Raw genomic sequence first — 111,484 nt, forward strand, 5'->3', positions numbered from 1 at the left:
CGACAACGCCAACCTCACATCATCACCGGTTACTTCAAGGCCCCGCATGTCCGCTACACCCTCGACGAGTGAACCCCATGAGTTTCTGATCAATATGCCCGTTGTCACCAGTGGCTTTGCTCTGCTTCTGTGAGTGAGCGGCGCCAATTCGAGCGTCTCTCCCTTCTCTCGGAAGGACTGACTTATGTCCAGGAATCAGGTAGCGGCCGTGACTGGAGTGATCGTCCGTGCCCTCGCGAAACGGTGGGCTGACGCGAACGGCGTCAGCAGGAGCCAGAGCCTGCTGCTCGCCTGGGCGGCTGGCGCCCTTGCGTCGGTGGTCGTCATGCGTGTCTGACCCTGTGGGTGGAGTAAACGGGCGCTTTTCTGCGGATGCCTCGAAGGCCCTGGGAGCCATGGGTGGTTCCCAGGGCCTTTTGGGTGGGGTGGGCGTGAACGGGTAAGGCGGCAGCTGCTGGTGCTGGGGCCTGCCGACGCGCCGAGGGCCTCAGGAACTGCCTTCGTGGTGCTGTTGCCGAGCTTCGGCGCATCGCCGTTCTCACGGTCAATGTGGGGCCGGGTTCGATGTCGACGGACACAGTTCGCCGGGGGCAGACAGGAAAGAGTGCGGAAAGACTGGCCAACGGCCGCGAGGGCATGTCAACGTAGACAACCTTGCAGGAATCCCCAGGTCAGAGAGGTGATTGCCTATGACCACACTCCCTGCGGGCCCCGGGTTCTCCACTACCGTTGAAGCCCTGCGGCTGCGTGAGTGGCAGCTTGGCCCCGGTCGGCCCACGCTGGTCCTGGACCAGTTCTCTGCGGAGGACTTCCACTTGATCGTCGATGATCGTGCGGACGTACACGTCAGCTCGAAGGACGGCAGGTTCTACCTCGGTTGGTTCCCGCTCGGGCGCCCGGGTACGGACGGCGAGGGATGGAAGATCGCCGTCACTGGCACGGCCGAGGCCCGCGGCTATCACTTGTCGTTCGACACCGAGACGCCGGCCGACATCGTAGCCGCCGCCGTAGCGTGCGTGCTGGATACCTCGAGCCGCCTCTGACACGCGGACACAGGCAGGGAGCGCCCGCCCTCCGATCGGGCGACTACTACCGACCGCCGGCCTATTCCACCCCTGCCCTCTCTCTCACCCCAGGAGGCCCTTCGTGACGTCCCCGGAGATGACCGTCGGTGATCTCATCGACCTGTTGTCCGCCTGCGACCGGGGTGCTCCGGTCCGCCAGGCCATGAACCCCTACTTTCCGATGGCACACCGGCTGGCACAGGTCGTGCAATCGGTGGACGAGACCGGCCGGACCGTCGTCTACCTGGCCGAGGGGCCGGACGAGAGTGCCCAGCTCGGCCATCTGCCACCCGAGGTGGCCGTCGACCTGACGTGGCAGGGCCCTGTCCAGGCACCCCCACGCCGACCCCGCCGCCGTGCCGGCGGCAAGTAGAACCAGCACCGAGCCTTTGGAGGCGCCCCTGTACCCCGACTTCCCTTTCGACCCGTCCACTCCGCGTGGCGGCCAGCCCGCGTTCTGGGTCGGGCCCCGATATCTGGCCGGTGATGATGGGCGCCTCTACGACGCCGTCGCCGACACGCTTTCTGGCCTGGGCTGGACGAGCCTGACGATCGTCCGCGGTCGCCACCGGCCGGACGAAGCAGATGAGGACCGCCAGGTCCTGCGCAGTACCGTCCTGCACATCAGCCCCGACGCCCTCCGGTGGGCACAGTGGAGCTTGGCGGACGAGCCGTTCCGCTTGGGGGATCTGCCGATCGCCTGGCAGGTTTCCGCCCGCCCGGACACGAGCAGCCCGCTCGCTCAGTGGTCGGCGTACTTCACCTGCGGCGTCCCTGGCGAGTCCGTGGCCGACTTTCTCGTCGCACTCGATGCCCGCGACCAGCCCGCCGTGCCAATCGCGGGCCCCGAGCTGGTCCTCGACGCCGTCGCCTCACACGGCTGGTTCCGCGACATCGACCAGCCCCGGGCAGCGGCGACGGATCCGACGTTCACCTCGCACATCAGCCTCGGCGAGGTGCCGCCCCTCATCCAGGACGGCGACCCCCGGGCTTTGACCACCGAGGTCGACGAAGTCGGATCGGCTGGGTGGCAGGCGTGGGCGGAGCCCGCGCTCGGCGCGCCGTGCCTGTGGGCGGTGTCCTTCGGCGCGAGCGTCCCGCACGATCTCGTCGCGGCCTTCGCCGCCTCCCTCAGCTCGACCGCGCCGGTCCTGCGCCGGGTACTGCCCGAAGCCACCCAGGCTCGGCTCCTGCGCGCGCCAGCCATCTGACATCCAGCCAGCCCCTTCCGACGCCCGCAGCCCGGCCCCTCCTCATTGGAGGGCGCCGGGCTTCTTGCTTCCCGGACCGCGGCAGTCGCGGTGCACCGTTGATGTCCACAAGGCTTTGCCCCTGTGACGCACTGCTGCCCCCGACGCAGAGCGTTCGGAGGCAGCAGCAGGGCGGATGGGCAGGTCAGCTCGTTGTCGTGGCCTTGTCGAGGGCCTTGCCGAGGTGCCGGTCCACGAGGGCCGGGGAGCCGGAGACAATCAGCAGCAGACTTCCCTCGCGGATGGCGGTCTGCTTGACCACGGTGCTCCGTTCCCTCGTGGAGAACGTCAGGAGCTGGCTCCACTGCTCGTCGCCGAGCTTGTGGGGCGGTATTAGCTTCTGCGAAGCCATGTCGATGGGGGCGCCGCCGGCGACGACCTGATAGGTCGGGCACCCGGTCATCGCGTCGAAGATCCGGCCGATACCGTCGGACAGCTTGGTCGGGCTGTCGCTGTACAGATCCTCGGAGACCTCTGAGGAGCTGCCGCCGTAGGTGAAGTCCGCCTTCGCCTTGCGCGGGAAGCTGAGCGTGCCGCCGGTCGCGGCGTCGCCGCCCAGCTCGCTCAGGGCCGGGCAGCCGATGACGGCGACGTCGTCGTGCTGGGAGGGGCGTTCAGGCTTGCGCAGGTAGCCCCTGCCCAGGTCGCTCTCGTTGAGCAGGCGCGTCTCCAGCGCGGCTGACGAGAGCAGGGCAGCCTGCTGGGCGGCGTCGGCCTGCGCCCCGGTACGGGCGGACGGCGCGGAATCGGACGTGGTGCCGACGGTGTCGGTGGAGCAGGCCGGTACGGCGAGGAGGACGGCGGTGATGCCGAGGATGGTGGTGGCGACGCGAACGCGCATGACGGAACTGACCCCTTGGTGCTAGGGTGTGTATCGAAAGAGCTGGTCACAGTCATCGCTCGGCGGGCAAGCACGGAGGTGCGGAGTCGCCGTACGGCACTATGCCGCCATGACCCACATCGCGCTGTTCCATTCCGTACTCGGCCTGCGCCCGGCCGAACTCCTCGCCGCCGAGCGACTGCGTTGCGCCGGGCATGAAGTCGTTACGCCCGACCTCTTCGGCGGCGAGACCGCGGCCACGCTCGACCTGGGGTTCCAACTGCTCGACCGGATCGGCTGGGCAGCGGTGGTCAAGCGCGCTCGCCAGGCCCTCACGGGGATGCCGGACGAGACCGTGCTCGCCGGCGTCTCCATGGGCGTAGGTGTCGTTACCGATCTCTGGTCCGAGCGTCCCGATGCGGCTGGCGTTCTTCTCCTGCACGCCACTGCCGATCTGCCCGCATCCGTTCGCCCAGGTCTCAGAGTGCAGTTGCACGTCGCTGAACCGGACGACTTCGCGCCGCCCGAGCGCGTTGCCGCCCTCAGTCAGGCGGCGAAGGAGGCCGGCGTCGATCTAGAGGTGTTCCGCTACCCGGGTGCCGGCCACTTCTACACCGACCGTGACCTCCCCGACCACGACCCAGCCGCAGCCGAGCTGACCTGGCACCGGGTGTTGGGCCTCCTCGCTTAGGGTCTTGCACCAAAGGCGCACCTTCATCATGCGATGCTCTTGGTTTGTGGCGCGCAGAGATCTGACTGACGAGCAATGGGTAGTGCTGGAGCCGCTGTTGCCTACGGGCAAGAAGCCCGGCCGACCGTTGATATGGACCCGGCGACAACTGATCGACGGCGTACGGTTCCGGGTTCGCACGGGCATCCCGTGGCGGGACGTGCCCGAGCAGTATGGGCCATGGGGTCGGGTGTACGACCTGTTCCGTCGCTGGCAGAGGGACGGCACCTGGTACCGGATCTTCACCGCCCTCCAAGCTCGGGCGGATGCGAAGGACCTGATCACCTGGGACCTCAACGTCGACTCCACCATCGTCCGTGCCCACCAGCACGCCGCCGGGGCGCGGAAAAGGGGGATCTGCAAAAGGAGCCGCCCGGCGCCCTCTCCATCGAGCCGGACGATCACGGGCTCGGACGCTCGCGTGGCGGCTTGACCACCAAGCTGCACCTGGTAGTCGAACAGGGGCAGAAGCCCATGTCGATCGTGATCACAGCCGGACAGCGCGGCGACTCCCCACAGTTCGAGGCGGTCCTGGGCCGCGTCCGAGTCCCCCGCCTGGGCTCGGGCAGGCCCCGCACCCGCCCCCGCAGGGTCCGGGCCGACAAGGCGTATGCCTCCCGGAAGAACCGCGCCTACCTGCGTCAACGCGGTATCCGCTGCACGATCCCGGACAAAGCCGACCAGGCGGCGAACCGCAAGAACCGCGGATCTCGCGGCGGCCGGCCGCCGAAGTTCGACAAGACCGACTACAAGGCGAGGCACGCCGTGGAGTGCGGTATCAATCGCCTCAAAAGGCACCGCGCCGTGGCCACGAGGTACGACAAGCTCGCGGTCCGCTACGAGGCGACGGTGCTCGTCGCGGCCATCAACGAGTGGCTGTGAGCATGACATTCGATACACGCCCTAGGCGACGGGTGGTCAGTGCGGGCCCGGAGGCCCGGTGAGGTCGTAGGAGTGGTGGTCAGTGCCCAAGGTGGCGCAGGCAGTCCTCGAACGTTGCATGCGTCGCGTCCGCCGGTCCAGAGTGCCGGTTGTACCACGCGGTGTCGAGGCGGGTCTCCTGCTGCTGGTGGCCGGCCCGGCAGCGCAGCCAGATCTGGCCGTGGGTGGAGAGGATGAGCCAGTCCCGGTATGCACCGCACTCGGCGCAGGCGACCATCTCGCCGTCGAGGACCAGGGGCTGCGTCCACGGCATCATCTTGCCGTCGACCTGGTCGTGGCTCGGTACGCGCAGCTCCGGCGGGAGGAAGTCGTCCACCGCGCCGGCCGGGTCGGTGGGCTCCGGCTCGGCCGGCGGCTCCCCGAAGCCCGCCGGGACCTGGTTCTGCATCCGCGCAAACACCTCGGCGAACTGGCGCTGCTCCTCGCTCGGTTCCTTGGCCCTGCGTCGTATTCGGTGAAACACGCTGGCGTCCTCCCCTTGCCTCGTCCTACTCGCTTCATGATCGTGCCTCACGCCCCTGGCGGTTTCAATTCACAAAGTTCACAGTGACTTTCGGCAGGTCATAAGGCGTTTCCTGCATCCTCGGGTCAGGGCCGCTGTGGGCGAGGCACTCCGAGCCAGGTGGGGATCGTCTACCGCGGCATGCCGTGATGGTCCTTATTGTCGGAGGCAGTGGGTTCCTGGGCGCCGAGTTGGTCCGCCAGGCGTCTGTCGCTGGGCATCGCGTTGCCGCGACCTTCGCGACCAGGCCGTGCGATGGTCCGGAGGCGACGTGGCATGAGGTGGATCTGAGGGACGGCGGCCGTGTCGAAGAGGTTGTTCCCTCGCTCGCCCCCTGCGTGGTCATCAACGCGAGCAGCGGCAGCGCCAACTGGGCCGTCACGGCAGAAGGCTCCGTCCGCCTGGCGATGACGGCGGCGAAGTACGACTGCCGCCTCGTTCACGTGAGCAGCGACGCCGTGTTCTCCGGCACCCGAGTCCACTACGACGAGTCCTGTCTCCCCGATCCCGTCACCCCGTACGGGGCAGCGAAGGCGGCGGCGGAGACTGGCATCCGGCTTCTGACTCCGGATGCCGTCATCGCCCGTACCTCTCTGATCATCGGCGGCATCCAGTCCGAGCATGTCCGCCTCGTGCACGACCTCGCGACCGGCTCCCGGACCGGTGCCCTGTTCACCGACGACGTCCGCTGTCCCGTGCATGTCGGGGACCTCGCCGCTGCCCTGCTGGAGCTGGCCTTCACCGACGCGTGCGGCGTACACCACCTTGCGGGTGGGGATGCCGTGAGTCGTCACCGTCTGGGTGTGCTGATCGCTCAGCGGGACGGGCTCGATGCTTCCCGGTTGCCGGAGGGACTCCGCGCCGGCACCTCGCTTTCCGGTGCACTCGACGTCCGACTCGACAGCCGGGCCACCCAGGCGAAGCTGCGTACGAGGGTGCGCGGCGTCCACGAGTTCCTCTGAGGCGCACTCGCATCGGCGGCGGGGGCTCATCGCGTGTTGCCGGGTGCCTCGTCGCCGAAACGGCGGCCAGAGCTGGTGGTTCGGGGCGTCGGCGGGCGCACGGTCGCCGGATTCTTTGCCGTGCGGTTCTTCGGTATTGCGGTAGCGTCGACCGGCAGATCTGCCCGGAGCCGCAGTCGCCACACCAGGACGTCACTGACCGAGTCCGCAGTGCCGAGTTCTCGGCTCTCCACGGCGTCGGACAGGAGCGCTGCCGGGTCGTGGCCGGCGGCGTCGGCTTCCGCGATGGTCGCGGCCAGGGCGTACCAACCGGGCTCGGCGAGGATCTGCTCGGCCAGGCTCGGCAGCGTTTCGCGCAGCAGCGCTGTCTGTCGTTGGAGCACCGGCCGGCTCAGGCGTCGGCCGCGCTGGTAGAGCACGCCGAGCGGCTGAGCGGCGGCGGGCCGGTAGGCGTTGCGCAGGTGCGCGGCGGCCCGGCTAGCGGCTTCGGCCTGCTGGGCATGGCCCTTCCTCGCATGCCAGTGGGCGGCGGCAGTGACGAGGAAGAACAACATGTCTATCGCCATCGCCGTGGTGGCGCCGTCCTCGCCCCGGCCGAGGGCTGGACCGCCTTGGACGAGGTCGCGGGCGGCCTGTCGCAGGTCTCGATCGTGCCCGCGTGCAGCGCGAACGTGAGAGCGCGATGCCCGTTCGAAAGCCGTTGCTGCGTCGCGCAGTTCGCGGCGGGTGTGAGCGGCAGACGTCTTCGCGAGGGCATCCAGGACCTCGCCGACCGCGGCGATGTGGGCGGCGGCGATCCCGTCCTCGCCGTGTTCGACGACGAGCACGGCCTGCCATCCGGCCGATGCCGTTCCGCGGCGCGCGGAGGCCGGACTGCCCGGCTCTGTACGAATCGCTTCCCCTCGATGGGCCGCAGGGAGGTCCTGCGCATCACCGGACCACCGCTCGCGGATGCGAGGCAAGGACAGGTCGGGAGCCAGGCGCGCACCGGGGTAGAACACCGGCTCGCCGTCCTTGTTCAGGTCGTCGAGCAGGGCGACCTTGTAGCCGAGCAGGTCGCCGGACGGGGCCTCGCGCTTGCGGATCAGCAGGCCGGCGGCGGCGAGACGGTCGAAGAACTCCTCTTCGCTTCTGGCGCCGGTCACCGCTCGACGTACGCTCTCGCGCAGTTCTTCGCGCGCGGTGCGCTCGCGGCCCTGGCGCTGGGCCTTGTGGCGCTCGGCGCTGGTCGGGCGCTGCGCTGCGGTCCCATCCCCGGCACTGAGCTGCTTGAGCCCGTACTCGGCTTCGATCAGGCGGGCTTCGGCCTGAGACCGCTTGGCGTCGTTGTTGAGCCGCGGGCGCCGGCCGTCCTCGCGGACGAGCGTGGCGATGATGTGGATGTGGTCGTCGGCGTGGCGCACGGCCGCCCAGCGGCATCCCGCCTCGTCGGCGGCCGGAGCGATGCCGGTCGCGGCGACCATGCGTCGGGCGATCTCGCCCCATTGCTCGTCGGAGAGGACCGGGTCATCCGGTGCGGCCCGCACCGAAAGGTGCCAGACGTGCTTCGCCGGGCGACGCGACTCCGCGAGCGCCTGGACCGGCTGGTCCAGGAGCTGCTGCAGCTGCCGCTTCGTGGCCTGCGGATCGCGACCGGGATCGGGAGCGAAACTGTCCCAGGCCGCGACGAGATGCGGGTCGACATGCTCCTCATGGGTCCCTTTGCCGTAGAGGTAGCTGAGCAGGCCGAACGTGTTCGAGCCGCGCTTGTGGACGCGCGGGATCATCCGGTTCGCCTTTCGGTGTCGAGGTAGTGCTGGATGAAGGAGTCCACGCGCTGGGTGGCACGCTGGACGGCGCCGAGTACGGCTTCGGCGTACGGGACGTCGGCACCAGAGTTGATGGCCTTGGCTACCTGGTTGACGTTGTTGCCGATGTGGCCGAGGTGCCGGCGCACAGCGAAGAGCTCGTTGTGGACTTCTCGTTGGGCGGCGATTTCCGCCGCCGTACGGTCGAGGTCGCCGGCGGCTTTGAGCGCGGCGTGGGCGAGGAAACTGGCGACGCTCATGTTGCACACGGCGGCTGCGCGGGTGAGGAGTTGGTACTCGTCGTCGTTCATGCGGCAGCTGGGCTGGCGTATGCGTTTGTTCTCGTCGCGCAGGCGTTCGCGCTGCTGCACATGCGGCTTCGAAGGGGCGGTGTGCGTGCAGTGCGCACTGTGGCAGCTGTGTTGGTCCTGCTTCCCAGGATGCGAACCGCCCCCGGTCGCATCCTCACGGATCGGCGCCCCCCGGTGCCGATCCGCTCCCGCCGCTCCAGGGGCGGGGGACGCAAGAGCATTGCTCCCGGCGGGAGCAATGCTCTTGCGATAACTTGCTACCTCTGAGACCGAGTTGAAGTCGGGAGCAGGTTCCGGGGTGGTGCCGTTCTGGGGCGTGTTCGTCATCGGGATTCGGACCTCGTGGAGCGGGTGCGGTGCTGGATGGTCGCGGCCAGCGCGACGACGTCGGCCGGCCCCGAGAGGACGCAGACGGGCCCTTCGGGCCGATCCTGGACGAGCCACTGGCCGGTCGGCGTGAGAACCGCGGCGTGCAGGAGCCGTCGGCGGACCAGGACATCCGCCCAGGCGCTGGCCTCGGCGGCGGTGGGCGCGGATGAACGAGGGATCACGGCGTGTCTCCCGGAGCGGGGGAGGCGGCTGGCACCGAGCCGGGCCACCCGATACGGATAGGGGCGATGAGCTGGGCTTCTGCCAGTTCAGCCGCACTCGGGGCAGCGCCCGACGTGGCTGCTGAGCGCCCGGGCCATCCGCTGTTTCGCCGAGTCCGCCTGCTTTGCGCTGGACTTCGCCGCCGGCCTGCCCTCGTACCGCTGGGAGTGAGCGAGCATGTAGCCGATCTCCCGCTCATACTCCCTGCGGACGGTGTTGAACTGATGGCAGGTCTTCATGCGGTGCCTCTTGTCGTCGTGGTGTCGTCGCTCCGCAGTTCCTGGAGGACGAGGGTGATTCGGTCGTTCCGGCAGCCCGTCAGACCCTCGCGGCGGATGATTTCCCGCAGTTGAACCCGAGTGATCGCTCCGTTGCCGTCCCGTGCGAGCAGGCCGGGGACGTGGGGACGAACCTCCCGGACAAGCTGGCGCTCCGGCGGCTCCAGCTCTCGTGGCGGGCGCTGGGTCTGCGGGGCGCGGGACCGGCCGCGCTTCCCGTTGTTCTTCGTCCGGGGCGTCGTGATCGGCTTCCGACGGAGAGGGACCGCCGGTCCCCGGTCCCCGGTGGGTTCGGTCCCCGTGTCGGTGGTGGTCGGTCCCCGGTCCCCGGTGGGTTCGGTCCCCGTGTCGGTGGTGGTCGGTCCCCGGTCCCCGGTGGGTTCGGTCCCCGACTCGGCGGCAGTCGGTCCCCGGTACGAATCAGGGCCTTGAGCAGGCACTTCCTGCATGGGGTGGTCGGTCCCCATGCCTGCGGTGTCCTCCTGTGTCCCCTCCGGCTTGGCGGGACCGGTCCCCGGGACCGCGCCAGCTTCTGGAGTCTTGGTCCCCACGCTGGTCCCCGCGTTCTGGTCCGGCGCCTTCAAGGTCTCGACTTCGGGGACCGGCCCTTTCACGTTGCTCGGTCCGCGGGCCCCGTTCGACTCGTCGAAACCGTGGGGACCGTCCATGGGGACCGCTGTAGTCGACGTCGGATGCGGGGGGACGGCGGCTGCCGATGCGGTGCTGGGCTCCGGGGACCAGGGAGAGGGCAGCGGGACCGTGGCGAGCGCGAGTGCGTGCCGTCGTGCGGCGAGCTGGTCGAGGAGCTGTGTGCGCTGCAGCGGGTCGGTGCCGACCGAGGCCCTTCCGACCGCTTTCGACAGTCGTCGGGTGAGCCGCAGCCCACGCCGGCTCCGCTGCTGCTGGGGTGTGCGCTCGGCGAGCCTGGCGGCGAGGGTGACCGCGCGGGAGGTGGCTCGGTCCCGGGTGATCTGTGCGGCGTCGCGGTCTCGCGCGGCGATGCCAAGGCGGGACAGAAGCCTTTCGCGGGCCTCTCGGCCCAGGACGGCGATCAGCCCGTGGGAGGCGGCACCAGGGGTGCGCAAGCGCAGCTCGATGCCCATGGCGAGGTGCCACAGCATCGCTGCCATGACCGGCCCGACGAAGGCCCGGACAGTGCCGCCGACGGGGCCGCTCTCTGCGTAGGCGGGGATCACCTGCACGCCGGTGATCACCCAGACCAGCGTGCCCGGCAGGCCGGGGGCACCGTGCGTGGCCAGGTTCTGCCGGGCCATCAGCGCGGTAGCGAAGAGCGCCAGCTCGGCTGCGGCGAACATGCCGGCCCGCTCGGCGGTGCCGGCCATGTCGAGGTAGTCGGCGGCGAAGCGCCAGCTGGTGTCGGCGCTGTAGGCGGTGCAGCCGAGGGCGGCCAGGGCTGCGACCTTGACCGCCGGCCCGCCGAGACGCTTCTGCGTACGGGGTTCCCGGCGCCGGACCGTCCAGGCGGTCAGCAGGAGAACCAGGGCGGCGGGCACGACGGCGGCGGCGAGGAGGAGGGGGAGGTCTGGAGCGGCACCGAGGGCCAGGACGGGGTGGGTCATGCGGCCTTTCCAAGAGGGGCGGACGCCGTAGCCGACGCCGCCGGGCGGTGAACGGGCTGCTGGGTGCAGGGCTTGGCGGTTGCGGGGCCGCTTGTTGTCGGGGCGGTCTTCTTCCGCTTCTTCTTGGGCCGTGGCACGCCGTAGGTGAGGTCGCGATCGAGGACCTTGTTGGCAGACTGCCGGAGCAGGTCACGGGCATGCTTACGGCTGATCTGCAGGGCGGCCCCGAGCCGGTAAGGACTCCAGCCGCGGACATAGGCGTGGTCGATGACGACCTGCCGCTCGGCCTCGGTGAGATGGACGTCACGTCCCCGGAAGAATGCCGTCACACGTCGGTAGTCGAGGCGCTGGGGCAGACCGTCGTGCAGGGGACGCCGCTCGGCCTCGGTGAGACCGCCCCAGACGCCCTCCTTGAGGCCGTTCTCCAGGGCGAAGTCGAGGCAGTCACGTCGTACGGGACACCAGCCGCACAGCTCCTTCGCCTCCGCGATCTCCTCATGGTCCCGGGGGCCGGGGAAGAAGACCGCCTCTGCGTCCTCGACGTCCAGGCCGTAGCAGGCTCCGAGGGTGTGCCAGCTGGTGTCTCCGATGCTACGCAGGCCGGTGGCCGGTGCGTCGTGGGTGGTGATGTGGCGCAAGGGGATCTCCGATGTGCTGCCGCGTCGGCCGCGGGGCCGTCTAAGCGGACGCGGCGTAGGGGGCCGGCTGCGGCGTGAGAGCGTGCGCCGCAGCCGGGGCGGGATGGTGGTGTGGGGAGGGCGGTGCATCGGACGGGATGCACCGCCCTTGCTTGCAGGTCAGGCCACGGCGGGCTGCTGGACCTGCGCGGTCTGCCCGGCCTGCTGGGCGGCAGCGAGGTCGAGGCGGCTGGGATGAGTTGCGCACTGGGCGGTGCCACGGGCACCGCCGTCGGGGCCGATCCTGCGGCGGCGGCACGGCTCACCGGGCTGGGCCAGGCACCACTCGCACTGGACACTCAGAGCGTCCGGCAGACCCTGCGCGACGGCTGCCTCGCGTGCTGCTCGGGCGGGCCGGTAGGGCGCGAGGGCGGCTCGGGCGGCGGGCGGTATGCAGGAGCCGATCTCCCGCAGCCTCGCCTTAAGCCGCGGATTGACCCCGTCGCGACCGGTGGTGATCGCTCGGGCCTGGGCGGGCTGCGCGGTGCCGACGGCGACGGCGCGCCGGGCGCCGACCAGCTCGGCGGTCCAGGCTGCCTGGTCGTCCGGATCGACGGACGGCGTCGGGTCGGAGTGCCGTGCCAGGCGGTCGCGCCGGTAGCTCTCCCAGGGGCGGACGATGTCCGCGGGCAGGATCTGGTACACCGAGGTACGGATGTGCTGTCGGGCGGCGACGAGGGCGTCCCAGCCGTGCCGGGTGGCCATCGGTACGTCGCCGAGCAGTTCGGCCCACTGGGCGAGCTGGTCGCGTGCTTCGCCCTGGTCGGTGCGGATGGTGCGAGGGTCGAGTCGGCCGATGTAGGCCAGCAGGGCGGCGATTTCGCGGCGGTCCACGGTCAGCCCTCCATTCCGGTCGGCTCGTCGAGGGCAGCGAGAAGGGCGGCGGTGTGGGCCTCGGCCCGCGTCATTCCGCCAGGCGCGGCGCTGTTCTTGCCGGGCATGGCGTGAAGGTTCGGGCGGCTGGGGGCGTGCTCTCGGGCGATCCAGGACCGCCAGTCGACAGCCCAGGCGTCCGCTGGCCTCGGCGTGTGTTCCGACCGGTGAGCACGCCACTTCGCGTCGGCGGCCTGCAGGCCCTGTTCGCCGAGGCGGTCGAGGTGTCCCTGCTGGCGGGTCCAGGTGTGGGTGGCCGGGTCGACCTGCCACTCGGCAGCCGAGGTGACGGCAGCACCACTACTGCTGTACCTCCGGTTCAAATCAGGTTCACTACGGTTCTGTGTGCCGGTAGCCGGTACATCGCTGTGCCGGTTTCCGATACGCCGCTGTGCCGGTTTCCGTCGGGACCTGCCGGTTTCCGGCACTGCCGGTTTCCGGGCCTTCGCGGGGGATTCCGGCACCTCACGCGGGCGGATACCGCACCATCGCAAGGCCGAGACCCTGAGCGTCGCGGAGGTTCCTGGCTCCTCTCCCGACGTCTGGCCGGCGTCCTCGCCCTGCTCCATGGCAGCCTCTGCCGAGGCTTTGGCGGCGAGCGGGAGGCGGAAGACCGTGCTGCGCTGTGGGCCGATGAGATCGTCGAGCCGCTCCAGCTCGCCGGCGTCGACGAGGCGGTCGAGAGACTCGCGCACCGTGGAGAGAGAGGCGTTCGTGCGCTTGGCCAAACTGGACAGCGAGGCCCAGGAGACGAACTGTTCGTCGGAGACCCGGTCGGCGATCGACAGCAGGACCAGTCGCGCGTTTCCCCTGCTGGAGCTGTGCTCCCACACCCACTCGCGGGCGTCGCTGCTCATCGGCCGCTCCCTGTTACGGGGCACGGCTGACGGCTTGCCGAGACGTGAACGGATTGTTCCGGCCCGGTGCCGGATGACGCCGAGATGAAGGTTGCAGTCGCGCAGGTCGGGCGGAGGGACCTTTTGCGCAGGGCGGAGCCCATGCAAGAATCTCCTTTGGTATTGCCACGCTGAGACGCCCCGTGGAAGGGATCAGCGTGGTGATGGTGGCGATCTCCGCCCTTGCTGGGGCGGTACAGCCGTGAGGCGTCGGCGTCCGAGAGTTGCTGCTCTCGGGCGCCCTCGCTGATTCAGAGCCTGAGTGGCCCAGAATGTGTGTGCGATCCTGCTCCATGTAGGTGTCTGTGCGGGCAGCTTGCCCGGCGAGGGACGACGAACATACGCACGGCTCCGCGTCAAGGTCCAGAGTTGGTTCTTAAACCCTGTAGAAGTCGCGCGGTTGCGGGCGCGGGTTACTGGATCATGAAGGGCCCTTTGGAGTCGGGAGTCGTGGCATGGAGCACGCGTCAGGGGCACAGGAGGACCGCAATCGGATGATCGAATTCCGGTTCTGCGGCGCACAAGCTCCTGCATCGAGAACCTACGTCATGTAGATTGTTGTTGCAAGAGCTTGTGAAACCGACCCTCTACATCGCCTACCTGCAGCTTTGGAGCAATCGATGCCGCCGCGCCGATTCGATGGGCGACGCCTGAGAGCGAGGCGCCGGGAAGCTGACATGCATCAACGCGTCCTGGGGCGTGAAGTGGGCGTGGGGTCACACGAGCCCGTAGCTCGCTGGGAAAGCGGGAAGTCAGTTCCGCCCGCCGAGAAGCTACCGGCGATCGCGCGGGCACTAGGCACGGATATCGACACTCTGTTCCCGCGGGACGGCGCCCCCGATCTGGTCGACCTCCGATGCGACGCGGGGTACTCCCAAAGCCATGCGGCTGACCTGCTCGAAACAGTCAGCCGATTCCGTCTGGGGGCGGCAGAGCGAGGAGTGCGCAAGCTCGACGAGGCGTCCCTGCTTGAGCCGGCCAGGCTCTACGGGGTCACGGTTGAGGAGTTGCAGGCGGCCCAACGTAGATCGTTCGGCGAGGACGTCCCTACGCGAGAGACAGCCAGCCCTGCCGGCAAGCAGCTGGCCGAGAGACTTTCCGAACTCATGGAAGAGGCGTTCCCCGGCAGTCCTCCCACGGCTGGAGAGCTGGCCGCCGCAGTCAACAGAAAAATCGGTGCCGAAGTACTTAAGGCTGAGCAGGTGGACGCACTTCTCGCCGGCGTCCCCGCGGAAGACATCTTCGATGACGGTGCTCGGACAGTCGTTTACGAGGCCCTCGGCCTGTACTTCGATGTCTCGCCCATGGTCTTCCACGACGGACAGTCGGCGCAACGGCGCGTACTGGAAGACATCCGCTTCCTGGCGGCTCAGCACGACGTCGCCCTCGCTGCACGAGGCGGCGAGGGCGGCGTATCTCCAGCGTTCCTGGCCGTTCTCAACGAGCTACTCGCCGGCGGCGAAGACGAACCGCGCTGATCAGGTAGCTTCCTGCGGTTAACCCGCAGCTTGTCTGCTGAAGTAGTGGCCCCTGGATTCCCCGGCCTGGAGGAGAAGAGACTCGACCTCCTCGTTTGAGATGGTCGCGTAGACGGCCTGCACACGAGCGAGCCAGTGCGCCTCAGCGTGGCTGTCGGAGAGAGGTTTGTCCCGAAGACCTCTCACCGGCAGCCGGGAGCGACCGCCGGAACGGGCGTTGTGCAACGCTGCCTTGATCCAGTATGCCTCCGCCGCTGGCTCAGGGTCCGGATGCCCGGAAGTTACGTCCTCTGCCGTATGCAGCAGGGTGGGAGTGGCGTGATGCCGAAGCTGCTCCACTGCGTCCGCTATCTCCTGCGTCCACCGATCAAGCCTGACATCCAGCGACGGCGAAGCGCGCGTCCACTCCCGCAGACGGGACGTTGACGGCTGGAAGGGGACATCAGGGAAGACCTCCATCAAATCGCGCCGCAACGGGTACAGCTTGTGCAGCGCTCGCCAGGTCGTCCAGCGCGCTGAGAGAGCTTTCGCGGAAGGGATGCTCGCTCCCGCGGCCCACAGGAGGGCGACTGTGAGATTGCTGGAATCTGCGACGACTCGCATGGTGGGAGCGCTGGCACTCGTCGGGTTCCAGACTGTGACGATCCGGAAAAGCGAGTACATCGTGTAGAGCCTCGTTGCGAGGGCCATAAGCGCGAGACCTGAGCGCAGAAGCCTTGTTTCCGCACGGCGAGCGGCGCGGCCCCATTGGAAGGCACAGGTTGCCGACGCGGACGCCAGGTACACGTACAGGATGCTGACGAAGGTGGCCGCACCCCATTGCCCTGCGTGGTCAGTGGCGAACTCCACGCTGGGCCGACTCCGGTCCACCGCAGTGAAGAAGAGCACGACCATCGCGCCGACAGCGCTGAGCGCACAGGCATGCGCGATGCCGTTGATGCGCCGGGATGTTCTCACGTAGCGCGGTGTGGCTGCCCCGGTCGCTGGCTTGCCGTAGATCGCCGTGATGTAGCGCAGCACGGCGAGGATGGCAACGATCGAGGTCAGGTACTTCACCAGCACGTACAGGTCGGTGATCGGTGCGTCCAAGGCGCGTTTTACAGCAGGAACACGGCACCACAGTGCGGCGGCGAACCCGGCACTGCAGGCCCAGAGAGCCCGTCTTTCTGGCTCGTCGTAGCGAAGCGCCGGCAACCGCCACAAGGCCATCAACGTCATGGCCACCGCCCCGATGTAGGTGCAGACGTTAAGCATCAGTGCGCCCTCGGAACTTCTCAGCAGGAGGCGGTGCCACGGGATGGGAGAGGCTCGACTCCAGGAGGCTCATCGGGTCCTTGCCGGCCCCTGCCCGCCGCTGAAGCTTGATCTTGATAAGAGTGGCGGAAAGCTCGGCCTCCCTCTCCTCAACCGTGCCGTAACGCGACCGGGCCTGGACTACCACACCGGGCCCCAGATCCGCAGTGATGCGCTCCCAGACGGAATCAGGAATGCTAAGCAGCGCCTCGCGGGGCGAGAGGGTGGAACGGTGGTCAAGCCACTCGTGCGCGAGCTCGTGCAGGATCGTGTGTTCCGTTTGGTGCGGGGTGGGGCGTCGCCGGAAGAGTATGTAGGTCGTATGCCGCCCTCGGATGCGTAGCCCGCACGCGGTGCGGCGATCAGATCTCGCGTCGTCTACCTCTATGAGGTGGATCGTGCGGCCACTGGCAGCCTCCATGTTCGCCACCAGGGCCCGCACACTGAAGGCGTCACTCGGGAGTGGCAAGTTGCTTAGCTTCGCTTCGCACTGCCGCCGCAGTTTGCGCATCTCGTTGCCCGAGAACAGTGCTCGCGACGAACTCATTGCCGCCCCTTCCTAGGTGTCACTTTTGCCACGCATGGCAGTCCGGTGCGAGGGGCACCTTGCTGCGAGCGACAGGTGAATCACGGGAAGGTCGGCCTTCCCGTGTAATGACCTTATGTCTGCCGCTCGGGGGTGATTGTGGCGTACATGCCCTGCAGTGGATTCGGCTAGAAGTGGAGAGAGGTTGTCGCGAGTGGTCAACGCTGGCGGAGAGTGGCGGATTTGGAGTGCCGAGCGCTGTGCGGGAAATGCTGCGTAAGGGGCAGTGGCGTCGACATCTATCCGCTTTCATGTGTCCCGAATCACAGAACCTTGAATTTTGGCCGCAGATGACGGAAAGGTCCGGTTGATTCGTTTCGTTGCTGAGCGGCTCGGGTCGGCAAGTCCGAGGCCCCATTCATCTTCCATTGACAGGTCTGTCTGGTGCTGTAAGTCGTAAGGTTGGGTTGTGTGGCGCCTTGAATCGCTAGTCACGGAAATCCCTAGACCCCAAAGCGACATGAAAGGGCGTCACTCTGGTGGGGGCTGTCGCGATTGATGAAATTCGCGCCGACGGGGGTTGCGGGGTGCGCTCAAGTAAGCAGCTGTGCGACCATTGATGACGTGCCGTCAGGTACCGCCGCTCGCCCGATTGTTGCATCAGCGGGGCTGGTCTCTCTATGGGTACGGAGGCGCGTTGGGGCCCTGTCGGCGCTAGTGGCTGACACCTAGACCCGGAAGGAACAGTTGGCCAAGATCCCGACCTATGCCGCCCGTGTCCAGGGTCTCCTCGATGCTGAGATTCGAGAGGCCGAGGTCGGCGGGGCCCCGGGCGCCGCGGCTTCGCAGCTCGCGGACGATGAGCGTGGCCAGTGCCGTGGCGCCCTTGATGCTGCGCGGGAAGCTCGCCTCCCACCACCGGGCCAGTGGGATCTTGGAGTGCCATCCGCGGCTGGTCATGCCGTCTTCGTACTCGGCGTGACCCGGGCTCCACTGGTCAGGCGAGTCGGTCGTGTCGATGAGCGCCATCAGCTCGTCATCTGGATTGCACAGGACAGCAAGGACCCGGTCTCCGTCGGCGTGATTAAGGAGATTGAAGCCCACTCCGGCCGTGCCGAGCTGTGCTGTCAACTGGTCCGACAAGGCGATTAGCAGGGTCCTCACCGACTGCTCTAGTTGCAGCCAGTCGGAGGCTGGAGGGGGTAGTGGCGCGACGGCGGCGGGCGTGCCCGAGTCGTGACGATTTAGCTGCCACAGGTAAGGCAGCTCACTGTACGTCGCCACCTGGTGGATGCCACTTCCCACCCCATGGCGGAAAGCGGCGGCCTCTCGGTCGGCAAGCTCATCGCTCCTGTGGACGGAGAGCTGCAATCCGCCTGATCCTTGATCCAAAAGGAGAGTGTTCGTCGCCGACTGCCAGCGGATGCTGGGACCGATGCCGCTTCCGCCGTATTGGGCAGGAGGACCCAGTCGTTCCTCAATAGCCTGCAGCGCGGCCTGGACGTGGATTATAGGGTCCTGGGCGGTCAGTGATATTCCGCACAGTTCTTCCAGCGGAGTCGGGGCCGCCTCGTAGTCAGCCGCCGTCGCCTGCTGGCACAGCCTCTCAGCCATTTCCGCTATGGGGGTTCGTTGCGCTCGCTCCATGTTCACTCAATGTACTGGATGATCGCGACGCGCCTTCCTGTCGCGGCGTTGCGCCCGGTGGTCGGAGCATTTCGTCTCACTCCTACTCGCATTGGAGTGATCATCTCGAACTGATTCCTTGGCGTACCGTGACCCGTGACGTCCCATTTATCTCCGTGGGGCTAATAGAACCGGCGGCGCCAATGAGCTGAGGCGGCAGGAGAGGGCTTCACAGCGGACGCTCTCCTCGGCCACACCTGGGACTATTGGTTGGGTGGCGCTGAGACAGCCTCGGTCTCCAGACTGCGGAATAGCTCGTCGCCCGGACGGGCCGCCGGTGATGCCGACCATTGGCTACCTCCGCAGCGGCTGCGATTGCTGGGGCGGTCAGTCGTATAGGTGGCCGAGCAGGGCGCCCTGTCCGGACTGGAGCACGTGCGCGGTCTTCAGCGGGATCCAGAAGCACTCAAACTGGGTGGGCTCCTGCTCGCCGTCGTGGTCCTCCCGGCTGGCCCACCGGTCCGGCGTCGGCTCGGCGAGCTCCAGGAGGAAGACGTGTCGCTCCTGGACCTCGGGTCTGTACGGCGTCATGTCGTACGTGGTCACCCCGACCTTCCGCACGATCTTGAAGTTATGCAGGCCGGTCTCCTCGCGGGCCTCGCGCAGCGCCGCCGCCTCTGGTTTCTCGCCCTCGCGGATAGTGCCGGCCGGGACCTGAACACCGACCTCCTCCCACGGAAAGTCGGTGTGGCGGTGAACGAGCAGGCTCTCGTCGCGCACGACGTAGCACAGGACCTTGGCCTTGGTGATCTTCTGGGACACGGGGGCACCCCTCATGGCAGCGGTGAAACGGACTGGTGATGCATTTCGTCCGCCGACTGCACGCCGGCTGCCGGACGCAACGAGGGGGCGAGCTTACGACGCCCGATTCGCGCGGTTGCGCTGGTCGTTTCATCGCCGCTGAACGGGCACGTCGGAGGAAGTCCACGGGCCGGTCGCCCACCACGAGCGGATGGGGGCGGCTCCGCTGCCCTTGGCGAGGGATCCGTCTGGCTGGCGGTCGGGCAGGCCGAGTAGCTGCTGTTCGACCGGGATGAGAGCGGGGTTTCCTCACCGCTGCCCGTAGCGCCGGATGCCGAGGACGGCCGCGGCCTGCTGATCGTCGAGCCCCTGTGTCTATGCTGGGGCCGTCGACCCGACCGAGACGGATCGCTGACCTGGACTTGTCTGTCCGCACCGGATGACGAGACCTCGCAGCACGAGCACGTCACGGACCCAGAACAGCTCCCAGACGCCGGTGGCCTGCCCCGGCCTGTGGCCTCGTGTCCGCGCGTCCCGCATCCCCCTCGTTCGAAGGAGACCTGTTGCCCGCCTCACCAGCGCATGCCGCGCCGACCCTCACCGAGTCGTGGGAGGTGCTCGCCGACGGCCTGCACGTGCAGCGTCTCGCCCTGCACCTGGCACAGTTGCACACGACCAGACCACCGCCATCAACGCCGGGGCGAGCGCGGTGACCGAGATGGCTTCCGGTGCGCTGGCCGCGCGCCCAGCCGTGCTGCGGTCCTCCGATTCCGCGACGAAGCACTGGGCCACCTCGGATCTCCCGACGAGCGCACACCGTGGTGGGCGACCTGGCTCACGAAGGACTCCGTGGACGCCGCAACCGGCCGGGCCTATCTCGCCTGCGACCAGCCGACGCGGGCCGTCCCCTTCCTGCGCAGCCGCGTCGAGGCGACCCCCCCCGACTACCCGCGCGACCACCTCCACGCAGTGCTCGACCTGGCCGACACCGTCCACCAGTGCGGCGACGGCGACCAGGCACGAGAACTCCTCAATCAGGCCGAAGGGCTCATCGGCACTGTCAGCTCCCAGCGCATGGTCCACCGGTTCGACACCCTGTCGTCAGCCGTCGCCGCCGCGTGAAAGCCGGGAATCGACACTGACAGCCCAGCTCCTGGTGCGCCGCGGCCACGGTGATCGGCGGGCGCCGCGAGCCTCTCCGTCGTTTTTCTCTCCGATTGTCCCGGCTTCCGCGCACCGCCGCAGGCCGCACCACGGACGTGAGCGGATCACCACACTTCACGGGCGCCGGGCAGGCCCGGTCCTTGGGGACGTGGCTGGGGCGAAGGCGGTGAAGTGCGCCGGCGGGTGGTCGATGGGCAGGTCGGGGCACCAGGCGGTGAGGATCTGGGCGCTGCAGACGAACAGGCCGTCGGGAACGTGATCGAGGGGGTACCATGCCCAGTCGCCGACGCTCTCGTCCGGCTGTGTGGCCGACTGCCCCTGCCAGGCGTGGACGAGCGCGCCGACGGTGACCCGCAGGATGTCTTCGACGTGGTCGACGAGCGTGCCCAGGAGCTTGACGTCTTCGGGGCGGGCGATCAGGCCGGTTTCCTCACCGAGTTCGCGGACCACGGTCTCCTCGAATGACTCCCCGGCCTCGACGGTTCCGCCGGGCAGTTCCAGGGTGCCGAGGCGGTGCCGGCCCAACAGGATGCCCTGCTCGCTGAGCACAATCGCTCCGACGCCGACGGCCGCGTGTGCAGATGGTGCTCGAGTGCTGCGGGGGCGGCTGGAGACGCGCGCCGGCCGGGCGGGCAGGCGCCGGGCGCGGATGAGCTGCTGGACGACCGTGGCGCTCTCGTCGGGGTGCGGAAACAGGTCGATGGCCTCGACGCGGAAGCCGTACTCGGTGAGCAGGTCCTCCCACAGTTGCGGTGCCAGGACCCACATGTGCGTGGGCAGGGGTGGGTCGTCGCGTAGCAGGATCATCTGCGCGCGCGGCGCCACCTCCGTGGACGGACCGCGCCCGTTCAGATCGGTGTGTAGGAGCGAGAGGACCACGGGGGCGCCGGGACGCAGGCCGTCGCGCAGCGCCGGCAGCGAGCGGTGCGGGTCGATGAAGGCGAGCGTTCCGATCGCGTACGCGGCGTCGAACGGCTCGGCGACAGCCAGGTACTCGGTCACGTCTGCTTGAACGAACTCCGCGCCGTCCACGTTCGCGTGGGTGGAGACGGCGCGTTCGTGCTGGGTCGGGGACAGTTCGATGCCGGTGACGCGGGCTCCGTGAGCCTGAGCGAGATGGGCGGCGTGGTGGCCAGCTCCTGACCCGATGTCCAGGACGCGGCGGCCGGTGACGTCACCGAGGACTTCTGCTCCTGGTCCGATCCCTGCCCAGGGTGTCCAGCCGAGCTGGTCGGGGATGGGTGGGGTGTAGGCACGGTCCAGTTGTCGCTGGCCGTAGATCTGCCAGGCCCGGGTGTTGGTCTCCTCGGCGGGCACGATTGCCTCCTGAGGCAGCGGATGTTGCTTGCGGGGATCGACGCGGAAGCTGTGGTCACGCACGTCCACGAGCGGCTCCCCGCACTCGCGCACTGGGATCGCGGCGAGCCGTGGATCGGACATCAACACCAGACTGCTCATCGAGTGTCCCTGTGACGGCTTGCCCTGCGGTGACGGGATGGCCGAGGCGTTAGCCGCCTCCGGTTCAACCTGGAGCGGGAGCTTGAGCAGCTTCTCGCGCAGGGTCGGGGAAAGCACCCGGTCCGCGGAACGCCACTCGATGCCGCCCACCTCGTCTTCTTGCAGCACCACTGGTACCTCGTCCGCAGTGTGCAGACGGAAGAGAAACCGCAGGTCGAAGTGGACGTGTCCGGGTTCGCCTTTGCTTGGGCGGGAGTCCATGTCGTGGATGTCGATGTCCAGCGGCACGGTCTCGTAGCCGGGCCACGGCGTGACGGCCTGGGGTGGGATCCCAGTCTCCTCGTGTAGCTCCCGCAGCGCCGCTGCTGGAAGGGACTCGTCGGAGGGCTCCGCGTGTCCGCCCGGGGGGAGTACCTTCCCGCTCGCCAGGTGCAGTACGTGCAGGACGTGGCCGAGCTGGTCGACGACGATCGCGGCGCAGGTGACGTGCCCGGTGAAGGTGGAACGGCTGGCGATGTCGGTGGGCTCGTCGAGGGCGCCGAGGAGGGCGCCGAGCTGATCGCGCTCGTAAGGGTGGCGAGCGAGGTAGGTATCGACGATGGTGCGGATGTGGTCGTGCGACAACGGCATGGGCTACCTCAGAGGTGCGTGGAGCGGGACGAGTCGAGGCGGGCGGTCGTTCGGGTCAGCTCAGCCGCATCCCCTCCGCGGGGATCTCCTCGATGGCGGCGGCGCGAGCGCCGGGCAGGTCCCACCGCTCCCGTGCTGTCTCCACCGCGAGCTGGGCTTGGCGCGCTCCGGGCGGTCCCCAGCCCAGCAGGGCGGCTGCCTGGGCAGGGGTGGCGAGCAGGCGTGCGAAGGGGCGGCCGGTGGCGGGGTCGACGGCCGCCGGCCCGATTGCGGTGACCCGGGCGGCCAGACGGAGCCGGGCGTTGGACCCCACCCCGCCGTAAACCTCGCCCGTCTCGTCCAATACCCAGCCCAGTCGCACCGGATCGGTCAGGGTGAGCTGGGCTTCTTCCGCAGCTTCCCGATGGAGGGTGTCCTCGGGCGTCGTGTCCGTTTTCTCCACGGTGCCGCCGGGCAGCATCGGCAGGGCACCCCGGGGACCAGGGTCGGCGACGAGAACGATCCTGCCGTCGGGGACGAAGCACCACGCCCAGGCTTGCTGCACAGGAAGCCTCCCGGGCACGGGGCCGCGGTTGAGGGGGCTGTCCCACATGGGGCGGAAGCGGACGTGGACGTCATGGTGGTCCAGCGGCGGGACGTCGAGGGTGGGACGGCCGTCGGCGAGGTGCGCGGTGGCGGTGTTCCCGAGCCGGGCACGGTAGGCGGCGAGCATGATCTGCCCGTCCACGGGACGCAGCCGCTGCACTGCGTCACGAGTCTCGAAGAAGGCGAACTCCGACAGTTCCTCGCGCGGCAGGCAGATCGCCTCGACCTGGTCGGCGGTGAGGGTTCCCCCGTCGAAGACGTACCGGATCTCTCCGGGGCAGGGCATGCCGAGCCGGATCTCGGCGTGGTGTGACGAAAGGGAGTGGACGGCGAGCACGTCCGCCACGGGCAGATCCGTCAGGCCCAATTCCTCGGTGATCTCGCGCCGGCAGGTGTCCAAGGGGTGCTCGCCGGGTTCGACGACGCCTCCGGGCAGTAGCCACCTGTCGTCCTCGTGGTAGGTGGGGTGGACCAGCAGGACGCGGCCGACTTGGTCGGTGATGATCGCGGCGGCCCCGAGCCACACTGCGTGACGGGTTGCGGCGTTCTGCGCTGTTGACAGGACGGACTGCGAGGCGGCTCGTGCTGGCGGGGGGAGGGAGGAGGACATGGCTCTGCCTTTCGGTGGGGCGGGTCATGCCTTGTCTGCGACGCTGGGCGAAGCAGGCTTAGGGATGTGCGGGGCCGGGGCGTACTGGGCGGCCTGTGTGTCGAACATGGCCGCATAGCGGCCACGTGCGGCGATGAGATCGTCGTGTGTGCCGTGCTCGGCGAGGCGCCCTTGGTTGAGGACATAGATGTGGTCGGCGTGGCGGACGCCGGACATTCGGTGGGTGACCAGGACGACGGCCCGGTGCGGAGCGGCGAGGCGGCGGATGCGGTCGAAGGCAGCGATCTCGGCTTCGGGGTCGAGGGCGGAGGTCGGCTCGTCGACGATGAGGACGCTGTCCTCCTGCGATGTTGAGCTGCGCCAGTGGGTGCGGGCTAGGCCCACCTTCTGCCACTCGCCGCCGGAGAGTTCGATGGCTCCGCGGAACATGCGGCCGAGCATGCTTTCCAGGCCGTTGGGGAGTTTGGCGGTGACGGATCCGGCTCCGGCGTAGTCGACGGACGTCTGCAGGTCATGCATCGAGGCGTCGTGGCCGGGGCGGCCGATGCGGATGTTCATGGCGGCGGTCACGGGCCAGCGCTGGAAGTCCTGTGTGAGAAGCGAGACGCGGTCGAAGACCTGGGAGCGCTCCAGACCGGAGACGTCGAACTCGCCCCACCTCACCGACCCGGCGTGAGGGAGGAGCAGACCGGACAGGATCTTCATCAACGTGCTTTTGCCGGAGCCGTTCTCGCCTACCACGGCAATGACCGACCCCATGGGGAAGGTGAGCGTCACGTCGTCCAGGGCCGGTGCGTCGCGGTCGGGGTACCGGTAGGTGACGTGTTCAAGGGAGACCTGCTTGACCTGGGCGGGGACGGGACTGCCGGCCTGAGGGATGGCGCGTTGCGCAGCTTCGACCAGGAACTGTCCGTGGTCCCGGACGTAGAGGGACTCTTCGTGCAGCTGGTTGATGTTCATCACCAGAGCACCCAGGCTCGCCGACCCGGTCCGTACCGCGATCACGGCAGTGCCGGCGACGGCGAGGCTCATGTGCCCGGCCATGATCAGCCAGATCATCGTTCCGTAGGTGGCGGCCATTGCCAGTCCGGACAGTGCGGAGGCGACCCATTCGGAGACGGCCTTGCTGGATGCCAGACGTTCCTGTTCTGATTCCGCGCTCGCTGCCATGCGCCGGTACCGCTCAAGGAGGAAAGGACCCACGGCGTGGATCCGCACTTCCTGAGCAGCAGTTCGCTCGGTGAGGAGGTTGCCGATGAGGCGGCTGGCCCGCAAGTGCTCGATCCAGCTCATCACTGACACATAGCGTTCCTGCGCCACTCGCATGGCGCCCCACCCGCGGGGGGCTGCGATGACTAGCAGCATCGGCAGCAGGGCCGGGTGCAGGATGGTGAGGACACCCGCCGTGGCGATCAGTGAGATGGTGCTGTTCAGCGCGGAGACGCAGGCGCCGATCATGCGGCGGGCAGAGGCGGGCCCGTATTGGGCAATGTCGATCAGGCGGCGGAAGTCCGGATCGTCGATGGCTTCGAGTTCGACCGAGGTTGCGGCGGCCAGGTATTGAGTCGTGGCAATCCGCTCCACAACCGGTTCGAGTCGTCCCGCTCGGGATGTCGACCAGCCGGCCAGAGCGGAGTTCACGACGGCGACGCCTGCGGCGGCGAGCAGCCCCGGCAGCAGGGCGTGCAACCGGTCGACCGTGTCACCGGCCCCCAGTAGCGCGTGCATGACCGCGTTGATGGCGAGCAGGCCGACCGCGGCGGCGATGCCCTGGCCAAGTTCGCTGACGGCCACGGCCACGAGCGCCCGGCGATCCGCACTCCAGGCCATCCGCAGGGTGGCGCTGACGAGTCCGGGCATCTGGCGCAGCGCCGACCGCATGGTCAAGTCCAAGCGGGCATGCTCGTGTTGGGACCAGCCCATGTCGTAGCGCAGGGGCCCGCCGAAGAGTTCTCGCTCTGCATCGGAGACCTGTGGCTCCGCCACGCGGACCTTGCCGAAGAATCGCTTCACTCGCTGCCTCCCTGGGTCGGCCTTTCAAAGCCCGGTAGGACGGGCCGTGGGTGGAACATGTGGAAGACGGTGGTGGTGTACGGGTGACAGTCCAGCGGAGGGCTCTCCATCGACACCCAGAACAAGCCCTCATGCTTGTCCGGCTCGGCGTTGTGCGACTCGCCCGACCACGACTGGGCGACGAAGACGGCGGTGACCCGGTCTAAGCCGTCGCCGGGGTCGTGGTGGTGAATGAGGCCGCAGAACTCCTGTTGCTCGGCGCTGATGCGGACCCCCGTCTCTTCCTCCGCTTCGCGCCGCGCGGCGTAGTCGAGCGGTTCGCCGACTTCCAGATGGCAACCCACGACAGTGAGTTGACCCGGTGCGAGGGCCGCGTCCGGTCTGCGACGTACGCACAGGGCGGCGCCGTTCGAACGGAGTAGGACCTGGGCCACGTCAGCATTCAGCAGGTGAGGCGCGTCGCTCACAGACGGCCCTCCTGTACCAGGCGATCGACGGTGCGCCGGCCGCGCGCGGTCACGAGCGGGTCTCCGCGCTGGGGACCGTAGGCGAGAGCGCTGATGGCATCAGCTGCTGCGAACGCTGTCAGCGCGTATTCCTCTGCCTCGGACAGTTGCCGGCCGTACCCCTCGAACAGGGCGGTCCGCAGCTCGGGATGATCTGGCCACAGGGAGGTGGCGAGCTTGACGAAATCGGTGACCCGGGGGCCCGGTTTGCTGTGCTCGAAGTCGATCAATGCGCAGCGCCGGCCGTTCCAGAGCACGTTGTGTTCCCAGAAGTCCCCGTGCCGCCATCCGGCCGGTAGCGGCCCGCAGTCGGGCAGCGTGCTCACCAGTCGCCGCAGACGGCCGGCCTCCATGACGGACAGATGGTCGCTGGCCTCCGCGAGGTGATTGTCCAGACCGCCCACGGTGTTCTCGACGACTGCGGCGGCTTCCGGCTTGTCCGGGGGGCAGGTCATCGCGTCGTGGAAGTGGCGAAGGAGCTGGCCGGTTTGCCGGTGGGCCGTGCGGCGGCGCGCGGGTGACTGCTCTTCCTTCAGCGGCTCGCCGTCCACGGCGGTCAGGATCAGGGCGAGCAGCTGTGCAGAGCTGTCGCGCAGCACTGGGGCGTTGCCGTAACCGAGGTGAGGAACGGCCTCCCGGTAGGCACGGGTCTCGCGCGTGTAGAGGATCGGCTTGGGCGCCACCTTCACGTAGTGGTCGCCGGCGGGGCCGGCCACCCTCCACACCTGGGAGTCGTCGCGGTCATGCGACGAGTCCCGCACGTCGTCCAAGGGGCCCAGCGCACTCTCCACCCAGGCGTGGAGGGGCGAGGGAAGGCGAGTCGATTCCGTCATGCCAGGTACCTCGTATCCGGTCGTGAACCGTCGGAGAGAAGGGCGGCGCGGCCGGAGGCGAGGTGAAGGCTGGCACCCGAGGAGGCAGCGCTGTTTTCGAACGCAGGATGAACGAGCGCAGGGCGGCGTACGGGATGCATGGGGGCTCCTCGGGGCGAGATGCGGACAGGTGATCGGGTAACGGTGGGTGTGCTGTCGCCGTAACGGGTAGAGGCGGGCGAAATCTAGAACCTGATTTCGAATACCGGGCCCTCTCCTTCTGTGGTCGGGTGAGGCGGGTTGTGATGCTGTGTTCGATCACCCATGTGGGTTGGGGTACCTCCTGCGGGGGATTGCCGGAGGTCGCCCGGTCGGTCATGGTGTGGCGAGGTCCGGGCGGAGGGCGATGGCGTCGCGAAGGAAGCTGCGCTTGGAGTAAAAGGTGTGCTCGGCCGCCCAGCCGTGACTTGCGAGGTACTCGCAGAGCCAGCTGTCGATCCGCTTCATCTCGGTGAGGACCTCGTCCTGGTCGTGGTCGAGGATGCTGCGCGAGCGGAGGTACTCCAGCTCGCACTGGGAGAGCACCACGTCGGGGGCTGCCAGGAGGGCGCAGCGGTCGAGGAAGATGCCGTAGACATGCCCGGTGCGCAGCGACTCGCACTGGATGTCGTAGCGGACGCGCTGGAAGGGCGGCATGGCCCGGACCTGGAGGCCCAGGTCTTCGCACAGGAACGCCTCGAAGCGGTCGGGCGTGATGTCGAGACCGGGGGTGAGTTCCTCGCGGCGGGCGAAGGCGTCCTCGGTGAACCACTTCCGCTTGAGCACGTGCCCGGCGGTGACGGTGGGGATGAAGGAGGCGTAGCCGATCTCGGGCTCGGGGCCGATGACGTCGAACAGGTGGTTCTCGGTGTGGTGGATCTGGAACTCTTCCCGGTACTCAGGGCGGCAGCCTTCCAGCTTGCCGTCGCGCAGTGCCTTGAGCAGTTCCATGGACGCGGCCCAGATGTCCGGTGCAGGGGCGAGCGTGTACTTGAACTCCAGCTCGGTGCCGGAGAAGTGCTTGCGGAAGTACCGCAGGTGGTTGTTGAGCGCCATGCTCGACTCGGTGTGCGCCGTCAGCACGGGCTCGAGCCACCGCAGTTCCCCGACCGGGCCGTGGCCGACTGGTCCTCGGGTGGTGCGGACGAAGCAGGCGTCCTCGGGGTGGAAGCGGATCTGCGCGTACACGTGGTAGCCGCCGCCGGGGTGTTCGGTCAGGTAGCACAGCGGCACCAGACCGGGTGCGGCCTCGGCGCCGACCAAGGCGCGCAGGGCGGGGCCGGCGATGGCGTCGGGGAACAGGTCGCCGCCGTCGATACTGGCCGCCCCAAGGCGGATGCCGCTGGCGCGCAGTGCTTCGGCCGGGCAGGTCCCCAAGACGTCCCAGCGGACGATCACGGTAGTGGCCGGTCGGCACTCCTCCTGTGGTGGCACCCGTACGAGCACGATCGGCTCGTTGGGTCGCCGTGGAGCGGTGCGGTTGAGGAGGTGGATGCCGCCGAGGACGACCCAGGCTCCCCGGTCCGATGGCTGGTCATCGTGCACGCTGCTCTCCTTCGTGTGAAGCGGGCGCCACGGTTGATCGCCTGCAGCCGAAGGGCCACCAGGCCGACCGGACATCCCCCGATGGCTGCCTGCTCGTCGCTGCGACGTCCGGCCGATTCGTCGGCCTAAGGTGTGCGGGTGAGTCAAGGTGAAGTCGGTCAGGTGATCTTGGACGAGGCTGTTGCGGATGCCCGCCTCGCCGCATGGGAGTTCGACGGTGCACGGGCCTGGCTGGAGGAAGCCCGCCGGGATCCGATGGAGCCGCTGGCGGCCGAGGTGTGGGTCACCGACCCTGCTTTCGAGCACGTCCTGCTGGTCAAGCACCGCGTGCGCGGATGGGTGCCGCCCGGCGGCAAGGTGGAGCCGGGTGAGACGCCGCGTGCGGCGGCGGCACGAGAGCTGCTGGAGGAAACCGGCCTGCGCAGCGAGCTGCTGCCCGAGCCCGCAGCCGTGGCGGTCCGTTCCTACCGGGCCGACTGGTCTGCGACGCTGGGCCTGTCCTACGCCGCAGTCGCCGGGCGCGACGTACCGCTCGCCGGGGAGCAGAACCAGCCGGCGGCATGGTTCCGTCTGGACGCCGACTGGGACAGCGTCTTCCCCGAGGACCGCGAGCGGATCCGTGCGCACGCTCGCCGCCTTGCGGCCTGCAGGGCGGTCGGCTCCCGCTGAGGTAGGCCCCTGGTCGCCGTTCACAGGACGGCCTCGATCCGGTTGAGGTCGGCCGAGGTCAGGGTGACGAGCTCCAAGTCGTGCAGGAAGCGGCACCAGACCGGCTCCAGCCCGGGCTCACGCTCGAACTTCCAACGATTCAAAGAACCGTTGGCGTACGCGGCGGTGCGCACCGCGTGCTGCTGCAGCTGGTCGGGGTGGATCCACCGAGGCGCGCGGACTTCCCGCGCCGAGGGGCGCAGCGATCCGGAAACCTCGGCCTCGAAGATCCACCATTGGTGGCCGACCGGGCCGCTGGGCGTGCGTCGGCAGCTGTTGGGCCGCCACCGTTCCAGCAGCAGGTGCAGGTGGGTGACGGTGAGACCGACCTCCTCGGTAACCTCGTCGCGAGCTGCTTGCTCGGGGCCGCCGTGCTGGTCGACGTGGCCGGCGACCGGGGCGATTCCGGCCGGAGCAGTCGCCCGCTCGAACACCAGCAGGCCGCTCGGCGACGAGATCAGTACCCCGACGCTTGCGTGGTCACAGAGGCGGACCCTGTCGCCGGGCGCCCGGGTCATGCAACGGCCTTTGGCCGTTGGGCGACGACGACGAGCCAGCTCGTCACGGCCGGGGCGCCGGGGGTGGTCATGGCGTAGGCCGCATCGAGGATCTGCATCCGCTGGGCGTGCGTGAAGTCGCCCTCGGGCCGTGCGAAATGGGGGATGGACAGCCACGCCTTTTTCTCCGCCATGGTGCTGTGCTGGGCGGTGACCTCGGTGCCGACGACCGTCAGTCCCGCCGCGGTCAGTTGCTCGGTGACTGTCTCCGGTGGCAGCTTCGGTGGCCTGTCCGCGTCGCTCGGCGGTGGGATGTATCCATGAGCTTCGGCGGCGACTTGGCGGATGAGGGCGTTCAGGGAAGGCCCGGTACGGACGGAAAGTTCGTCGGGGTGCCGGACGCCGGCGAAGCCACCGCCGATGTTGAAGACGAAGTGCCCGCCTGGGCGAAGGATGCGGGCGACGGCCGCGAACACTGTGGCGGTGTCGGTCTTCCAGATCGCGGAGTTGCACACCACGGCATCGGCGCTGTCGGCGTGGAGGTGGTCGGCGAGCTGTTCGGCTGGGGAGGTGACCCAGGTCAGGCGGGCGTCGGTCAGGGTGCGGCGGCCGACACGCTGCATCGCGGCGGCGTTGTCGACGGAGACGACCCGGGCGCGGGCCGGGATCAGGTCGAGGATCGCGCGGGCGGTCGCGCCGGCGCCGCCGCACAGGTCGACCACCAGGCTGGCGTCGGCCAGGTGGCCTCGGCGGGCGAGGTCGCGGCTGGTCGCGTCGTACATGGGGTGGTCGCGAGTGAAGGCGTTGTATGCCTCGGCGTTGGTGTCCTCGTCCCAGCCGAGGAGGGCGTCCTGGGGTGCCATGTGGGTGTGGCCTCGCTTCTCAGGGCGGCCCGGCAGTGGAGGCCGGGGATTTGGGCAGGTCAGAAGAGCGCGGACTGTACGGCGGTGGGCGGTGAGGAGAACTGGGCGCCGAGGACGATGCGCCGGCCCTTGAGGGTGCCGAGGTCGAGCAGGTAGGGCAGTTGTTCACCGTGGCCGTCGAGGGTGGCGAGGATTTGGGAGCCGAGGCAGGAGAGCACCGTCAGCCCGTGCTCACCGGAGCGCGGATCGTGCGGGTACAAGGCGCGCCCGGTCTCCGGCTTCCGCAGCAGGTCGCCTTCGCCGGGCGGTGTCCACGACTCCGGAGTGGCCGGGATGGTCAGGCGGCTCAGGGCCTCGATAGCGCGGTCGAGATGGTGCTGGTGGGCGGCGTGGGCCGGGGCGAGGTCGCACATCTCTGCCAGGGCCGTCAGCTTGGTCGCGGCGCGGACGCTCTGCGTCAGGCCGAGACGGCGGGTGAGGGCATCCTCCAGGAACCGCACGGCGCGGCCGTCAGCACTCCGGGCGAGATAGGTGGCGATCAGGACACCCTGCTCGTCGAGGCGGGAGCGCTTACGGGGTTCGGCCGCGGTGCCGATCTTGGTGGTGCCGTCGGCGAACGTCGCCAGGTACAGCCAGTGCGGCTGGGCCAAGTACGCCGCCAGGGCGTCGGGAACGTGCCCGCCGGAATGGAACCGGTGGGCGAAGCGGAAGTCGTCCCGGCCGGTGCAGGCCGGGCACTGGCCGCCCGCCTCGGCCGAGGCTCGGTCGGGGCAGGCGACCGCCTCGACGCGGACGCGGTCGGCGAACCGGTACCGGCCAGTGCACCACCGGCCGGCACCGCTCACCTGGTAACCAAGGCGCCTGCCCGTGACCGGGGCGTAGACAAGCGGTCCGCCGGTCACGGGGGCGAGCAGAAGACGGGGGTCTGCGCTCGCCCAGGTGATGCTGTGGCAGACGTATGTCCCGCTTGCGGGCAGGGCCTGGTCCATGGTGCGTTCCTTGTCGATCTGGGAGGCAGGGCCGGGTCAGACGGTCAGGTGCAGACGTTCGGCCAGGGCAGCGGAGGCGGCCTTGAAGACCTGGTCGCGGTCCAACGGAGCGACGTCCAGCATCAACCAGGCGCCCTCCGTCGCCTGGTCGCGCATCTGGTCCAGGACGGTGTCCTGGTAGCGGATGAAGTCCTCGTCGCCGGCGCCGGCGTGGCCGGCCTCCAGAGACGTGAACGAGCCCTTGCGGACGAGAGCCTCGCGGGCACCGATGTTCAGGAAGAACACAAGGTCCGGCTTCGTCAGATGGGCGAAGACCTGCTCGCACAGGCGGGAGGAGACCTCGGGGTTGACCGCGTACCGGGCGAGGATCTTGTGGTGCGCGTTGTCGAGGATCACGTGGGTGCCCGCAGCGAGGGCCGGCTGGATGACGAGCCGGTCCTGCAGGGTGTACCAGGAGGCCAGGGCCAGCAGCCAGTAGTGGTTGCCGCATGCCTGGGCGACGCGGGCGTCGCGCCGGTAGACCAGCTCGTTGAGGCGGTCGAGGTAGGTGGACAGCTCCGGGTCCTGGGGGATGCCGGTGCTGTGCTTGCCGATGAGGACTGCCGTGTGGCCGGTGTCGTTCAGGGCCTGGTGCAGGCGGGCGGCGAGGGTGGACTTCCCGGCCCCGTCGCCGCCGGCGAAGGTGATCAGCTTCCCGGCTGCGGGGGTGGTCGGCGCGTTCGCCGTCATCGGGACTCTCCCAGGGTGTGGGCCGCGCTGACGGTCAGGCGGCCGGTGATGATGGTGCGAATGCGGTCCACCAGGACGGCGCGCCGGCGCAGGACGTCGCTGTGACGCTCATTGGACAGGTCGGCGGGATAGTGAGTGGCGAGGTTGTTGGAAATGACGTGGAGGTAACCGAATCTGATCCCCGCCTGGCGTGCCGCCGCCCCCATGGGACCGATCTCCGGGTCGACGAAGGCGTACGAAGCGGTGTGCTGGAGAAGCCAGTCGCGGTTCTCCAGCAGGATCGACGGGGAGGAGACGTGCAGACCGCTGCGCACCCCGTCGTGGGTTTCGGCGTAGTCGCCGAAGAAGTCGTCCCAGGTCACCATCGCCCCGCGTAGCAGGCTGGTGTTGCCGGTCGCCAGCCAGGCGTTCGGTTCGATGCCGGGGGCCAGCGATCCGACCTTGCCGACGTAGACGACGTCGCCTGCGCCGAGTTCGGCCAGGCGCGCTACGACGCGTCCCGCCGCGTCTCCCCAGATGCTGTGGAGGAACCCGAGGTAGACCACGCGACGGCCCGCGACCTCGGTGCGCTGCCAGGCGTAGCCGGGCCCGCGGGTCCACACTCCGTTCGCCGGAGCGAGGTACTGAAGACCCCAGCCGACGATCACCAGGTCGCCGTCCAGCTCCAGGTCGAGCGCGTTGAGCGCCGCTCGGCACTCTTCCCGCTCGGGCGGCTGATAGGTGACGGTGCCTGCCGGGCGGCCGGTCATGGCCAGGTACGTGGAGATGATCAGGGCGTAGTGCTGGACGTAGTCGGCACCGGGGAACGCCTTGACGACGAGGTCACGGCCGTGGACCTCTGCGGTGGGCCGCTCGATGTTGAACAGCTTCCCGGTTTTCTCGTACCGGGAGACCACCGCCGCGCGGTCATAGCCGCCGATGACGCGGATGCTGTCCCAGCCCTGGTCCTGGATGAGGTGGTGGACCTTGATCTCCAGGTAGCGCAGCAGTCTCGCCTGGGTCATGGTGTGCCCGGCCGGGTCGATCGGGGCGGCGCGCAGGAGCCCAGGGGCGGGGTCGGCCAGTAACGGGGTCATCGGTGCTCCTCAGCGATCGTCACTGTGCTGCCGGCCGCCGCGCGGACGACGCAGATGTTCTTCCGGATGAGGTCGAACCGGTCCTCGGGGATCGGGCCGAGCTTCTCGATCCGGGGAGTGGAGGGCTTCTCGTACGGTCCTTCGGGCCGCAGGGCGACGCCCATCGCGCCGAGGATGACCGGGGCCGCGCCGTCCACCGAGGAGATCCACTCGTGCTCGCGCTGCTCGATCAGCTCCAGGTGCCCGGTCCGGCCCAGACCGAGCAGCCGGTAGACGAGCAGATCGTCGACCAGGCTGTGGTCCTGCAGGTAGGCGGTGGCCAACCAGCGGGTGCGGCACAGCTGCTCGTCGGGATCCGGTCGACGCGAGGCCGGCAGGGCGATGGCCCCGGCCCAGTCGCTGGTTACAAAGGCGTCGTAGGTGCGCAGCCACTCGTCATCGTCCGCGGCGTGCAGCACCGCGCACAGCCGGAATGCGTCACCGGACAGCTCCCGGATCTCGCGCGCGGCTCTCTCACTCGCCTTCAATGTCGCGGCCCCGTCCCGCATGACGTCCGGCAGAATGATCTCCCTCGCGGACACCGCCAGCGCGGCTTCGACAAGGCTTTCTGCCGGCAGGGCGTAGCCGAGGTCGAAGAGCCCGTTGTCGACGATGATCTCGGCTCCGCGCTCGGCCTCGCGAGCGAAGAAGGCCCGGTAGGTCTCGTCGGACAGCACGTGCTGGGCGGCCACGTGGTGGACGCGGGCCGGCTCCTGGGCGACGAAGTGCTCCAGGTAGGGAGGTGGAGCGATGACGGAGAAGTCGATGCCCTCGGTGGTGATCACGGCGCCCCCCAGAGCCCGGTGGTGAGGGTGAGGAACTGCTGGGAAAGGACGGGCTCGGTGCCGAAGCGCCCGCCTGAGTACACCGTGGTGGTGCGGGCCTCCTCCATCCGGACGCCCCGCATGCTCATGCACAGGTGCACACCGCGCACCGCGACGGCGACGTTCTCGTGTCCGATCACGCCGCCCAGGTATTCGGCGACCTGGCGGGTGAAGCGTTCCTGGACCTGCAGTCGGCCGGCGAAGTGCTGGGCGATCCGCCCGAACTTGGACAGGCCCACAATCTCCCCTGCTGGCACGTATCCAGCCGTGACCTGCAAGTTCATGGGCAGCATGTGGTGCTCGCAGAGCGACCACACGCTCATGCCGCCCACGATGACCAGCTGACCACTCAGATTGGACTCGGTGAAGCAGGTGGCCGTTGCGGCGCCGTCCGGGGACAGGAATGCGTTCCACCAGGCCGCGACGCGGTCCGGGGTGCCGGCCAGTCCCTCGCGGGCAGGGTCCTCGCCCAGCTCGACCAGGAGCTGGTGGATCAGTCCGGCGACCCGGCCGGTGTCGATGACCGCAGCGGGCTCGGGGAGGGCGGCGTTCGGCGCCGCCGCCGGGCTGGCGATAGAGGTCGTCATGGGCGTCTCTCGTTTCCGGGGACTGGGGGAACGAACGGATGATGGCGTGGCCGCGCGTGCGGTCAGCGGCCTCGGGTGCCAGCGAAGGCCAATACGTGGAGCCGGGTGGTGAAGTGCCAGTGCCGGGCCGCGACCGCGTCGGCGAGGACCCGGGTGGTCGCGATGAGCGCCTCGGGGGTGGTGCCCTCCGGCATCACCCACACCGGCGCGAGCCGGTGGGCGTAGGCCAGCTCGGCGATCCGGTCGAGGTCAGCCGTCGTCGAAGCGACGAACTTGAACGCCGCTCGTCCAGAGGCCACGAACGCCTCCAGCGCGGCGGGCACGATGCTCTTGCTCTCCTTTTCGCCGAAGCTCGCGAGCTTCGGCGAGACGTTGAACCGGACTGCGTCGGCTACCAGCTCGGGAGCAGGCGCGATGGTGCCGTTCGTCTCGAACTCGACCCGTTTGCCGGCGGCTATCAGCTCCTGGACGAGGGGCACCAGCGCCGCCTGCTGGATCAACGGCTCGCCACCGGTGATCACGACTAGCTCGAGCGACGAGGACTCCGCCCAGGCCACCAAGTCCGCCACGGTCCGCTTCGTCGACTCCTTGCGCGGATCGAACTGAGACCAGTCCCAGGTGTACTTCGTGTCGCATTTCGTGCAGCTGAGGTTGCACCGGGACAGGCGGATGAACAGCGCCGGGTGCCCGCAACTCGGGCCCTCGCCCTGGAAGGTCGGCACCTCGACGCCGAAACACTCCGCGACGAGCAGGCGGGATCCGCCCTCGTCAGACGTCGGTTCGAGGCTGACCGGCTCAGATGCGGTCACTGCCCCTCCACGTCGAAGCGGGCCCAGCTGCCCTGGGTCTCTCGGACCACGACGGCGGCCAGGCGGCCGGGGATGGCGAGCTGAAGGTTCTGGATGAACCAGCCAGCCAGGAACTGGGCCAGGCGCTCCGAGGTGGGCTCGAACGGAAGAACCTCGTGCAGGTTGCGATGATCGAGTTCGTTGTTCAGGAATTCCTTGAACGGGCCGAGCGCCCCGAAGTCCGTGACGAAGCCAGGCCCCTCCAGCGAGGGAGCGGTGACGATGACCTCGACCTCGTAGCTGTGCCCGTGCTGACGGGAGCACTTGTGCTCGTCCGGCAGCCCGGGAAGCCGGTGGCCAGCCTCGAAGCCGAACCTTTTACCGATGGTGAAATCGCCAGGCGGTAGTGGAACAGAACTGAAGTCCATCAGATTCCTTTGCGAGTTGAGGGCAAGGCTGCCTCGGGCGCGATGAAGCAGCCTCTTCTTCAGGCAGCTGCGGAGTGTTCGTGCGAGTGGGCTTGCGCGGCCTGGTCCAACACCCGGGTGAAGTGCTCGGCCCGCTCGTCGCCATCGGCCTCCTGGGCGCGGAGGTCACCGAAGTGCTTCCAGTACCGTCGGCTGACGTCGCTTTTCATGATCCACGCGGCGAAGAAGGGCAGGTTCGCCTTCGGGATGAAGCCGAGGCGGTCGCGCAGGCTGAACGTGCAAAGGAGCCGGTTGGCCGACATGAGCCGCATGTACTCCTCGGTCTCCATGTCCTCGGGCTTCCAGATCTCGGCGAGGTCGGCATTGGTGGAGATCTGTGCCAGCCAGTCGATCTGGTTATTCGCGAGAAGCGCCTCGTTCCGTTCGGCTTGGTGCCGCGCGTCCTGCCGGAGCCGGGCGGCTCCGACCACGGCGGTCGCGAGGGAGACTGCTGCGCCGGCAGCGAGGACGGTGGTGGTGAGCTTCATACGGAAACGGTCCTTTTCGCATGAGGGGTCGGTGGGTGCGTCGGATCGGTGGAGTGGCGGGGCTCGCTGGGTCATGCGACCTCCGCGAGCACGACGGTCGAGGAGTCGCCGGCCTGGTGATCGTGGGCGAACCGGCAACGCACCGTCTCCAGGGACGTGGCGATCGGTGACAGCCCGATGGAGGCCCTTCGCTGGTCCAAGGAGTCGGGCGCGCGCACCGGACACAGCTCAACTCCACTTGTGGTGAGGACCCGTTGAGTCCCGAACTCCTGGGGGCGACCGCTGTTGACCAGGGTGCGGTCGTAGAGGTGGGCCCAGTGCTGGACGCGCGCGTCGCCGTCCTGGACTGCGCGCTCCAGCAGGGTGGTGGCCGCCCGTTGGAAGTCGGCGTCGTCGTCGGCGTGAAGAGCCAGGCTCCAGGCGGCGCGTGCCGCTTCGGCGCCGACGAGGCGGTGGCCGGGCCAGTCGTGTTCGGCCAGGACGCGGCGCATCACCTTGGCGTCGGCGTGGTCGGCGTGACGGTCTTGGCCGAGTTGGACGGCGTCGAGCTGGTTGCGCAGGCGCTTGGCTCTGCGCGCTGCCGACTGTGTGGCGCGGGCGATGAGTTCGCGGGCGAGGTCCGGCCGCAGCGGTTCGGCGGCCGTCACGCGATGGTCCGGCTGTCTGCGGAGGACTGCGGTTCGTGGACCCGGCAGGCGATGAGCGCGCTCAGTCCAGAACGTTGCTCGGCGATGAGTTCGAGGCGAGCGACCCGCTCCTCGTGCTGTCCGGCCCCCGGTCCTCGTACGTCCCAGCCCATGTCGGTAAGCCGGCGAAGAAGAGGGGCGATCGGATCAACGTTGAGGGGATGGCGGGCCAGGGCCTCGGCGCGCACGAGGGGCAGGTCGAGTCGGGCGGCGAAGTCGGAGGCCCACAGGGTGATCAGCTGGATGGTGTCGTCGGTGCGGTCGGGCAGGGTGTGGATGCAGCTCAGGAAGAGGCACGACCCTTGGCCCCAGCGGAGGTCGGGCGCGCGCGGCGGGATCATGCAGGCCAGCAGCAGACCGTCCTCGAACAGTCCGGCCGGCTTCGCCTGCGGGTTGCGGAACAGGGCTGGGACATCGGCTCGGGCGGGTACCGGCAGGCCGCGCATGGTGAGCCAGCGCTGACGGTCCTGGACGAGCGCGGCGGCCTCGTCTCGCTCGGCGTCGGTGCAAAGAGTCCGCATTTCGTAGACGGCTGGTAACTCCAGCGGGCGCTGATGCCTGGGCCTGGGAGACGGCCCGGTGACCGGCGAGGCGGGCGACGGGTTCACTGGGGCGCTCCGCTCTTTGCCGTGCCGGTCGGCCTGGCGCCCAGCAGTCCCCACGCGTGGGCCAGGACGACGAGCTGGGTGAGGTCGGCGGCCCTGGTCGCGTCGAGCAGTTCGTCGAGTGCGGATCGAGTATCGGCGGGGGCGATCTTGGCAGCGAGGGCGATGTCGTGGGGCGTGCTGTGCTCAGCGACGGCCTTCAGCAGCAGCAGCTGCTCCGGACTGAGCTCCGGCGTTGACCTGTTCGTCGTGGGCGGGGTGACCTGCTCGGCCTCCAGCAGGAGATGCACGAGCACCTGCGGCTTGCAGCGTGGCGGGCAGTGGACGCTCGCCCGGATGTCGCGGACGTACTGGCGGACGGTGTGGTCCGACAGCCCGGTCCTCGTGGCGATCTCCAGGGGGGTGAGACTGCTCAGGAGGTGCTGGGCGACGCGCTTATGGGTCGGTTTCAGGGGTGAGATCGGTGCGCTGGTAGTCATGTCCAGAGTCCAGTAGCTGTCACCGCAGAGCGTTCCGTCGCTGTGTGAAAGCGAGGAACCTGCGGGACAGGGCGAGTGATGAAGGCGGAGGTGAACTGTGCTGGGAGCGTGGTGCCTGGACCGGCGTGCTCAAGCCCCGGGCCCGCGGCCGATGCTGGAGGCTTGAGCGCCGTGATCAGAAAAGTGGCATTGGCGCTGAAGGAGAGCGTTCGTTTGTTCGATGGTCAGCCGGAGTGTGATCTGGTCCGGGGCGTGCGCGCACCCGGGATCCGCAGTCGCGCTGACCGCGGATCCGACGGCGCCCCTCACCAGCCACTTGATTCGTTCAGCCAAACAGAACAGGCGGTCGGGACGGTGCGGGACAAGGGCGACAGCGATCCCTGGTGCGCCGAGGAGAGCGGCGAACCTGATCGCCGTGTCCAGGTCATCGTCGTCGGCGAGCGTCAGTTCTATGGCCCGGACACCGAGTGTGGTGATTCCGCTCATCAGGTCCTGGGTCTGGAGTAGGTGGGTCAGTTGGGCCGCGGTGGTGCGGGCGCGGATGTGGGGGTTCAGGAGGACGGCGATGAGCTGGTGGACGGCGGCGGCCGTGGTCATCGTGATGACGATGAAGCCGGTCTCGTTGTAGGCGGCGGTCCCGTCGATGCCCGTGCTGGTCATCCATGCGGTGGCAGCTTCGACGGTGCGGTCGAACGGCGCGTCGCTGCTGTGCACCGTCAGGCTCAGAGCTGTGCCGTGTTCCGGGACGTCGACGTTTGCGGCGAAGTATGCCTCGCGCACTGCGCCGTCCAGGAGCTGCTGTAGCGGGGCTGCCGGTTGGGGCACTTCTGGTTGTGCCGGCTGGATCATGGGTGCGGTCGTCTCTTTCTTGGCTGGGTTGACGGTTACCGGATGGGGTGTCGCCGGCCCCTGCGGGGGACGGGGGCCGACGACAGGGGCCCGTGCACGGCGGTTTGGATTCACGGGGTGCCGCCGTGCACGGGGGCTCATGCGGCGCTGGGGTCGGGTTGCGCCCAGGCGGCTTCGGCGGCCAGGCGCTCGGACCACTGGATGTGGTCTTCGTCGAAGGCGGCGTCGGCGAGGCGTATGCGCTGGACTTCGCCGGTTCCGGCCGGGGGGTGGGTGTGCTGGATGTCGCGCCACAGGCGCTGGAGGACGTACTCGCGGTCGAAGGCGTGGGCGCCGTGTAGTTCCATGGCGTCCTGGGCGGACGTCATGGCCCACTGGTGGCCCAGGTACTTCGCGTTGATCAGCTCGGCGTCGCAGGACAGGCCCTGGTCGAGGAGGTGCACGGACTGGTAGGCCAGGATGCGTGCAGCGCGCAGGCGGGCCTCCATGTCGCCGACGCGGTCCCGCAGGACCGGCAGATCGGACAGGGCGCCCCGGTAGCGGGGCCGGGTCTTCAGGTAGGAGGTCGTGGTGGCGGCGACCGCCTCGTGGATGCCCAGGCTGACGGCGGCCAAGTTGGGACGGCCGTACAGGATGCTGCTGCTCTGGGCCACGCTCAACCCCTGGCCGGTTTCGCCGACCACGTTGTCCATGGGAACGCGGACGTGGTCGAGGTCGAGGCGGCCGGCGGAGAAGCCGTGCAGGCCGAGGCCAGGGCGGTGGTCGGCGACGGAGAGTCCGGGGCGATCGGATTCGACCATGAATGCGGTCAGCGCATGGGAGGTACGCACGCCTGCCTCGGCGGTCCGGGCGATCACGAGGTGGGCTCCCGCGAGATGGCTGTTGCCGATGTGAACCTTGCTGCCGGTGATCACCCACTCGTTGCCGTCGCGCTTGGCTGTGGTCTCGATCCCGCCGATGTGCCCGCCGGCGGTCGGTTCGGTCACCGCGATCGACAGGAGCAGCGAACCGTCCGCCACCCCCGGCAGCCAGCGGCCTTTCTGGTCATCGGTGGCGAAGTGCAACAGGGCGCCGACGGGGATCAGGGTGGCCTGCAGGATGGCTGCGGCAGCCGCCGAGACGCAGCCGATGCGGTGGATCAGAACCGTCTTGGCCACATGACCGGCGCCCAGACCGCCGAAGACGGGCGGGACAGTGACGGCGAACCAGCCCCGCGCGGCCATCAGATCGGCGACCTTGCGCTCCACCCTGCCCGGAGCGGCTTCCATCCGCACGGCGCGCGGCGCGACGTACTCGACCGCGAAGGCGTCCGCCTCGTTCCACAGCAGTTCGTGGCGGGCGGTGAGATAAGGACGCAGCGCCGGAGGCGGTGTGGCGGGTTTGGCGGGCATGGTCGTCTCCCTCTCCCTGGATGAAGGTCGCGCGGTGGAGCGGCCGGGGATCGCTAGCGGCTCCCGGGTGGGGGCGGTGGAACGGGTCTAGCGGACGGGCGCGGGGGCGATGCGGTCCATCACCTGCGTGCCGGCGGTGATGACGATGTCTCTGAGCCGTCGGGCCTCGCTCAGGGGCCGCTTCTCGGGGTCGATGACGCAGACCGTGCCCAGCACGGTGCCGCTCTCGTGGATGAGCGGTGCGCCGAAGTAGGAGCGGATGCCGACCGCGTCGACCACGTGGTTGCCGCTGAAGCGCGGGCTGGCGTGCACGTCGTGCAGCGGGAGAGCCTTCTTGCGGGCCACGACCTCCGGGCACCAGCCGTGGTCGTGGCTCATGGTGCGGCCGACGATGACGTATCCGCTGTCCGCGGGGGGCTGGTGCAGTCCGACGAAGGTCTGCTCCTCCAGGAACAGATTGACGAACCCGTACAGGAACCCGGCCTCCTCGGCCATGTCGCGGGCCAGCTCGTCAAAGTCCTCGCTGGGAGCGGTGGACAGGCCCAGGCGCTCCAGCAGCTCGTACCGCTGAGCCAGTTCGGTCGCCTGCCGGGCCTGCGGGCCGGTGACGGCGGCGCCGGCCGGGATGGACAGCCCGTGGGTGCCGTTGCACATGCCGCGTTGCGGCAAGGACAGCGCGAGCGGGGCGGCCTGGGGCACGAGGTGGGGGGCGTTGGGCTGATATGACATCAGGCGTCCTGGAGGGTGGTGGTGGATGTGGGGCGAGCGGGTCCTGCCGGTGCGTTCTGCACCGCGTGGCCGACGAGGGTCAGTAGGACCCCGGCGACGTGGCTCGGATTGCGGGCGTCCCACGAGGTCGCCCTCACCCCAACCGCCCAGCGGGGCGAAACGTCGGTGACCACCGGTACAGAGGCGGGCAGGTCGAGGGCGGCGCGGACCTGTTCGGGGTGGTAGCGGTGGGCTCCGTCGAAGTGGTTCACGGCGACGACGAAGGGCAGGCCGATGTCCTCGAAAAAGCTCACGGGGGTGAAGCTGCTCTCCAGGCGGCGGGTGTCGACCAGGACGACCGCGCCGACGGCTCCCCGGGAGAGGTCGTACCAGAGGTCGACGAACCGGTCCTGGCCGGGCGTGCCGAACAGGAACAGCTCCAGAGGTACGGGCGCGTCGGGGAGGCTGAGGCGGCCGAAGTCGAAGGCGACCGTGGTGGTCTGCTTTGCCTCGACGCCTTCCAGGCTGTCCACGTCCGTGCTCGCCTCGGTCAGGTACTCCTCCGTGCTCAGCGGCGTGATCTCGCTGACCGCGCCCACGGCGGTGGTCTTGCCGGCGCCGAAACCCCCGGCGATCACGATCTTCAGCACGGTCGGTGCACCAGCATGCGAGGGCGCCGAAGTCGGCAAGCCCACAGGCGGGTCATCCGGCCTGGCGGTAGGCGATGGCATCGGGAAACTTCCTTTTCAGGGCCACTGAGAGGGCCGCCAATAGGTGGGTGGTGGGACGCTCATCTGCGTTTGCGTTGGAGGGGGCGTAGGCGGCGGTGACAGAGATGACCAGGGCTTGGGAGTCCAGGAGGTCCGAGACGAGGATCTTGACGGCGGTGACGGGGCGACCGAGCCGTCCCGCCAGCTCGGTCACCGAGCGTCGGTGACCCCGGCACAGGGCGAGGATCTCTTCGCATTCCTCGGCCTGGCCCAGGCCGGGCCGTCCGGGGCCGGCGTCCAGCACGGTGTCCAGGCCCAGCAGGTGCCGCGGCCTGGTGCGCCCGCGCGTCAGCGTGTAGGTCCGCACGAACGTCGAGTCCTCGGCCGCATCGCGGCGGGTGCTCACCGGGACTCACCACCTGTGCCGACGCGGACAGGGATCTGCATGTAGGGGGCAAACTTCTGGATAAGGCGCCCCGTCTCGAATCCGACAGGCCCGGCGTCGGCGTCCGGGGCAGTGATGACGACGAGGACGGTGTCCACCTCACCGCGTTCGTTGCCGGGGTGGTCGTCGAAGGCCGCGCTGCGACCGGCGCTCTGGATGAAGAACAGGCAGTCGTCGCGCTCGATGATGACCTGCCGGGCCGGCAGCTTCTGGCGGCTGGGGCCGGTGGTATTCGACGCGAGGGAGGCCACTCCGCTGAGCGCGGCCGACAGTTCGTCCGCCCAGTCCTTGTCGATGTCGCTGTCCAGTAGCCGCAGCCCGTCCCGCGACAGCAGGACGGCGTGCGTGACGCCCGGAGCGTCGTTGGCGAACTGCCGCAGCAGCCAGGCCATGTCATCCCGCTGATGGCTGGCCGTCGTCTCGGATGCGGGCGCGACGCCGGTCGTCGGGTTCATCTCGGGGTGGGTGCTCATAGGGATTGCTCCAGAAGGGAAAGGGCCGGCGGATATGTCCGGGCCACTGGGAACGCGGAGGGGACGGGTGATAGTCAGGGCCTGGGCTGCTCGGCCGAGGCTGGAGGAGAACCGGCGGCCCCGCCGGCCTTGATGCCGGTGCGGAAGGCGGCTGCGAGCCCTGGCGTCGCCGCTGTCGCGGGGGCTTGCTCCCGCTCACGTGGTGGAGGGAAGGTCCCTGCCTGCCGTGTACGCCGGGGAAGATCGGGCGCTGGAGCAGCGCGCCCCGCCACGTCGGCTCCCGGCGGGCCCACGGTGATCGGGCGCTGGACCTGTCCTGCAGAAGGGGCAGCCGGTGCTGCGGCAGCCTGCCGTGGCGGGAGTGTGGAGGGGCGTGTTTCCCGGCGTCGAGCGCCCGCGTCGCCGACAGGGGGAATCGCTACGAGGAGCCGGGCCGGAATGACGACCAGAGCCGTCGTGCCTCCCGTCACGTTCTCTTGCAGGAGAACGGACAGTCCGTGTGACTGGGCGATCTTCGCGGCGACCAGCAAGCCGAGCTGTCCGTCTCGCACCTGACCGCTGACATCGACCTCATTGGGGGCCTTGAGCAGATGATTCATCCGTGCACGGGTCTGCGGGTGCATAGGGATGGCCCTGTCCTCGACCTCGACCGCCAGGCCGTTCGGCACTCGCTGCGCCCGCACCGTCACCTTCGTTGCCGGGTCGGAGCACTCGCAGGCGTTCTCGATCAGCTCGGCCAGCAGGTGCGTCAGGTCCGGACCCACGTGTCCGGGAAGCCCCAGCTCACCCCCCACGGAACCGGCCGCGACCACCACGCGCGGATACTGCACCACTTCGGAGACCGCACCACGCAGTGTGGTCGTGATGGGCACCGGTCGGCGCACGCTGCGCAAGGACTGTCCGCCCAGCACCGCCGTGCTCTCCACCTGACGACGCATCCGCGTCACGAGGTGATCGATCTCGAAGATCTTTGACAGCAGCTCCGGGTCGTCGGTCAGCATCTCCAGCTGACTGAGTGCCGCCAGGGCCTTACCGACCAGGGCGTGCTCCCGTGTGGCCAAGCGGCGTAGCACTTCCAGAAGGACGACGGACTGGGACTCGTCGTGCACGCGTATCAGCGAGGCGACGGACTGCAACTGGAGTGCACTGAGCGCCTTGTCGATCTCTGCGGTCGCACTGGCCGGCTGCGGCATCTGCATGTCCGGCAGCGGCGGTCGTGCCCCTCGGCACAGTTCGTCCGCCGACCACGCCACCGACTTCTCGACGGCCGCCGCAGCTCCCGTGACGGCGGTCAGCACCGCAGCTCGCCGTTCCTCTGCGGCTGTCTGCACGGATTCGGCGGCCGTACGCACTCCGCGGGCCGCTACCAGTGCGACCCCGGTCAGTCCGCAGACCAGGCCGACCAGGAGCCAGCCGAGAGCCACCGCAGCCGTCGACCAGACGGCGAAGGCGACGCCCAGCAGGCCCGCAAGAAGCAGCAGGGGCAGCACCACAGCACGACGGACACAGTGCACCGTGAAGGCATCGGTCCGTGGCGACCGCCGGCGGCGGTGGCCGGTCGCGGTCGGCCGTCTCGGGAACGGGCTGTCAGGCATGGGAATCCTCGTCAGTGGAATAGGGGCGGCTAGGCGTACTGCGACGTCAGGGCCTTGCGGTTCTGTTGCGGCCCACATGAGGGGGAACGGGGCGCCGGAACCGCCACCGAGCCTCGGTGAGAAGAGGACTGTGTCGCCAGCTGCTGCAGGAGCAGAGCACTCTGGATCAGGCCCATGTGGCTGAACGCCTGCGGAAAGTTCCCGAGTTGGCGCTGCTGGATGGGGTCGTACTCCTCGGCGAGGAGGCCGAGGTCGTTGCGCAGCGCGAGAAGACGTTCGAACAGGGCGTGGGCCTCATCCAGGCGGCCGGTCAGGGCCAGGGCATCCACGAGCCAGAAAGAGCAGAGGACGAAGGTGCCCTCATCGCCCATCAGGCCGTCCACCCCGGCGTGGTTGCCGATCGTCGGGTACCGGCGCACGAGCCCGTCCGGCGTGGACAGCTCCCGGCGCACGGCGTCCACGGTGCCGATGACGCGGGGATCGTCGGGCGGAAGAAAGCCGACCCGGGGGATCAACAGCGTGGCGGCGTCCAGTTCCTGCGAGCCGTAGGACTGGGTAAAGGTGTTGCGCTCCGGGTCGAACCCCTCGGTGCAGACTTCGCGGTGGATCCTCTCGCGCAGCTCGACCAGAGGGCCCGGATCCAGCGCCAGGGCGCCGGCCTCGGCCAGGCGAATGGTGCGGTCGATGGCCACCCAGGCCATTACCTTGGAGTGGACGAAATGCTGGCGTGCCCCGCGGATCTCCCAGATTCCCTCGTCGGGTTCCTGCCAGCGCTGGGCCAGGTGCTCGATGAGCCGCTGGTGCAGGGCCGCGGTGTCGGCGCAATGGGCGACACCGCTCTGGTGGGCGAGGTAGAGGGTCTCGATCAACTCTCCGTACACGTCGAGTTGCAGCTGGTCCGCCGCCCCGTTCCCGACCCGCACCGGGGTTGATCCCTCGTACCCCGAGAGCCAGGGCAGCTCCCGCTCCCGCAGATCACGCTCGCCGGTGATCCCGTACATGATCTGCAGGTTTTCCGGATCACCGGCCACCGCCCGCAACAGCCACCGCCTCCACGCCTGGGCCTCCTGCCGGTATCCGGTCCCCAGCAGCGCGGCCAGGGAGGTCGAGGCGTCGCGCAGCCAGGTGAAGCGGTAGTCCCAGTTCCGTCCGCCGCCGATCTCCTCGGGCAGCGACGTGGTCGGCGCCGCGACGATCCCGCCGCTCGGCGCATACGTCATCGCCTTCAGCGCGATCGAGGAACCGACCACTGCCTCGCGGTAGGGCCCCTCGTAGGTGCATTCCTGCGTCCAGTCCTGCCAGAAGGCGAGCGTCTCGGCGAGCGCGGCCTCCGGGTCGGGAACCTCCGGTGCGGCTGCGTGGGAGGGGCACCAACTGAGCACGAACGCCACGCTCTGCCCCGCGGCGACGGCGAAGGCACTGACGATGACGCCGTCCTTCTCCGCCTGCTGGACGCCCGTGTCGAGCCACAGGGCATCCGCGCCGGCCTCCGCGACCATGCGGCCCCCGGCCTCGTGGATCCACGGGCTGACGCTGCCGTACCCCGGCCGAGGACGCAGAGCTGAGACCATCTCCACCTCGCCGGTCACGCCCTCGACGATCCGGATCACCTGCGGTGCCCCGTCGCGCGGCGGCATGAAGTCGAACACCCGGACCGATCCGGCCGGGGTGCGCCACAGCGATTCGAGGACGAGCGAGTCACCGCAGTACCGGCGCTCGGCGACCGCTCCGACGTCGGATCGGCCAGCAGATAGGACCGGAGCGATCTGCCAGGAGCCGTGTTTCTGGGTGCCGAGCAGGCCGGCGAAGACGGCCGGTGAGTCGAAGCGAGGCAGGCACAGCCAGTCGATCGAGCCGTCGTTGCAGACGTGAGCGCTGGTCTGCATGTCGCCGATCAGGCCGTACTGCTCGATACGCGGAAGGCGAGTCATCGTGTGGATCTCCGTAGGCCCCGAGAATCCGGGGATGGCTTCGGGGCCGCCGTAGCGGCCGGGAACTGTCGGTAAGGAGGAACTCCGGTGGCTACCGGTGTGGAGGAAGTTCGATCTGCCTCGGCGTGTGGTTCTCGTCCCGTGAAGCGGTGCGGCGGGTTCCTCGACCACTGCACAGGACCAGCCACGCCACGGGGCCGAGAATCAACGCGATCAGAACTGCCCCGGTGACGGTCATGCCCGGGGCACCGACGCGGCCAGAACCAAGCAGGCGAAGGCAAGAGCGAAGACCGAGCCGCGCAGCACGTTGATCCGCGGCTTCCACCAACGCCGTCTCCGCCGCTGCCTCACGGGAGTAAAGCCGTGGGCTTGCACGGCAGCGATAAGTGCCTGGGTTGCCTCCGCCAGCTTGACCAGATGCACCCTGCCGGGCATGTAGCCGTCGGGGACACCCGCCGAACCGAGCTGCTGCGCACCGCGTAGCGCTGACGACTCTGGCGGGGCCACGAACCCAAGTTGGCTGATGTGACCGCGAAGGCGCACCGCTAGTTCCTCCACATCACTGGCGCTCTCCGGCAGCGGCGAGTCCTCGCCCAGCACCAGCGACACCGTCTCCGCCGCGGCAACCGCTTGATCTCGCTGCACATCGGCCGGCCCCATGGCGATGTAGCCCCGCCTGCCTCGACCATCGCGGTAACAGGCTTCCCGATGCAGGACCAGCGAGAGACGCATGACACAACTCCTGTTTGGATCAAGCCAAGTTGAGTGAAGTTCGCCGTAGGGTGGCGACGGTTGACGTGCAATGTGAGTGATCGGGCCGCTACGTTGAGCGAACCGCGAATCCCCGCCGAGGGGTATGCCTGCACGGCGGTCAAGGCCGTCAAAGGCGTCAAAGATCATTTCGGAACCGAGGGGCAGCCCATGGCCCGTGAGCGAAACGTCGCCCTCGCCGCACTCCTGCGGGAAGCGAGCTGGTCGCAGCCCCAAGCAGCCGCCGCGGTCGCCCGCGTGGCCGCGGAGAGCGGCGCGCGTGAGCTGGAGGCCATCTCCCGCTCGCACATCGCCATGTGGGTCCAGGGAACGCGGCCGAGTGGAAGGGCGCCCCATATCCTTCGCGAGACGCTGTCCCGCAGGCTCGGCCGCCGCCTCACCTTGGCTGACCTCGGGCTGGAAGGCGAGCCGGCAGGCACGACCGACAGCGGTTCCGACTGGAGCGTCGACCCTCTGACCGTGCTCGCCGAGCTTGGAAGCGACGACCTCGATATGCACCGACGCAAGCTGCTGGCGACGACCGCGTACTCGGCCGCCGGCCTCGCATTGCCCACCGCTTCGTGGTGGGCAGCCGCCCCTAACGCAGCGGCGAAGCGCCCAGCAGTGTCCCCCCGGCTGGTGACCCAGGCCGACATCGATGATGTCCGCGACCTGACGACCTTCTACTCCGCTCGGGACCAGCAGCGCGGTGGAGCCGCGGGGCGCTCGGCCCTCGCCGGCCACCTTCGCGACGAAACGGTGCCCCTGCTCGGCAGCAGGTTCCGCACGGAGCAGGTCCGTCGCGACACGTACTCGGCCGTTGCGGAGATGACCTACCTGGCGGGGTGGATGGCTTTCGACGCCTCCGAGCACCGCACCGCCCAGCGCTATCTCACCCTGGCGGCCCGCATCGCGGCCGAGGCGGGCGACGGGCCGCTCGGGGGTCACATCCTTCGCGCTCTCGCGCACCAAGCTGTGGACCTCGGGCACCCTCGGCGAGCGCTCGCCCTGGCCGAAGCATCCATGTCCCGCGACCGGTACGGCCAGGCTAGCCACCGCGAGAGGGCTCTGCTCGCGATCGTTCACTCCCGAGCCCTCGCGGCAGACGGCGACCGCGCCGGCACCCTCGCGGCCATTAGCCGTGCAGAGCAGGATCTCTCCCACGCAGACAACAACGATGCCCCCAGCCGTGTGGGCTTCTTCCAAGAAGCCTCCCTGGCCCATGAGACCGCCTGCGCCCTGCGCGACCTGGGCCAGCCGCTGGACGCGGAGATCCACTTCCAGCGCAGCGTTGCCACCCGCCGCCGACAGCAATACGCCCGCACCCACAGCGTGACCCTCGGCTACCTCGGCGCCGTCCAGGTACAGCAGGGACGCCTCGACGAGGCGTGTGCCACCTGGAACCGGGCCCTCGACGCCATGGTCGGCGTCCAGTCCGGCCGCGCCCGCGACGTCATCGTCCGCATGCAGAGCGACCTCTCGCCCGTCCGCCAACGCGGCGGTCGCCACGTCGCCGAACTGGACCGGCGAGGGCGAGACATGCTGCGCGCCATAAGCTGACCGACTAGCAGATCCGCGGCGCCGGCCGGAGGCCGCCGCACGCGCTACGCCCAGGGAGAGGAACGAGCGCTGATGGTGACGTACGAGGTCGAATCGATTGCAACGGTCGTCGGGGGCCACACCCGCGTTCAGGACGACTATCAAGGCGCGGTCGAATCGATCATCAGGCTCGACGACGCGTATCCGCTCGAGACCTTGCAAGGAATTGAGGAGTTCTCTCACCTGGTCGTGACCTGGCGCTTCCACTTGGCGGGACCCGAAGATGTCCAGCTCCATGCGCGCAGTCCTCGGGGAAACCAGAACTGGCCGGCGACCGGTACGTTCGTCCACCGCAACCACCGGCGCCCCAACCAACTGGCGATCAGTTACCCGCGGTTGCTGAAGGTCGAAGGTCGGGACCTCTTGGTCACCGATCTCGACGCCGTTGAAGGGACGCCGGTGATTGACCTGGCGCCGTATTTCGAGCAGATGGGGCCTCGGGGCCCGATCTGTCAGCCGGCATGGCCTGGCGAGATGCTTGAACCGCACTACTGGGCGAAGGCAACGGAACGGCCCTCGGAGCGCTCTGCGTAGCGGGAGTGACTGAGTTGCGCTACTCGTCATTCGCATGGTCGAGGACCAGCTGGAGGTCTGACTCAAGCCGCAGCCCTCGCGTCCCGGAACTCACACCACGTCTCCTCGCCGTTGCTCTCCCACGCGTCTGATATCGCGTCGACAAGCCGGATCCCGCGCCCCGATTCACGGTCGCGTCCGGCCTCCTTGAGTGCTGCTGGCACCGGGTTGTGGTCGGTTACGGAGACGCGCACTACGTCGCCGGCCACCGTGATCTGGACGATGACTTCGCCCTCACCGTGAATCACCGCGTTGGTGACCAGCTCCGAGACGGCCAGTACAACGAACTCTGCCACCGGCTTCGAAACACGGCACCGCCGCAGGAACGCCCTGGCTACCTGCGGCATCACCGCAACTACCCTGAGGTCAGGGAGCAAGGCAGCCTGACAGGCATGGGATGCCGCGGGTACTTCTGCCCATGCTGATGTGCTGCGTCGGTCCTCCTGAACTGACCTCACGTATGACACGCCTGCTGTGGCCGCAGAGCCTCGGATGCCCCTGTCGGGCGGGGGTGCTTCTTGGAGCCTGGTCATGGGGGCTATCGCATCGCGCGGAGACGCCGTCGACCAGGGGAATCCCGCGGGGGAAAATTCTGTCAAGGGGGGAAACTGGAGGGGGAATTGAGGTCATGATTGGATTCCGCCCACCAATAGAGGTCACACTCATGCCAGATCCGTTCGCCGACCTTCTCCTACGGCTTCGGCAGGATGCGGGCCGGACGCAGGAGGAGCAGGCAGACGCGATCAACGCTGTCTCCGGCCGGGACACCATGACCCGCCGAGAGATCAGCCGCTATGAGAACTTCGAGAACGTCCCTACCAATCACACAATCGGCCACATCGCGGCGGCCTGCGGTGTCCCCTTCGAGGAACTACGTCGGGAGGCAAAGGCTGCCCGCGCTCGCAAGAGAATGGGGTATGCCAATGCAGGGGAGGACCAGGACGCCGTGAAGCGTCGCACACTGCTGGGTGGCGCTGCTATTGGCGTGAGCGCGGCTGCCGAGCCCTGGGGGCGACTCGCCCTCGCCCTCGGTAAGGGGTCCATGATCGATTCGCCCTCCGCCGTCGCGCTCATCGACCGGGCTGCTGAACTGCACGTCCAGGAACTCAACCTCAGCGCCCGGCGACTACAAAGCACGGTCGAGTCACATCTTGACGCGATCACCGCCGCTCTGCCTCGTGCCGGCGAGCACGAACGGGCTCTCACTCTCGCAGCCGGAGAAACGGCTGCCCTGGCTGGTTGGGTGGCCTGGGACCTTGGCGAGCTCGACAAAGCCGATGCCTACTACAAGGTCACGTCGCAGTGCGCGGCCACCGCTGGACACCCTCCACTCCGAGCCCTGGCCCTGACCTACGCCAGCTACGGCGCTTCAACGCCGAAGGTGAAGTTGGAGTTCCTTTCCCAGGCGGCCAACGACGTGCGAGGCTACGGCAACGCTACTGCTGCCGCCTGGGTCCTCGGTAGGCACGCGGAGGAAGCTGCGGCAGCCGGCGACGAGACGGGAGCGCTCCGGGCGTTGGACCGAGCGCGCTTCGCTTACGACTTCGCGGATCACGCCAGCGAGCAGGCGTGGGTTCGGTTCGTGACCCCGTACCGCATGGACTCGTTGGCTCTCTCCGTATACGGGCGGTTGCGGCGTCCCGAACTCACCGCTACAGCCGACACCGCAGTCCACCGTCTCGGAGCTGAACTCCCGGACGGAGGCGTTGTGGTCCTCGGAGATCTCGCTTCGGCTCTGCTGCGTGGAGGTGACGTCGACCAAGGGATCTACGTGGCACGCCAGTTCGCGTCTGCGGCACAGGCTAAGCCCAACACGATGGGCAGGGAGCGTGCGGCGGCTATGGCAGCCTCCCTCCCCGACAGCGAGCAGGAACTCGCCGTCCACCTGCAGCAGTTCGCCTCCTGAGCTTCCTCGCGTGGTAGGCGAGCAAGCCCAGGTCGCGAACATCGTATGGCCGGCCCGACGCTCCTCAGTCCTGTGCCGTCTCCTCAACTACCCAGGACAGGTACGCCTCCGACCCACCGGTCACGGGCAGCGTGATCCACTGGGGGACGTCATAGGGGTGCTTCTCGTGCAGCCACGCCTCCAGCACCGGGAGGCGGTCCGTCGTAGTCATGTACGAGATCCGCCACTCCTGCGCCGTCTCGACCTTCCCCTTCCACCAGTAGAAGGCGGTGATCGGCGCATCGATGTGAACGCCCGCTGCCAACTTGCTCTCGACCGCGCCCCGGGCCAGCACCTTCGCCTGATCCTCGTCATTACTGGTCGTTTGCGCGATCACAATCTCGTGGGCCATGCAACTACCTCTCCAGCTCGGGTACCGCGACCCTATCCAGCCGTCCAGCGCATGCCGAAAGTCGGTCGCTAACGGTGACGATGGGCGGGACTCACCCACCGCCTGGATCAGTCAGACGGTAGCGCGTCATTCGGGGTGGCGCTTCGCTTCTACCCCACGGTGAAGGTCCTCTCGTGTAAAGGCTTCGTGATGCAGATGCCGGCCTTTGCTTTGCGCCTCAAGGGGCTCGAGGCAGAAGGGCTCCCACGTGGCTTTCGGTAGACATTCGTGTCCCTTGGCAGCGAACCCAGGCGTTTGTCACTGAACTGAGCCTACGCGCAGTCCGACGCAGAACCTGGTGTGTACGTCGATAGAGGAGCACGCAACCGCCAATGAGGGAGAGTGGCGGCTGAATGCGGCCCCTTGGCAGCGAGAGGTGCTGCCCGAGGGCTGCCATGGCGTGAGCAGAGGCAGCCCTCGTCTGTTGTTCGACGAAGGAACGCGACGGATCCGTGGTGCCGGTGAATTGTTCCCTTCGTCTCACCAAGGCCAAGATCAGCGATTCCTTGACGGCTGAGGTTGGGCATTCGCTCACGGCAGACGGGAAAGAACTTCAAAAGACTGGATATCTCCGTCGAGACCATGTCAACGTACAACGTCCCGGCGAACAGCAGGCCAGAGGAGGAGTTGCTCGATGGGTAGAGCAAGGGAGGATAGAAATTCAGCTCCATGAGACTTCCGCTCTGACAGGACTTCCGCCTTGGAGGTGCGTATGTCTGATTCTGATATTCAATCTGCTCACTTCACGGTCCCTAGATTTTTCGTCTTCGGCGGATTGAACGCATGGTCCGGACGTGTTCGTCACTATGGAGCGGTGTTTATCTGACTCTATGTATGCACCTGCGAGGTTGGCAGGTTTGGTGAGGAGCCGCTGCAGCGAAGACGCCGCCGCGTCCGTGCCGTTGTCGCCCATATTGCGACGCACCCTGATGCCGGCCGCGACGGGGTATGCGGCCCGGGCACCGAATGGTTCTAAGCGCCTCATAGTGCGGGAGCTTGGCCGCCTCGTAAACCGTCTGCCGCTGCTGCTCGTAGCAGACGACTCGTCACCGGCTCTGCGCTCGTATCGACTGGCTTCCTGGCCTAGGTTGCCCGGCTCTCCTGCTGATCTCACCGGATGCGGCGCGCAACATAGCCGACGATCGCCGGTTGGCCAAACCGGCGATCGTCAGGACTATTCAGTTGTTCACATTCGACTGTGCTTGGCGGTGGAGTCGTAGTGGACGCAGGTCTCCTGGTCTCACTGCATTTCGTCCCTCACAGGAAGCGCTCCATGCCTACACGTCCACTGCTCGTCCCTCCGGCCAAGCCCGAACCCGCGGGTGCAGTACGCACCTGCTTCCTCAACGTCAAGGACGCTGCCGCGTACCTCGGCATATCACCGCACACGCTTTATGTCTGGCGGCACCGCCGGCAGGGGCCGCCGAGCTTCCGCATGGGCCGCCGCGGCCGGGTCACGTATCGGCTGACGGCTCTCGACGCCTGGATCCATGAGCAGGAATGCGCAGACTCCCGCTCCAACCCTGCTTTGAGTCCGCTGACTGCACCTTCGCAGCGACGTAACCCTGGTGCTTGACCTCATTAAGGTCGTCGTGCGCCGTTTCGCATCCTGTTGAAAGGAAACCAAGCTGTCCGGCTACATCGAGGATCGTTGGCTCAAAAAGAAGAAGGATCCAGTCACCGGGCGAAGGGAGAAAACCGCGCGCTTCGGGAAGGGTAAGCGGTACAAGGTCGCTGGCATACCTGGGGTGCGAGATCGATCCTTCGACGTACTGGAGGACGCCAAGGCGTGGCTTCGCCGGGCGGTCACGGACGAGGAGCGAGGTGATTTTGTAGACCCGCGCGACGGGTCCATCACGCTCGCCGACTACATTGCGACCCATTGGGCACCAGGGCGAGGCGGCGCTCCGAAAACCCAGGACGGTCAGGAGCGTAGAACGCGTCTTCATATCGTCCCGTACCTGGGCCAGCTTCCGCTCAGGAGTATCGCTGCAACGGATCTGCGGACGTTCATAATCAAGCTGGAGTCAACAGTCGCTTCGGTGGACTACCAGCGCGGCATCCTGTCCGAGCTTTCCTCCATATTGGAAGCGGCAGTCGACGACAAGCGCCTCGCGCGGAATCCTATGCGCGCGAAGTCTGTGCGGTGGCCCAAGTCGCCACGGGAGCGGCGCGACGCGTGGCCGATCGCTACGGCACTGCGAGTCCGCGACGCCATCAACCCACGCAACAGGATCGCCGTCGTAGTCGGCCTGGGGTGCGGACTCCGGCAGGGCGAGGTGTTCGGGTTGAGTCCAGAAGATATCGACTATGAGCGCGGCGCGCTTCACGTCCGGCGCCAAGTACAGGCGATTCACGGAAGGCTGTACTTGGCCCTACCGAAGGGGAAGAAGGTTCGGACAGTGGATATGCCTCTCTCGGTGGCCGAGGAGCTGAAACGTCACATCGAAGCGTTCCCGCCGGTAGAGGTGGAGCTTCCGTGGGGGAAGCCGGAGGGGGAGAGGAAGAAGCTCTCCCTGCTGCTCACCACGCGCTTCGGCAACGCCGTCGCGGTGAACACATGGAACACCTACACCTGGAAGCCCGCCTTGGCTCAGGCCGGCGTCATCCCGCCGCGTGCCGAGGGGGCGAAAGCCTGGCAGTGGGCAGCAGCCCCGAAGGATGGCTTCCATGTGCTTCGGCACACCTACGCCTCGATCATGCTGGAAGCCGGAGAGTCGGTTGTGACCTTGGCGCGATGGCTCGGGCATTCCTCGCCCGCGATCACCCTCGGTTACTATGCTCACTTCATGCCGGAGGCAGGCAGCAAAGGGCGGGGCACCATCGACGGACTGCTCGGGGAGCGGGGAGAGCGGCACGCCAGTCGAAACTCCCCAGATTCTCCCCAGCGTCGTTGACCGCCGATTGTCGCCCTCGCGCCTCGGAGGGGGCTGTCCGTGGATTGCAAGGCTGTAGAGATGGGTGGCCTGGGAAAATGCTGGAAGAGGTCGTAGCGACCCGCTATGTCACGCCCCTGCGTGAGGGCGGATCGCTCCCCGGGATCGTCGAAGCCGACGACCTCGGCACGTACGTCATGAAGTTCACCGGGGCCGGGCAGGGGCGCAAGACCCTGGTGGCGGAGGTCATCTGCGGGGAGCTCGGCCGGAGGCTGGGGCTGCGGGTGCCGGAGCTGGTGACCATCCAGCTCGACCCCGTCATCGGTCTCGCCGAGCCCGACCAGGAGGTGCAGGAGCTCCTCAAGGCCAGCGCCGGACTGAACCTGGGGATGGACTACCTGCCGGGGTCGCTCGGTTTCGACCCGCTCGCCTACGAGGTCGGTGCTGCGGAGGCCGGGAGGGTCGTCTGGTTCGACGCGCTGATCAACAACGTGGACCGTTCGTGGCGGAACCCCAACATGCTGGTCTGGCACGGCGAGCCGTGGCTGATCGACCACGGTGCCACCATGATCTGGCACCACAACTGGCCGGGTGCGCAGGCGTCCGCGGCGAAGCCGTACAACGCCTCCGACCACGTGCTCGCGCCGTTCGGGCCGGACGTCGCCTCCGCGGCCGCCGAGCTCGCCCCGCTGGTCACGGAAGAACTGCTCACCGAGGTGGTGGCGGAGGTGCCCGGGGAGTGGCTGGCCGGAGAGCCGGGCTTCGAGAGCGCGGACGAGCTGCGCCGGGCGTACGTGGAACCGCTGCTGGCACGCGCGGGCGGCATCCACGAGCGCGTCGTCATGGACGGGCCCACGAAGACGCGGCCCTCCCAGGCCCCTGGGTGGCTCATGGAGCGCTTGACGCCCCGGCCGCACCCCACCACGAAGGACCGCGACGCGCAGACGGGCGCCGGACGTGACAGCAAGGACGGCGGCCGATGAGCAAGCGCGATGTCTTCGAGTACGCGGTCCTGCGCGTCGTGCCACGGGTCGAGCGCGGTGAGTGCTTCAACGCGGGCGTGCTGGTCTACTGCCGGGCGAAGTCCTTCGTGGCGGCGCGGACGCACCTGGACGAGCGGAAGCTCAGGGTGCTGGACCCGCAGGCCGATGTGCGCGGTGTGCTGGCCGCTCTGCGGGCGGTCGAAGGTGTCTGCGGCGGCGGTGAGGCGGCGGGCCAGGCAGCTGGTGACGACGCGGGGCGCCGCTTCCGCTGGCTGATCGCGCCCCGTTCCACGGTCGTGCAGCCGGGCGTCGTGCACAGCGGCCTGACCACGGACCCGGCCGCCGAGGTGGAGCGGCTGCTCGACCTGCTGGTGCGCTGATACCGGTGCCGGAGGGGCTGCCCGGAACGCACCGGGCGGCGCCCCCGTCCGGTGTGACATGCGTCCGTGCCCCCGTGGGCCGTTGACACCGGGTGCCAGGGCTTCTAGCGTCTCGTCTGCTGAAGGTACTAAGCGGTTGCTCAGTTATCGGGAACTTCCTGACGTCCGCTGAGCCGCGATCCAAGGGCGAGGAGAACCAAGCATGTCCACCACCGAGCAGCGCGTCGCCATCGTGACGGGAGCGGCACGGGGCATCGGCGCCGCCACCGCCGTACGCCTGGCGGCCGAGGGCCGCGCCGTCGCCGTACTCGACCTCGACGAGGCGGCGTGCAAGGACACCGTCGAGAAGATCACCACCGCCGGGGGCAAGGCCCTCGCCGTCGGCTGCGACGTGTCGGACAGCGCCCAGGTGGAAGCCGCCGTCGCGCGCGTCGCCGCCGAGCTCGGCGCCCCGACGATCCTCGTCAACAACGCGGGTGTGCTCAGGGACAACCTGCTCTTCAAGATGAGCGAGTCCGACTGGGACCTCGTCATGAACGTCCACCTCAAGGGCGCGTTCCTGATGGCCAAGGCTGTGCAGTCGCACATGGTGGAGGCCAAGTTCGGCCGCATCGTCTCGCTCTCGTCCTCCTCGGCACTGGGCAACCGGGGTCAGGCCAACTACTCCGCCGTCAAGGCCGGCCTCCAGGGTTTCACGAAGACGCTCGCCAAGGAGCTCGGCAAGTTCGGTGTGACCGCCAACGCCGTGGCCCCCGGCTTCATCGTCACCGAGATGACCGCGCAGACCGCGGCGCGGGTCGGCATGGGCTTCGAGGAGTTCCAGGCCGCCGCCGCGACGCAGATCCCGGTCCAGCGCGTGGGGCGCCCCGAGGACATCGCCAACGCGATCGCCTTCTTCACCGGCGAGGACGCGGGCTTCGTGTCCGGCCAGGTCATGTACGTCGCCGGCGGACCGCTCAACTGATTCCCGGAAGGGCAACGGACACCATGACTGTGCAGGACAGTGGCAAGGTCGCGCTCATCACGGGCGCGAGCAGGGGCATCGGTTACGGCATCGCCGAGGCGTTCGTGGCCCGGGGCGACCGCGTCGTCATCACGGGCCGCGGCGAGGACGCCCTGAAGGAGGCCGTGGAGACGCTCGGCGCCGACCGGGCCGTCGGCATCGCCGGCAAGGCGCACGACGAGGCGCACCAGGCCGCGGCAGTCGCGGCGGCCATGGAGGCGTTCGGCCGGGTCGACTACCTGATCAACAACGCCGGCACCAACCCCGTCTTCGGGCCGATGGCCGAGCTCGACCTCAACGTCGCCCGCAAGGTCTACGAGACCAATGTGATCTCGGCCCTGGGCTTCGCCCAGCAGACCTGGAAGGCGTGGCAGAGGGAGAACGGCGGGGCGATCGTCAACATCGCCTCGGTCGCGGGTGTCTCCGCGTCGCCGTTCATCGGCGCCTACGGCATGAGCAAGGCCGCCATGGTCAACCTGACCCTCCAGCTGGCGCACGAGTTCGCGCCGGTCGTGCGGGTCAACGCGATCGCCCCGGCCGTGGTGAAGACGAAGTTCGCGGAGGCGCTCTACGAGGGCCGGGAGGCCGAGGCCGCGGCCGCCTACCCGCTGGGCCGGCTCGGTGTCCCGCAGGACATCGGCGGTGCGGCGGCGTTCCTCACGTCCGCCCAGTCCGACTGGGTCACGGGGCAGACGCTCGTGGTCGACGGCGGTATCTTCCTGAACGCCGGCGTGGCCTGAGAGGGACTGCGCCAGTTTGGTCCTGATTGACTCAAGTGCCTCGCCGGGCCAGCAGATTGTCCCGGCGAGGCACTGCGGTATGGTCTGCCGACCCAAGGCTGATCGAGGAGCGTGCACGTGTTCTACCGGGCCAGTCTGCAGACTGTTGCAGCCCTTGCTTCCCTTTCTCTGCTGACCGGCTGCGGCCTGCTGTCCGACAGCAGTTCGGAGACGGACCAGAAGATATCCGTCGGAACGACGAGCCAGCCCTCGACCCTCGACCCGGCGGCGGCCTGGGACGGCTCCTGGGAGCTGATGAGGAACGTCTTCCAGACCCTGGTGAGCTTCCCGACCGGCAGCACCAGCCCCGAGCCCGACGCGGCCAAGGAGTGCCTCTTCACCGACGCCACGAGCATGGCCTACCGGTGCACCCTGCGCTCCGGCCTGACGTTCTCCAACGGCGAGAAGATCGATGCCGAGGCCGTGAAGTACTCCATCGACCGGATCGTGAAGATGAAGGTCAAGGGCGGTCCGGCGGGACTCCTCGGGTCTCTCGACCGGGTGGAGACCAAGGGCGACGACACGGTCATCTTCCACCTCGGCAAGGCGGACGCGACGTTCCCGTTCATCCTGGCCACTCCCGCGATGTCGATCGTCCCGCCGGGGGAGTACCCGGCGGACAGTGTCCGCGACGACGGCAAGGTCACCGGCTCCGGTCCGTACCTCCTGGACGCGTACGAGCCCGGCAAGCAGGCCGAGCTGACGAAGAACCCCAGCTACAAGGGGTTCGCCGACCGGAAGAACACCGCGGTCACGATCCGCTACTTCGATGACTCCGCCCCCATGGTGGAGGCGCTGAAGAAGAAGGAGATCGACGCCACCTACCGCGGCCTGACCGCCGAGGAGGTCATCGGACTCGAGGACAACAAGAAGGACAACAACGGTCTGCAGATCGTCGAGTCCGTCGGCGCCGACATCCGCTTCCTCGTGTTCAACCCCAAGGACCCGGCGGCCGGGAAGCTCGCCGTCCGGCAGGCCATCGCCCAGTTGGTGAACCGCGACGCCCTCGTGGCCAAGGTCTACCGGGGCACCGCGGAACCGCTCTACTCCATGGTCCCGAAGGGCATCGCCGGGCACGCCACCAGCTTCTTCGACTCGTACGGAGACCCGGACAGCGCCAAGGCGAAGGCCATACTCTCCGACGCGGGCATCACCGCCCCGGTCGAGATGACCTTCTGGTACACCACGGACCGCTACGGCTCCTCCACCGCTCCCGAGTTCACCGAGCTGAAGCGCCAGCTCGAGGCGTCCGGGCTCTTCCGGATCACGCTGAAGAGCGCGCCGTGGAAGTCCTTCCAGGAGGGCTTCACCAAGGGCGACTACCCGGTCTTCGGACGTGGCTGGTTCCCCGACTTCCCGGACCCGGACAACTTCATCGCTCCCTTCGTGGGCCAGGACAGCGTCACCGGCACCCCGTACGTGACCGACGAGATCACCCAGGAACTCCTGCCGTCCTCCCGCAAGGAGAGCGACCGCGGTGCGGTCTCCGCGCAGTTCAAGCGGGCCCAGGAGATCCTCGTCAAGGACGTGCGGCTGCTGCCCCTGTGGCAGGGCAAGCTCTACGTGGCGGCCGGCGAGGACATCGGCGGCGGCGAGCGCGCGCTCGACCCGCAGACGGTCATGCAGATGTGGGAGCTGTACCGCAAGACCAGCTGGTAGGAGGGCTGCGGCAGGTCCGTTGTCAGTGTGCCCCGGTAGGTTCTGTGGTGAAGAACAGACTGCTTACCGGAGGTTGTGGACGTGACCGACACCGACCTGCTGCCCGAGTCCTGGCGCGGCGTCCTCGGCGAAGAGCTGCAGAAGCCCTACTTCAAGGAGCTCCTCGACTTCGTCGAGGAGGAGCGGGCCCGTGGGCCGGTGTACCCGCCGCGCGAGCAGGTCTTCGCCGCGCTGGCGGCCACGCCCTACGACCGGGTGAAGGTGCTCGTCCTGGGCCAGGACCCCTACCACGGCGAGGGCCAGGGCCACGGCCTCTGCTTCTCGGTCAGGCCGGGAGTCAGGACGCCTCCCTCGCTGCGCAACATCTACAAGGAGATGAACGACGAGCTGGGCCTGCCGGTCCCCGACAACGGCTATCTGATGCCGTGGGCCGAGCAGGGCGTCCTGTTGCTCAACGCGGTGCTCACGGTCCGTGCCGGCGAGGCCAACTCGCACAAGGCCAAGGGCTGGGAGAAGGTCACCGACGCGGTGATCCGCGCGGTGGCCGACCGTCCCGACCCCGCCGTCTTCGTCCTCTGGGGCAACTACGCCCAGAAGAAGATCCCGCTGATCGACCAGGACCGGCACGTGGTGGTCAAGGGTGCGCACCCGTCCCCGCTCTCCGCCAAGAAGTGGTTCGGCTCCCGTCCCTTCACCCAGATCAACGAGGCCGTCGCCGCGCAGGGCCACGAGCCGATCGACTGGAGGATCCCGGACCTGGGCCCGCAGGCGACCCTGCCGGCGACCGCGGCCCGCGCCTGAGCGGGATTGCCGGTGGCTGCGGCTAGCGTCGGAGCCACCGGAACAGGCCGGACGTTGATCAGGGAGACCTCTGACGTGGAGCAGCGGGAAGTGCCGGGGGATGTCGTCATGACGAGGATCGGCCAGGCGATCATGCTGCTCCACGCGGGGGACCGCGAAGAGGCCAGGAATCGGTTCGGAATCCTCTGGTCGGAGATCGGGGAGTCCGGGGAAGCCCTGCACCGCTGCACCCTCGCGCATTACATGGCGGACACCCAGGACGATCCCGGGGACGAACTCGCCTGGGACCTGAGGGCGTTGACGGCTGCGGAAAGCCTGAGGGGAGAGGCCGCCGCGGAACCGGCGGCGGAGCACCGGGACGCCGACGCGGTGCGGGCCTTCTTCCCCTCGCTGCATCTCAGTCTGGCGGCGGACTACCTGAAGCTGCAGCGCTTCGGGGCGGCCCGGGTCCATCTGGACCGGGCCTGGGACGCCGTCACGGTCCTGGAGGGCGACGGGTACGGCGGTGCGGTCCGCGCAGGCATCAGACGGATGGAACAGCGACTGCGGGGGAGCGCGGCCGGGCAGTGACGCGGCCCGCTCCCGCGCAGCCGCCCCTGGTCACTCGCCGGTGGCGCCGTCGATCCGCTCCCGTACGAGGTCGGCGTGCCCGTTGTGCCGGGCGTACTCCTCGATCATGTGTGTGTAGATCCAGCGGAGGCTGAAGGGCTTGCCGCGCCGGCCGACGCCGACGGACCGGTCGTCGAGGGCGAACTTCGCGGCGTTGGCCCGGGCGTGTTCGATCTCTGCCAGCCAGGTGGTCCTGGCCTCGGCCCAGGTGTCCGCCTCGGTGAGATGGAACTCCCCGTCCGGGTCCTCGTCCGTCCCGTAGATCGGCGGCAACTCCTCACCGGTGAGCACTTCGCGGAACCAGCCGCGTTCGTTCTCGGCGAGGTGCCGCACGAGGCCGAGCAGGGTGAATTCCGAGGGGGGAACCGACGCCTCCCGCAACTGGGCGTCGGTGAGGCCCTCGCACTTCATCGCCAGAGTCGCCCGGTGATAGTCCAGCCACCCCTCCAGCATCTGCCGTTCGGCTGCGTCGGTCGCGGGCTCGGAGCGTTCTTCTGTCGTCATCGCGCCATCCTCCCGCAGCGGTGATCGGCAGGGCCATTCGTTTCAGCGGTTCGCGTCAGTGGTTCCGAGCATCCCGTGCAGGAGTTCGGCGCAGCCTCGGCGCAACTCCTCCTCGGTGGGTACGGCCCGGTGGTAGGAGCCCGCGGCGCAGGCGAACATCATGCCTTCCGCCCAGGCGACGACCGACAGCGCGTGGCGTTCCGGCTCGGCGGACCCGGCAGCGGTCATCAGCGCCACCAGCGGCGTGCGGAACCGCTCGCCCGCGCTGTCGTAGAACGCCCGCAGGCCGGGCCTCCGGGTGGCCTCCAGGGCCAGTTCGTACCGGCAGACCAGGAGCTCGGTGCCGCTGGTCAGGTACCGGTGCAGAGCGCGCGCCAGCCCTTCGGCGACCCGCACCGGATCACCGCTCGCGAGCCACTCCCCGGGGGTGAGCACCTGGGCCTCCCGCTCGGCGAGCCGGCGTACGGCCGCCTCCAGCAGGGCCTCCCGGGTGCGGGCGTGGTTGGACGTCGAGCCCTGGGGAAGTCCGGCCCGCTCGTCCACCCCCCGGTGGGTCAGCCCCCTCATCCCGCGCTCGGCGAGCAGGGCGAGCGCGGAGTCGGCGATCAGGTCGGCGCGGGAAGGAGGCACCGATCCCCCGGAAGGGGTGACGTGCGCGGATGCGGAGCGTGTGGACATGGAGTCAGCCTACCGCCGTCGACTACACCTGTAGTACGGTGGAATCCGCGTACTACAGATGTAGTTCGAAGGAGGGTTCAGTCATGAGGACGTCCCATGCGGTGGTCATCGGCGGTGGAATCGGCGGACTGACCGCCGCCGTGGCCCTCCACCGGAGCGGGTGGCAGGTCACCGTGACCGAGCGCTCCGCCTCGCTGGAACCCGTGGGCGCGGGCATCAGCCTCGCCCCCAACTCCCAGCGTGCCCTCGATGTGATCGGGCTCGGGGACGCGGTCCGGGACCTCGCCGCCTGGCAGGGCGACGGGGGGATGCGTACGCCGTCGGGCCGCTGGCTCGCCCGCACCGACAGCGCCGCCGCGGCCGCGCGGTTCGGGGGGCCGCTCGTCCTGCTGCCCCGCTCGGCGCTCGTCGAGCTGCTCCGCGCCGGACTTCCCGGGGCGGCGGTGCACACCGGCACACCGGTGCGGCTCGTGGATCCGGGCCGCGCGGGCGGGCGCCGCGCCGTGGTCAGGACACCCTCGGGAGACATCGAGGCCGATCTGGTGGTCGGCGCCGACGGAGTCCGCTCCGGGGTCCGGGCCGCGCTCTTCCCCCGTCACCCCGGGCCCTCGTACAGCGGATTCACCACCTGGCGTGTTCTCGCCCCCGCGCCCGGCGGCCCGTTCGTCTCGCACGAGACGTGGGGCCGGGGGTCGCTCTGGGGCAGCCACCCGATGAAGGACGGCCGGATCTACGCCTACGCCGCCGCCACGGCTCCGGCCGGAGCGCGGGCCGCCGACGACGAGAAGGCCGAGCTGCTGCGCAGGTTCGGTGACTGGCACCATCCGGTGCCGGACATCATCGACGCCGTCGAGCCGGGCCAGGTCCTGCGCCACGACGTGCACCAGATGACCGTGCCCCTGCCGGTCTTCCACGGGGGGCGGGCCGTGCTCGTCGGCGACGCCGCGCACGCCATGGCGCCCACCCTGGGCCAGGGAGGCAACCAGGCCATCGAGGACGCGGTCGTACTCGCCCACCACGTGGCGCCGGACACGGACCTGGGAGCGGCGCTGGCCGCCTACAGCGCCGACCGGCAGCCGCGTACCACCGCGATCGTCCGCAAGGCGGCGCGGATCTCCCGCATGATGCAGCTCTCCGCCGCCCCGGCGGTCGCCTTCCGCGACGGGCTGATGTCCGCGGCCTCCCGCCTCGGACCGGGGCTCGTCCTGCGCACGTTCGACGGCATCGCCGACTGGCGGCCCCCACAGCGCACGTATGCTGCCAGGACCAGGGAAGGACTGTGGACGCGACCGTGACAAGTCCCTGGTCAAGGCGACAGGGAGAACCTCGTGAAGGTCGGCTGCATCGGACTCGGCGACATCGCGCAGAAGGCGTACCTGCCGGTACTGACGACCCTGCCCGATGTCGAACTACATCTGCAGACCCGCACGCCGGCCACGCTGGCGGCCGTCGCCGGTGCCCACCGGATCCCCGCGACGCGGTGCCACGAGGATCTCGACTCCCTCCTGGCCCAGGGACTGGACGCCGCCTTCGTCCACGCGCCGACCGCCGCGCACGCGGAGATCGTGGGGCGGCTGCTCGAAGCGGGCGTCCCCACCTATGTCGACAAGCCGATCTCCTACGAACTCGCCGACTCCGAACGGCTGGTGGCCCTCGCGGAGGAGCGTCGCGTCACCCTCGCCGTCGGCTTCAACCGCAGGCTGGCCCCGTCGTACGCGCAGTGTGCGGAGCACCCGCGCGAGCTGATCCTCCTGCAGAAGAACCGTGTGGGACTGCCCGAGGACCCGCGCACCCTGGTCCTCGACGACTTCATCCACGTCGTCGACACCCTGCGCTTCCTGGTCCCCGGGCCGGTGTCGAACATCGTCGTGCGCGCACGGGTCGCCGACGGGCTGATGCACCACGTGGTGCTCCAGCTGTCCGGCGACGGCTTCACCGCCATCGGCATGATGAACCGGCTCAACGGGTCGACCGAGGAGATCCTCGAGGTCTCGGGCCAGGACACCAAGCGGCAGGTGCTCAACCTCGCGGACGTCGTGGACCACAAGGGCCAGCCGACCCTGCGGCGCCGCGGCGACTGGGTGCCGGTCGCCCGTCAGCGCGGCATCGAACAGAGCGTGGTGTCCTTCCTGGACGCCGTGCGCGCCGGTGTGGTGCTCAGCGCCCGGGACGCTCTGGAGACCCACCGCCTGTGCGAGCGGGTGGTCCTGGACGCGTCGGAGCAGGCGTTCTGAGGGAGCGCAGGCCCGCCGCACCGAAGAAGACGGCCAGCACCGCCAGAGCGCCGTACACCGGCCAGGCGCCCAGCCGGACGTAGAGGGTGGTGCCCCGGGCGAGCGGCACGTCGAAGACGGCGGCCTCACTCGCGTCGGTGCCGAGCGGCGCTCCCACCCGTTCGCCGCGCGGGCCGTAGACCGCGCTGATACCCGTGAGCGTGGCGTGCACCATCGGGCGGCCCGACTCGGCGGCCCGCAGCGCCCCCAGCGAGGCGTGCTGCTCGGGGGCCCAGCTGTGCTGGAACGTCGAGGTGGACGACTGGGCGACGAGCAGCTGGGCACCCTCCTTCGCCAGGTGCCTGCTCATGTCCGGGAACGCCGATTCGAAGCAGACCAGTGGACCCACCCGCAGCCCGTCCGGCAGGTCCATCACCACCGGGCCGCGGCCCCTCAGCCGGTCCTCGCCCGCAGCCTTGCCCACCGAGGTCGCCCATCCGAGCAGGGCGCGGGCGGGGACGTACTCGCCGAACGGCACCAGGCGCATCTTGTCGTAGCGGTCACCGGTCGGGCCGTCCGGTCCCACGAGGACCGCCGACTTGAAGATCCCGGCGCGGTCGGGGCCGTCCGTGCGCCGGGCGTCCATGTTGACCAGGACATCGGCCCCGACCAGACGCGACAGAGCGGCGATCCTGTCCGCCGTCCGAGGGCTCCGCGACAGATCCACGCCCACACTGCTCTCGCCCCACACGACCAGGTCCACGTCCTGGCCCGCGAGGCCACGGGTCAGCTCCTCGCTGCGCGCGAACCGGCGTTCGACGCTGCCGGAGCCGTCGATCACACCCGGTTGCACGACGGCGATCCGCGCCGAGCCCGTCTCCTCGGGCCGCGGCGCCCAGGCCGCTGCCGCCCCCACGGCCACCGCCCCCGCGACCAGGCACGCGGCCGCGGCCCGCCGGGCCGCGGATGCGGAGATCAGCAGGACGGCCAGGGTGTTCACGGCCACCACCCCCAGACTGACCAGCCACACGCCGCCCACAGAGGCGGTACGCAACGCGAGCGGGACCTCCCACTGACTGGCACCCAGCAGCCCCCAGGGCCCGCCGAGGCCTTCCCAGGAGCGGACCAGCTCGATCATCAGCCATCCGGACGGCACCACGGCGACAGCGGCGACGGCACGCCCTGCGGACGGTGATCCGCCGAGCAGCCGGGCGACCAAGAGGCCCCAGGGAGCCCACAGCAGTCCGAGGAGCGCCGCGAGCAGGAGAATGAACACATGCAGGCTCGGCATCAGCCAGTGGTGTACGGCGAGCACGAAGCCTGTGCCGCCGAGCCAGCCGTCGAGGGCCGCGCGACGTGCCGTGCCCGCCGAGCGGATCAGCAGCAGCCACGGCACCAGGGCGACATACGCGAACCACCACAGCGACGGGGCCGGGAACGCCAGGGCGGGCAGGGCACCCGCGCACAGTGCCGCGGCGCCGCGGCCGGACCGGGAGCGCACCAGCCGACCGAACGGCCGTGTACCGCCCGCACCCGACGGATCGCCGGGAAGCCGCCCGCCCCGCTTCGGCATGCATCTCCTCCTCGCCGGTCATCCGCCTGATCCCAGTGTGGTCCAGAAGATCAGGAGCGCACAGGGGGCGTGCCGGGGCCACCGGGAGTGTGCCGCCCCGTGCGGCGCGGGATCATCCGGCGCCCCCGGGCGCGCACCGCCACATCTCGTGTGCCGTGACCGACCGGATCCGCCAGCCCACGTCCGTACGCCGCAGTTCGAAGACGTACCGGCCACCCGTCAGGAGGGCCGGGCCGCTTCCGCCCTCACCGGCCGCCGCCGGGCCCCTGGGGCTGAAGTAGTCCGCCCGTACCCGCGCGCGGTCCCCCGGGTAGCCGCCCAGGTCCTCGAGGTCCAGCCTCCGGTTGACGATCAGGTGCTGGCGGACCGGGAAGAGCCGCAGGCCCTCCGCCAGCCACCGCACGCCTTCGGCGGCGGTCTCCTCGGACCCGCCCGCACCGCGGTGGTCGGCACGGCCGTCGGGCGTGAACAGAGCGGTGCAGGCGTCCCACGCGCCGTCGTCCACCGCCACGGCGTAGTCGGTGATCACTGCATCGATGGAGAGCCGGTCCATCACCGTCGCGAGAGCCACGCGCTGTGTCATCGCCCAAGTCTCCGCCGGTGGCACCGGCACGCCAAGAGCCGCGCACGGACCGCGGCCCCCGGTCCAGGCCCCTCGGCCACCCGGCCCGGCCAGGACACGGGCTTCTGCCGCCCCGTCCGGGTCAGACGGGGACGACGGCCACCGGGCCGAGGGCGTGCGTCACCGTCGTCTGCGCGACGGGGGAGAGGCCGAGCCCGAGGGCCTCGCCGCCCCTGCGCCGCCCGACCACCGTCAGCGCCGCGGTGGCCGATGCCGTGACCAGGGCGCGTGACGCCGAGCCCCGGACCGGTTCGCGTACGACGTCCACCTGCGGATACTTCTCCAGCCGGCCGGCGGTGAGTTCGGCGAGGGCCCGGCCGGCCGAGTCCGCCGCCGCCTCGCTGTCGAACACCGGGCCGCCGGACAGTACCGACGAGAACATCGTCCACCCGTGGACGAGCCTCAGCCGCGCTCCCGGTCTGGACGCGGCGGCCTCGAAGGCGAAGTCGAGGACCGCCCCACTGCTCTCGTCGGCGGCCACCCCGGCGACGACGTCCGGGAACGTGTCCGCCACCTCGGCCTCGCTCTCGTCCGTGCGGCCGGTGTGGACGACGACCACCGGGCACTGCGCCATCGAGGCGGTGGCCAGGCTGTTGGAGCCGATCATCAGCGAGCGGAATCCGCCGAGACCGCGCGACCCGACGACGACCGTCGAGGCGTCACGGCTGAGCGAGGTCAGCGCCGCCGAGGGGAAGTCCAGCGGTGCCAGGGTCGAGGTGGGCAGCTCCGGCGCGATCCGGGAGGTCCGCAGCACGGCCCGCGCCAGCAGTTCCTCGGCCTCCCGCAGCCCACTCTCCTCCTCCGCACGCCGGGTGGGCGGCCGGACGCGCACGATCAGCAGCGGCAGATCCCGGCGGACGGCTTCGCCGGCGGCCCAGTCCAGCGCCTCCCAGCTGTGCGCGGAACCGTCCACCGCGGAGATCACGGGCAGGTCGCCGGCGGTCATACGGCCCTCCAGAGCGGTCGGAGCACTCCCTGGCACCGTTCCGCACTGCCCGGGATCGTGATTATCGCCCGATCGTGTGTCGGTGGCCCGGCGGGCCTCACCGGCCCACCGCGGCGACTGTGCAGTGGACGTAACCACGCTTGATCGTCCGGCGTGACACCCGGGAAACGGACGTTTCGTACCGTCGCGGTACCAGCGCTCCCCATGAGAGGCCGTCCATGACCGTGCCGAACCCGCAGCCGGACACTCCCACCCAGGTGCGGACGGTCTGCTCCTACTGCGGTGTCGGCTGCGGCATGGTCCTCGACATCGGCAGGGGTCCCGACGGGCGGCGCACGGTCCTGAAGGCCACGGGCGACAAGGAGCACCCCACGAACCGTGGCCGGCTCTGCACCAAGGGGGCGACGAGCGCCGAGATGCTCGCGGCGCCCGGCCGGCTGACGACGGCCCTGGTGCGGGCGGACCGCAGCGAGGAGCCCGCGCCGTCGCCCATGGACACCGCCGTCAAGGAGACCGCGCGCAGGCTGCGGGCGATCGTCGACGAGCACGGGCCCGACGCCCTCGCCCTCTACGTCTCGGGGCAGATGACGCTGGAGGCGCAGTACCTCGCCAACAAGCTGGCCAAGGGCTTCGTCCGCACCAGCTGGATCGAGTCGAACTCCCGGCTCTGCATGGCGAGCGCGGGCAGCGGCTACAAGCTCTCGCTCGGCGCCGACGGTCCGCCCGGATCGTACGAGGACTTCGAGCACGCCGACACCTTCCTCGTCATCGGCTCGAACATGGCGGACTGCCACCCCGTCCTCTTCCTCCGCCTCATGGAGCGGGTGAAGGCCGGTGCCAGGCTCATCGTGGTCGATCCCCGGCGCAACGCCACCGCCGACAAGGCCGGTCTCTTCCTGCGGATTCGTCCCGGCACCGACCTGGCGCTTCTCAACGGCCTGATGCACCTCCTCGTGGAGAACGGCCACACCGACCCCGAGTTCATCGCGGAGCACACCGAGGGCTGGGAGGCGATGCCCGGCTTCCTGCGGGACTACACGCCCGCCGCCGTCGCCGGGATCACCGGCATCCCGGAGGCGGACATCCGGCTGGCCGCCCGATGGATCGGTGAGGCCGGGGAGTGGATGAGCTGCTGGACCATGGGGCTCAACCAGAGCACCCACGGCACGTGGAACACCAACGCCCTGATCAATCTCCACCTGGCCACCGGGGCCCTCTGCCGCCCGGGCAGCGGCCCCTTCTCCCTCACCGGCCAGCCCAACGCCATGGGCGGCCGGGAGATGGGCTACATGGGCCCGGGCCTGCCCGGACAGCGCGGCCTGCAGTCCGGCGGCGACCGCGCCTTCGTCGAGGAGCTGTGGGGCCTCGAACCCGGAACACTGCGCACGGACGCGGCGGGCGCCGGGACCGTCGACATGTTCCGGCGGATGTCCGAGGGCGAGATCAAGGCCTGCTGGATCATCTGCACCAACCCGGTGGCTTCCGTGGCCAACCGCCGGACCGTCATCGAGGGGCTCGAAGCGGCGGAGTTCGTCGTCACCCAGGACGTGTTCGCCGACACCGAGACCAACGCCTACGCCGATGTCGCCCTGCCCGCCGCGCTGTGGGGCGAGACCGAGGGCGTCATGATCAACTCGGAGCGGAACCTCACGCTCGCACGACAGGCCGCCGACCCGCCCGGGGAGGCCTGGCCGGACTGGCGGATCATCGCGCGGATCGCCTGCGAGATGGGGTACGAGGAGTCCTTCGGCTACAGCAGCGCCGAGGAGGTCTTCGAGGAGATCAAGCGGGCCCACAACCCGGCGACCGGGTACGACCTGCGTGGAGTCAGCTACGAGCGGCTGCGCCGCACCCCCGTCCAGTGGCCCAGCGCCTCCGCGGACGGCCCCGACCGCAACCCGGTCCGCTACCTCAACGACGGGGTCAGCCAGACCCGGTCCGTACGCCCTGACGGGAGCGTGCCCCGGCTGGTCTTCCCCACGGCGAGCGGCCGGGCGGTGTTCTTCGCCCGCCCTCACCTGCCGGCGGCCGAGATGCCCGACGACGACTTCCCCTTCGTGCTCAACACGGGCCGGCTGCAGCACCAGTGGCACACCCTGACCAGGACCGGCAAGGTCGCCAAGCTCAACAAGCTGAATCCCGGCCCCTTCGTGGAGATCAGCCCGCGGGACGCGGAAGCCCTCTCGATCGCGGAGGGCGACAGTGTCGAGGTCGCCTCACGCCGGGGCCGGGCCGTGCTCCCGGCCGTCGTGACCGACCGGGTGCGGCCGGGGGACTGCTTCGCGCCGTTCCACTGGAACGACCTCTTCGGCGAGTACCTCAGCATCAACGCCGTCACCAACGACGCGGTCGACCCGGTCTCCCTCCAGCCCGAGTTCAAGGTATGCGCCGTGACGCTGGCGAAGGTCGCCGCCGTCGCGTCCGTGCCCCCCGCCGTCCCCGCGTCCGCGGAAGCCCCCACGGACGCCCTCGCTCCGGAGCTCACCGGCACTCCCGCTGCCCTCGCCGGGGTGTTCGGCATCGCGGAAACGGCTCCGCCCGTCCTGGCCGAGCACGAGCGGCGCTATCTGTCCGGCTTCCTCGCAGGGCTCGGCACGTGGACCGGGGGCACCCCCGTACTGCCGGCACACGCGCCGTTCGCACCGGACCACGCCCTGTGGGTCGACGGGGTGCTGGCCGGCATGTACTCCCGTGTGCCGGGGGACGAGCGGGATACCGCCGGGACGGTACCCGCACGCGCCGGCGCCCCCGGCCGGCAGGTCGTGGTCCTGTGGGCCTCGCAGACCGGGAACGCCGAGGAGGTCGCCGCGGCCGCAGCCCGGCGACTGACCGCCGAAGGCCGCACCGCGACGCTCCTCGGGATGGACGACAGCCCTCTGGAGAGCATTCCGCGCACAGCCGATCTGCTCGTCGTCACCAGCACCTTCGGCGACGGGGACGCGCCGGACAACGGCTCCGGATTCTGGGACTCGCTCAACGCGCCCGACACGCCCCGGCTGGACGGTGTGCGCTATGCCGTGCTCGCCCTCGGCGACTCCGCGTACGACGACTTCTGCGGCCACGGCAGGCGGCTCGACGAACGCTTCGGAGAGCTCGGCGCCGTGCGGCTCGTACCCCGTACGGACTGCGAACCGGACTACGAGGAGCCGGCCGGGAAGTGGCTCGACGAGGTGTTCGCCGCACTGGGCGATCCGGCGGCCCCCTCCGCCACCGCAGCTCCGCCCGACCCCCTCGCACCCCCGTCCGCGGCCATCCCCTCCCCGCCCGTCCCCGCCCGGCCCGTCACGGCCCCCTCCACCGCGTCCCGTCCGGCCAGGACGGCGACCGGGCGCCTCGTGGGCAACCGACTGCTCAGCCTCCCGGGAGCCACCAAGGAGGTGCGGCAGTTCACCTTCGACACGCAGGACAGCCCCGTGCCCCTCACCTACCAGGCGGGCGACGCACTCGGCGTGGAGGCGCTCAACTGCCCTGATCTCGTGGCGGAATGGCTCGCCGTCACCGGACTGGACCCCGCGGACCCCGTCGACGTGTCCGGTGTCGGCTCCGTCCCCCTGAGCGAGGCCCTCCACCGCCACCTGGACATCGCCCGGATCACCCCCGCACTGCTGCGCCTGGTCGCCGAGCGCACCCACGACAGGACCCTCAAGAAGCTCCTGCGCCCGGACAACAAGGGCGAGCTCGCCCAGTGGACCTGGGGCAGGCAGGCCGTCGACGTGATCGCCGAACACACCGCCCGCGCCACTGCTGCCGAGTGGGCCGAGGTCCTCACGCGCCTCCGGCCGAGGCTCTACTCCATATCCTCCAGCCCGCTCGCCGACCCCGCCCTCGTCCGGCTCACCGTCTCCGTCGTCCGCTACGAGAACCGGCACGGCGCCGTCCGCAAGGGAGTGGCCTCCACCTTCCTCGCCGACGCGGAGGAGGGCCGGCCCGTCCCCGTCTTCGTCCAGCGGTCCCCGCACTTCCGCCCGCCCGCCGACCCGGCGACCCCGATGGTGATGGTCGGTCCCGGTACCGGCGTCGCCCCGTTCGTCGGGTTCCTCGACGAGCGGAGGGCGCTCGGCCACCGGGCCGCCAACTGGTTGTTCTTCGGCGAGCAGCGCAGGGGCACCGACTTCTACTACCGCGAAGAACTCGACTCCCTGCGCCGCGACTCCACCCTGACCCGGCTGGACACGGCCTTCTCCCGCGACCAGCGGGCCAAGGTCTACGTCCAGGACCGGATGCGGGAGCACGGAGCCCAGCTGTGGTCCTGGCTCCAGGAGGGCGCACACTTCTACGTCTGCGGCGACGCCTCCCGGATGGCGAAGGACGTGGACCGGGCGCTGCGAGACATCGCCGTGGCCCACGGCGGACTCCAGGAGGACGCCGCCGCGGCGTACGTCAAGCAGCTCGCCGCCGACAAGCGCTACGTGCGCGACGTGTACTGAGATCCGCTCCCGGAGACCGCTGCCACCCGGCTCAGCTCCCGGACACGGCGGCGCCGAAGGCCGGGAGATAGGCGGACTCGTGGCCCTCGGCCGTCGGATGGACGTTCGTGCTGCTGATCCAGGCGTCACTCGTGCAGATCTCGTGCCCGGCGAAGGCCGGTCGGCCGTCCGCGAAGGCGAATCCGGCCGCCTGGGCACGGTCCGCGATCGTCTCGTTGAGCAGGTCCGAGCCGTCGTTGACCGCCGAGCGCTTGGCGGAGCTGAGACCGCCGAGGCAGAGGCCGCCCTCCTTGTAGAGGTGCGGATAGCCGATGATGACGACCTCGGCGTGCGGGGCCCGGTCCCGGACGGTCGCGTAGAGACTGTCCAGCTCGCCCGGCAGCTCGTTCACCACGTACTCCCCGGCCGTCTTCAGCGCACGCTCGCAGGCCGACTGGGTGGAGTACTGGCAGCTGAGCATGGTCGAGGCGAACCCGGAGTCGTTGCCCCCGATGCTCAGGCTCACCAGAGTGGTGTCCTCGTCCAGTTCGTCCACCTGGTCGCTCAGGACGTCGGGGATCTTGGCACCGCCGCAGGCCGCGAAGGCGAACGAGTCCGGATCGTTGGCGTCGGCCCAGAGCGCGGGATAGGCGTTACGGCTCCGCGTACACGCGACATCGGAGTAGCTGCCGGCGCCGGTCCCGGAGGCGTACGAGTCGCCGAGGGCCACGTAGTTCACTCCCGCCGCCGCGGACGAGGAGGCGGAGGCGGGGACGGCGGCCGAGGCGAGCGCGAGGGCCAGCACGGCGGCACCGGCTGTACGGCGCAGGGACATGGGGTTCTCCGTGGGTGGGAGGCGAGGGTGGCCGGTCCACGGCCGCCGTGTGAGACCGGCGGCCGTGGACCACGCCCAACATCCCGCCCCCGCGCCCCCACGTCATCGGCGAAATGACTGACTCCCGGACCGGGGCGGTCCGGGAGTCAGGGGCGGCAGCGTCGTTCTCAGCCGGCGGACTCGCCCGCGTGAGGGCTCAGCACACCGGCTCCGATCAGGACGAACAGCAGGATGCCCAGCAGCACGCGGTAGATGACGAACGGCATGAAGCTCTTCGTCGTGATGAACTTCATGAACCACGCGATGACCGCGTAGCCGACCACGAAGGCGATGACCGTCGCGAAGATCGTCGGCCCCCAGGAGACGTGGCCCTCGCCCGCGTCCTTCAGCTCGAACACACCCGAGGCGAGCACCGCGGGAATCGCCAGGAGGAAGGAGTAGCGGGCCGCCGCCTCACGGGTGTAACCCATGAGCAGACCACCGCTGATCGTGGCACCGGAGCGCGAGACACCGGGGACCAGCGCCATCGCCTGGCAGAAACCGAAGATCAGACCGTCCTTGACGCCCAGCTCCTTCAGCGACTTGCGTTCCTTGATCGCCCGGTGCTTCCCGCCGGTCTCGTCACGGGCCGCGAGACGGTCCGCGACGCCGAGGACGACGCCCAGCACGATCAGGGTCGTCGCGATCAGGCGGAGATCGCGGAAGGGGCCCTCGATCTGGTCCTTGAAGGCCAGACCGAGGATGCCGATCGGAAGGGAACCGATGATGACCAGCCAGCCCATCTGGGCGTCGTGGTCGCTCCGCATCGAGGAATCGGTCAGCGAACGGAACCAGGCCGAGACGATGCGGGCGATGTCCTTGCGGAAGTAGATGAGGACCGCGGCCTCCGTGCCGATCTGCGTGATCGCGGTGAACGCGGCCCCCGGATCGTGCCAGCCCGCGAAGGCCGCGGTCAGCCGCAGATGCGCGCTGGAGGAGATCGGCAGGAACTCGGTCAGTCCCTGAACGAGGCCCAGGACGAATGATTCGAACCAGCTCATGGGGCTTAGGCCATCCCGGAGGTACTCATGCAACGGCCGACGGACGCGAAGGCCGTCGGCGGCGTGCGGATGTGGTCAGAAAGGGGGACGGGACGCCACGGCCCCGGACATCCTCTGTCGGTTGCGCGCAGCGTATCGCCTGCGGGTGAACAGAGTCCCGCCTGCCCCTGGCTACGCCGCGCCGCCGGCCTCCGGGGACGCCGTGCCGCCCACCCCGCCCAGCCGGTGCCGCCTGCGCCACGCCACCAGTGCCGCGACCGCGCCCGACAGCACGATGAAGCCCATCGCCGCCAGGAACACCGGCGAGGTCGGTGAGGAGGCCGAGCTGCCCGCGATGACGTACGCCGCCGTGTTCGGGATCGAGCCCAGCCCCGTGGCCAGCAGGAACGGCGGGTACCCCATGCGGGACGTCGCCGCGCAGTAGTTGGCCGCGGCGAACGGCACCCCGGGGAAGAGCCGCAGCGCCAGCATCGACCTGAACCCGTGCCGGCTCAGCAGGCCGTCGGCCGCCTTCAGGTACTTCCCGCGCACCAGCGTCCGGAGCGCGTCCTGACCCAGCACCCGGCCGAGCAGGAAGGAGACACCGGCGCCGAGCACGGTGCCGGCCAGCGCGGCCGCGAGCCCGGTCTGCGCACCGAACAGCGCACCGGCCGCCAGGTTGAGGATCGGGCGCGGCACGAACGCCACGGTGCACACGCCGTACGCCAGCCCGAACAGCATCGCGGCGCCGGAGCCCGTGAGTTGGGACGGCCAGCCGGAGGCCAGGAGCCGTTGTGGTTCGAACAGCAGCATGGTGACGGCGGCGGCCAACAGGACCACCACCAGCAGGGAGAACCGGGACCAGGGGGAGAGCAGCACCCTCGTACAGCGCACTGCGAGGCCACCGGAGGGCCGTGTCGCGGGGACGGGGTCGAACATCTGGGGAGCGTAACCGAAACAGGTGTGTGATCGCCGTAATGTCCGGGTGACAGGTGACGAGTCACTCATCACGTCCCTGTCTCCCCACCCCGGGGTCCGCGGAGCGAGAGCCCGCTCCCGCGGGCCCCATCCGGTCCGACACGCAACAGGGCGGCGCGGGCCCCTGGTTGCGCCCCTGCCCCGCACGGCGGTGTCAGCCGGTCCCCGCGCGAAGCCATGGAGCCCACCGGAGCGTGGGGACCGGCCCGCGCCGAAATCCATTCGACGCCGTCGCACCGCTCCGGCATGCTCAGGGGCATGTTCCGGTACGCCTTCCTCGCAGCGCAGTCCGCGGTCGCGGACACGCCGAAGGCTGCCACGAGCCCTGCGGCGGCGGCCGCAGCAGCAACTGACGCAGCGTTCACCGCTGCCGCGGCGCCCTTCGGCGGCGCCCGAAGCTGACCCTCCCCCGACAGTCCGGCGGACCCCGTAAGGGGAGGGTCGGCGGGGCCCTGGGGTCTTCTCTCTCAGCTTCGAACACCAAGGAACGAGCCATGCCCAAGACGGCGTACGTGCGCACCAAGCCGCACCTGAACATCGGCACCATGGGCCACGTCGACCACGGCAAGACCACCCTGACCGCCGCCATCACCAAGGTTCTCAGCGACCGGGGGACCGGCACCTTCGTGCCCTTCGACAGGATCGACCGGGCCCCCGAGGAGGCGCAGCGCGGCATCACCATCAACATCGCGCACGTCGAGTACGAGACCGACACCCGCCACTACGCGCACGTCGACATGCCCGGACACGCGGACTACATCAAGAACATGGTCACCGGGGCGGCGCAGCTCGACGGAGCGATCCTCGTCGTCTCCGCACTCGACGGCATCATGCCGCAGACGGCGGAGCACGTCCTGCTGGCCCGTCAGGTCGGCGTCGACCACATCGTCGTCGCCCTCAACAAGGCCGACGCGGGCGACCCCGAGCTGACCGACCTGGTGGAGCTGGAGGTCCGCGAGCTGCTCTCCGCGCACGGGTACGGCGGCGACACCGTGCCCGTCGTGCGGGTGTCGGGGCTCGGCGCGCTCCGGGGCGACCCACGCTGGACGGCGTCCGTCGAGGGTCTGCTGGACGCCGTCGACACGTACGTACCGATGCCGGTGCGCTACACCGACGCGCCGTTCCTGCTGTCGGTGGAGAACGTGCTCACCATCACGGGACGCGGCACCGTCGTCACCGGCGCCGTGGAGCGCGGCACGGTGCGCGTCGGGGACCGTGTGTCGGTGCTCGGCGCGGACATCGAGACGGTCGTCACCGGCCTGGAGACCTTCGGGAAGCCGATGGAGTCCGCGGAGGCCGGCGACAACGTCGCGTTGCTGCTGCGCGGGGTCGAGCGCGACCGGGTCCGCCGCGGACACGTCGTGGCGGCGCCCGGCAGCGTCACCCCGAGCCGCCGCTTCACCGCTCAGGTGTACGTCCTGTCGGCGAAGGAGGGCGGCCGGACCACCCCGGTGGCCACCGGGTACCGGCCGCAGTTCTACATCCGCACGGCGGACGTCGTCGGGGACGTGGACCTCGGCGATGCGGCGGTCGCGCGGCCCGGCGACACGGTCACCATGACCGTCGAGCTCGGCCGTGACGTCCCGCTGGAGTCCGGCCTCGGCTTCGCGATCCGCGAGGGCGGCCGCACGGTCGGCGCCGGGACGGTGACCGGCCTGCTCTGAACGGCCCGTGCGCGGCCCGCCTTCCCGACCCGGGGGAGGCGGGCCGCGCCTTCTGCGGCAGACTGGGCCCCATGGCAGACACAGCACTCGTCCTGGGTGCCGGAGGAGTCACCGGCACCGCATGGGAAACCGGCATCCTGCACGGGCTCGCCAAGGCGGGAGTCGACCTCTCCACCGCCGATCTGATCGTCGGGAGCTCCGCGGGCGCCATCGTCGGGGCGCAGCTCGCCTCGGACCTCGTCGCCGTCGGCGACCTCTACGAACGCCAGCTCGCCGACCCGGAGGACGACAGCGGGGCAGCCGGCCGGCTCGGCCCCGTCACCATCCTCCGCTACGCGAGAGCGGCGCTCTCCTCCCGCACACCCGAGGACTACGGCCGCAGGCTGGGCGCCCTGGCCAGGGCCGGCCGGCCCGCGACGGCCGCGGCCGGTCGGCGCGAGATGATCGCCGGCCGGCTTCCGTCAGCCGATTGGCCGCAACGGCACCTGCTGGTCACCGCCGTGGACGCGTCCACCGGCACGCTGCACACCTTCGACAGGACCGGCACGGTCCCGCTCGCCGACGCGGTCACCGCCAGTTGCGCGGTTCCCATGGTCTGGCCCGTCGTCAGTGCCGGGGGCGGGAGCTGGATCGACGGGGGCGTCCACTCCCCGGCCAACGCCCAGCTCGCCGCGGGCTACGAGCGCGTCGTCGTGATCGCCCCCACCGCCACGGGCAACAAGGTGATCGTCTCGGCGCGCGCGCAGGCCGCCGAACTGGAGGCCGCGGGCGCCCGGGTCGAGGTCATCACCCCGGACGCCGGCACGAGGAAGGCCATCGGCCGCAACTCACTGGACCCCGCACGAAGGGCGGCGGCAGCCAGGGCGGGCCTCGCCCAGTCCGCGGCGCACACCGAGGCGGTCGCCGCGGTGTGGAGCGGCTGACCGGGCGGGAGGCGGGCCGAACGCCCGTCACAATGGGGGAGTGAACGAGCCGATACCCGTCATCCGCGACACCGACTGCGGCACCGCCAGGCTGCTGCCCGACGTGGACCGGGACCGGGCGTGGCTGCTCACGGTCGACGGAGCCCCGCAGTCGTACGTCGACCTCGACGAGCCGGAGCACCTCGAATTCGAGTACGTACGACGGCTCGGCCACGTGGTGGACCGGTCCGGAGCCCCCGGGGTTCCGCTGGACGCGGTGCACCTCGGCGGAGGCGCGCTCACACTGCCGCGCTACGTCGCGGCGACCCGCCCCGGCTCGCGGCAGGACGTGGCGGAGGCGGACCGGGGTCTCGTCGAGCTCGTCCGCGAGCATCTGCCGCTGCCGCGGGGGGCCGGGATCACCGTCCACGGCGCCGATGCGCGGGAGTGGCTCGAAGCGGCTCCGGAAGGATCCGCCGATCTCCTGATCGCCGATGTCTTCGGCGGGGCGCGGGTGCCGGCGCACCTGACCTCCGTCGAGTACGCACGGGCCGCCGCGCGGGTCCTGCGGACGGACGGCGTCTACGCGGCCAACCTGGCCGACGGCGCGCCCTTCACCTTCCTGCGGTCGCAACTCGCCAACTTCGCGGCGGTGTTCGGCGAACTCGCCCTCATCGCCGAACCGGCCGTCCTGCGCGGGCGCCGCTTCGGCAACGCCGTGCTGATCGCCTCCCGTGTCCCCCTCGACATCGCGTCGCTGACCAGGCTGTGCGCCGCCGACGTGTTCCCCGCCCGGGTCGAGCACGGCCTGGCACTCACCCGGCTCGTCGGCGGTGCGAGGCCCGTGCGGGACAGCGAGGCCGTGGCCTCACCCGAGCCCCCCGACGGCGCCTTCGGCATCGGCTGACTCCCGGGCCGGTGCCGGGACGCTGACCTTCTTCACCGCGCTGCGGCGTGTCAGGTTCCGTACGTCCGGGACGAGCAGCACGCCCCCCGTGACCAGCACGATCAGCGCGGCACAGCCCCACAGGGCCGTACTGCGGCCGACGAGCGTCTCCACCGGTCCTGCCGCCGCCGTCGCCAGCGGCACCATCGCGACCGAACCGAACCAGTCGTACGCCGCCACCCGGGACAGCTTGTCCTCCGGGATCTCCTGGTGAAGGGCGGTCATCCAGGAGACACCGAACACCTCGATGGCGACCCCGGTCACGAACATCACCGCGCAGAGGCCGGCCACCGGCAGCGGGATCGCGAGGCCCGCCGAGGGCAGGGCCAGCGGGAACACGCAGAGCGTTCCGGCCAGCAGCAGCCGCCGGGGCTTCCAGCGCATCATCAGCAGCGCCCCGCCCAGCGTGCCGACCCCGAACGCCGCCAAAGCGAATCCCCAGGGGCGGGCTCCTCCGAGCTCGTCCCGGGCCACCAGCGGCCCGTACACCGCCTCGGCGGCCCCGACGACGGCCACGACCACGGAGAACTGCAGCACGACGGCCCAGAGCCAGGGGCGGCCGGCCACCTCCTGCCAGCCCTCCCGGAGGTCGGCGAGCAGCCCCCCGCCCGGCACGCGCACGGGGATGTGGCTCACGTCGAGGAAGGCCCGGAGCGCACCCGCGACGGCGAACGCCGCCGCGTCGACGGCCAGCACCCAGCCGGGGTTCATGGCCGCGATCATGGCGCCGCCGAGGGCCGCGCCGCCGATGGCCGCGCCGTGCATGGACATCCGGAAGAGGGCGAAGGCGCGGGCCGCCTGCTCCCCGTCGACGCTGGAGAGCAGCATCCCCTCGGAAGCCGGACCGAAGAAGGCCTGCCCGGTCCCGCAGAGCGCCGTCAGGATCATCATGTGCCACAGCTCGGCGGTGCCCGTGAGGACCAGCCAGGCGAAGACCGCCTGTGAGACGCAGTTGAGGGTGTTCGCGGCCACCATCACCCGGTGGCGCGGCAGCCGGTCGGCGACCGCGCCGCCGATCAGGAGGAAGAGCACCAGGGGCGCCGTGCGCGCGGCGGCCACCAGGCCGACGTCGGCGGCGTCGCCGCCCGACTCCAGGACGGCGAACGCCGCCGCGATCAGTGCGCCGTTGGCGCCCAGGCCGGTGATGATCGCGGCGGCGGTCAGCAGACCGAAGTTGCGGCCTCCCGGAAGGGAGCGGCGGCCGCGGGACGGGGAGGCGGGGGCGGAAGTCACCAAGGGACTATCCCCGCCGGAGCCCCCTCCCGCCAAATGGGCGGTCCGGGACGCGTGAGCCGCAGGCTCAGGAAGTGCTCTCGGCGCCCTCGGCCAGGCGCACCGTGCTGAGGATCTTCTGGATGGTGGTGTCCGGAAGTTCGTCGTCGATCCCCGCGTTGGCGTGGAGGATCCAGGTCGAGAACTCTCCCTTGCCGTTCGTGAAGGTGAACGCGATCGACTTGCCGTCCGTGTCGCACTTCTTCTTGTTGGCGAGCCCGGTCGCGGTCGCCGTCACGACGCTGCCGGAGAGACCGGACTTGGTGGTGTACGCGCTGGGCTTGCCGACCTTGACCTTGTCCTTGCCGTCCGTCTGCGCGTAAGCGGCCCAGACCCAGGTGCCCGCCTCGTTCCTGGCGGCCTCCTCGGTGCTCTTGGCGCCCTGGGCACCCTTGGTGCCGACGCTGGCCAGTCCGGTCTCCTCCTTGACGCCGTCCTTGTCGGTGTCGTCCACGCACCACTTGCTCTTGTAGTGGGCGGGTGCGGAGAAGGTGACGAGCGGGGCTCCCGTGGGGTCCTTGACATCCCCGAAACCGGAGGCCACTCCGGATCCCGAGATCTCCCAGTCGCCGGGCACGTCGAACTGCGTGCCCCACTTGGGATTGGTCACGACCTTCCAGCCGGGAACCGTCGGTGCGGCGTCCTCGCCACCCCGCGGGTTCGCCGCGGGGGAGGACGCGGTGTCGGACGCCTTCGCGGACGGTGAGGAGGACGACTTGCCGTCGGCCCCGGCCGAGCCGCCCTTGTCGTCCTTGTTCATGACGACGACGCCGGTGACGACGGCAGCGACGACGACCGCGGTGGCCGCGACGACGGCGACGATCGTCGTCTTCTTCCTGTCGTCGGGCCGGGGCCCGCCCGGGCCGCCCGGTACCGCGTACTGCGGCACGGTCGGCTGCTGGTACGGGTTCGGCTGCGGGTAGCCCTGCTGCTGGTATCCCGGCTGCTGGTAGGGATTGGGCTGTTGGTACCCCGGCTGCTGGTACGGGTTCTGGTTCTGGTCCTGCGGGTTCTGCTCGCCCCCGGGCGGCTGCTGTCCTGGCCACATGGCCAGTAACCATAGAGGGGCCCGGCGCGCGCTGCTACGGGCACCCCTGTGAGGGGATGGTCAAAGCCTGCTACTCGCTAGTAACATCGACGGCATGAGCACTGAAGAGATGACGGTCGGCGACATCCTGTCCGCGAGCGTCCCGATGGTCCGCACCCTCGGCATCGAGTACCTGGAGACGACCGTCGAGCGCGCGGTCCTCTCGCTCCCCGACCGGGCCGAGTACCACAACCACGTCGGCGGACCCCACGCCGGAGCGATGTTCACGCTCGCCGAGTCGGCGAGCGGCGCGATCGTCGTCGCCGCCTTCGGTGACCAGATGGCCCGGGCCGTCCCGCTGGTCGTCACCACGGAGATGTCCTTCAAGAAGGTCGCGATGGGCGGGCTCACCGCGACCGCGGTGCTGGGCCGCCCGGTGGCCGAGGTCGTCGCCGAACTGGACGAGGGGAAGCGCCCCGAGTTCACGGTCGGCGTGGAGATCCGACGTGCCGATGGCGCTGTCACCAGCGAGATGACCGTGGTCTGGACGCTGCGCCCGAACCGCTGACCCCTCGCCCGGCCCCGGCCGGTCCCTTCCCGGGCCGGGGGCGCGGCGGCGCTTCCACCCGCCCGGCCCGGTAGGCTGCCCGCCGTGCACCACTCGTGGTGCACGGCGGAAGATTTGTTACGGGAGGGACCGGCGTGCACGTCCAGGAGTGGCTCGAGACCGTACCCGCGGTCAGTATTTACCTCCTGGTGGGGGTCGTCATCGGACTCGAGAGTCTGGGCATCCCGCTGCCGGGCGAGATCGTGCTCGTGAGTTCGGCGCTCCTCGCCTCCCAGCACGGTGAGATCGACCCCGTGGTCCTCGGCGCCTGCGCGTCGGCCGGGGCGATCATCGGGGACTCGATCGGTTACGCCATCGGACGCAAGGGCGGGCGCCCACTGCTCGCCTGGCTCGGCGGGAGGTTCCCCAAGCACTTCGGGGCTCCTCAGATCGCACTGGCGGAGCGCTCGTTCGAGAAGTGGGGCATGTGGGCGGTCTTCTTCGGCCGCTTCGTCGCACTCCTGCGCATCTTCGCGGGGCCCCTGGCCGGTGTGCTGCGCATGCCGTACTGGAAGTTCCTGATCGCCAACGTGTTCGGCGGGATCGTCTGGGCCGGCGGCACCACCGCCGTCATCTACTCGGTGGGAGTCGTCGCCGAGGCGTGGCTCAAGCGCTTCTCGTGGCTGGGGCTGCTGGCCGCCGTGCTCATCGGCGTGATCTCGATGCTGGTGCTCAAGAACCGGGCCAAGAAGGCGGCGGAGCAGGCGGAGGACCCCGTGCCGGCGCGTGAGCCGGACGCGGTGCCCGCGGCCGACTGACTCCCGGCCCGGCCGGAGGCGTGACCCCGCAGGCCAGATGCGCCGTCCCGGGGCCGTGGGCGGCGGCGCGGTCCGCCGTGGACGGCGCGCGGGTCGTCAGCCCTCCTGGTGAGCCGTGCGGTGGGCCTTGGCCAGCTCCACGTAGCCCGCCGCGTTGAAGGCGATGCCCTCGCGCTCCTCGGCGGTCAGCTCCCGCCTCACCTTGGCGGGTACGCCGGCGACGAGGGAGCCCGGCGGGACCCGCATCCCCTGCGGCACGAGGGCCTGAGCCGCGATCAGCGAACCCGCGCCGATGTGCGCGCCGTTGAGCACGGTGGCCCCCATGCCCACGAGGACGTCGTCCTCGATCACGCAGCCGTGCAGCACCGCGTTGTGGCCGACCGAGACCCTGGCGCCCACCGTCAGCGGGAAGCCGGGGTCGGTGTGCACGCTGCAGTTGTCCTGGATGTTGCTGTCGGGCCCGAGCGTGATCGGGCCGCAGTCGGCCCGCAGCACGGCCTGGTACCAGACACTGGAGCCCGCGGCCATCGACACCTCGCCGATGACGACGGAGGTCGGGGCGAGGAAGGCGTCCGGGTCGATGTCCGGCTCCTTGCCGCCGATGCCGGTGACCAATGCCTGCTCTGCCATCGCCTGCTCCTCCGCTGGGGGTGTGGTGCGCGCGGCGCCCCGGGTTCCGCACGAACCGTAATCGACGCTTCCACGGGCCAGGACAGGTGGGGTGAACATCACAGCGCGGAGCGCCGATCGACTCCGGCCGGGCCGACTACCGTGAGCGGGTGCCGAAGAACCGGAACTTGTTCTCCTCGCTGGCCCGTCGGCGGCGCGGTCTCATGTCGCACGCCGTCCACCGTGTCTGGGCCTGGGCACAGGAGGCGGGGGCGGTCACGGCGCAGCACCCCGGGCGGCTCCGCTTCGGCCGGATCGGTGCGGGGACCCGGCTCGCCTTTCCGCAGGGCACGGTCTTCGGGGAGTCGTGGATCGAACTGGGCGACCACTGCATCATCGGCGAACAGGTGACGCTCACCGCCGGCCTGATGCCTGATCTCGACCTCGGCTCGGAGCCCATCCTGACCTTGGGCAACGGTGTGGTGCTGGGCCGGGGAAGCCATGTCATCGCCGACACGTCGGTGTCGATCGGCTCGGACACCTACTGCGGCCCCTACGTCTACATCACCTCGACCAACCACAGTTACGACGACCCCGACGAGCCGGTCGGCAGGCAGTGGCCACGCATGGAGCCGGTCGTGATCGGCCCCGGGTGCTGGATCGGCACCGGAGCGGTGATCCTCCCGGGTGCCAGGCTCGGCCGCAACGTCGTGGTCGCGGCGGGGGCCGTCGTACGTGGAGAGGTCGCCGACCACGCGGTGGTGGCCGGGGCGCCCGCCCGCGTGGTGCGGAGCTGGGATCCCGAGAAGGGCTGGCAGCCGCCTCTTCGTACACCGGCACCGGTGCCGATCCCGGACGGAGTCACCTCCGAGCAGCTGGCCGCGGTCGCTCTGCTGCTGGAGGACCAGGTCGAAGGAGCCTGAGCACCGGCGTGGCAGGCTCGCCCGCCGGGATCCTCAGCCCGTCGCCAGCAGGACCGTTCCGATCAGGGCAAGCCCCGCGCCCGCCGCCTGGAGCCCGCGCAGCCGTTCACCCAGCACACCTCGTGCCGCCAGCGCCGTCACCACCGGATACAGCGAGGCCAGGACGGCGGCCACGGTGACCGGGCCGTGCTGAGCGGCGATCGAATAAGTGCCGTTGGCCGCGACGTCGGCCAGTCCGACGAAGGCCAGAGCGGGGAGGGCGGCACGTACGACGCCGAGTCCGCCCTCCTCGGGCAGGGCCCGGCCGCCGCGGCGCACGGAGACGTACAGGGCCGTACCGCCGACCGCGATGTTCGTGACGCGCTGGACGAAGAGCGCGAGGAAGAGACCGGTCACCGTGGTGGAGGCCTCCGCGATCAACGTCATCACCGCGCCGAAGCCGAAGGCGGCCAGCAGGGTCAGTACGACCGCCCGGCGCTGTACCGGTGCCCCCCGCAGCTGCGGCCCGCCGGCCAGGACGATCCCCACGACGGCGACCGCCACTCCGGCGAGCTGCGCCGAGCCCGGACGCTCACCGACGACCAGGCCCACTCCCACGGGTACCGCCACCCCCAGGGAGCCGAGCGGGGAGACCACTCCCATCGGCCCCAGGGCGAGCGCCTTGTAGAAGCTGAGCATCGCGACCGGGCCGACCACCCCCGCCGCGACCGCGAACCAGAGCAGGCTTCCGGCCTCGCTCCAGCCGCCGGTCGCGATCACGACGACCCCGAGGACGACGGTCGCGATGCCCTGCGACACCACGACCACCGTGAGGGCGGGCGTGCGCCGGGTGAGCAGCCCGCCACCGAAATCGGCCAGGCCCCACAACAGGCTCGTGGCCAGGGCGAACAGTGCGGTCATCGGGGAGCCTCGCAGTACAGTGCGGTGGTCGGATGGGTACACCTCACCGTAGTGCAATATTTTCTACTCTGTAATCTAGCATATTGGACGGAATGTGTCTGACCTCGACCAGCTGACCCAGTCGCTCGCCCGCAACCTCAAGCGCTGGCGGGGCGAGCGCGGCTTCACCCTGGACGCCCTTGCCGCTCGCGCGGGGGTCAGCCGAGGCATGATCATCCAGATCGAGCAGGCGCGCACGAACCCGAGTGTCGGCACCACCGTCAAGCTCGCCGACGCGCTGGGCGTCAGCATCACCACGTTGCTCGACTACGAGCAGGGAACCCAGGTGCGTCTGGTGCCCGCGAATCAGGCGGTGCGCATGTGGTCGACGGACGCGGGCAGTCACACCACCCTGCTGGTGGGGGCGGAGGCCAGGGGGCCCATCGAGCTCTGGTCCTGGCATCTGATGCCCGGCGAGGGCAGCGCCTCCGATCCGCACCCCGAAGGGACGGTGGAGCTGCTCCACGTATCGGCGGGCGAACTGACGCTCGTCGTCGACGGTGAGCCCCACGTGATCCCCGCCGGAACCTCCGCGACCTTCGAGGCCCACGTGCCGCACAGCTACCGGAACGAGGGCCCCGAGCCCGCCGACCTGACCATGGCGGTGACGATCCCGCCGGTGCGGAGAGAGGATAGGTGAGCGGTTCGCCGGTGCTGTCAAAGGGCGCGTCCTCCGGGCGTGCACCGGCCGCGTCGCCGGGGGCGATGCTGGTCAGGGTCCGGGTGTCCGAGAGGCGCTTCCGGAACGCGCCGGCCGGTGGTCCACGAGCCACCCCACGGCGAAGTCCACGGCAGCCGTGAACCTGATGAGGCGGCTCTGCGCCCGTCCCACCCGCCCGGAGCGCACGGCTGTGTCATGGCCCGACCGCTCGAAGTCGCGCCCCAGCGCGCCGAAGTCGCTGTCGTCCAGATCCACGTCCTCGTACTCCCACCACTGGGGCCGGCCGTGCGCCGTGACCACGCAGCGGTAGCTGCGCCTGGGGGGATCGGGTACCCGGTACTCGGCCAGGTGGAAGGCCGTGCAGGTGCTGTAGTCCGTCCCGAGCAGCAGGATCTGCGCGTCGGACTCGTACAGGAGGGCCAGCGGTGAATCCTCGCCCAGGTGGCAGTCGGGGCGATGGCCCGCGGTCAGTTTCCCGGCCGCGGCGCCGAGCGCGCTGAAGGAGGTCTGCGGGTGGTCGCTGCGCTCGGCCCCCGCGGCCAGCCGCACCGTCTCGGACAGCCGGCCCATGGACGGTGCGGGGGAGTCCCTGCCGTAGGGCGGCATACGGGCTCGGACCGCCTCCCGGGCCTCCGCGTCCAAGCCGCGGACGCGTTCCAGGTAGGGACGGGACGTGTCGGAGTTCTCCGGAGTGAAGGAGGGGACCACCAGAGTGCCCTGCGGCCCGAGCACCCTGCTCAGGGTGGCCGCGACGGTCCGGGCTCCCCCCTCGACCTTCCCCATGCTGCGCATCGACGCGTGCACGAGCAGGACACCGCCCCGCTTCACGCCGAGCTCGGAGACGTGGGCAGCCACGTCGTCTCCGCTGAGGAGATGTTCTGTCATGGCAGACATCCTCCCCGCCCGGAACGACAGCGACACTCGTCCTGTGATTGCGCGGTCGGCCGGGGTGACGACAATGCACCGCCTTGATCAGGCGGTATCGCCTCACCGGTCCGCCAATAGCGGTACTCGGCGACGAGGGAAATCCGAAACGGGCCGCCGGAAAGGTCCGACGGCCCGCATCAGGGAGTGAGGATGAAACTCAGCTCAGGTGTCCACGGAATACCCAGCGTCCTGAGATTCCGGTCTCGCTGACCTTGCAGACTCCGATGCAGACGAAGATCTTGCTCTCCCCGTTGATGCAGTGGTAGTAGCCATGCACGCTGTTTCCGGGGTAGACGACGTCGATCTGCGACGCCTGATCGTGCGGGCCGGACCGCACAGGCGCGATCTTCGATCCCACCGTGTAGTTCTTGCTCTCCGGGGCGCACTTGATCGTCCCCTGGATCTGGACGGAACTGGCGGCGACCTGAACGGAATTAGCGGCTCCAGGTGTGGCAGCCTGAGCGGGGGCGCTGAATCCCCATGCGGCCAATGCGATTCCGGCTGATGTCAGCGCCACACGCTTCTGGAATTTCACTGATATTCATCCTTCATGTAGAGCTCTGCGAGATGTCATCGCCGTCCGGCCGGTCAAGGCGGTTTCAGGGCGTGGCGATTTCTCTCGGCTGGTGGGGTGATCAAGTCCTACCCCTTGCAGCGGAGTAACGGCAACCTGTGCCGCCGCTCCGTGACCCTATCTTTACCGAGGATGATTTCGGACAGCATCGATTCGGCCGAAAAAGCGGAATGGCTTATTCAGTATGTGTGATCATGGTGGTGGAGTGGTGTATCCGGCCGTGAATATCGGTGTCGATTGTTATCGGTCCGCATTGATGCGGACCGCTCTTCTGTTTCTCGTTGCGCTTTAGTATTGAATTAAACTGAAGCGAGAGAGGTGGAAGCCCCCTCTCGAGGCGGCCGCTCGGTGCGGAGTGATCGGTTCGTCGACAGGGACGGTGTGGGGTGCGGGTCCGCGCGGCGCTGGGCAGGGGTGTCCCGGCGGCGAGGCGCGGACACCGCCTGCCCGGTCGAGTGGCTCAGGCGTGCCGGCCATCTCGACAGCCTTCGCCGCCTTCCGTGCGCGCCCGGGCGGAACGAGCGCGCCAGCACCGTCCGGCCCGCGGCACGTGCGCGGGCCGGACGGTGGCTGAAGCGGGCCCGGCCACCCGAAGTGGAGGTGCTCAGGCACCAGGGGGGTGCGCCAGGCGGCCACACCGACCCGGCGGCCACACCGGCCGGGCGGTCACCGGCCCACCGGTCAGGAGCGAGGGGCCAGGCGGGGGATCTCGATCGCAGGGCAGCGGTCCATCACCATGGCGAGGCCCGCCGCGCGCGTGCGCTCGTACGCCTCCTCGTCGACCACTCCCAGCTGGAACCAGACCGCCCTGGCGCCGGCCGCCACCGCCTCGTCGGCGACACCGCCCGCCAGCTCGCCGTTGACGAAGACATCCACCACATCGACGGCGAAGGGTATGTCCGCCAGCGAGGCGTACCCCTGTTCGCCGTGGACCGTCTCGGCCTTGGGGTGGACGGGAACCACCCTCTTGCCGAAGCGCTTGAGGATCTCCGCCACCCCGTAGGCCGCGCGGGAGCGGTTGTTCGACAGGCCGACCACCGCCCACGTGTCGCCGGTCTCCTGGAGGATCCTGCGCACCGTCTCATCGTCTGCGTACATGCCCTGACAACGGGCGGTCGCACCCGGCCATTCCCCACGGGAGGGTGAATGTGCCGGTCGCAACGGCACATAAGCTGGACCGATGCAGGAGCAGTACCGGACAGTCGCCCGCGCGGGCGTGCACGAGACCGAGGTCAGCCGTTCACGCTTCCTCTGCGCTCTCGCCCCCGCCGCCACCGAGGCGGAGGCGCAGCAGTTCGTCGCGCGCGTCCGCAAGGAGCACCCCGCCGCCAACCACAACTGCTTCGCCTACGTCATCGGCGCCGATGCCTCGGTGCAGAAGGCGAGTGACGACGGAGAGCCCGGCGGTACGGCCGGCGTACCCATGCTGCAGATGCTCATGCGCCGCGAGATGCGGTACGCCGTCGCCGTCGTTACCCGCTACTTCGGCGGGGTCAAGCTCGGTGCGGGCGGACTGATCCGGGCCTACGGGGGAGCGGTCGGGGAGGCGCTGGACGCCCTGGGCACGACCACTCGCCGTCGCTTCCGTCTCGCCACCGTCACCGTGGACCACCAGCGGGCGGGCAAGCTGGAGAACGATCTGCGTGCCACCGGTACCGCCGTCCACGACGTGACCTACGCCGAGGCGGTGACCATCGCGATCGGGCTGGCGGACGCCGATGTCGAAGCGTTCAGAGCCTGGCTGGCCGATGCCACGGCCGGCTCCGCGAAGCTCGAGCTGGGTGGTGAGGCCTACGGGGATGTCGGGCCTGATGAGGGATCCGGGGCCGCGCGGCATTAGCGTGGTCGGGCCGGCCGCGTACGTCGGAGGCGGCGGAGCGGAGGACCGGCCGGGTCCTGGGGGGTGGAGGAAGTGGAACATGCGGGTCGGAGCCGTCGGAGTGATGCCATGAGGATCCTGCACACCTCGGACTGGCATCTGGGGCGGTCGTTCCACCGTGTCCCGATGCTCGATGCCCAGGCCGCTTTCCTCGACCACCTGGTGGAGACGGTGCGGGAGCACGAGGTCGACGCGGTCGTCGTGGCGGGCGACGTCTACGACCGGGCCGTGCCGCCGCTTGCCGCCGTCCAGCTGTTCGACGACGCGCTCCACCGGCTCGCCGACGCAGGTGTCCCGACCGTCATGATCTCCGGGAACCACGACTCCGCGCGCAGGCTCGGTGTCGGCGCCGGACTGATGGCGCGGGCCGGGATCCACCTCCGTACCGATCCGGCCGACTGCGCCACCCCGGTCGTGCTGCGCGACACGCAAGGGGACGTCGCGTTCTACGGTCTGCCCTATCTGGAGCCCGCCCTCGTCCGGGACAGCCTGGGCGCGCCGAAGGCGGGGCACGAAGCCGTCCTGACGGCAGCCATGCACCGGGTGCGGGCCGATCTGGCCTCGCGGCCGGACGGCACCCGCTCCGTGGTCCTCGCCCACGCGTTCGTGGCGGGCGGAGACCCCAGCGACAGCGAACGCGACATCACCGTCGGCGGCGTCGCGGCCGTCCCCGCGGGCGTCTTCGACGGCGTCGACTACGTGGCCCTCGGTCATCTGCACGGAAGCCAGAGGATCACGGAGCGTGTGCGCTACTCGGGATCGCCGCTCGCCTACTCCTTCTCGGAGCACACGCACCGCAAGACGATGTGGCTGATCGACCTCGGTGCCGGTGGAGACCTGAGGGCCGAACGCGTCGACTGCCCCGTCCCGCGCCCGCTCGCACGCCTCCGGGGACGCCTCGGCGCCCTGCTCGAGGACGCGGCCCTCGAACGGCACACGGGATCGTGGGTGGAAGCCAGCCTCACCGACCCCGCGCGGCCGGACGAACCGATGGCCCGGCTGCTCGCCCGGTTCCCGCACACCCTCAGCCTGGTCTTCGACCCCGAGCGCACCCCCCAGGACCCCCTCGCGTCGTACGCCCAGCGGCTCAAGGGGCGTGACGACCAGCAGGTGGCGGAGGACTTTGTGGCCCATGTACGCGGCGGAAGCGGTCCCAGCGCGCAGGAGCGGACGGTGCTGCGGGCCGCCTTCGACGACGTACGGGTCGGCGACGTGATCGACGAGGTGTCCCGTTGAGGCTGCACAGACTCACCCTGACCGCGTTCGGACCTTTCGGTGACACTCAGGAAGTCGATTTCGACGCCCTGTCCTCCGCCGGGATCTTCCTGCTGCACGGCCCGACCGGTGCGGGCAAGACCTCCGTCCTCGACGCCGTCTGCTACGGCCTGTACGGCGCGGTGCCCGGGGCCAGGCAGAGCCCGGGCACCTCGCTGCGCAGCGACCACGCCCCGGTGGACCGGCCTACCGAGGTGCGCCTGGAGCTGACGGTCGGGGGGCGCCGGCTCGAAGTGACCCGGCGGCCCGCTCAGCCCCGTCCCAAGAAGAGGGGCGGCGGCTTCACGACGGAGAAGGCGCAGAGCTGGCTGCGGGAATACGACCCCGGACACGGCTGGAAGGCGCTCAGCCGCTCCCACCAGGAGATCGGTGAGGAGATCGGCAGCCTCGTCGGAATGAGCCGCGAGCAGTTCTGCCAGGTCGTGCTGCTGCCGCAGGGCGACTTCGCGCGGTTCCTGCGCGCGGACGCGGAGGCGCGGGGCAGGCTGCTCGGCCGGCTCTTCGACACCCGTCGTTTCGCCGCCGTCGAGGAGCGGCTCGCCGAGCAGCGGCGTGAGGCCGAGGCCCGGGTCAGGGCCGGTGACGAGCAGATCCTCGCGCTCGCCCAGCGCATCGCGCAGGCGGCCGGCCCGGCGGCGGACGAGGCGGTGCTGCCCGTCGAGCGGCCCGGTGAACCCGGTCTCGCGGAGGGCGTCCTGCAGTGGGCCGCCGTCGCGCGCGGCGGAGCCGGTGAGCGGGTCGACATCGCCCGGTGCCTCCTGGCCGGGGCGGAGGAGCGGCACGCCGCCGCACACCGGGCGCTGGAGGCCGAGCGAGAACTGGCCCGGCTCCAGCAGCGGTACGAGGAGACCCGCCGCCGTGCCGCGGGGCTGGAGGACCGCCGTGCGGAACGCGACCGGTGCCACGAGCAGCTGGCCCGCGCGCGCAAGGCGGACCTGGTCTCCCCGGCGCTCGAGCTGCGCGAAGCGGCGGAGCGGGCCCACCGCACGGCCGCAGGCGCACGTGAGCGGTCCCGCGCAGGGCTGCCCCCGGAACTGGCCGAAGCAGGTCATGAGCAGCTGGCCGGGAAGGAACGGGCCCTCCGCGCGCAGTTGGGCGGACTCGGCGCGGCGCGCCGGGCCGAACGGCGCGGCAAGGAGATCGACGCGGAACTGGCCGGTCTGGAACGGCAGTCCCGTTCCGACGACGAACTGATCCAGGAAGCCGCGGAGTGGCTGGCCGGATGGGACGCCACCCACCGCAGCCTCCGGGAAGACGTGGAGGCCGGTCAGGACGCGGCGACCCGCGCGGAACAACTGGCCGGCCGGCTCGCCCCCGCACGCGGGAGGCTGGAGGCGGCGCGCCGGCGTGACGCCCTCGCCGCACATGAGGAAACGGCCGCGGTCGCCCTGACCACCGCGCGTGAGACCGCCGTGCACGCGCACGAGAAGTGGCTCGCGCTACGGGAGCAGCGGCTGCGTGGCATCGCGGCGGAGCTGGCCGGTCAGCTGGTCGACGGCACGGCCTGCACGGTGTGCGGATCCGCCGAGCACCCGGAGCCCGCCCGCGCGGAGGCCGGTCATGTGGACCGGGCCACCGAGGAGGAGGCGCTCACCGCCCACCAGCTGGCCGACCGGGCACGTGCCGGGGCGGAGAGGGAACTCGGAGTCCTGCGGGAACGCCTCGCGGCGGCGCGGGCGGAGTCGGCGGCGCCGGAGGACGGAGCCGGTTCCGACGAGCCGGCGGACCGGGGCCTGACCTCCGTGGCCGCACTGCGGGAGGCCGTCGAGAACCTCACCAGGGAGCACGCCACCGCGCACCGCCTGGCCGCGGGAACGCACGCGGCCAGGGAGGCCCTCGCCACTGCCGAGCGCGAGCACCTCGGCCGCCTCGACGACCGGCAGCGGGCCGAACGGCGCGCGGCCGCCCGCACCTCGCAGAGGGAAGCCCTCGACCGTGAACAGGCGGCGCTGGAGGACGAGCTGGTCACGGCCCGCGGCGCCTGTGCCTCCGTGGCGGAGCACGCCGCACTGCTCGAGCGCCGCGCAGGCCTGGTCGCCGGCGCAGCCGAAGCGCTCCGCGCGGAGCAGGAGGCGGCGGAGCGGCTCAAGGAAGCCGACGGGAGGCTCGCCGACGCCGCTTTCCGGGCGGGCTTCGACACCCCGCGCGCGGCCGCCGCGAAGCTCCTCGGCGACACCGCGCAGCGGGAGCTCCAGCACCGGATCGATGCCTGGCAGACGGAGGCCGCGGCGGTCGCCGACCGGCTCGCCGAGGAGGACGCCCGGACCGCCGCGGGCCGTCCGGCCGCGACGCCGGACGCGGCGCAGGCGGCGTACGACCTGTCCGCGAGGCGCCTGAGGGACAGCGCCGCCGTGCACGCCGCCGCGCAGGAGCGTGCGGCGGAGCTCGACAGGCTCTCGCGCCGGGTCGAGGACGCGGTGCGGGCCCTGGGGCCACGGCGTCAGGAGTACGAGAGGGTGGCCCGCCTCGCCGGCCTGACCGCGGGCACCTCCGCGGACAACGAACGCAAGATGCGTCTGGAGGCGTACGTCCTGGCCGCCCGCCTCGAACAGGTGGCCGCCGCGGCGACGGCCCGCCTCCAGCTGATGTCGTCGGGCCGCTACACGCTGGTCCACTCCGACGAGCGCAGCGGAGGCCGCAGGGCGGGACTCGGCCTGCACGTCGTCGACTCGTGGACGGGCCGGGAGCGCGACACGGCCACGCTGTCCGGCGGAGAGACCTTCTTCGTCTCGCTCGCCCTGGCCCTCGGGCTCGCCGATGTGGTGACGGACGAGGCGGGCGGCGTGCGCCTCGACACGCTCTTCATCGACGAGGGCTTCGGCAGCCTGGACGACCAGACGCTGGACGAGGTGCTCGACGTTCTCGACTCCCTGCGCGAACGCGACCGCAGCGTCGGCATCGTCAGCCACGTGGCCGACCTCCGCCGCCGCATCCCGGCCCAGCTCGAGGTGGTGAAGGAGCGGCAGGGCTCAGCCGTGGTCCACCGGGCGGCCGGCATGCTCAGCGGCTGATCGCCCGGCGGGGGAGGGGCGAGGAGTAGACGACGCTGGTGGTCACGGAGCCGAGGGCGCCGATCCGTCCCGTGACCTCCTCCAGGTGGCGCATCGACCTGGCGGTCACCTTCAGTACGAAGCAGTCGTCACCGGTCACATGGTGGGCCTCCACGATCTCCGGCGTCGTGTCCGTGAGGTCGTGGAACGGCTTGTAGTTGCCGTTGGGATAGCGCAGCCGTACGAGGGCGAGGATCGGCAGTCCCAGCCGCTCGGGGTCCACCACCGCGGTGTAGCCGCTGATCACCCCCACCTCCTCGAGGCGGCGCACCCGCTCGGTGACGGCGCTCGGGGACATCGCCACGGCGCGTGCCAGCTCGGCGAAGGTGGCGCGTCCGTCGCGCTGCAGGACATCGAGGATGCGCCAGTCCGTGGCGTCCGGGGAATACTCGGTCATGGGGCCACACAACAGGGGAAGCCCCTGCCGATCAAGCGATGTGCCGGGGATCACCGCTTCCGGACGGTGGGGGACCGGCCGTAGATTTCCGGGCATGACCTCACCGACCAGCATCACCGGCCATCCCGTCCTCCGGGTACCGCCCGCCTCCCCGGCAGCCGCCGTCGCGTACTTCGGTGCCTCACTCGCCTTCCACGCGGACGTATCGGACGTGGCACGTGCCCTGGAGGGTGACGGCGACCCCGGATTCGTCGTGCTGGACACCCGGTCCGGCGCGTCCTGGGACCAGGGGCACGTCCCCGGCGCGGTGCACCTGCCGACCGACCTGATCGGCGAGAAGGCGGCCGCCCTCCTGGACCCGGCCGTCCCCGTGGTCGCCTACTGCTGGGGACCGGGCTGCAACGGAGCGACCCGGGCCGCTCTGGCGCTCGCCGGACTCGGCTATCAGGTCAAGGAGATGCTCGGCGGATTCGAGTACTGGGTGCGGGAGGGGTTCACCTTCGAGACCTGGGAGGGGCCCGAGCGGCGCCCCGCCGACCCGCTCACGGCACCCGTGGAGGCCGGCGACTGCGGCTGCTGAGGGAGCGGGCCCCGGGCCCGCGTCCGGGGCACCCCCGGCGGACCGCTCATGAGCCCGGTGAAACGGGATCAGGAGGCGAGGAGCGCGGCGAACAGCCACTCGCCGTCGTCGTCGGCCGGCAGGCCGCTGACCTGGCCGTCACCGACTTCCACCACGCGCCACACCCCGTCCCTCCGAAGCGCCAGGTCGGTGGTGACCCAGCGGCAGCCGAGCGCGCGCACGGCCTCGCCGACGGCGCCGAGTCCGGGCTCCGGCACCCGGCCGGGCGTGTCCGGATGAGCCGTCACCCGCACGGCCTCGCCGTCCACCCACCACACCCGCGCCTCACCGCCGGGCACGAACGGCTCGTACTCCCGCAGCACCACTCCGCCGGCCAGGAAGTCGCCCTGCAGCTCGACGAACCGGCCCACGACGCCGGTGAGCCGGTCCACGTCCGCCAGCTCCGGCACGAAGCACGCCTCGTGCCACTCGTGCTTACGGGACTTCACGAAGTCCTTGACGATCCCGGGGCCCGGGGCGAGGGACCCGGCGAGGCCGGACCAGACGGCAGGGCCCGGAAGGGCTTCTCCGGCGGACAGCGCACGCCAGACGCTGCGCGGAGTGAGGCCGGCGAACGCCTCGTACCATCCCGGGAGTTCATGGGCGGTGCGGTACGCGGAGGCGTCGGTGAGCAGCGAGCAGCCACGGCCCGTGAGGGTGCGCTCCAGTTCTTCGTAACGTCCCGGCGGAATCATCCAGCCTCGGTACCCGTACGCCCCCGAGTCCCGGGCGACCCTCCCCGTCGCGGCCCGGGTGTCCCCGGCGAGCAGCGCGTCGTGGTCCAGCAGGGCGATCCGCGCGCCGGCGCGCCGCGCGGCGGCCACCTCCTGGGCGAACCGGGGATCGGGGTGGCCCCGCCGCAGCGGGTCGCGGCAGAACAGGAAGCCGGGCGGAGTCATGCGGTGTCCGTCCTTCGGGCCGTCAGCGGGTGAGGGGCGGGGCGGGCCGGGGGCGTGCGTGCCCCCGGCGCCCTCCGGCCTCAGAGCTTGGACAACTCGTCGACCAGGTCGTCCAGTCCGAGCGACCCCTGTGAAAGGGCCGCCATGTGCCAGGCCTTGAGGTCGAACGAGTCGCCGTGAGCCTTCCTGGCGTTCTCCCGTCCCAGCAGCCAGGCGCGCTCGCCCAGCTTGTAGCCGATGGCCTGCCCCGGCATCGACAGGTAGCGGGTCAGCTCGCTCTCCACGAAGTCGGCGGGCCGCCCGCTGTGGCTGCCGAAGAACTCCTCGGCCAGATCCGGAGTCCACCGCTCGCCCGGGTGGAACGGTGAGTCCGCGGGGATCTCCAGCTCCAGATGCATGCCGATGTCGACGATGACCCGGCAGGCGCGCATCATCTGGGCGTCCAGATAGCCCAGGCGGCGCTCCGCGTCGGGCAGGTAGCCCAACTCGTCCATGAGCCGCTCGGCGTACAGCGCCCACCCCTCGGCGTTGGCACTGACCTGGCCGACCGACGCCTGGTAGCGCGACAGGCTGTCGGCGACGTGCGTCCACTGCGCAATCTGCAGGTGGTGGCCGGGCACACCCTCGTGGTACCAGGTGGACACCAGGTCGTAGACGGGGAAGCGGGTCTCGCCCATGGTGGGGAGCCAGGTGCGGCCCGGTCGTGAGAAGTCCTCCGAGGGCCCCGTGTAGTACGGAGCTGCGGCACCTCCGGCAGGAGCGATCCGGGACTCGACCTTCCGTACCCGCTCGGCGAGTTCGAAGTGGGTGCCGTCGAGTGCCTCGATGGCCTCGTCCATCAGGCCCTGCAGCCAGACCCGGACCTCGTCCACGCCCTCGATGTGCCTGCCGTGCACGTCGAGGTGGGCGAGCGCCTCCCAAGGGCCGGCTCCCGGGAGGATCTTGTCCGCCTCGGTCCTCATCTCGGCCAGCAGCCGGTGGTATTCGGACCAGCCGTAGGCGTAGGCCTCGTCGAGGTCCAGATCCGTGCCGTTGAACTGGCGCGCCCAGCGGGCGTAGCGTTCCCGGCCGACGGTGTCGGGGGCGCCCTCGACCGCGGGGGCGTACACGTCCCTCATCCAGTCCCGCAGCGCGACCAGCGCGCCGGTGGCCCGCCCGGCTGCTCGGTCGAGCTCCACGCGAAGGGCTTCCGGCCCCTCGGTCACGAAGTCCTGGAAGAACGCCGTGCCGCCGTTCTCTCCCGCCCAGGTCTCCAGCTGGCCGACGAACGTCGCTGTCGGGCGCGGGCCGCCGTACAGCTTGCGCTCCAGGCCGAGCGCGAGCGAGGCCCGGTACCCCTCGAGTGCCGCGGGAACCGCACGCAGACGGTCCACGACCGCCGTCCAGTCCTCGTCGGTCGCCGTCGGCATCGCCGAGAACACGTCACGGAGACTGTGTGCCGGAGAGTGGATGTTGGAGACGGCCCGCAGCCCCTCCTCGGCGTCATGGACGGCGAGTTCGGCTGTGAGGCGCTCGCGCAGCAGGCGGGCGCAACGCCGTTCCTCGTCGGCCTCAGCTCCCGGGACCCGCTCCGCGGCGTCGAGTTCCGCCAGGGTGCTGCGGATGAGTCCGGCCATGGCGGCCTGACCGGCGGGCGAGAAATCGGGCAGCCGGCGGGAGCTTTCCGCGACACCGAGATAGGTACCGGTGATCGGGTCGAGTTCGATGTACGCGTCGACGTAGGCGTCGGCGACCTGGCGCGGCAGTGCGCTGCTCGATGTGTCTGACATACGGACATCCTCGTACGGCGGGGGCCCTCCCGTCACGGGGGAAGGGACTTCGGCCAGGAAGATCCCCCGGTGCTCAGGAGCCGGGGCGCGTCTCCGCGGAGTCGGCCGGATTCCGCGCGTCCGCCGTGGGCGGCATCAGAGGGCCGCACTCCCACTGCTGGAAGATCAGCCGGGTCTCCACACGCGCCACCTCGCGGCGTGAGGTGAATTCGTCGAGCACCAGGCGCTGCAGATCCGTCGGGTCCGAGACGGCGACGTGCACCAGGTAGTCGTCGGGCCCGGTGAGATGGAAGAACGCCCGGGACTCGGGGAGCGCCCTGATGCGTTCGACGAACGGACCGATGAGCTCCCTGCGGTGCGGCCGGACCTGAACCAGCAGCAGCGCCTCCAGGCCGCGGCCGAGCCGTGCCGGGTCGAGCCGCAGGCGGTGTCCGAGGATCACGCCGGAGCGGCGCAGCCGTGCCACGCGGTCCAGGCATGTGGACGGCGCCACCCCGACTTCGGCGGCGAGCTCCCGGTACGTCGTCCGCGCATCGTTCTGCAGGAGACGCAGAATGTGCAGGTCCACCGGATCCAGTACGACTGATTCAGCCATCGGGCGAACGTAGCACGGCGACAGGCCGCATTCATCCGGCTCCTGTTCAGTCTGGTGACATGGACACCGAAGCCTCCTCGCTGACATCCCAGCCCTCCTTCCGGTCCAGGGCCCTCTCCACCGAAGCGGTGCACGCCGGACGCGACGATCTCGCCTCTCTCGGTCTGCACGCCGCGCCGATCGACCTGTCCACCACCTATCCCTCGTACGACTCCCGGGGTGAGGCCGCGCGCATCGACGCCTTCGCCGCCACCGGGGCCAGGCCCGACGGGCCGCCCGTGTACGCACGGCTGGACAATCCGACGACAGGCCGCTTCGAAACGGCGCTCGCCCGGCTGGAGGGCGCCTCCGGCGCGGTCGCCTTCGCCAGCGGAATGGCGGCGCTCACCGCGGTCCTGCTGGCCCGTGCGAGCCTGGGGCTGCGGCATGTGGTCGCCGTGCGCCCGCTCTACGGCTGCAGCGACCACCTGCTGGGTGCCGGCCTGCTGGGCACCGAGGTGACCTGGACGGATCCCGCGGGCGTCGCCGACGCGATCCGTCCGGACACCGGTCTGGTGATGGTCGAGACGCCCGCCAACCCGACGCTGGCCGAGCTCGACATCCGGGCCGTGGCGCACTCCTGCGGCTCGGTGCCGCTCCTCGTCGACAACACCTTCGCCACCCCCGTGCTGCAGCGGCCTCTCGAGCACGGCGCCCGGATAGTGCTGCACAGCGCCACCAAGTACCTGGGCGGTCACGGTGATGTGATGGGCGGCGTCGTCGCCTGCGACGAGGAGTTCGCCGCGACCCTGCGGCAGGTGCGCTTCGCCACCGGCGGGGTGCTGCACCCGATGGCCGGCTATCTGCTGCTGCGCGGGCTGTCCACCCTGCCGGTCCGGATCCGGGCGGCGTCCGCCGCAGCGGCGGAACTGGCCCGCAGGCTCTCGGCCGACCCCCGCGTCGCGCGGGTGCACTACCCGGAGATCGGCGGTGCGATGGTGTCCTTCGAGGTGTTCGGGGATCCTCACCGGATCATCGCGGGGGTCCGGCTGATCACGCCCGCTGTGAGCCTCGGCAGTGTGGACACCCTCATCCAGCATCCGGCCTCCATCAGCCACCGCATCGTGGGTGAGGGAGACCGGAGGGCCGCGGGTGTCGGCGACCGTCTGCTGCGCATGTCGGTCGGCCTCGAGGACGTCGAGGACCTCTGGGCCGATCTCTGTCAGGCGCTCAGCGACCGAAGTGCCGCTCCGCCGAATCGGTCCGGGGCGTCGACGGCGTCCCCGGCCGTGTCGCCGGTCCCGTCGCCGGCCGTTCGAGCTGCTGGGCAGGAACCTCGGCCAGTCGGGCCGTGATCACCAGCGTCCCCTCCTCTATCTGGTAGTCGAGAGGCAGCGAGAGCGCCCGCATGGCGGCCACCATCCCCGTGTTGTGGGCCTGGGTCACCGCGTACACGCTCTCGCACCCCGCCTCGACGGCCAGGGCCACCAGTCGGCTGAGCAGCTCGGAGCCGATGCCGCGGCGCTGCCAGTCGTCCTCGACGAGGAGCGCGACCTCGGTCTCGTCCCCGTCCCAGAGCAGGTGACCGAGCGCCACCAGCCGGCCGGAGGCCGTCTGCACGGCGAGCGTGCGGCCGAAGCGCGGGCTCAGCAGGTGGTCCAGATACCGGTCGGCGTCCCGGACCGGACCGTGGTAGCGCAGGCCGAGCGTGCCCTCGGAGCAGCGGCCGTGCATGGCGAGGGCGGCGTCGAGGTCGCCCTGGTCCGCGCGGCGCACGGTGATCTCGTTGCCCTCGGGGAGGGTCAGGACGTCCTCGCTGCGGGGCACGCGCGGACCGAGCCGCGCGTCGAGCTCGACCAGGGCCCGTGCGCGGGCGAACTCGGTCGGGGTGAAGGGGAGGTAGGGGCGCTCGACGCTGATGACCCCGCCCGACGGGTCGCGCAGCCTCATCACGGTGTCCTCGAGGACGCCTTCCACCGGAGCGCTCTCCCCGGTGGGGCGACCGGTGATCGACAGGGCGGGCAGTGAGTGGATGGTGCACCGGCCCAGGAGCTGCCGCAGTGCCAGCGGGAGTTCGGCGGCGTCCAGCGCGGTGCGGGTGGCGAGGCCGAGGACCCGGGTGGGCGTGTCCACCAGGTCGTGCGCGTCGGCGCGCTCGATCCACGTGGAGGAACCGCCGGCGTCGGAGATCTCCCGGGTGAGCTGGTGGGCCGGCAGCGCCGCGGGAGCGCGCAGCAGGAACTCGTCGACGGTGCCGTCGGCCAGCGGGTGGGTCTGCAGGGTGAGGATGTCCACGCGGTGAGTCGCCAGGGCGGTGCAGAGAGCGGCCAGGGTCCCGGGGGCGTCCCGCACGGTCGTCCGCATCCGCCACAGCACCGTTTCGGTCAGCTCCCCGGCGGCGGGGAGTTCCTGGCCGCCGCCGGTATCGGTGTCCGGGGGCGGCGCGTGGCTGTGGCGACGTGCCCACCAGGTGTGGAACGCGGCCGTGGCGACGAGGGCCACGGCCGAGGCGATGAGCAGATAGGGACCGTCGGGCTGGTGCCCGATCAGGTTGGCGATCGCGTCGGCCACGGCGACCGCGGTGAAGAGGGCCGCCAGCTCGATCAGGTCCCGCCGCCAGTGGTGCGGACGGCGGGCACTCTTCGCGGATGTCACATCAGTCATGTCCTCAACTGTGACCGAACGGTGTTGCCTGATCACGAACGGATTGTGACTGATGGGTTACGTGTGGATCTGGTCGCCTTCAGCACCTTTTCCGTGTCCTGGCGGGGGACGGGCCCGCTCACAGCCCAGGGTGCCCGGGGATCGCGTGGACTCACTGCCCGGTCCGTCCCGGCTGCAGGACCTTGCTGAACAGGACGGTGCCGCCCTGTGCCCGAAGCCGCACGGTCAGCTCCCCGCTCCCGCCGTCGATGTCCACCTCGCCGAAGAACTGCGGCGACTCCATGGGGGACACGTTCGCCCGGTCGGGCGCCCGCACGAAGACCCGCTCCGGGCCGAACGTTCCGTCCAGCGCGTTGGCGGGGAAACCGCCTGCCGCCAGCGGTCCGGAGACGAACTCCCAGAACGGCGCGAAGTCCTTGAACGCGGCACGCTCGGGGGAGTAGTGCTGAGCCGAGGTGTAGTGCACATCGGCCGTCAGCCAGACGGTTCCGGTGATGCGCCGGTGCTTGATGTGGCGCAGCAGTTCGGCGATCTGCAGCTCCCGGCCCAGCGGCGCGCCGGGGTCGCCCTGCGCGACCGCCTCGAAGTCCGTGGCTCCGTCCGGGACCACCAGCCCGAGTGGCATGTCGGCGGCGATCACCTTCCACACCGCCCGCGATCGCGTCAGTTCGCGCTTGAGCCAGCTCAGCTGCCCGGCGCCGAGGATCCCCGTGGTGTCGTCGGGCTGCCGCCCGGGGGAGTTGGCGTTGCGGAACGACCGCATGTCCAGCACGAACACATCGAGCAGAGGTCCGTGCCGCACGACGCGGTGCATGCGCCGTTCGTCCGGTGACGCCTGCAGGGTGGGTACGGGGAAGTACTCGCGGAAGGCACGCATCGAGCGGGCGGCGAGGAGGTCCACGTTCTTCTCGGTGTAGCGCACGTCGTCGAGGATCTGCCCCGGGTACCAGTTGTTGCGCACCTCGTGGTCGTCCCACTGGATGACGGAGGGTACCTGTGCGTTGAACGCTCGCAGATTGTCGTCGAGCAGGTTGTACCGGAAGTTCCCGCGGTACTCGTCCAGGGTTTCGGCGACCTTCGACTTCTCCGGGGTCGTGATGTTGCGCCAGATCCGGCCGTCGGGCAGCGTCACACTGGGTTCGAGCACTCCGTCCGCGTAGATGTTGTCGCCACTGCACAGGAAGAAGTCCGGATCCAGACGTCGCATCTCGTCGTACACCCGGTAGCCGCCGATGTCGGGGTTGATGCCCCAGCCCTGCCCCGCGATGTCGCCCGACCACAGGAACCGCACCCCGTCCCGGCGGCCGGCGGGGGCTGTGCGGAAGGTTCCGTACACAGGCCTTCCGGTGCGGCGGGGGTTGTGCGGGTCGGCGAGGGTGACGCGGTAGTGCACCTGCTCCCCGGCCGGCAGCCCGTGCAGCGCGGTCGTCCCGGTGAAGTCCGTACCGGACCCCACCAGCGGGCCGTTCCAGGTCCGGGCGCGGCGGAAGGACTCGGTCGCGGACGTCTCGACCGTCATCCGGGCCGGACGGTCGGAGCGCACCCACACCAGGGCGGACGACGCCGTCACATCGCCCACCTGGACACCCCACGGCGCGCTCGGCCGGCCCGACAGGGCGAAGGCCGGCGCCGTGGTGAACGCCGCGGGCACGGCGACGGCGGCCGAGGCGAGGAGAGAGCCGCGCAGGACGGAACGGCGGCCCGGGGCCGGGATGAGGGGACGGCTGGACATCGATGCGCCTCCAGGGCGAGCCGGGCTGCCGGAACAGCGTCTACGTACGGGCTGGTTGCGGACCCATACCTAGTCCCCGGCGGCGGCGGGCACCCCAACCGCAGATGAACAACCGGGTCGGTCCGCTCCTACGCCCCGGCGGTCCGGCCCCTCCGGACGGCTTCGGCCAGGAGGCGGACCCCGTTCTGGAGGGCGGCGGGCGCCAGATGCGCGTAGCCGAGCACCAGGCGGACCGTGCCGTCGTCCACGGCGTCCGCGTCGTCCGCCGTGCAGTCGCTCAGTGGACGCAGTGCGATGCCTGCGGCGGCCGCCCGCCGCAGGAAGTCGCCCTGGGAGCCGCACGGTTCGGGCAGACGGGCGATGATGTGCAGGCCCGCGGAGATGCCACTGACCTGCGTCCCGGGGAAGTACGCGGCCAGTGCTCCCGTCAGGGCGTCCCGGCGCTCCCGGTACGCGCGCTGACAGCGGCGCAGCTGCCGGTCGTAGCCGCCGCCGCTGACGAAGTCCGCCAGTACGGCCTGGTCGACCGACGGGTTCCCGAGGTCCATCGTCCTCTTACGGGCGACGATCTCGTCGGTCATCGACGCCGGGGCGATCAGCCAGCCGAGCCGCAGACCGGGCGCCAGGGACTTGCTGACCGATCCGGTGTACACGACGTGTTCCGGGTCCAGGCCTTGCAGAGCCCCGACGGGCGCCCGGTCGTAGCGGAAGTCGCCGTCGTAGTCGTCCTCCATGATCACCCCGGAGGTGCTGCGGGCCCAGTCGAGCAGGGCCCCGCGCCGATCGGCGGAGTAGGCGATGCCGGTGGGGAACTGATGAGCCGGGGTCGTGACCACCGCGCGCACCCCGGAGCGAAGGAGCGGCTCCAGGGCCAGGCCCTCGTCGTCGAGCGGCAGGGGGAGCGTCGTCAGGCCGGTGGAGGCGAACAGCGAGGCGTGCTCGGGGCTTCCGGGATCCTCGGCACCGACGGTCGTCTCACCACGCCCGCGCAGGACGAACCCGAGCAGGGTCGTCGCCTGGGCCACACCGGAACACACGACCACCCGCTCCGGATCGGCCACCACGCCGCGCCGCCTGGCGAGCAGGGACGCCAGCGCCATGCGCAGCTCGGGCAGGCCACGCGGGTCCGGATAGCCGAGGGCGCTGTGCGGCAGACGGTCCAGGACCGTGCGGTGAGCCGCAGCCCACGCGCTCCGTGGGAAGAGCGCGAGATCCGGCGTGCCCGGCCGGAAGTCCACCTGGAAGCCGGACGCCCGCGGTGACAGATCCCGCGCGGTCCTGGCGGCGGGCCGCACGGTCCCGCTCACCCAGGTTCCCGCGCCCCGGCCGGACCGGAGGTAGCTCTCTGCGGTGAGCTGCTCGTACGCCTCCGTCACCAGGCCGCGCGACACCCCGAGGTCGGAGGCGAGTTCACGGCTGGCCGGGAGACGGGTCCCCGCCGGCAGACGGCCCGAACGCACGGCGTCGCGCAGGGCCGACTGCAGCGCGCGCCCTCGCCGGCGTGCCGGGGCGGAAGCGGCCGGGAGCAGGAGTTCCCAGGCGGCGGACGCACCTGGACGGCCTTCCTCGGGGACAGGGCCGGTCGCTGGCCCGGTGTCCCCCGGATCGGGCCTGCCTGGATCGGTGCCCCCCGGATCGGGCCTGCCTGGATCGGTGTCCCCCGGATTGGGCCTGCCTGGATCGGTGTCCGCCGGATTGGTCCCCGAAGAGGTCATGGAAGTGGACCTTAAACCGGACCGCGGTGGAATCTAGCGTCGCCCTCATGAACGCAACCTCCTTGCGCGGGGCCCTGCTCGCGGCCTTAGCCTGCACTCTGGTCGGTGCCTCCTTCACAGCGAACAGTGTCCTCGGCGACTACCCGTACGCAGGCGGTCAGGCGCTGCGGTACGGTCTTGCCGCCCTGCTGCTCCTGCCTCTTCTGCGTATGGGCGGCGGCCAGGGGCCCGTTGCCACAGCGGCGATGCTCACCCGGCGGCAGTGGGGCCGTCTGGGGGTCCTGGCCGCCGTCGGTATGGTCGGCTTCAACTGCGCGGTCCTCGCGGCGGAGCGTACGGCGGAACCCGCCGTCCCGGGTGTGCTCGTCGGGTGCGCGCCCATCGTCGTCGGCGTCCTCGTCCCTGCCCTGGAAGGGCGCCGCCCGGCCCGAGCGGTCATGTACGCGGCGGGTCTCGTGGCCGTCGGGGCGTTCACCGTCCAGGGCTGGGGCCGGACCGATCTGGCGGGCGTCCTCTACTCGGTCGGAGCGCTGGGCGGAGAGGTCGGCTTCGCGGTCCTGGCCGTGCCGCTGCTGCGTCCTCTGGGACCGAAGCTGCTGTCGGCGTTCGTGTGTGCCGTCGCGGCCGCGGAGTCGGTGCTGCTCGGCGTCCTGCTCGACGGGGGAGGCTTTCTGCGGGTGCCCACTCCGGCGGAGGCGCTCGCGCTGACCTGGCAGGCGGTGGTGGTCACCGTCGTCGGCTTCGTGTGCTGGTACAGCGGTATGCGGCGTATCGGCGCCGAGCGCGCCACGCTCTTCTCCGGGCTGATCCCCGTGTCGGCCGCGCTGACCGCACCACTGGTCGGAACGGGGACGTACGGTGCGGGCCAGGGCGTCGGAAGCCTGCTGGTGGGGCTGGGAGTCGTGCTGGGCTCGGGTGTCCTGGGGCGGCGTGCGGGCGATGCGTCAGCGACTCGTGTCGAGGATGACCCGCGCCACGGCGGCAGGGTCGTCGTTCATCGGGACGTGGCCGCAGTGCGGAAGGCGGACGAGGCGTGCACCGGGGATCACGCGTTTGGCCCTGACGCCCTGCCGACGCAGAAGCAGACGGTCCTGGCTCCCCCAGGCGATGCAGACGGGGATGTCCGGCACGTCATCGGTGAACGCCACGGTCAGCCCGGCCTCGAGCGTCTGGCGGAATCCGGTGGCCTCGCGCAGGGCGACGGTCTCCGACACGACCGCAGTGGGTGAACGGCGTCCGGGGCGCGCGTAGATGGTGCTCGTGAGCGCGGTGCGGCCGGGCGAGCTCCTCGACAGGCGTTCGATCACCGGCATCGGCATCGAGAGGGCCGCGCCGCGCATCGACCGGAGCATGCCGAAGGCGTAGCGGCGCTCGCTCCGCGTCCAGAACCCGGCGGGGGACAGCGCCGTCACCGAACGCACCAGCCTCTCGCGCCCCAGTTCCAGTGCCAGCAGGCCCCCGAGCGAGTTCCCGGCGACATGCGGCCGTACCAGGCCGAGGGCGTCGAAGAACGAGCCGAGCACCGGGACCATGGTCCGCAGGTCGTAGGCGAGTCCGTCCGGCAGGGCAGGAGAGGCACCGAATCCGGGCAGGTCGACGGCTATGACGTCGCGTTCGGCCGCCAGTATGCGCAGTACCGGGTCCCACGCCTGGCGGTGATGGCCGATTCCGTGCAGCAGCACCAGGGGTTCACCGGAACCCACGCGGTCGTACGACACGCTGATCTCACGGCGGCCGACGGGGGAGCCGGCCGCGAACGAGACTGTGTTGGCCATGCCGCTCCTCGGTATGAAACTGCCGGGCTGGTCGGGCTTGGGAGACTCCGTGTCAGTAATAATTACCGCCCGGTAGCCCGCAGTTCAAGGGGCGAGGGTGATTCCCGCTGGACACCCTCCGGCGCCTCGGCTGGGATGGCAGGGTGACCGCTGACACCGTGACCGACCTCTTCGAAGAGCACCGCCCCCTCCTCGCCGGGGTCGCCTACCGCATGCTCGGCCGCGTCGCCGATGTGGAGGACGTGGTGCAGGAGGCATGGCTGCGCTGGTCGTCGGCCGAGCGAGACGATGTGAGGCAGCCGCGAGCCTTCCTCGTACGGATCACCACACGTCTGGCCATCGACCGGCTGCGCCACCTGCAGACCAGGCGGGAGGCGTACATCGGACCCTGGCTGCCCGAACCCGTGGTCACGGATTTCGGCCCGGCTGTCCCCGATTCCGCGGAGCGGGCGGTGCTCGCCGACTCCGTGTCCCTCGCCGTGCTGGTCGTCCTCGAGACCCTGTCCCCTCTGGAGCGTGCGGTGTTCGTCCTGCGGGAGGCGTTCGGCTTCCCGTACGCGGAGATCGGCGCCGCCCTCGACCGGTCCGAGGCGGCGGTACGGCAGCTCGCCGGCCGCGCCAAGCGGCATGTGGAGGAGCGCAAACCACGCTACGACGTGGATCCTGCCGTGCGGCGCGAACTCACCGAGCGTTTCCTCGCAGCAGCTTCGGGCGGAGACCTGCAGCAGATGCTCGCCGTGCTGGCTCCTGATGTGCGCCTTGTCAGCGACGGCGGAGGCAAGGCGAAGGCGGCGCGGCGCGTCATCGAGACCGCGGACAAGGTCGGCCGCTTCCTCTTCGCCGTCGCGAGCGAGCTGCCCCCCGCGACCGAGGTGAGGGCCGTGGAGCTCAACGGTGGTCCGGCTCTCGTGTACAGCCTGGACGGGGTGGTGGACACGGTCTTCCAGGTGGAGGCCGAAGGCGGATTCATCCGATGCGTCTACGTCATCCGTAACCCGGAGAAGCTCGCCGGGGTGAGCGTGGCCTGGTGCGGGCGGCGGGAGGCCGCTCAGGGCGGTCGCCCCACGCGTCCTCCCGCGTGACGCGTCCTCCCGCGTGACGCGTCCTCGCGCGTGCCTCCGCGCTTCGCGTGAAACCCCCCACGGAAGGTGTCGGCCGTGGGGCCTGCGTGTTGCCTGGGTTCACGGCCGCGCGAACGCCCCGTGAACGCTCTGCGCCAGTGGGCTGTTCCGCTGTGTCACGGGACGAGGATTGGTCTTGACCAAGGTGGTTCGCCGTCCTAAGGTCTGAACGATAAGGCAGGAACCTTTAATAAATAACGTCGCGGAAATTGCCACCGGGCGGATGCGGAGGACAGGGTGGGGACCACGCAGCTGGAATCGGTGCAGGAGCCGAAGTACTGGCACCTCAAGACCGTGCTCAGTGAGGCGCTCGACTCGGACTTCGCGGTGGGGGAGGTCCTGCCCAACGAGCGTGATCTCGCGGCGCGCTTCGGCGTCGCCAGGGCGACACTCCGCCAAGCGCTGGAGCAGCTCGAACTCGAAGGACGCCTGCAGCGACGCCGTGGTGTCGGCACGACCGTCGCTCCGCCTCGGGTCGGAGTGGCCGTCGCCACCGCTCAGCACGGCTGGGCGGGCGATGACACGCGCGAGGCATGGCAGCCCGTCGAGTGCACGACCGCCCCTGCTCCCGCCGCGGTGGCCGGCCTGCTCGAGACGGACGCCGGTGAGGCGGTGCACGTGGTGCGCCGCATCCGTGTCGCCCAGGGGCAGGCCGTGGCAGCGGAACTCCTGTACGTACCGACGTCCTCGGTGCCTGAACTCTCCGCCATCGAAGTGCCGTCCGGGCCCGCCCGCGCCAGGAGCGTGCTGAGGGAACTCCACCGTGTCGGCCTCGACGGCCAGGACCGCTCCGTCGAGCTCGGGTCGGCCCGTGCGGACGACGCGAAGGAGCTCGACCGGCTCCCCGGAGCCCCGGTCCTCGTCGTCACGACCCGGTACTTCACGGCCGCCGGAACAGCGGCTGTCTCCGTCGCCACCTACCGTGCCGATACCTGCCGGCTCACCTTCGGAGACTCCGGAGCGCTGGAGATCAGCCACGACGAGCAGGAGCGCAAGGCCTCCTGACGGTGCCGGGCGCGCGGCTGCCGCGCGGCCGCTTCGGAACCGGTCCGAGGTTCCCGTTGCTTACTTGTCCACCGGTGCGGGCCGCTGACGCAGTGGTCCGCGCCTGCCGCGCCCCGCTCCTCCGTTCGGCCCGTCGCCTTCAGCGGCGGGCCGTCATCGTTCCCTCTACGGCGAAGAGCTGTTCCTCGACGTGGTCGAGTGCCAGCCGCAGTGCCCCTGTGGCGACGGCGGCCTCCCCGAGGAGAGAGAGGGTGACCCGTGGCGGGCGCAGACAGTAGCGGGCGAGCTCGTCACGGAGTGGATCGAGGACACCATCGAGGCCTGCGGCCCATCCGCCGATCACGACGAGCTCCGGGTCGAGCGCCAGGACCAGAGCGGCGACATCATGCACCAATCGCTGTATGAACCGCGCCACCGCGGCCTGCGCACCGGCATCACCGTCCTTGGCCTTCGCGAAGACAACGGCGACGGCGTGCTCGTCCAAAGGGTCCAGAGGCGTGTCGGTGGTCGAGAGCAGGTGTTCCGGTGTGACATCCCGGCCCAGCAGATGCAGTGCACCGATCTCCCCGGCCGCACCGCCGAAGCCGCGGTGCAACCGCCCGCCGATGAGCGAACCCGCTCCCGGGCTCAAGCCCGCCAGAACGAAGACGATGTCGTCGGACTCGGTCGCCGCACCCTTCCAGTGCTCTGCCACCGCCGCGGCGTTGGCGTCGTTCTCCACCAGGACGGGGCACCGGAAGGAACGACGCAGTCTCTCGCCGAGCGCGAGCCCCGTCCAGTCCGGCAGTGCCGTACCCAACCGCACGGTGCCGTCGGCCTCCACGATGCCCGGGCTGCCTACTCCGACCGCGCGCAGGCTGCTCCGTGCCACGCCCGTGCGCTTCAGCAGGTCGGCGATCACGCCTCGGACCTGGTCGATCCGGTCGTCGGCGCTCAAGCTCTCGGACACATCGCGTGAGCCCGCGCCGACGATACGGCCGTCCAGACCGGACAGCAGGGCGGAGACGCGGTGCGAGCCGATTTCCACTCCCAGCAGGTAGCCGGCCTCGGCCCGGAACCGGAACCGCCTGGCTGGGCGGCCCTGACGCCTTGCCTCGCTCTCGCCGGGCAGCGCCTCCACCACCAGGCCCGCCCCGAAGAGCCCTTCCACGACGCCTTCGACCGTGGGACGCGACAGCCCGGTGATCCGGGTGAGGTCCGTGAGTGTGGGCGAATCCGCCCCTCGCAGCGCGTGCAGAACCACTGCGGAGTTGATCCTCCGCAGCAGAGACGGGTCCCCACCGGTCAGCCGTCCCACCGTGTGTCCTCCCAGGTCGTGCGCGTGTCTGCCGGATCGTACTCGCTGACCCCCATCACGGCGACCAGCACCCGGGGAGAGGTAACCGGAACCCCTGCGGCGACTGCCCGGAACGCAAACGGAGAGACCGTGCGAAACGCGTTTCCGGGGGCGCGGAACCCGATTACGGGGAGCACGGCACCCGTTCTCGGACGGTGGGGAACCCATTTCGGACGCGGTGCGGATCTCGATTCCGATCCGCGTGGAACCCAGTGCCGGACCGGGTACCGGGCGGCGGTCCGGAGCCCAGCGCCGCACCAGGTCCCGGGGCGGTCCGGAGCCCAGTGCCGCACCGGGTCCCGGGGTGGTTGTTGTCTGGAGGGAGGCCGACAGCCGGAGGGGGGCGTCCTCAGTGCGGAGCAACGAATCCGGACTCGTAGGCGGCGATCACCGCTTGCGTGCGATCCCTTGCCCCCAATTTGGCGAGCACAGAGCTGACATGTGTCTTGACGGTCTCGACACCCACGATGAGATCGGCAGCGATCTCCGCGTTGGACAGTCCTCGAGCCATGAGCCGGAGTACTGCCGCTTCGCGGTCCGTGAGTGCCGCGCGCTCCATGGATGCACGCGCCTCGCTCGTGCCGTACTCCGCGGCCAGCTGCCGGACGGCTGCGGGGAACAGGAGTGACTCGCCCTCCGCGACCAGCCTCACCGCATGCACGATCTCGGTCGGCCGGGCACGCTTGAGCAGGAATCCGTCTGCCCCTGCGCGCAGAGCCTCGTACACGTACTCGTCGTTCTCGAACGTGGTCACCACGAGGATCTTCGGCGGATCGCTCACGGTGCGCAGCACCGCGCGCGTTGCCTCGATCCCGTCCATCAACGGCATCCGCACATCCATCGCGACGACGTCCGGACGCAGTTGACGCACCATCGGGATCACCGCGGCACCGTCCGCCGCTTCACCCACCACCTCGATATCGGCTTGCGCTTCCAGAACCGCGCGGAGCCCCGCACGCACCAGGGGTTCGTCATCGACGAGAAGAACGGTAACGGGCATCCGGTCAGCGTATGCGGTCCAGCGGCAGCGTCGCGTGCACCCTCCATTCTCCCTCGTGCGGACCGGTTCTGGCCTTGCCGCCCAAGAGTGCGGCCCGCTCCCGAATACCTCTGAGCCCGCTGCCACCGCCGGAGCCGCGCGGTGTTCCGGGTAGGGGGTTGGCCACCTCCAGCTCCAGCCACTCTCTCGCCACGAGGATTCTCACCCTTACGGGGACGGCACCTGCGTGACGCAGCACATTCGTGAGCGACTCCTGCAGAATGCGGTAGCCCTCGCGGGACACAGGGCCAGGGACCAGATCAAGCGGGCCGTCCGTTTCGACGTCGACCTTCGCCCCGGAGCCGCGGGCCGATTCGAGCAGCCGGTCGGCTTCTGCCAGGGTCGGGCGCCCGCTCACGGGGACGTCGGTCTCGCGCAGCACTCCGAGCACGCGTTCCAGATCGTCCAGTGCGTTACGTCCCGTCTCTTCGATGGCGGCGAGTGCCCGCGCGGTGAAATCCGGGTTGCCCGCTGTCCTGGCAGCCCCTGCCTGCACCACCGCGACCGTCAGGGCGTGTCCGATCGAGTCATGCAGCTCGCGCGCTATCCGGTTGCGTTCCAGCAGCTGCTCGGTGCGCTTCTCCAAGGCGGTCATCCGCTCGGCCGGTGACGGTCCCAGGAACACCCGAGCCGCTGCCGTGGCCGCTTCCCCGCACAGGACCACCAGCGCGAGAAGTATCAGAACCGGCAGGGGTGCGAGCAGCGCGCACCACCAGCCGGGCCGGATCCCGCCGGCCAGCCATACGTCGCTCGGAGCCGTGCCGAACGAACCTCGCACGAGATCGACCGCCGTCGCCGGCAGCCAGACCGTCGCGAAGCACGTCACCGTTGCGAGTGCGAGCCGCAGCTCCAGCCAGGCAACCGTGCGCCAGCGGGCTGCCCAAGTCGTGGCAGGACCGGCGGAGATCAGGGCGTCGGAGCGGCCCCGCTGCTCGGGTGTGAGGAGCAACTGTGCCTGGACCCCTTCGGCCAGACGCATGGCCGGCAACAGCCCGACCGGTATCGCGAAGATGAAGGGCATCCAAGGCTTGGTGGGAGAAATGAACAACCACACGCTGCCTACGGCGGCGGGAATGAGCAGGTGCAGCCAGCGACTGAACGTTGCCGGTCTGACCAGCATGGAGAAGAGGCGGCGCATGCTGCCATCGTGCCAGGGCAGGCCGGGGGCCGACTCCCCCGCGAGAGGGAGGCGAACCACCCGCGCGGGGGAGGCCGCGGTCCCGGGCCGGGGGCCAGGCTGAGGTCATGATCAGCATCGACGTTCACGAGCTCACCAAGGACTACGGGACCGTCCGCGCCGTCGACCACCTCACGTTCAGCGTGAGACCGGGGCGGGTGACAGGCTTCCTCGGGCCCAACGGCTCGGGCAAGTCCACCACCATGCGCCTGATCCTCGGTCTGGGCCGGGCCACAGGCGGGTCCGCCACGATCGGCGGGCGGCCCTACGCCTCATTGGGCAATCCACTGCACCAGGTCGGCGCGATGCTCGATGCTCAGGCGGCCCATGGCTCGCGCACCGCCCGCAATCACTTGCTCGCGCTCGCCACCAGCAACGGCATAGCCGTCAACAGGGTCGAAGAGATGCTGGCCGAAGCCGGCCTGGACTCGGTCGGAGGGCGGCGGATCAAGACGTTCTCGCTCGGAATGCGGCAACGGCTCGGCATCGCCGCGGCGTTGCTGGGCGATCCGGAGGTGGTGATGCTGGATGAGCCGTCGAACGGGCTTGATCCGGAAGGCATCGTCTGGATCCGGGAGCTGATGCGGAAGCTGGCCGACGAAGGCCGTACGGTCCTGGTCTCCAGCCACCTCATGACCGAGACCTCTCTGTTCGCGGACCACCTGGTGGTCCTTGGCAGGGGAAGGATCCTTGTCGACATGCCGATACAGGAGTTTCTTGCTTCCCGGGGCCGTCCCGGGGTTCGGCTCCGAACGACGGAATCCACGCGACTGCGTGATGTGCTGATCCGCAAGGGGTATCACCCGGTGCGGAGCGACCATGGGCGCTGGGCGGTCGACGGAGCAACGGCGCAGGAGATCGGATCCCTGGTCGCCGTCGAGGGAATCCCGCTCATCGAACTCGTCGATGACCGGCCCACGCTGGAAGAGGCATATCTCGATCTCACGGCGACCGAGACGGAATACGCCGCTTCCATGTCTCCCATCGTCGGCCGGGAGCTCTGAGCAGCATGACCATGTCGATGATCGCTGTGCTGCATTCCGAGTGGATCAAGATCAAATCTGTGCGGTCCGTCGCCGGTTCCCTCATCGCGGTCTTCGTGGCGACGATCTCCGTCACTGTTCTCGCCTCCGTGACCGTCGGGCAGGCGGAGGCGGACGACCCGGGCAGCGACCTCCTCTTCTCCGCCTTCTACGCGCTGAACTTCGGCCAGATCGCGGCCATCGGCTTCGGTGCGAGCGCCTTGTCGTC

109 protein-coding genes and 4 pseudogenes (1 of these 113 cut by a window edge) are annotated in these 111,484 nt (G+C 70.0%); 43 read left to right on the forward strand and 70 right to left on the reverse strand.

Translation table 11 applies throughout. The annotated features are described in order from the left end of the window. Positions 1-689 precede the first annotated feature (689 nt). The 3 genes from ACIRJR_RS24465 to ACIRJR_RS24475 all read left to right on the forward strand — a co-directional run bounded on the left by ACIRJR_RS24465 (position 690) and on the right by ACIRJR_RS24475 (position 2,275). Positions 690-1,043, forward strand: a complete 354-nt coding sequence (locus tag ACIRJR_RS24465; protein WP_403784280.1) for a DUF317 domain-containing protein — start codon at positions 690-692, stop codon at positions 1,041-1,043. Between the two features lie 103 nt (positions 1,044-1,146). Then, the gene (locus ACIRJR_RS24470) at positions 1,147-1,437 is read left to right on the forward strand and encodes a hypothetical protein (RefSeq protein WP_403784282.1); all 291 of its coding nucleotides are present in this window, start codon (positions 1,147-1,149) and stop codon (positions 1,435-1,437) included. A gap of 16 nt (positions 1,438-1,453) precedes the next feature. Next, a complete protein-coding gene (locus ACIRJR_RS24475; protein WP_403784285.1) occupies positions 1,454-2,275 on the forward strand; it encodes a DUF317 domain-containing protein in 822 nt (273 codons plus the stop codon). A 184-nt stretch (positions 2,276-2,459) separates the two neighbouring features. Here the strand turns inward: ACIRJR_RS24475 and ACIRJR_RS24480 are convergent, their stop codons facing one another. Beyond that, positions 2,460-3,155: a hypothetical protein gene (locus ACIRJR_RS24480; RefSeq protein WP_403784287.1), complete on the reverse strand. Its 696-nt coding sequence runs from the start codon at positions 3,153-3,155 to the stop codon at positions 2,460-2,462. A 109-nt stretch (positions 3,156-3,264) separates the two neighbouring features. Between ACIRJR_RS24480 and ACIRJR_RS24485 the strand changes: the two genes are divergently transcribed. Together ACIRJR_RS24485 and ACIRJR_RS24490 are read left to right on the forward strand one after the other, a co-directional pair. Then, positions 3,265-3,825, forward strand: a complete 561-nt coding sequence (locus ACIRJR_RS24485; protein ID WP_403784289.1) for a dienelactone hydrolase family protein — start codon at positions 3,265-3,267, stop codon at positions 3,823-3,825. A 28-nt stretch (positions 3,826-3,853) separates the two neighbouring features. Further along, a protein-coding gene (locus ACIRJR_RS24490) for an IS5 family transposase (RefSeq protein WP_403784735.1) occupies positions 3,854-4,746 on the forward strand; the annotation gives its coding sequence in 2 pieces (ribosomal slippage) (positions 3,854-4,216 and positions 4,219-4,746; 891 coding nt in all). A 79-nt stretch (positions 4,747-4,825) separates the two neighbouring features. Here ACIRJR_RS24490 and ACIRJR_RS24495 read toward each other — a convergent pair. After that, complete coding sequence (locus tag ACIRJR_RS24495) at positions 4,826-5,269, reverse strand: hypothetical protein (protein WP_388207734.1); 444 nt, start codon at positions 5,267-5,269, stop codon at positions 4,826-4,828. Positions 5,270-5,454: 185 nt separating this feature from the next. Between ACIRJR_RS24495 and ACIRJR_RS24500 the strand changes: the two genes are divergently transcribed. Then, positions 5,455-6,270 carry an SDR family oxidoreductase gene (locus ACIRJR_RS24500; protein WP_403784291.1) on the forward strand — a complete coding sequence of 272 codons (816 nt, stop codon included), beginning with the start codon at positions 5,455-5,457 and terminating at the stop codon, positions 6,268-6,270. A 26-nt stretch (positions 6,271-6,296) separates the two neighbouring features. On the opposite strand, the gene ACIRJR_RS24505 is transcribed toward ACIRJR_RS24500, so the two are convergent. From ACIRJR_RS24505 to ACIRJR_RS24540, 8 genes are all read right to left on the reverse strand, one after another. Next, complete coding sequence (locus ACIRJR_RS24505) at positions 6,297-8,036, reverse strand: relaxase/mobilization nuclease domain-containing protein (RefSeq protein WP_403784293.1); 1,740 nt, start codon at positions 8,034-8,036, stop codon at positions 6,297-6,299. Beyond that, positions 8,033-8,428 carry a plasmid mobilization protein gene (locus tag ACIRJR_RS24510; RefSeq protein ID WP_388207725.1) on the reverse strand — a complete coding sequence of 132 codons (396 nt, stop codon included), beginning with the start codon at positions 8,426-8,428 and terminating at the stop codon, positions 8,033-8,035. The genes ACIRJR_RS24505 and ACIRJR_RS24510 overlap by 4 nt, the downstream gene beginning before the upstream one ends. Positions 8,429-8,691: 263 nt before the next feature. Beyond that, positions 8,692-8,919 (reverse strand): hypothetical protein, encoded by a 228-nt coding sequence (locus tag ACIRJR_RS24515; RefSeq protein WP_388207722.1) that lies wholly within the window; start codon positions 8,917-8,919, stop codon positions 8,692-8,694. An 87-nt stretch (positions 8,920-9,006) separates the two neighbouring features. Next, on the reverse strand, positions 9,007-9,198 hold the full coding sequence (locus ACIRJR_RS24520; protein WP_388207720.1) for a hypothetical protein: 192 nt from the start codon (positions 9,196-9,198) through the stop codon (positions 9,007-9,009). Beyond that, positions 9,195-10,817 carry a hypothetical protein gene (locus ACIRJR_RS24525; RefSeq protein WP_403784296.1) on the reverse strand — a complete coding sequence of 541 codons (1,623 nt, stop codon included), beginning with the start codon at positions 10,815-10,817 and terminating at the stop codon, positions 9,195-9,197. The genes ACIRJR_RS24520 and ACIRJR_RS24525 overlap by 4 nt, the downstream gene beginning before the upstream one ends. Next, complete coding sequence (locus tag ACIRJR_RS24530) at positions 10,814-11,455, reverse strand: WhiB family transcriptional regulator (protein WP_388207714.1); 642 nt, start codon at positions 11,453-11,455, stop codon at positions 10,814-10,816. The genes ACIRJR_RS24525 and ACIRJR_RS24530 overlap by 4 nt, the downstream gene beginning before the upstream one ends. Before the next feature lie 159 nt (positions 11,456-11,614). Beyond that, a complete protein-coding gene (locus tag ACIRJR_RS24535; RefSeq protein ID WP_388207711.1) occupies positions 11,615-12,328 on the reverse strand; it encodes a hypothetical protein in 714 nt (237 codons plus the stop codon). A 2-nt stretch (positions 12,329-12,330) separates the two neighbouring features. Further along, positions 12,331-13,224: a helix-turn-helix domain-containing protein gene (locus tag ACIRJR_RS24540; protein WP_403784298.1), complete on the reverse strand. Its 894-nt coding sequence runs from the start codon at positions 13,222-13,224 to the stop codon at positions 12,331-12,333. Positions 13,225-13,883: 659 nt separating this feature from the next. Here ACIRJR_RS24540 and ACIRJR_RS24545 point away from each other — a divergent pair. Both ACIRJR_RS24545 and ACIRJR_RS24550 read left to right on the forward strand, forming a co-directional pair. Further along, a pseudogene (locus tag ACIRJR_RS24545) lies at positions 13,884-14,069 on the forward strand (helix-turn-helix domain-containing protein); the annotation flags it as partial. 135 nt (positions 14,070-14,204) lie between these two features. Next, on the forward strand, positions 14,205-14,741 hold the full coding sequence (locus tag ACIRJR_RS24550) for a hypothetical protein (protein ID WP_388207759.1): 537 nt from the start codon (positions 14,205-14,207) through the stop codon (positions 14,739-14,741). Positions 14,742-14,759: 18 nt separating this feature from the next. Here ACIRJR_RS24550 and ACIRJR_RS24555 read toward each other — a convergent pair whose 3' ends face one another. From ACIRJR_RS24555 to ACIRJR_RS24565, 3 genes are all read right to left on the reverse strand, one after another. Beyond that, complete coding sequence (locus ACIRJR_RS24555) at positions 14,760-15,965, reverse strand: MAB_1171c family putative transporter (RefSeq protein ID WP_403784300.1); 1,206 nt, start codon at positions 15,963-15,965, stop codon at positions 14,760-14,762. Positions 15,966-17,274: 1,309 nt separating this feature from the next. Continuing rightward, complete coding sequence (locus ACIRJR_RS24560; RefSeq protein WP_403784302.1) at positions 17,275-18,174, reverse strand: hypothetical protein; 900 nt, start codon at positions 18,172-18,174, stop codon at positions 17,275-17,277. Between the two features lie 399 nt (positions 18,175-18,573). Beyond that, positions 18,574-19,008, reverse strand: a complete 435-nt coding sequence (locus ACIRJR_RS24565; RefSeq protein WP_388207700.1) for an NUDIX domain-containing protein — start codon at positions 19,006-19,008, stop codon at positions 18,574-18,576. A 542-nt stretch (positions 19,009-19,550) separates the two neighbouring features. Here ACIRJR_RS24565 and ACIRJR_RS24570 point away from each other — a divergent pair. Both ACIRJR_RS24570 and ACIRJR_RS24575 read left to right on the forward strand, forming a co-directional pair. Continuing rightward, entirely contained in the window at positions 19,551-19,700 is a 150-nt protein-coding gene (locus tag ACIRJR_RS24570; RefSeq protein ID WP_388207697.1) for a hypothetical protein, read from the forward strand. A 136-nt stretch (positions 19,701-19,836) separates the two neighbouring features. Next, positions 19,837-20,109, forward strand: coding sequence for a hypothetical protein (locus ACIRJR_RS24575; protein ID WP_403784305.1), 273 nt, complete (start codon positions 19,837-19,839; stop codon positions 20,107-20,109). Positions 20,110-20,265: 156 nt separating this feature from the next. Here ACIRJR_RS24575 and ACIRJR_RS24580 read toward each other — a convergent pair whose 3' ends face one another. From ACIRJR_RS24580 to ACIRJR_RS24610, 7 genes and pseudogenes are all read right to left on the reverse strand, one after another. Then, the gene (locus ACIRJR_RS24580; RefSeq protein ID WP_403784737.1) at positions 20,266-21,468 is read right to left on the reverse strand and encodes an NUDIX domain-containing protein; all 1,203 of its coding nucleotides are present in this window, start codon (positions 21,466-21,468) and stop codon (positions 20,266-20,268) included. Positions 21,469-21,717: 249 nt separating this feature from the next. Continuing rightward, positions 21,718-22,239: pseudogene (locus ACIRJR_RS24585) on the reverse strand (NUDIX hydrolase); the annotation flags it as partial. Between the two features lie 55 nt (positions 22,240-22,294). Next, a complete protein-coding gene (locus ACIRJR_RS24590; RefSeq protein WP_403784307.1) occupies positions 22,295-23,434 on the reverse strand; it encodes an NUDIX hydrolase in 1,140 nt (379 codons plus the stop codon). Positions 23,435-23,458: 24 nt separating this feature from the next. Further along, positions 23,459-25,447, reverse strand: a complete 1,989-nt coding sequence (locus ACIRJR_RS24595; protein ID WP_403784309.1) for an ABC transporter ATP-binding protein — start codon at positions 25,445-25,447, stop codon at positions 23,459-23,461. Continuing rightward, positions 25,444-25,914: an NUDIX domain-containing protein gene (locus tag ACIRJR_RS24600; protein ID WP_403784310.1), complete on the reverse strand. Its 471-nt coding sequence runs from the start codon at positions 25,912-25,914 to the stop codon at positions 25,444-25,446. The genes ACIRJR_RS24595 and ACIRJR_RS24600 overlap by 4 nt, the downstream gene beginning before the upstream one ends. Next, positions 25,911-26,714, reverse strand: a complete 804-nt coding sequence (locus tag ACIRJR_RS24605) for an aminoglycoside phosphotransferase family protein (protein WP_403784739.1) — start codon at positions 26,712-26,714, stop codon at positions 25,911-25,913. The genes ACIRJR_RS24600 and ACIRJR_RS24605 overlap by 4 nt, the downstream gene beginning before the upstream one ends. A 426-nt stretch (positions 26,715-27,140) precedes the next feature. Beyond that, entirely contained in the window at positions 27,141-28,349 is a 1,209-nt protein-coding gene (locus tag ACIRJR_RS24610) for a hypothetical protein (protein ID WP_403784311.1), read from the reverse strand. A 162-nt stretch (positions 28,350-28,511) separates the two neighbouring features. On the opposite strand from ACIRJR_RS24610, the gene ACIRJR_RS24615 reads away from it, so the two are divergent. After that, a complete protein-coding gene (locus ACIRJR_RS24615) occupies positions 28,512-29,018 on the forward strand; it encodes an NUDIX domain-containing protein (RefSeq protein ID WP_403784313.1) in 507 nt (168 codons plus the stop codon). A gap of 20 nt (positions 29,019-29,038) precedes the next feature. Here the strand turns inward: ACIRJR_RS24615 and ACIRJR_RS24620 are convergent, their stop codons facing one another. From ACIRJR_RS24620 to ACIRJR_RS24725, 22 genes are all read right to left on the reverse strand, one after another. Continuing rightward, positions 29,039-29,575, reverse strand: a complete 537-nt coding sequence (locus tag ACIRJR_RS24620; protein ID WP_403784315.1) for an NUDIX domain-containing protein — start codon at positions 29,573-29,575, stop codon at positions 29,039-29,041. Further along, positions 29,572-30,417 (reverse strand): class I SAM-dependent methyltransferase, encoded by an 846-nt coding sequence (locus ACIRJR_RS24625; protein WP_403784317.1) that lies wholly within the window; start codon positions 30,415-30,417, stop codon positions 29,572-29,574. Before ACIRJR_RS24625 ends, ACIRJR_RS24620 begins: the two co-directional genes overlap by 4 nt. 59 nt (positions 30,418-30,476) lie before the next feature. Then, positions 30,477-31,406 (reverse strand): DUF2797 domain-containing protein, encoded by a 930-nt coding sequence (locus ACIRJR_RS24630; RefSeq protein WP_403784319.1) that lies wholly within the window; start codon positions 31,404-31,406, stop codon positions 30,477-30,479. A gap of 36 nt (positions 31,407-31,442) precedes the next feature. Then, complete coding sequence (locus ACIRJR_RS24635) at positions 31,443-32,135, reverse strand: dTMP kinase (RefSeq protein ID WP_403784321.1); 693 nt, start codon at positions 32,133-32,135, stop codon at positions 31,443-31,445. Beyond that, a complete protein-coding gene (locus ACIRJR_RS24640) occupies positions 32,132-33,211 on the reverse strand; it encodes a hypothetical protein (protein WP_403784323.1) in 1,080 nt (359 codons plus the stop codon). Before ACIRJR_RS24640 ends, ACIRJR_RS24635 begins: the two co-directional genes overlap by 4 nt. Beyond that, on the reverse strand, positions 33,208-34,035 hold the full coding sequence (locus ACIRJR_RS24645; RefSeq protein WP_403784325.1) for a hypothetical protein: 828 nt from the start codon (positions 34,033-34,035) through the stop codon (positions 33,208-33,210). The genes ACIRJR_RS24640 and ACIRJR_RS24645 overlap by 4 nt, the downstream gene beginning before the upstream one ends. After that, positions 34,032-34,661 (reverse strand): GTP cyclohydrolase I, encoded by a 630-nt coding sequence (gene folE, locus ACIRJR_RS24650; protein WP_403784327.1) that lies wholly within the window; start codon positions 34,659-34,661, stop codon positions 34,032-34,034. The genes ACIRJR_RS24645 and folE overlap by 4 nt, the downstream gene beginning before the upstream one ends. A 62-nt stretch (positions 34,662-34,723) precedes the next feature. Next, the gene (locus tag ACIRJR_RS24655; RefSeq protein ID WP_403784329.1) at positions 34,724-35,470 is read right to left on the reverse strand and encodes a 7-carboxy-7-deazaguanine synthase QueE; all 747 of its coding nucleotides are present in this window, start codon (positions 35,468-35,470) and stop codon (positions 34,724-34,726) included. Then, positions 35,467-35,877 carry a 6-pyruvoyl trahydropterin synthase family protein gene (locus tag ACIRJR_RS24660; protein ID WP_403784331.1) on the reverse strand — a complete coding sequence of 137 codons (411 nt, stop codon included), beginning with the start codon at positions 35,875-35,877 and terminating at the stop codon, positions 35,467-35,469. The genes ACIRJR_RS24655 and ACIRJR_RS24660 overlap by 4 nt, the downstream gene beginning before the upstream one ends. Positions 35,878-35,936: 59 nt before the next feature. Further along, the gene (locus ACIRJR_RS24665; protein ID WP_403784332.1) at positions 35,937-36,404 is read right to left on the reverse strand and encodes a DUF6082 family protein; all 468 of its coding nucleotides are present in this window, start codon (positions 36,402-36,404) and stop codon (positions 35,937-35,939) included. A 71-nt stretch (positions 36,405-36,475) separates the two neighbouring features. Next, entirely contained in the window at positions 36,476-37,051 is a 576-nt protein-coding gene (locus ACIRJR_RS24670; protein WP_403784334.1) for a DUF6624 domain-containing protein, read from the reverse strand. After that, complete coding sequence (locus ACIRJR_RS24675) at positions 37,048-37,611, reverse strand: hypothetical protein (protein ID WP_403784336.1); 564 nt, start codon at positions 37,609-37,611, stop codon at positions 37,048-37,050. The genes ACIRJR_RS24670 and ACIRJR_RS24675 overlap by 4 nt, the downstream gene beginning before the upstream one ends. 83 nt (positions 37,612-37,694) lie before the next feature. After that, complete coding sequence (locus ACIRJR_RS24680) at positions 37,695-38,174, reverse strand: DNA-binding protein (RefSeq protein WP_403784338.1); 480 nt, start codon at positions 38,172-38,174, stop codon at positions 37,695-37,697. Positions 38,175-38,303: 129 nt separating this feature from the next. After that, the gene (locus tag ACIRJR_RS24685) at positions 38,304-39,023 is read right to left on the reverse strand and encodes a hypothetical protein (protein WP_403784340.1); all 720 of its coding nucleotides are present in this window, start codon (positions 39,021-39,023) and stop codon (positions 38,304-38,306) included. Between the two features lie 137 nt (positions 39,024-39,160). Further along, positions 39,161-40,414: an acyl-CoA dehydrogenase family protein gene (locus ACIRJR_RS24690; RefSeq protein WP_403784342.1), complete on the reverse strand. Its 1,254-nt coding sequence runs from the start codon at positions 40,412-40,414 to the stop codon at positions 39,161-39,163. Positions 40,415-40,501: 87 nt separating this feature from the next. Next, on the reverse strand, positions 40,502-41,143 hold the full coding sequence (locus ACIRJR_RS24695) for a GAF domain-containing protein (RefSeq protein ID WP_403784344.1): 642 nt from the start codon (positions 41,141-41,143) through the stop codon (positions 40,502-40,504). Continuing rightward, on the reverse strand, positions 41,143-41,772 hold the full coding sequence (locus ACIRJR_RS24700) for a GTP-binding protein (protein WP_403784346.1): 630 nt from the start codon (positions 41,770-41,772) through the stop codon (positions 41,143-41,145). Before ACIRJR_RS24700 ends, ACIRJR_RS24695 begins: the two co-directional genes overlap by 1 nt. Positions 41,773-41,824: 52 nt before the next feature. Next, a complete protein-coding gene (locus ACIRJR_RS24705) occupies positions 41,825-42,238 on the reverse strand; it encodes a DUF742 domain-containing protein (RefSeq protein ID WP_403784348.1) in 414 nt (137 codons plus the stop codon). Next, positions 42,235-42,750, reverse strand: a complete 516-nt coding sequence (locus ACIRJR_RS24710) for a roadblock/LC7 domain-containing protein (RefSeq protein ID WP_403784350.1) — start codon at positions 42,748-42,750, stop codon at positions 42,235-42,237. The genes ACIRJR_RS24705 and ACIRJR_RS24710 overlap by 4 nt, the downstream gene beginning before the upstream one ends. Before the next feature lie 74 nt (positions 42,751-42,824). Next, entirely contained in the window at positions 42,825-44,345 is a 1,521-nt protein-coding gene (locus ACIRJR_RS24715; protein ID WP_403784352.1) for a sensor histidine kinase, read from the reverse strand. A 29-nt stretch (positions 44,346-44,374) separates the two neighbouring features. Then, positions 44,375-46,276: a glycoside hydrolase family 15 protein gene (locus ACIRJR_RS24720; protein ID WP_403784354.1), complete on the reverse strand. Its 1,902-nt coding sequence runs from the start codon at positions 46,274-46,276 to the stop codon at positions 44,375-44,377. A 234-nt stretch (positions 46,277-46,510) separates the two neighbouring features. Beyond that, complete coding sequence (locus ACIRJR_RS24725; protein ID WP_403784356.1) at positions 46,511-47,008, reverse strand: DUF6415 family natural product biosynthesis protein; 498 nt, start codon at positions 47,006-47,008, stop codon at positions 46,511-46,513. A gap of 189 nt (positions 47,009-47,197) precedes the next feature. Between ACIRJR_RS24725 and ACIRJR_RS24730 the strand changes: the two genes are divergently transcribed. Further along, entirely contained in the window at positions 47,198-48,586 is a 1,389-nt protein-coding gene (locus tag ACIRJR_RS24730; RefSeq protein ID WP_403784358.1) for a Tat pathway signal protein, read from the forward strand. Between the two features lie 72 nt (positions 48,587-48,658). Further along, positions 48,659-49,159: an SAM-dependent methyltransferase gene (locus ACIRJR_RS24735; protein ID WP_403784360.1), complete on the forward strand. Its 501-nt coding sequence runs from the start codon at positions 48,659-48,661 to the stop codon at positions 49,157-49,159. A gap of 62 nt (positions 49,160-49,221) precedes the next feature. Here the strand turns inward: ACIRJR_RS24735 and ACIRJR_RS24740 are convergent, their stop codons facing one another. Next, positions 49,222-49,731: an ATP-binding protein gene (locus ACIRJR_RS24740; RefSeq protein ID WP_403784362.1), complete on the reverse strand. Its 510-nt coding sequence runs from the start codon at positions 49,729-49,731 to the stop codon at positions 49,222-49,224. A 131-nt stretch (positions 49,732-49,862) separates the two neighbouring features. Here ACIRJR_RS24740 and ACIRJR_RS24745 point away from each other — a divergent pair, with 131 nt between their 5' ends. Then, complete coding sequence (locus ACIRJR_RS24745; protein ID WP_403784364.1) at positions 49,863-51,104, forward strand: helix-turn-helix transcriptional regulator; 1,242 nt, start codon at positions 49,863-49,865, stop codon at positions 51,102-51,104. Between the two features lie 64 nt (positions 51,105-51,168). Here the strand turns inward: ACIRJR_RS24745 and cutA are convergent, their stop codons facing one another. Further along, complete coding sequence (gene cutA / locus ACIRJR_RS24750) at positions 51,169-51,495, reverse strand: divalent-cation tolerance protein CutA (protein ID WP_403784366.1); 327 nt, start codon at positions 51,493-51,495, stop codon at positions 51,169-51,171. A 1,312-nt stretch (positions 51,496-52,807) separates the two neighbouring features. On the opposite strand from cutA, the gene ACIRJR_RS24755 reads away from it, so the two are divergent. The 9 genes from ACIRJR_RS24755 (at position 52,808) to ACIRJR_RS24795 (ending at position 60,585) form a co-directional block, all read left to right on the forward strand. Then, positions 52,808-53,110 carry a helix-turn-helix transcriptional regulator gene (locus tag ACIRJR_RS24755; protein WP_403784368.1) on the forward strand — a complete coding sequence of 101 codons (303 nt, stop codon included), beginning with the start codon at positions 52,808-52,810 and terminating at the stop codon, positions 53,108-53,110. A gap of 466 nt (positions 53,111-53,576) precedes the next feature. Continuing rightward, positions 53,577-54,431 (forward strand): tyrosine-type recombinase/integrase, encoded by an 855-nt coding sequence (locus tag ACIRJR_RS24760; protein WP_403784370.1) that lies wholly within the window; start codon positions 53,577-53,579, stop codon positions 54,429-54,431. A 77-nt stretch (positions 54,432-54,508) separates the two neighbouring features. Then, positions 54,509-55,393, forward strand: coding sequence for a HipA family kinase (locus ACIRJR_RS24765; RefSeq protein WP_403784372.1), 885 nt, complete (start codon positions 54,509-54,511; stop codon positions 55,391-55,393). Further along, positions 55,390-55,773, forward strand: a complete 384-nt coding sequence (locus ACIRJR_RS24770; RefSeq protein ID WP_403784374.1) for a DUF3037 domain-containing protein — start codon at positions 55,390-55,392, stop codon at positions 55,771-55,773. Before ACIRJR_RS24765 ends, ACIRJR_RS24770 begins: the two co-directional genes overlap by 4 nt. 202 nt (positions 55,774-55,975) lie before the next feature. Next, positions 55,976-56,737: a 3-oxoacyl-ACP reductase FabG gene (fabG, locus tag ACIRJR_RS24775; RefSeq protein ID WP_329226396.1), complete on the forward strand. Its 762-nt coding sequence runs from the start codon at positions 55,976-55,978 to the stop codon at positions 56,735-56,737. A gap of 23 nt (positions 56,738-56,760) precedes the next feature. Beyond that, positions 56,761-57,516: an SDR family oxidoreductase gene (locus ACIRJR_RS24780; RefSeq protein WP_403784376.1), complete on the forward strand. Its 756-nt coding sequence runs from the start codon at positions 56,761-56,763 to the stop codon at positions 57,514-57,516. A gap of 117 nt (positions 57,517-57,633) precedes the next feature. Further along, positions 57,634-59,214 carry an ABC transporter substrate-binding protein gene (locus ACIRJR_RS24785; protein ID WP_403784378.1) on the forward strand — a complete coding sequence of 527 codons (1,581 nt, stop codon included), beginning with the start codon at positions 57,634-57,636 and terminating at the stop codon, positions 59,212-59,214. A gap of 81 nt (positions 59,215-59,295) precedes the next feature. Next, entirely contained in the window at positions 59,296-60,015 is a 720-nt protein-coding gene (locus tag ACIRJR_RS24790) for a uracil-DNA glycosylase (protein ID WP_403784380.1), read from the forward strand. Between the two features lie 75 nt (positions 60,016-60,090). Further along, complete coding sequence (locus ACIRJR_RS24795) at positions 60,091-60,585, forward strand: hypothetical protein (protein ID WP_403784382.1); 495 nt, start codon at positions 60,091-60,093, stop codon at positions 60,583-60,585. A gap of 30 nt (positions 60,586-60,615) precedes the next feature. Here ACIRJR_RS24795 and ACIRJR_RS24800 read toward each other — a convergent pair whose 3' ends face one another. After that, a complete protein-coding gene (locus tag ACIRJR_RS24800; RefSeq protein ID WP_403784384.1) occupies positions 60,616-61,128 on the reverse strand; it encodes a DinB family protein in 513 nt (170 codons plus the stop codon). Between the two features lie 42 nt (positions 61,129-61,170). After that, positions 61,171-61,806 carry a TetR/AcrR family transcriptional regulator gene (locus ACIRJR_RS24805; RefSeq protein ID WP_403784386.1) on the reverse strand — a complete coding sequence of 212 codons (636 nt, stop codon included), beginning with the start codon at positions 61,804-61,806 and terminating at the stop codon, positions 61,171-61,173. An 83-nt stretch (positions 61,807-61,889) separates the two neighbouring features. Between ACIRJR_RS24805 and ACIRJR_RS24810 the strand changes: the two genes are divergently transcribed. Together ACIRJR_RS24810 and ACIRJR_RS24815 are read left to right on the forward strand one after the other, a co-directional pair. Beyond that, positions 61,890-63,101, forward strand: coding sequence for an FAD-dependent monooxygenase (locus tag ACIRJR_RS24810; protein ID WP_403784388.1), 1,212 nt, complete (start codon positions 61,890-61,892; stop codon positions 63,099-63,101). Between the two features lie 33 nt (positions 63,102-63,134). Then, positions 63,135-64,040, forward strand: coding sequence for a Gfo/Idh/MocA family protein (locus ACIRJR_RS24815; protein ID WP_403784390.1), 906 nt, complete (start codon positions 63,135-63,137; stop codon positions 64,038-64,040). On the opposite strand, the gene lnt is transcribed toward ACIRJR_RS24815, so the two are convergent. From lnt to ACIRJR_RS24830, 3 genes are all read right to left on the reverse strand, one after another. After that, a complete protein-coding gene (gene lnt / locus ACIRJR_RS24820) occupies positions 63,964-65,592 on the reverse strand; it encodes an apolipoprotein N-acyltransferase (RefSeq protein WP_403784392.1) in 1,629 nt (542 codons plus the stop codon). The two genes, ACIRJR_RS24815 and lnt, sit on opposite strands and share 77 nt — an antisense overlap. A gap of 112 nt (positions 65,593-65,704) precedes the next feature. After that, complete coding sequence (locus tag ACIRJR_RS24825) at positions 65,705-66,175, reverse strand: nuclear transport factor 2 family protein (protein WP_403784394.1); 471 nt, start codon at positions 66,173-66,175, stop codon at positions 65,705-65,707. 121 nt (positions 66,176-66,296) lie between these two features. Next, the gene (locus ACIRJR_RS24830) at positions 66,297-67,160 is read right to left on the reverse strand and encodes a universal stress protein (protein WP_403784396.1); all 864 of its coding nucleotides are present in this window, start codon (positions 67,158-67,160) and stop codon (positions 66,297-66,299) included. A gap of 218 nt (positions 67,161-67,378) precedes the next feature. Here ACIRJR_RS24830 and ACIRJR_RS24835 point away from each other — a divergent pair, with 218 nt between their 5' ends. After that, positions 67,379-71,587, forward strand: coding sequence for a molybdopterin-dependent oxidoreductase (locus tag ACIRJR_RS24835; protein ID WP_403784398.1), 4,209 nt, complete (start codon positions 67,379-67,381; stop codon positions 71,585-71,587). A gap of 31 nt (positions 71,588-71,618) precedes the next feature. On the opposite strand, the gene ACIRJR_RS24840 is transcribed toward ACIRJR_RS24835, so the two are convergent. From ACIRJR_RS24840 to ACIRJR_RS24850, 3 genes are all read right to left on the reverse strand, one after another. Continuing rightward, positions 71,619-72,401 carry an SGNH/GDSL hydrolase family protein gene (locus ACIRJR_RS24840; protein ID WP_403784400.1) on the reverse strand — a complete coding sequence of 261 codons (783 nt, stop codon included), beginning with the start codon at positions 72,399-72,401 and terminating at the stop codon, positions 71,619-71,621. Between the two features lie 167 nt (positions 72,402-72,568). Further along, complete coding sequence (locus ACIRJR_RS24845; RefSeq protein ID WP_403784402.1) at positions 72,569-73,441, reverse strand: undecaprenyl-diphosphate phosphatase; 873 nt, start codon at positions 73,439-73,441, stop codon at positions 72,569-72,571. A 171-nt stretch (positions 73,442-73,612) separates the two neighbouring features. Then, on the reverse strand, positions 73,613-74,359 hold the full coding sequence (locus tag ACIRJR_RS24850; protein WP_403784404.1) for a TVP38/TMEM64 family protein: 747 nt from the start codon (positions 74,357-74,359) through the stop codon (positions 73,613-73,615). Positions 74,360-74,892: 533 nt separating this feature from the next. On the opposite strand from ACIRJR_RS24850, the gene tuf reads away from it, so the two are divergent. The 3 genes from tuf to ACIRJR_RS24865 all read left to right on the forward strand — a co-directional run bounded on the left by tuf (position 74,893) and on the right by ACIRJR_RS24865 (position 77,871). Further along, positions 74,893-76,062 (forward strand): elongation factor Tu, encoded by a 1,170-nt coding sequence (tuf, locus tag ACIRJR_RS24855; RefSeq protein ID WP_403784406.1) that lies wholly within the window; start codon positions 74,893-74,895, stop codon positions 76,060-76,062. Positions 76,063-76,133: 71 nt separating this feature from the next. Beyond that, entirely contained in the window at positions 76,134-76,985 is an 852-nt protein-coding gene (locus tag ACIRJR_RS24860) for a patatin-like phospholipase family protein (protein ID WP_403784408.1), read from the forward strand. 40 nt (positions 76,986-77,025) lie between these two features. Then, positions 77,026-77,871, forward strand: a complete 846-nt coding sequence (locus ACIRJR_RS24865; protein WP_403784410.1) for a spermidine synthase — start codon at positions 77,026-77,028, stop codon at positions 77,869-77,871. Here ACIRJR_RS24865 and ACIRJR_RS24870 read toward each other — a convergent pair. Continuing rightward, on the reverse strand, positions 77,833-79,143 hold the full coding sequence (locus ACIRJR_RS24870) for an MFS transporter (RefSeq protein WP_403784412.1): 1,311 nt from the start codon (positions 79,141-79,143) through the stop codon (positions 77,833-77,835). The genes ACIRJR_RS24865 and ACIRJR_RS24870 overlap by 39 nt on opposite strands. 67 nt (positions 79,144-79,210) lie before the next feature. Then, positions 79,211-80,230, reverse strand: a complete 1,020-nt coding sequence (locus ACIRJR_RS24875) for a hypothetical protein (RefSeq protein ID WP_403784414.1) — start codon at positions 80,228-80,230, stop codon at positions 79,211-79,213. 109 nt (positions 80,231-80,339) lie between these two features. On the opposite strand from ACIRJR_RS24875, the gene ACIRJR_RS24880 reads away from it, so the two are divergent. Beyond that, positions 80,340-80,777: a DUF4442 domain-containing protein gene (locus ACIRJR_RS24880; protein ID WP_403784741.1), complete on the forward strand. Its 438-nt coding sequence runs from the start codon at positions 80,340-80,342 to the stop codon at positions 80,775-80,777. Positions 80,778-80,911: 134 nt separating this feature from the next. Next, on the forward strand, positions 80,912-81,574 hold the full coding sequence (locus tag ACIRJR_RS24885; RefSeq protein ID WP_403784416.1) for a DedA family protein: 663 nt from the start codon (positions 80,912-80,914) through the stop codon (positions 81,572-81,574). 96 nt (positions 81,575-81,670) lie between these two features. Here the strand turns inward: ACIRJR_RS24885 and ACIRJR_RS24890 are convergent, their stop codons facing one another. Further along, a complete protein-coding gene (locus ACIRJR_RS24890) occupies positions 81,671-82,204 on the reverse strand; it encodes a gamma carbonic anhydrase family protein (RefSeq protein WP_403784418.1) in 534 nt (177 codons plus the stop codon). A 149-nt stretch (positions 82,205-82,353) separates the two neighbouring features. Here ACIRJR_RS24890 and ACIRJR_RS24895 point away from each other — a divergent pair, with 149 nt between their 5' ends. Then, complete coding sequence (locus ACIRJR_RS24895; protein WP_403784420.1) at positions 82,354-83,106, forward strand: acyltransferase; 753 nt, start codon at positions 82,354-82,356, stop codon at positions 83,104-83,106. Positions 83,107-83,139: 33 nt separating this feature from the next. Here ACIRJR_RS24895 and ACIRJR_RS24900 read toward each other — a convergent pair whose 3' ends face one another. Further along, positions 83,140-84,006, reverse strand: a complete 867-nt coding sequence (locus tag ACIRJR_RS24900; RefSeq protein ID WP_403784422.1) for an EamA family transporter — start codon at positions 84,004-84,006, stop codon at positions 83,140-83,142. A 94-nt stretch (positions 84,007-84,100) separates the two neighbouring features. On the opposite strand from ACIRJR_RS24900, the gene ACIRJR_RS24905 reads away from it, so the two are divergent. Beyond that, positions 84,101-84,685, forward strand: a complete 585-nt coding sequence (locus ACIRJR_RS24905; protein ID WP_403784424.1) for a helix-turn-helix domain-containing protein — start codon at positions 84,101-84,103, stop codon at positions 84,683-84,685. Positions 84,686-84,757: 72 nt separating this feature from the next. Here ACIRJR_RS24905 and ACIRJR_RS24910 read toward each other — a convergent pair whose 3' ends face one another. The 3 genes from ACIRJR_RS24910 to ACIRJR_RS24920 form a co-directional block, all read right to left on the reverse strand. Next, positions 84,758-85,591, reverse strand: a complete 834-nt coding sequence (locus ACIRJR_RS24910; protein WP_403784426.1) for an aminoglycoside N(3)-acetyltransferase — start codon at positions 85,589-85,591, stop codon at positions 84,758-84,760. 199 nt (positions 85,592-85,790) lie between these two features. Further along, entirely contained in the window at positions 85,791-86,168 is a 378-nt protein-coding gene (locus ACIRJR_RS24915) for a hypothetical protein (protein ID WP_403784428.1), read from the reverse strand. A gap of 720 nt (positions 86,169-86,888) precedes the next feature. Then, on the reverse strand, positions 86,889-87,305 hold the full coding sequence (locus tag ACIRJR_RS24920; RefSeq protein WP_403784430.1) for a CoA-binding protein: 417 nt from the start codon (positions 87,303-87,305) through the stop codon (positions 86,889-86,891). Between the two features lie 82 nt (positions 87,306-87,387). Between ACIRJR_RS24920 and ACIRJR_RS24925 the strand changes: the two genes are divergently transcribed. The 3 genes from ACIRJR_RS24925 (at position 87,388) to ACIRJR_RS24935 (ending at position 92,372) form a co-directional block, all read left to right on the forward strand. Next, a complete protein-coding gene (locus ACIRJR_RS24925) occupies positions 87,388-88,047 on the forward strand; it encodes a YigZ family protein (RefSeq protein ID WP_403784432.1) in 660 nt (219 codons plus the stop codon). 108 nt (positions 88,048-88,155) lie between these two features. Further along, the gene (locus ACIRJR_RS24930) at positions 88,156-89,322 is read left to right on the forward strand and encodes an exonuclease SbcCD subunit D (protein ID WP_403784434.1); all 1,167 of its coding nucleotides are present in this window, start codon (positions 88,156-88,158) and stop codon (positions 89,320-89,322) included. Then, a complete protein-coding gene (locus ACIRJR_RS24935) occupies positions 89,319-92,372 on the forward strand; it encodes an AAA family ATPase (protein ID WP_403784436.1) in 3,054 nt (1,017 codons plus the stop codon). The genes ACIRJR_RS24930 and ACIRJR_RS24935 overlap by 4 nt, the downstream gene beginning before the upstream one ends. Here the strand turns inward: ACIRJR_RS24935 and ACIRJR_RS24940 are convergent. Then, the gene (locus ACIRJR_RS24940; RefSeq protein ID WP_403784438.1) at positions 92,362-92,808 is read right to left on the reverse strand and encodes an Lrp/AsnC family transcriptional regulator; all 447 of its coding nucleotides are present in this window, start codon (positions 92,806-92,808) and stop codon (positions 92,362-92,364) included. The genes ACIRJR_RS24935 and ACIRJR_RS24940 overlap by 11 nt on opposite strands. A 94-nt stretch (positions 92,809-92,902) precedes the next feature. Between ACIRJR_RS24940 and ACIRJR_RS24945 the strand changes: the two genes are divergently transcribed. Continuing rightward, positions 92,903-93,388, forward strand: a complete 486-nt coding sequence (locus ACIRJR_RS24945) for a rhodanese-like domain-containing protein (protein ID WP_403784440.1) — start codon at positions 92,903-92,905, stop codon at positions 93,386-93,388. Positions 93,389-93,456: 68 nt separating this feature from the next. Here ACIRJR_RS24945 and ACIRJR_RS24950 read toward each other — a convergent pair whose 3' ends face one another. The 3 genes from ACIRJR_RS24950 to ACIRJR_RS24960 form a co-directional block, all read right to left on the reverse strand. Further along, positions 93,457-94,326: an ATP-grasp domain-containing protein gene (locus ACIRJR_RS24950; RefSeq protein ID WP_403784442.1), complete on the reverse strand. Its 870-nt coding sequence runs from the start codon at positions 94,324-94,326 to the stop codon at positions 93,457-93,459. 80 nt (positions 94,327-94,406) lie between these two features. Further along, entirely contained in the window at positions 94,407-96,095 is a 1,689-nt protein-coding gene (locus ACIRJR_RS24955; RefSeq protein WP_403784444.1) for a DUF885 domain-containing protein, read from the reverse strand. A gap of 73 nt (positions 96,096-96,168) precedes the next feature. Continuing rightward, entirely contained in the window at positions 96,169-96,690 is a 522-nt protein-coding gene (locus ACIRJR_RS24960; protein ID WP_403784446.1) for an Lrp/AsnC family transcriptional regulator, read from the reverse strand. 59 nt (positions 96,691-96,749) lie between these two features. On the opposite strand from ACIRJR_RS24960, the gene ACIRJR_RS24965 reads away from it, so the two are divergent. Further along, on the forward strand, positions 96,750-98,024 hold the full coding sequence (locus tag ACIRJR_RS24965) for a trans-sulfuration enzyme family protein (RefSeq protein WP_403784448.1): 1,275 nt from the start codon (positions 96,750-96,752) through the stop codon (positions 98,022-98,024). On the opposite strand, the pseudogene ACIRJR_RS24970 reads toward ACIRJR_RS24965, so the two are convergent. The 3 genes and pseudogenes from ACIRJR_RS24970 to ACIRJR_RS24980 form a co-directional block, all read right to left on the reverse strand. Further along, positions 97,915-99,333 (reverse strand): annotated as a pseudogene (locus tag ACIRJR_RS24970) (GNAT family N-acetyltransferase); the annotation flags it as partial. The gene ACIRJR_RS24965 and the pseudogene ACIRJR_RS24970 overlap by 110 nt on opposite strands. Positions 99,334-99,484: 151 nt before the next feature. Next, positions 99,485-101,065, reverse strand: a complete 1,581-nt coding sequence (locus ACIRJR_RS24975; protein WP_403784450.1) for an alkaline phosphatase D family protein — start codon at positions 101,063-101,065, stop codon at positions 99,485-99,487. 128 nt (positions 101,066-101,193) lie between these two features. Then, positions 101,194-102,780: an aminotransferase class I/II-fold pyridoxal phosphate-dependent enzyme gene (locus ACIRJR_RS24980; RefSeq protein WP_403784452.1), complete on the reverse strand. Its 1,587-nt coding sequence runs from the start codon at positions 102,778-102,780 to the stop codon at positions 101,194-101,196. 47 nt (positions 102,781-102,827) lie between these two features. On the opposite strand from ACIRJR_RS24980, the pseudogene ACIRJR_RS24985 reads away from it, so the two are divergent. Beyond that, positions 102,828-103,676: pseudogene (locus tag ACIRJR_RS24985) on the forward strand (EamA family transporter); the annotation flags it as partial. A gap of 48 nt (positions 103,677-103,724) precedes the next feature. Here ACIRJR_RS24985 and ACIRJR_RS24990 read toward each other — a convergent pair. Further along, positions 103,725-104,555, reverse strand: coding sequence for an alpha/beta fold hydrolase (locus tag ACIRJR_RS24990; protein ID WP_403784454.1), 831 nt, complete (start codon positions 104,553-104,555; stop codon positions 103,725-103,727). Positions 104,556-104,698: 143 nt separating this feature from the next. Here ACIRJR_RS24990 and ACIRJR_RS24995 point away from each other — a divergent pair, with 143 nt between their 5' ends. Next, complete coding sequence (locus ACIRJR_RS24995) at positions 104,699-105,637, forward strand: RNA polymerase sigma-70 factor (protein WP_403784456.1); 939 nt, start codon at positions 104,699-104,701, stop codon at positions 105,635-105,637. 276 nt (positions 105,638-105,913) lie between these two features. Beyond that, positions 105,914-106,681, forward strand: a complete 768-nt coding sequence (locus ACIRJR_RS25000; RefSeq protein ID WP_403784458.1) for a GntR family transcriptional regulator — start codon at positions 105,914-105,916, stop codon at positions 106,679-106,681. Positions 106,682-106,820: 139 nt separating this feature from the next. Here ACIRJR_RS25000 and ACIRJR_RS25005 read toward each other — a convergent pair whose 3' ends face one another. The 3 genes from ACIRJR_RS25005 to ACIRJR_RS25015 form a co-directional block, all read right to left on the reverse strand. Then, a complete protein-coding gene (locus ACIRJR_RS25005; protein ID WP_403784460.1) occupies positions 106,821-107,978 on the reverse strand; it encodes an ROK family protein in 1,158 nt (385 codons plus the stop codon). Positions 107,979-108,366: 388 nt separating this feature from the next. Further along, complete coding sequence (locus ACIRJR_RS25010; protein WP_403784462.1) at positions 108,367-109,017, reverse strand: response regulator; 651 nt, start codon at positions 109,015-109,017, stop codon at positions 108,367-108,369. A gap of 4 nt (positions 109,018-109,021) precedes the next feature. Continuing rightward, positions 109,022-110,194: a sensor histidine kinase gene (locus ACIRJR_RS25015; RefSeq protein ID WP_403784464.1), complete on the reverse strand. Its 1,173-nt coding sequence runs from the start codon at positions 110,192-110,194 to the stop codon at positions 109,022-109,024. Positions 110,195-110,301: 107 nt separating this feature from the next. Here ACIRJR_RS25015 and ACIRJR_RS25020 point away from each other — a divergent pair, with 107 nt between their 5' ends. Further along, positions 110,302-111,237, forward strand: coding sequence for an ABC transporter ATP-binding protein (locus ACIRJR_RS25020; protein WP_403784466.1), 936 nt, complete (start codon positions 110,302-110,304; stop codon positions 111,235-111,237). Positions 111,238-111,242: 5 nt separating this feature from the next. Further along, positions 111,243-111,484, forward strand: the start of a protein-coding gene (locus tag ACIRJR_RS25025) for an ABC transporter permease (RefSeq protein WP_403784468.1). The gene runs 502 nt beyond the window's last position; only the first 242 of its 744 coding nucleotides appear in the window; it begins with the start codon at positions 111,243-111,245; the stop codon falls past the right edge of the window.

The organism is Streptomyces sp. NPDC102402 (assembly GCF_044765765.1).
Lineage (GTDB): Bacteria > Actinomycetota > Actinomycetes > Streptomycetales > Streptomycetaceae > Streptomyces.

Excerpts from the sequence above, each read along its gene's own strand:
- ACIRJR_RS24465 (WP_403784280.1), top strand. The coding sequence starts at position 690 with ATGACCACACTCCCTGCGGGCCCCGGGTTCTCCACTACCGTTGAAGCC.
- ACIRJR_RS24480 (WP_403784287.1), bottom strand. The coding sequence starts at position 3,155 with ATGCGCGTTCGCGTCGCCACCACCATCCTCGGCATCACCGCCGTCCTC.
- ACIRJR_RS24485 (WP_403784289.1), top strand. The coding sequence starts at position 3,265 with ATGACCCACATCGCGCTGTTCCATTCCGTACTCGGCCTGCGCCCGGCC.
- ACIRJR_RS24505 (WP_403784293.1), bottom strand. The coding sequence starts at position 8,036 with ATGATCCCGCGCGTCCACAAGCGCGGCTCGAACACGTTCGGCCTGCTC.
- ACIRJR_RS24520 (WP_388207720.1), bottom strand. The coding sequence starts at position 9,198 with ATGAAGACCTGCCATCAGTTCAACACCGTCCGCAGGGAGTATGAGCGG.
- ACIRJR_RS24525 (WP_403784296.1), bottom strand. The coding sequence starts at position 10,817 with ATGACCCACCCCGTCCTGGCCCTCGGTGCCGCTCCAGACCTCCCCCTC.
- ACIRJR_RS24540 (WP_403784298.1), bottom strand. The coding sequence starts at position 13,224 with ATGAGCAGCGACGCCCGCGAGTGGGTGTGGGAGCACAGCTCCAGCAGG.
- ACIRJR_RS24560 (WP_403784302.1), bottom strand. The coding sequence starts at position 18,174 with ATGGCTGAGAGGCTGTGCCAGCAGGCGACGGCGGCTGACTACGAGGCG.
- ACIRJR_RS24590 (WP_403784307.1), bottom strand. The coding sequence starts at position 23,434 with ATGTCCTCCTCCCTCCCCCCGCCAGCACGAGCCGCCTCGCAGTCCGTC.
- ACIRJR_RS24620 (WP_403784315.1), bottom strand. The coding sequence starts at position 29,575 with ATGACCCGGGCGCCCGGCGACAGGGTCCGCCTCTGTGACCACGCAAGC.
- ACIRJR_RS24625 (WP_403784317.1), bottom strand. The coding sequence starts at position 30,417 with ATGGCACCCCAGGACGCCCTCCTCGGCTGGGACGAGGACACCAACGCC.
- ACIRJR_RS24630 (WP_403784319.1), bottom strand. The coding sequence starts at position 31,406 with ATGGACCAGGCCCTGCCCGCAAGCGGGACATACGTCTGCCACAGCATC.
- ACIRJR_RS24635 (WP_403784321.1), bottom strand. The coding sequence starts at position 32,135 with ATGACGGCGAACGCGCCGACCACCCCCGCAGCCGGGAAGCTGATCACC.
- ACIRJR_RS24640 (WP_403784323.1), bottom strand. The coding sequence starts at position 33,211 with ATGACCCCGTTACTGGCCGACCCCGCCCCTGGGCTCCTGCGCGCCGCC.
- folE (WP_403784327.1), bottom strand. The coding sequence starts at position 34,661 with ATGACGACCTCTATCGCCAGCCCGGCGGCGGCGCCGAACGCCGCCCTC.
- ACIRJR_RS24660 (WP_403784331.1), bottom strand. The coding sequence starts at position 35,877 with ATGGACTTCAGTTCTGTTCCACTACCGCCTGGCGATTTCACCATCGGT.
- ACIRJR_RS24665 (WP_403784332.1), bottom strand. The coding sequence starts at position 36,404 with ATGAAGCTCACCACCACCGTCCTCGCTGCCGGCGCAGCAGTCTCCCTC.
- ACIRJR_RS24675 (WP_403784336.1), bottom strand. The coding sequence starts at position 37,611 with ATGCGGACTCTTTGCACCGACGCCGAGCGAGACGAGGCCGCCGCGCTC.
- ACIRJR_RS24680 (WP_403784338.1), bottom strand. The coding sequence starts at position 38,174 with ATGACTACCAGCGCACCGATCTCACCCCTGAAACCGACCCATAAGCGC.
- ACIRJR_RS24685 (WP_403784340.1), bottom strand. The coding sequence starts at position 39,023 with ATGATCCAGCCGGCACAACCAGAAGTGCCCCAACCGGCAGCCCCGCTA.
- ACIRJR_RS24690 (WP_403784342.1), bottom strand. The coding sequence starts at position 40,414 with ATGCCCGCCAAACCCGCCACACCGCCTCCGGCGCTGCGTCCTTATCTC.
- ACIRJR_RS24695 (WP_403784344.1), bottom strand. The coding sequence starts at position 41,143 with ATGTCATATCAGCCCAACGCCCCCCACCTCGTGCCCCAGGCCGCCCCG.
- ACIRJR_RS24710 (WP_403784350.1), bottom strand. The coding sequence starts at position 42,750 with ATGAGCACCCACCCCGAGATGAACCCGACGACCGGCGTCGCGCCCGCA.
- ACIRJR_RS24715 (WP_403784352.1), bottom strand. The coding sequence starts at position 44,345 with ATGCCTGACAGCCCGTTCCCGAGACGGCCGACCGCGACCGGCCACCGC.
- ACIRJR_RS24720 (WP_403784354.1), bottom strand. The coding sequence starts at position 46,276 with ATGACTCGCCTTCCGCGTATCGAGCAGTACGGCCTGATCGGCGACATG.
- ACIRJR_RS24725 (WP_403784356.1), bottom strand. The coding sequence starts at position 47,008 with ATGCGTCTCTCGCTGGTCCTGCATCGGGAAGCCTGTTACCGCGATGGT.
- ACIRJR_RS24730 (WP_403784358.1), top strand. The coding sequence starts at position 47,198 with ATGGCCCGTGAGCGAAACGTCGCCCTCGCCGCACTCCTGCGGGAAGCG.
- ACIRJR_RS24735 (WP_403784360.1), top strand. The coding sequence starts at position 48,659 with ATGGTGACGTACGAGGTCGAATCGATTGCAACGGTCGTCGGGGGCCAC.
- ACIRJR_RS24740 (WP_403784362.1), bottom strand. The coding sequence starts at position 49,731 with ATGACCAGGCTCCAAGAAGCACCCCCGCCCGACAGGGGCATCCGAGGC.
- ACIRJR_RS24745 (WP_403784364.1), top strand. The coding sequence starts at position 49,863 with ATGCCAGATCCGTTCGCCGACCTTCTCCTACGGCTTCGGCAGGATGCG.
- cutA (WP_403784366.1), bottom strand. The coding sequence starts at position 51,495 with ATGGCCCACGAGATTGTGATCGCGCAAACGACCAGTAATGACGAGGAT.
- ACIRJR_RS24755 (WP_403784368.1), top strand. The coding sequence starts at position 52,808 with ATGCCTACACGTCCACTGCTCGTCCCTCCGGCCAAGCCCGAACCCGCG.
- ACIRJR_RS24765 (WP_403784372.1), top strand. The coding sequence starts at position 54,509 with ATGCTGGAAGAGGTCGTAGCGACCCGCTATGTCACGCCCCTGCGTGAG.
- ACIRJR_RS24770 (WP_403784374.1), top strand. The coding sequence starts at position 55,390 with ATGAGCAAGCGCGATGTCTTCGAGTACGCGGTCCTGCGCGTCGTGCCA.
- fabG (WP_329226396.1), top strand. The coding sequence starts at position 55,976 with ATGTCCACCACCGAGCAGCGCGTCGCCATCGTGACGGGAGCGGCACGG.
- ACIRJR_RS24780 (WP_403784376.1), top strand. The coding sequence starts at position 56,761 with ATGACTGTGCAGGACAGTGGCAAGGTCGCGCTCATCACGGGCGCGAGC.
- ACIRJR_RS24800 (WP_403784384.1), bottom strand. The coding sequence starts at position 61,128 with ATGACGACAGAAGAACGCTCCGAGCCCGCGACCGACGCAGCCGAACGG.
- ACIRJR_RS24805 (WP_403784386.1), bottom strand. The coding sequence starts at position 61,806 with ATGTCCACACGCTCCGCATCCGCGCACGTCACCCCTTCCGGGGGATCG.
- ACIRJR_RS24810 (WP_403784388.1), top strand. The coding sequence starts at position 61,890 with ATGAGGACGTCCCATGCGGTGGTCATCGGCGGTGGAATCGGCGGACTG.
- lnt (WP_403784392.1), bottom strand. The coding sequence starts at position 65,592 with ATGCCGAAGCGGGGCGGGCGGCTTCCCGGCGATCCGTCGGGTGCGGGC.
- ACIRJR_RS24825 (WP_403784394.1), bottom strand. The coding sequence starts at position 66,175 with ATGACACAGCGCGTGGCTCTCGCGACGGTGATGGACCGGCTCTCCATC.
- ACIRJR_RS24830 (WP_403784396.1), bottom strand. The coding sequence starts at position 67,160 with ATGACCGCCGGCGACCTGCCCGTGATCTCCGCGGTGGACGGTTCCGCG.
- ACIRJR_RS24835 (WP_403784398.1), top strand. The coding sequence starts at position 67,379 with ATGACCGTGCCGAACCCGCAGCCGGACACTCCCACCCAGGTGCGGACG.
- ACIRJR_RS24840 (WP_403784400.1), bottom strand. The coding sequence starts at position 72,401 with ATGTCCCTGCGCCGTACAGCCGGTGCCGCCGTGCTGGCCCTCGCGCTC.
- ACIRJR_RS24845 (WP_403784402.1), bottom strand. The coding sequence starts at position 73,441 with ATGAGCTGGTTCGAATCATTCGTCCTGGGCCTCGTTCAGGGACTGACC.
- ACIRJR_RS24850 (WP_403784404.1), bottom strand. The coding sequence starts at position 74,359 with ATGTTCGACCCCGTCCCCGCGACACGGCCCTCCGGTGGCCTCGCAGTG.
- tuf (WP_403784406.1), top strand. The coding sequence starts at position 74,893 with ATGCCCAAGACGGCGTACGTGCGCACCAAGCCGCACCTGAACATCGGC.
- ACIRJR_RS24860 (WP_403784408.1), top strand. The coding sequence starts at position 76,134 with ATGGCAGACACAGCACTCGTCCTGGGTGCCGGAGGAGTCACCGGCACC.
- ACIRJR_RS24875 (WP_403784414.1), bottom strand. The coding sequence starts at position 80,230 with ATGTGGCCAGGACAGCAGCCGCCCGGGGGCGAGCAGAACCCGCAGGAC.
- ACIRJR_RS24880 (WP_403784741.1), top strand. The coding sequence starts at position 80,340 with ATGACGGTCGGCGACATCCTGTCCGCGAGCGTCCCGATGGTCCGCACC.
- ACIRJR_RS24890 (WP_403784418.1), bottom strand. The coding sequence starts at position 82,204 with ATGGCAGAGCAGGCATTGGTCACCGGCATCGGCGGCAAGGAGCCGGAC.
- ACIRJR_RS24900 (WP_403784422.1), bottom strand. The coding sequence starts at position 84,006 with ATGACCGCACTGTTCGCCCTGGCCACGAGCCTGTTGTGGGGCCTGGCC.
- ACIRJR_RS24910 (WP_403784426.1), bottom strand. The coding sequence starts at position 85,591 with ATGACAGAACATCTCCTCAGCGGAGACGACGTGGCTGCCCACGTCTCC.
- ACIRJR_RS24920 (WP_403784430.1), bottom strand. The coding sequence starts at position 87,305 with ATGTACGCAGACGATGAGACGGTGCGCAGGATCCTCCAGGAGACCGGC.
- ACIRJR_RS24925 (WP_403784432.1), top strand. The coding sequence starts at position 87,388 with ATGCAGGAGCAGTACCGGACAGTCGCCCGCGCGGGCGTGCACGAGACC.
- ACIRJR_RS24930 (WP_403784434.1), top strand. The coding sequence starts at position 88,156 with ATGAGGATCCTGCACACCTCGGACTGGCATCTGGGGCGGTCGTTCCAC.
- ACIRJR_RS24940 (WP_403784438.1), bottom strand. The coding sequence starts at position 92,808 with ATGACCGAGTATTCCCCGGACGCCACGGACTGGCGCATCCTCGATGTC.
- ACIRJR_RS24945 (WP_403784440.1), top strand. The coding sequence starts at position 92,903 with ATGACCTCACCGACCAGCATCACCGGCCATCCCGTCCTCCGGGTACCG.
- ACIRJR_RS24950 (WP_403784442.1), bottom strand. The coding sequence starts at position 94,326 with ATGACTCCGCCCGGCTTCCTGTTCTGCCGCGACCCGCTGCGGCGGGGC.
- ACIRJR_RS24955 (WP_403784444.1), bottom strand. The coding sequence starts at position 96,095 with ATGTCAGACACATCGAGCAGCGCACTGCCGCGCCAGGTCGCCGACGCC.
- ACIRJR_RS24960 (WP_403784446.1), bottom strand. The coding sequence starts at position 96,690 with ATGGCTGAATCAGTCGTACTGGATCCGGTGGACCTGCACATTCTGCGT.
- ACIRJR_RS24965 (WP_403784448.1), top strand. The coding sequence starts at position 96,750 with ATGGACACCGAAGCCTCCTCGCTGACATCCCAGCCCTCCTTCCGGTCC.
- ACIRJR_RS24975 (WP_403784450.1), bottom strand. The coding sequence starts at position 101,065 with ATGTCCAGCCGTCCCCTCATCCCGGCCCCGGGCCGCCGTTCCGTCCTG.
- ACIRJR_RS24980 (WP_403784452.1), bottom strand. The coding sequence starts at position 102,780 with ATGACCTCTTCGGGGACCAATCCGGCGGACACCGATCCAGGCAGGCCC.
- ACIRJR_RS24990 (WP_403784454.1), bottom strand. The coding sequence starts at position 104,555 with ATGGCCAACACAGTCTCGTTCGCGGCCGGCTCCCCCGTCGGCCGCCGT.
- ACIRJR_RS25010 (WP_403784462.1), bottom strand. The coding sequence starts at position 109,017 with ATGCCCGTTACCGTTCTTCTCGTCGATGACGAACCCCTGGTGCGTGCG.
- ACIRJR_RS25015 (WP_403784464.1), bottom strand. The coding sequence starts at position 110,194 with ATGCGCCGCCTCTTCTCCATGCTGGTCAGACCGGCAACGTTCAGTCGC.
- ACIRJR_RS25020 (WP_403784466.1), top strand. The coding sequence starts at position 110,302 with ATGATCAGCATCGACGTTCACGAGCTCACCAAGGACTACGGGACCGTC.